Source organism: Roseovarius sp. MBR-78 (assembly GCF_040547535.1).
Lineage (GTDB): Bacteria > Pseudomonadota > Alphaproteobacteria > Rhodobacterales > Rhodobacteraceae > Roseovarius.
In genome coordinates, this window is the sequence record NZ_JBEPPX010000010.1 from 56,219 (window position 1) to 139,239 (window position 83,021).

An 83,021-nucleotide genomic window follows, 5' to 3' on the forward strand; every position below is an offset into this window, starting at 1 on the left:
TCGGGGCGCACGGCGCAGGCCACCGGGTTGATCTCGTAGACCGTGACAAAGCGGAAATCATCGAGCGAATAGGGCAGCGTCGCCTTCATCGCCGGGTTCACGGTATGCGAGCCGACGCGCGCGAAGAGCATGGTATAGCCATCCGGCTTGGCGTTCTGCACCGCGACAGAGCCGGTCGCGCCGCCCGCGCCGGTGATATTGGACATCACAAGCGTGCCGCCCACGGCAGTGCCCAGCGGCTCGGCGATGGTGCGCGCGGAAATGTCGGTGGCACCGCCCGCGCCATAGGGAATGACCATGTTGATCGGGCGTTCGGGATATTCGGCAAGCGCGGGTGACGCCGCCAGCGAGAGCGCGAAAAGCCCCGCAGTTCCGATGGTCTTGATGTTCATCTTTCCCTCCTGTCTGGATGACGTGATTGCACGGACAGTATCAGGCGCGGGCGATCAGGCAATCGCGAAGCCAGCCCGCGCATGGAACACACCATGCGTTTTCAGCCGGTTTCATGGAAAAATCCTATCGCCGTCACCGCTGTGCCTCCCAACACGCCCGATGCCTTGCTTGTGCTTGGGAAACGATATACGTAAAATTTACTTGAGATAAGCAATGTTGTGTTACACTCACTGTTAGCTTCCCTTACAGATGCCGCCCATGTCCATCCGTCGCCTGCGCACGCTCATCGCCGTCCACGATCACCGGACCTTCAGCGCTGCGGCGGATGCGGTGCATGTCACCCATGCCGCCGTCAGCCAGCAAATGCGCAGCCTGGAGGAGGAATGGGGCGTCGCGCTTTTTGATCGCTCCCGCCGCACGCCCGATCTTACCCCGGTGGGCCGCGCCCTCGTCGCCCGCGCGCGCGAGATCCTGCGCGCCTATGACGGGCTTGTGCCCTCGGTGACGGGCGACGAGGGCTTTGCCGGGGAAATCTCGCTTGGCGCGGTGCCGATGACGCTTACCGGTCTCACACCGCTCTCGGTGCGGCTTCTCAAGGCGCGCTATCCCGGCCTGCATGTGCGCGTGGTGCCCGGCATGACCACGGCCCTCATCGCCGAGGTCGAGCGCGGGGCGCTCGATTGCGCAATCCTGTCGCGGCAGGCACCGTTGCCACCGGGGATCGACCATGCCGATATCGCCCGCGAGCCGATGGAGCTTCTGGCCCCCGAGGATACCACCGGCGACGATGTGCGCGCGCTTCTGGCGGTCCATCCCTTCATCCGCTTCAGCCGCGACGCGGTGGTGGGCGGGCTGATCGACGGCTGGCTGCGCGAGCAGGCCATCGCCGTCGATGTGACGATGGAATTGCAGGGGCTGGAGGCCATTTCCAGCATGGTTCTCGCCGGGCTTGGCGTGTCGATCGTGCCCGCGCGCTGCGTGCGTGGCGCAAGCCCGCTGCCGCTGCGCCGCCTGCCCCTGCCCGAAGGCGCGCCGGTGCGGCAGTTGACGCTGGCGCATCGCCGCGACAACCCCCGCCTGCGGGTGATCGAGGCGATCCACACCGCGCTTCTCGGGGCGGTCGAGATCGGTATCTTCCGCCCGGTCACAGCCGCATGAGCGCCGAGACCATCGCCCTTGTCATCGCCGGTGCCGCGGCGGGCGGCCTCATCAACGGGCTTGCCGGGTTCGGCACGGCGCTTTTCGCGCTGGGGTTCTTTCTCAACGTCATGCCGCCGGTGCAGGCGGTGGCGGTGGTGGTGGTGCTCTCGGCGCTCACCGGGTTGCAGGGGCTTTGGATCGTGCGCCACGCCATCGGCACCAACAAGCGGCGCCTGGCGCGGTTTCTCCTCCCCGGCGTGCTGGGCATCCCCCTGGGTGTGCTGGCGCTATCGTTTCTCGACGCGCGCAGCCTCAAACTGGGGGTCGCGGGGTTTCTCATCCTCTATGGCGGCTATTTCAGCCTGCGCACCCGCCTGCCCCGCTTCACCCGCCCCACCCCGGTGCTCGATATGCTCGTGGGCCTCGCGGGTGGCGTGCTCGGCGGTGCGGCGTCGCTCTCGGGGGCGCTGCCGATGATGTGGTGCGCCCTGCGCCCCTGGCCCAAGGCCGAAACGCGGGCGGTGTTGCAGCCGTTCAACGTCACGGTGCTGGCGCTCACGGCGGCGGCGCTGGCATTCAAGGGTGCCTATACGCGCGAAACGCTGCTCTATATCGCGCTGGCGCTGCCGGTCTCGATCATCGCCGCGCAGGCGGGGATCGCGATCTTTCGCCGCCTGCCGGATGCCGCCTTTCGCCGCCTGCTGATCGCGATGACGCTGATCTCGGGCACGGTGCTCATGCTGCGCGAGATGCTCTGACGGCGCGGCCCGCGCGCCTCACCAATCCATCACCACCTTGCCCGAATTACCCGAGATCATCGCGGCAAACCCCGCCTCGAAATCGTCGATCCCGATCCGGTGGGTTATCAGGCCCGACAGATCGAGGCCCGATTGCACCAGCGCGATCATCTTGTACCAGGTCTCGAACATCTCGCGGCCATAGATGCCCTTGATATGCAGCATCTTGAAGATCACCGCGTTCCAGTCCACCGCGAATTCCGTCGGCGCAATCCCCAGAAGCGCCAGCTTGCCGCCATTGTTGAGCCGCGCGATCATCTGCTGCATCGCCGCCGACGCGCCTGACATCTCGAGGCCCACATCGAACCCCTCGGTCATGCCGATCTCTGCCATCACGTCATGCAACTGCTGATTGGCCACATCGACCACATGCTGCACCCCCATCCGCCGCGCCAGATCGAGGCGGTAGGGGTTGATATCGGTGATCACCACCTTGCGCGCGCCCACCTTCTGCGCCACCAGCGCGCCCATGATGCCAATGGGCCCCGCGCCCGTCACCAGCACATCCTCGCCCACCAGATCAAAGCTGAGCGCGGTATGCACGGCATTGCCGAACGGGTCGAAAATCGCCGCGATCTCATCGGGGATATCGTCGGGGATCGGCACCACGTTCATCTCGGGAATGCAGACATATTCGGCAAAAGAGCCGGGCCGGTGCACGCCGACACCGCGCGTATTGCGGCACAGATGCCCCCGCCCCGCGCGGCAATTCCGGCAGGTGCCGCAGACGATATGCCCCTCGCCCGAGACCCGCTGCCCGATCCGGTATTTCACCGCCGCAGGCCCCGTATCGACGATCTCGCCCACGAATTCGTGCCCGACCACCATCGGCACCGGCACTGTCTTGGCGCTGAACTCGTCCCATTTCCAGATATGCACATCGGTGCCGCAAATCGCGGATTTCTTCACCTTGATCAGCACATCCGACGGCCCCGGCTCAGGCACCGGTACATGCTCCATCCAAAGCCCCGGCTCCGCGCGGGCCTTGACCAGCGCCTTCATTTCATTCCGCATCAGATCACTCCCAATTCCCGGCCCACGGCCTCGAATGCCCCAATCGCCCGGTCGAGCATGTCACGGCTCAGCGCCGCGCTCATCTGCGTGCGGATACGGTCCTGCCCTTTCGGCACCACCGGAAAGCTGAACGCCGTCACGTAAACGCCCCGCTCGCCCAGCCGCTTGGCCATCTCCTGCGCCAGCTTCGGGTCGCGCAGCATCACCGGGATGATCGCATGTTCCCCCGGCAGCAACTCAAACCCGAGCGCGCCCATCCGCTCGCGGAAATACGCGGCATTGTCCCAGAGCCGCGCGCGCCGCGCCTCTCCATCCTCCAGCAGGTCGAACACCTTGAGCGACGCCCCCGCAATCACCGGTGCCAGCGTGTTGGAAAAGAGATAAGGCCGCGAGCGTTGCCGCAGCCAGTCCACAACCTTTGCGCTCGCCGCCGTATAGCCGCCCGACGCGCCGCCCAGCGCCTTGCCCAGCGTGCCGGTCAGGATATCCACCCGATCCATCACCCCAAACCGCTCCGGCGTGCCGCGCCCGGTCTCGCCCACGAACCCGGTGGCGTGGCAATCATCCACCATCACCATCGCGTCATAGCGTTCCGCCAGATCGCAGATTTCATCGAGCGGCGCGTAAAACCCGTCCATCGAAAACACGCCATCGGTGGCGATCAGCCGGTGCCGCGCGCCTTCCGCCTCGCGCAGGCACCGCTCCAGATCGGCCATGTCGCGATTGGCATAGCGATAACGCGCGGCCTTGCAGAGCCGCACCCCGTCAATGATGCTGGCATGGTTCAGGCTGTCGGAAATGATCGCATCCTCCGGCCCCAGAATCGTCTCGAACAACCCTGTATTGGCGTCAAACGCCGCAGCATAAAGGATCGCATCCTCCTTACCCAGAAACCCGGCAATCCGCGCCTCAAGCTCCTTGTGCTCCTCCTGCGTCCCGCAAATGAACCGCACCGAGGCCATGCCGAACCCGTAGCGATCCAGCGCCCCATGCGCCGCCGCGATGATCTCGGGATGATCCGCCAACCCCAGATAATTGTTGGCACACAGGTTAACCACCTCGCGCCCATCCGCCAGCCGCACCTCGCCCGCCTGCATCGAGGCAATCACCCGCTCCACCTTGTAAAGCCCGTCCTCGCGCAGGCCCTCAAGCCGCCCCGCAATATCCGCGTCAAACCGATCCGCCGCACCCATGATCCGCTCCTTCATCTTGCCCCAAATATTCCGGGGGGTCGCCCACCGGGCGACGGGGGCAGCGCCCCCTCATCCCGCCGCAACGCGCGGCCGCCCCCCTGCCTCTACCACGATCGCGGCCTCGATAAACACCCGCCGCCCCTCGGCCTCGGCCTCTTTCAGCTCGCGCCGCACCGCGATCTGCACATCGACGGCCCCCGCCGCCTCTGCCTCATCCCGCGCCTCGGCACTCAAAACCGCCTCCAACGCCACCATCGCGGCCTCGGCATCAGAGAAATCCTCCGGCCCGTTTTCCAGATGCGCGCGATAGCGGCCCTCGGCGGGCACGCTCACCACGCCCGCGCGCCGGATCACCACCCGGCCCACCACCGCGCCGATGGCATTGGCCACGCCGCCATGCTCGGGCAGGATCATCTCGCATCCCAGCCGCGCCCCCACCGCGCCATAATAGCTCGCCGCCGAGGCTCCAAGCCCCACCACCGGCACGTTGAGGCCCGCCTCGATCCGCACCAGCCCGCGATGCGGCCCAAGGCCCCGCTGCATCAGCACATGCCCCGCCAGCACCTCCGGCGGCAGGTCGAAATCCGCCTCCTCCTCGGCAAAGCCCACCTCCAAGAGCGCCAGCGCGGTCTGATGCGTCAGCCGCTCCACGATCATCGCCGCCAGCGCCTCGGGCCCCTCGGCCAGCCGCTCGCCCGATCCCACGCGCCTGCGCGCCAGCAGGTCCAGCGCCAGCCGCGCGGCCTCACCGTCCCATACCGCGACCTTGCCCAGCACATGGGCGGCATCCGACGGCGTGACGCCCGCCAACTGCACCAGCCCGCGCCGCACCAAACGGGCAAGCGCGCCGTGATCCATCCGGTTGCGCAGCACCGCGCCCAGCGGCCACACCTCAGCCCCAATCCGCGCCAGCAGCATGGCCTCCCGCTCGGCCAATCCGCCCGCCTCCATCCCCGGCACGGCGCGCACGAACCGTGCATCCATCTCGCTTGGGGCCGCCGCGCGCGCCTGCGCCTCCAACGCCTCATGCACCACCTCGCGCGCCTCGAGCGCCATCAGGCTCACCGGCACAAGCCGCCGCGGCCCAAGCCGCAGCCCGCCCCCCAGCCCCTCGGCCAGATGCACCTCGCTATCGCCACCAAGACCAAAGGTGCGCATCGCCACCGCCTCGACCATCGTGCGCCACGGGCCAACGCGCGCCCCCTCGGGATCAATGGCAGGCCGCCCATCCCGGAGCACCGCCACATCCGTCGTCGTCCCGCCGATATCCGAGACCAGCGCGTGCCCCGCCCCGGTCAGCCAGCGCGCGCCCACAATGCTCGCCGCAGGCCCGCTCAGGATCGTCTCGATGGGCCGCGCCCGCGCCTGATCCGCCGAAATCAGCGCCCCGTCGCCGCGCACCACCATCAGGGGCGCGGTGATACCCAGATCGCGCAGCTTGCCCTCGGCGCGATCAATCAACCGCGCGATCATCCCCACCAGCCGCGCATTCAAAAGCGCCGTCAACGCCCGCTTCGGCCCGCCCAACTTGGCCGAGAGGTGATGCGACAGGCTCACCGGCTTGCCCGTCACCTCGCGGATGATCGCGGCGGCGCGCAACTCATGCGCCGGATTGCGCGTGGCAAAAAGCGCGGCCACCGCATAGGCCTCGGCCCCCGTGCCCGCCGCCAGCCAGCCGCGCAAGGCCGCCTCGTCCAGCGCCGCCGCCTCGGCACCCGCATGGCCATGCCCGCCCGCAATCACCAGCGCCGGATCACCGCCCAGCGCCTCGCGCAGCCCGTGCGTGGCCAGATCCGCCTCGCGAAACCCGATATAGACCAGCCCCGCGCGCCCGCCCTGCCCCTCCACAAGCGCATTGGTCGCCAGCGTGGTCGAAAGCGATGCCAGCCCGATCTCGCCCGCCACCGCCCCGCTTGCTGCCAGCACGGCGGCCACCGCCTCGCCGATCCCGATGGCCAGGTCGTGCCGCGTGGTCAGCGCCTTGGCGCTCGCCACCACCTCTGCCTCGTCGCGCATGAGCACGGCATCGGTATAGGTGCCGCCCGTATCCACCCCCAAAAGCAATGCCATCCGCGCGCGCCCTCCATGCCTCGCCGCGCATAGCCCATAGCGGCGCGCCTATGCCAGCCCGTTTGCGTCACGATCCAGTCGCATCACGGCCCATCGCGCCGCATCCGCCACCGCCGCATCCGCATCCTCGCATAATCCCTGCGCCACCGCCCGCAATCCCGGCTCACCGGAATTGCCAATGGCATAAAGCACGTTTCGCACGAACCGGTCCCGCCCGATCCGCTTGATCGGAGAGCCGGAGAACCGCGCCCGGAATCCGGCATCATCGAGCACCGACAGATCCGCCAGCTTTGGTGCCAGCAGATCGTCGCGCGCGGCATATTTCACCTCCCGCGCCTCGACCGCGAACTTGTTCCACGGGCACACCGCCAGGCAATCGTCGCAGCCGTAAATCCGATTTCCCAGACCGGGCCGCAAATCCTCGTCCACCGGCCCCTTATGCTCGATCGTCAGATAGGAAATGCAGCGCCGCGCATCGAGTTGATAGGGCGCGGGAAAGGCATCTGTGGGGCAGACATCCAGACAGGCCCGGCACGACCCGCAATGATCCACTTCCGCCGTATCAGTGTCTAATTCCAGCGTGGTGAACACCGACCCGATAAAGAACCAGCTCCCCAGATCGCGGCTCACCAGATTGGTATGCTTGCCCTGCCACCCGAGCCCCGCCGCCTGCCCCAGCGGCTTTTCCGGCACCGGCGCGGTATCGACAAACACCTTCACCTCGCCGCCCGCGCCGTCGATGAGCCACCGTGCCAGCCGCTTCAGCCGCTTCTTGACCGTGTCATGATAGTCTCTGTTACGGGCATAAACGGAGATATTGCCCCGATCCCGCCGCGCCAGCCCCGCCAGCGGGTCCGCCTCGGGCGTATAGCTCTCGCCCAGCACGATCACCGTGCGCGCCTCGGGCCACAGAACCTCCGGTGCGCCCCGCCAATGGGCGCGCTCCTCCATCCAGCCCATCTGCCCGTGCCGCCCCGCATCCAGAAACGCCGCCAGCCGCGCGGGCACATGGCCCACATCCCACGGCCTGCACAGCCGACAGGCATCGAACCCCTCCTCAAGGGCGCGTGCCACCAGTCTCTGTTTCAGCCCTGTTTTCATGTTGCCAAAAATATTCCGGGGGAGTCGCCGCCCCGCGGCGACGGGGGCAGCGCCCCCGGTCTAGAAATCCAGATCGGCATAATGCGCGGGCGGCGGGAATCCCGGCACCTGATCGGCCAGCAAGCCCCGGAACGCAGGGCGCGACTTGATCTTGGCATACCAATCCTTCACCGCCTCCGAGCGATGCCAATCCACATCCGAGATGTAATCCAGCACCGACAGATGCGCGGCGGCGGCGAAATCCGCCAGCGTCATCACATCGCCCGCCAGCCAGCGGCGATGATCCAGCAAAAGCGCCATGTAATCGAGGTGGAACTTGATCGCCCGCGCCCCGTCCTTGACATTGCGGCTATCGGGAAATCCCTGCTTCATCAGCTTCTTGTTGACCCGCTCATAAAGCAGCTTGGCGGTCACCTGATGGTGGAACGTGTCATCGAACCACCCCACCAGCCGCCGCACCTCAAAGCGCGCCTCGGCTCCTCGCGGCATCAGGGGCGGCGTCGGGTGGCGCTCCTCGATATATTCGCAGATCGCGGCGCTTTCGCTCAGGTCGCGGCCATCCATGCGCAGCACCGGCACCTTGCCCGCCGGGTTGCGGCGCAGGAAATCGGGGTCGCGCTCCCAATAGCGCTCCTCGACCAGTTCGCACTCGATCCGCTTTTCGGCAAGGCACAGCCGCACCTTGCGGCAAAACGGCGAGAGCGGAACGTGATAGAGCCGGGCCATCGTCAGGGCTACCTCGGGTTGGGGAACGCGCCCCTCCATGCCCGCTTTGGCCACCGGATTCAATCCTCGAAACAGGCGGCGCGCCCGTCACGCGCGATGGTCGCCGCCCCGTCCATGATCGCCGCCGCGCGCTCGCGCAGCGCCGCCGAGGGCCGCGCCGCCGAGCGCCCCTTGGGATCGGGCAGCACGGCGGCAAGCCGCGCGGCCTGCACCGCGCTTAGCTCTGCGGCGGTGACGCCGAAATAATGCCACGCCGCCGCCTCGACACCGAACACGCCCTCGTCGAATTCCGCCTGGTTGAGATAGATTTCCAAAATGCGCCGCTTGGGCAGGGCCGCCTCCACCAGCGGCGTGATCGCGGCCTCCAGCGCCTTGCGCGCCCAGCTTCGCCCATGCCAGAGCCAGACATTTTTCACCACCTGCTGGCTGATGGTCGAGGCCCCGCGCCCCGATCCTTCGGCAATCGCCACGCGAATGGCGGCCATGTCAAACCCCCAATGCTGGCAGAAATTGGCATCCTCTGCAGCCACCGCCGCGCGCGCCATCACCGGCGCGATCCGCGCCATCGGCACCGGCTTTTGCGCGATCATGCCCAGCCGCCGCCCCTCTTGCCAGGTATAGATCGTCACCGGCGGATCGACCCAGCGATAGGCCAGCAGGCTCAGCCCCAGAGCACCCACAATCACCAGCGCCGCGCGCCACAGCCACCGCCAGAACGCGCGCCGCAGCGCCTGCGCCGGTCTCTTGCCCTTTTTCTTTGCGCGCCGTCCCCGTGCCATGACCCAGCTATACAAGCCCGAACCGCGCGGCAAAACCGCTTAGACGCGGCCCGCGCATCTTCTTGGTGAAAATACCCGACACACCCCGCTCGGACAGCGCGGCCCGCAGCCGCCCCTACTCGGGCCGCCTGAGGCTGAAGGTCTCCCTAACCACGGCGTAATCCATGTAGCCCAGCCGCGAGAGCGGGTTGAACCGGGTCACGTCAAAGCGGCCATCGACAAGGCAGGCGTCGTCCATATGCACGCCCATGACCTCGCCGAAAACGGCGAAATTGGCCTCGCCCGCAAGCTGTACGATCTGTGTCAGGCGGCATTCGAGCGCAGCGGGGCTGGCGGCGACGCGGGCGCAGTCGATGGTCTCGCAGGCGGCCTTTTCCAGCCCGGCATCGGCGAATTCATCCACCTCGCGGCCCCACGGCCCCGAGCTGCGGTTCATCGCATCGGTCAGCGCCTCGCTCACCACGTTGACGCAGAACACGCCGGTTTGCCGAATATTGGCGACGCTGTCCTTGGTGCCGTCGCGGTCGGGCTTGGTCGCGGTCGAGGCAAACATCACCTGCGGCGGCACATAGGCCACCGCGTTGAAAAACGAATAGGGCGCAAGATTGTCGTGGCCGTCGCTGTCACGGGTGGAAATCCAGCCGATGGGGCGCGGCGTGACGATGGCGTTGAACGGGTTGTGCGGCAGGCCGTGGCCATCCTCGGGGCGGTAGAACATGGGCATCTCCTTGGCGTGGTGATCGGGTTTGTGCAAGCGGTAACGCCGTGCTACGCGGCCTTCCAGTCAATTCTCGCGACGGGGCGGCGTGTCATGGTCGAGCTTGGGCCCGAGAGGCCGGAGGATCGGTGGGAGGTCGAGGCGCTTTACGACCTGTGCTTTGCACCGGGGCGCGAGGCGCTGTCCTCCTACCGGCTGCGCGACGGGGTGGCCCCGGTCGCCGATCTGTGCCTCGTGGCGCGCGAGGCGGGCATCATCGCGGGGGCGATCCGCTATTGGCCGGTGCGGGTGGGCGCAGCAGAGGCGCTGCTTCTGGGGCCGGTCGCGGTGCACCCCACCCATCAGGGCGAGGGGTTGGGTGCCTGGCTCATCCGCGAGAGCGTGGAGCGCGCGCGCGCGCTTGGCTGGGCGCGGGTGATGCTGGTCGGGGATGCGCCCTATTACGCGCGATTCGGCTTTGAGCGGCTGGCAGGCGTCGAAATGCCGCCACCGACCAACCCGGCGCGGGTGCTGGGGCTGGCGCTGGTGCCCGGTGCCTGGGACGGGGTCGCGGGCGCGGTCACGCGGGCGGCTTGAAATCGGGCGCGCGCGCGGTAATCTCTTGACGACAGTCTGGAGGCGGGCGGCATGGAACTTCTCGGACGGCCCATCGACGAGCCTGCGGTGAATGCGCGGCTCGATGCGCTGGTGGCGCGCAATGCGCGCGCCAGCGGCGGCGTGATGGAGGTGCTGAACCTCATCGGCACGCAGGCCGAGGGGCTGCTGGACCGCCTGCCGCCCGAAGCACGCACCCGCATCGGAACGGTGACCGAGCGCGCGCTCCACCACGCGGCAGAGGCGGCGCACGGCACCCGCGCCTCGGTGCCCGATCTGCCGGGCTGGCGCGCGCGTTTTTTGACCACGGCGATGGGGGCGGCGGGCGGCATGGGCGGCCTGCCCACGGCGCTGGCCGAATTGCCGGTGACGGTGACGGTGCTGATGCGCGCCATTCAGGATGTGGCGGGCGATCACGGGTTCGATCCATCCGAGCCGGGCGTGCGGTTCGATTCGATCGCGGTTTTCGGCAGCGCGGGGCCATTGGCGAGTGATGACGGGGCCAATCTCGGCCTGATCGGCACGCGGGTGACGCTGACCGGGGCTGCGCTGCGGGCGCTGATTGCGCGGGTGGCCCCGCGGCTGGCAACGGTGCTGGGGCAAAAACTTGCGGCGCAGACCGTGCCGGTTCTGGGGGCGGCGGCGGGGGCGGCCACCAACTACGCCTATACCCGATATTATCAGGACATGGCGCATGTCCATTTCGGCCTGCGCCGCCTCGCCATCGACGCGGATCGCGACATGGACGAAATGGTGGCGGCGTTCCGTGAGCGGGCGGACGAGGGGCGCATCACGCGCGGCTAAGGCACCTACTGCAAATCCGCGAACGCCACCTGAAGCCGCTCCACCGCCTCGGCCACCCGCGCGCGCGGGGTGGCGATGTTGAAGCGCAGGAAGTCCTCGCCGCCGGTGCCGAAGGTGGGCCCGTGATTGACGCAGATCCGCGCCTCGCGCTCCACCCGGCGAGTGAACTCGGCGCGGTCCATGCCTGTCCCTGAGAAATCGACCCAGGCCAGATATGTCGCCTCCAGCGGCATCGACCGCAGGCCCGGAATGGCGTTCACGCCCGCATCAAAAAGCGCGCGATTGCCGTCGAGATAGGCGCAAAGCGCATCGACCCAGGCCGCGCCTTCGGGCGAATAGGCGGCTTCGGCCATCACGAGGCCAAACGAGTTGGGCGACACCCCGAGCGCCGCCATCCGCGCGGCGAAGCGCGCGCGCAAGCCCTCGTCGTGAATGATGACATTGCCGGTATGCCCGCCCGCTATGTTGAAGGTCTTGGTGGTCGCGGTCATCATCACCAGACGGTCGGCGATCCCGTCGATATGCGCCATAGCGATATGGCGCTGGCCGGGCATCAGCAGATCGTGGTGAATCTCATCCGAGACAAGGATCAGGTCATGCCGCCGCGCGAACTCGGCCACGCCCTCCAACTCGGCGCGCGTCCAGACGCGCCCGCCGGGATTGTGCGGCGAACACAGGATCAGCATACGCTCATTGCCGGTCATCAACCCGTCATAGGCCTCGAAATCCATCTCGTAGCGGCCCGCGTTATTGACCAGCGGACATTCCCGCACCTCGCGCCCCGCCGCTTTGATCACGCGGGCAAAGGCGTGGTAGACGGGGGTAAAGATCACCACGGCATCGCCCGGCGCGGTGAACGCATCGACGCAAAGCCCGGTGCCATTGACCAGCCCATGCGTGGTGAATATCGCCCCCGGCTCCACCTGCCAGCCATGCCGTTCGGCCATCCACCACTGAATCGCGGCGCGATAGCCCGCATCGTCGCCGTAATAGCCGTAAATCCCGTGATCGGTCATGCCGCGCAGCGCCTCGGTGATGCAGGCGGGCGGGCGGAAATCCATATCGGCCACCCACATCGCGATCCCGTCCTCGGGAGAGATTCCGTATTTGGCCTGCATCATGTCCCATTTGTCGGAATGGGTGCCGCGGCGGTCGATGATCTCGTCGAAATTCATGGGGCTCTCCTTGGGGTATTGCCCCGCAGGCTAGACGAATGCGCGCCGGGCGCAAGACCGTTGCGGATCATGCGTCGATCCCCTAAATCAAGCGCCATGAAACGCCCTATCCTCATCCACCCCGATCCGCGCCTCAAGAAGGTCTGCGCACCGGTGACCGAGATCACCGACGATCTGCGCAGGCTGTCGCAGGATATGCTTGAGACGATGTATGACGCGCCGGGCATTGGCCTCGCCGCGCCGCAGGTGGGGGTGCTCACGCGGCTCATCGTGCTCGATTGCGTCAAGGCCGAGGGCGAGGCCCCGCGCCCGCTGGTGATGATAAACCCCGAGGTGGTGGCGGCCTCGGATGAAACCAATGTCTATGAAGAGGGGTGCCTCTCGATCCCAGAGCAATTCGCCGAGGTGACGCGACCCGCCGAGGTGGAATTGCGCTGGACCGACGCGGAGGGTGCCGAGCATCGCGAGGGGTTCGGCGGTCTCTGGGCGACCTGCGTTCAGCACGAGATCGACCATCTCAACGGCAAGCTCTTCATCGACTATCTGGGCGCGATGCGGCGGCAGATGATCACCCGCCGCATGGTCAAGCTCAAGCGCGAGCAGGCCCGCGCGTGAGGGCGGTTCTGCGCTGGCCCGATGCGCGGCTGCGCATGGCCGCCGCGCCGGTGGATGCGATCACGGATGAGACCCGCGCAATCTGGTCCGAGATGATCGCGGTGATGGAGGCGATGCCGGGCGTGGGCCTTGCGGCGGTGCAGCTTGGCGTGATGCAGGCGCTTGCCGTCGTCGATGCCAGCGAGGCGCGCGGCCAAGTTGTGCGCATGGCCAACCCTGAAGTGCTGCACGCCAGCGTGCAGTTGCGCGAACACGAGGAGGCAAGCCCCTGCCTGCCCGGCGTCTCGGCGATGGTGGCGCGACCGCGCGCGGTGACGGTGCGGTTCCTCAACGCGGATGGCGCGACCGAAGAGCGCGATTTCGTTGGCCTCTGGGCGACATCTGTGCAGCACCAGATCGACCATTTGCAGGGGCGGATGTATTTCGACAGGCTGAGCCGCGTGAAACGCGACATGCTGCTGCGGCGGGCGCGCAAAGCGGGCTGAGGGCCGTGCCCGTGGCTCGCGTGTGATTTGGATATTTTTTGCAGGATGAAGGGGGGGACGATGCGCGTGATCTTCATGGGAACGCCCGAGTTCTCGGTGCCGGTGCTCGATGCGCTGGTGGCTGCCGGGCACGAGGTGGCCGCCGTCTATTGCCAGCCGCCGCGCCCGGCAGGTCGTGGCAAGAAGGATCGCCCCAGCCCGGTACAGGCGCGCGCCGAGGCGCTTGGCCTGCCGGTGCGCCATCCGGTGAGTCTCAAGGGGGCGGAGGCGCAGGCGGAATTCGCCGCGCTTGAGGCCGATGTGGCGGTGGTGGTGGCCTATGGCCTCATCCTGCCGCAGGCGGTGCTGGATGCGCCGCGCCGGGGCTGTCTCAACATCCATGCCTCGCTCTTGCCGCGCTGGCGCGGGGCCGCGCCGATTCATCGCGCAATCATGGCCGGGGATGCCGAGACGGGCGTGTGCATCATGCAGATGGAGGCGGGGCTTGATACCGGGCCGGTGCTGCTGCGCGAGGCGGTGGCGATTGGCGCAGAAGAGACGACGGGGCAGTTGCATGACCGGCTGTCAGGCTTGGGCGCGCGGCTGATCGTCGAGGCGCTGGCGCGGCTGGACGGCCTGACGCCTGAGCCGCAGCCCGAGGCGGGCGTCACCTATGCCGCCAAGATCGACAAGGCCGAGGCACGGGTGGACTGGTGCCGCCCGGCGGAGGAGGTGGACCGGTTGATCCGGGGCCTGTCGCCCTTTCCCGGCGCGTGGTGCATGGCGGGGGCAGAGCGGGTCAAGCTGCTTGCCTCGCGCGTGGCTGACGGGCAAGGCGCGCCGGGCGAGGTGCTGGACGACGCGGCGACGGTGGCCTGCGGGCAGGGCGCGGTGCGGCTTTTGCGCTTGCAACGCGCGGGCCGCGCGGCGCAGGATACCCGCGAATTCCTGCGCGGCATGGCATGGCCGCGCGGCACCCGATTGGAGTGACGCGATGTTCCTGCAACTCTTCGGCACGGTGGTGATCGCAGGAATCGTCGGCTATGCCAGCGAGAAAAGCGGTTTTACCCGCAACGGATACCTGCCCTCGATCATCATCTGCGTCGGCGGCGCGTTCTTGTTTTACTTCATCCGCATCATGTTCGGCATCCGTTTCGGCGCGCCAGGGGTGGATGCGATCCTGTCCTCGATTGGTGCGCTCATCATTGTGCCGACGCATTGGCGCAAGCGGAGGTAGCGGATGGGCGTGGTTTATCTCATCATGATCGGTGCGGCGGCGGGGTTTCTGGCCACCCGGCTGATGCGGATCGAGGCCGGTGTGGTGCAGACCGTGATGATCGGCATCGCGGGCGCGCTCATCGGCGGGGTGGTGATCCGGGTGCTGCTGATGGTGACGGGGCTTTTGGGCGGGCTGATTGGCGCGGTGCTGGGATCGCTGTTGCTGATCTGGCTTTACCAGGTCTATCTGGGGCGCAAATAGGCTCGACCACAGAAGGCGGCTCTCCAACGGCAGGTGTGATCTCTGGACGGTCTAGAAGCTGAAGATATCGCCGATATTTTCAATGATCGCGACGAGCAGGATCACCCCGGCGACCAACAGCGCGATCCACCAGACAAATTGAAAGACAATCGCCGCGACACCAAGGCTTGTTGCATAAACCGGATAGCGCCAGTTCTCGCGCAGGAGACCGGAGACAAGGGAAAGCACCACGGCCATCACGCCGAAAACCGGTGCGGCCATCGCGACGTAATTCCAGATCGAAACAGGTGCGGGGTCTGGTTCAGGTTTGGGAAATCCCAAAAACGACAGCCAGGCGGACCGCTTGATCTCGCCAGCGATCGTGCCGATTTGCGAGGCGGCAGAGGGCTTGGCTTCAAATGTCGGGCCGATGAATTGAGCGAAAACAAGTATAAGAGCCGTTGCGCCGGCCATCACGGCCCAGAACCCCCATTTCATGAGAAACCTGGGAGCGTCTTGCATGGGTGGTTCGATGTGCTGTTCCATGGCAAAGAAGAAACCATGGAAACTCGACAAAACTGTGACGTAAATTCGGGTTATGCGGTGGTTGCTGTTCCCGCGCTCACATCCGGGGTGGGCGCGGGCGATAGACCGGCAAGCGCCACCCGAAGGCGAGCGAACCTGCGCGCAACGCCCATGTGAGCACCGCGCAAGTGGCGAGGATCACCAGCGGCTCGGCCCCGAGGCGCGCGGCGACCACCGCACCAAGCGCACCCGCAAAGGCCGCCGAGACATAAAGCTCTCCCTGTTTCAGCACCAGGGGCACCTCGCCCACCACCACGTCGCGCATGAGGCCCCCCATACAGCCGGTAACCATGCCCATCAGCACCACGATCACGGGGGCCTGCCCCATCGCCATCGCAGCGCTGACGCCTGCGGGCACGGCGACGGCGAGCGCGAAACTGTCGAGCCACAAGAGCCATCGATAGCGGCTCTCGACCAGATGCGCGGTGACAAAAACCAGCAGGGCGGCGGCGCAGGCAATCAGGATATAGTTCGGATTGCCCAGCCAGAACACCGGGTTGCGATCCAAAAGCACATCGCGCAACGTGCCGCCACCCACCGCCGTCAGGCAGGCGACAAAGCCAAAACCCACGATATCAAGTTGGCGGCGCGAGGCGACAAGCGCGCCGGTCAGCGCGAATATCAGCACCGAGGCATAATCGAGCAGGGCGAGCGCCGTCATGGCTTGCCCGGCTTGAACGGGGCCATGCCCGCGCGCGCAAGCTCGTCCGCGCGCTCATTCTCAGGGTGACCCGCATGGCCCTTGACCCATTGCCATGTCACTTGGTGGCGGGCCTGCGCCTCATCGAGGCGTTGCCACAACTCGACATTCTTCACCGGCTTTTTCGCTGCGGTTTTCCAGCCGTTGCGCTTCCATCCGTGCATCCAGCCGGTGATGCCGTTCTTCACATAGGCGCTGTCGGTGACGATGGTGATGGAAGAGGGTTTCGACAGCGCCTCCAACGCATGAATGGCAGCCAAAAGCTCCATCCGGTTGTTGGTGGTCTGCGCCTCGCCGCCCGACAACGCGCGTTCCTTGACGATCGCGCCGCCCTCCATCGCGCGCATCAGCACGCCCCAGCCGCCGGGGCCGGGATTGCCCGAACAGGCCCCGTCGGTATAGGCGAAAAGCTCAAGCATCGAGGCCGACATAACCGTCAAGGGCCGCGATGCGCCCCAACCAGTCGCGCAGCGCTGGGAAGGGGGCAAGATCGAAGCCGCCATGCGTGTCCGCCGTATGGGTATAGGCGTAAAGGCACAGGTCCGCGAGGCTGACATGCCCCCCGACCAGCCAGTCGCGCCCGCTCAGGTGATCTTCCATGACCTTCAGCAGGGCATGGCCGCTTGTCAGCAACTCGGCCAGCCGCTCGGGCGTGGCCTGTGCCTTGCGGTGCGGATATTTGAGCAGCGCCGCGCGCACGGCGATCACGCCCTCATGCTGGTTCTGCTCCCAGAACATCCACGACAGCATCCGCGCCTGTTCCAGCGCGCCCAAAGGCACAAAGCGCGTGCCCTGTCCCAGCCAGAAAAGGATCGCATTCGATTCCGGCAATAGCGTGCCGTCGCCAAGCTCCAGCACCGGGGCCTTGCCAAAAGGCAGACGGCCCTCCGCCTTGGCGCGGGTGAGAGATTCCCATTCGTATTCGACGTCGATTGTGTCGACCGTCCTGCCCAAAAGCGCCAGCAGCAGCCGCACCTTGTAGCTGTTGCCCGAGGAGGGCATGGAATAGAGTTTGAGATCGGTCATGGTGTGGTCCTCAGACAAAGACGCCGGTGCCAGGTCACGCGATCACCGCCGCGCTGAAAAGGTGCCATAGCGTCATCGGTTGCGTATCGAATCCGGTTAAAAAAGCATTACCAGTCTGTCTTGTCCGGGCAGAGACGCCCGGCGTTTGGCGGTTCACGATTTTGCCCTGCCCGCGATCATTCGGCAAGCGCGGCGAGATAGCTGCCATACTCATTCTTGGCAAAGGCTTGGGCGCGGGCGCGCAGCGCGTCGGCGTCGATCCAGCCCGCGCGAAAGGCGATCTCGTCGGGCGAGCCGACCTGCAAACCCTGCCGCTCGGTCAGGGTGCGCACGAAATTGCCCGCATCCAGCAGGCTGCCATGCGTGCCGGTATCGAGCCAAGCAAACCCGCGCCCCATTTGCTGCACATTGAGCGCGCCCTCGCGCAGGTAGCTCTCCAGAAGCGTAGTGATCTCCAACTCGCCGCGCGCCGAGGGGGTGACGGCGCGCGCGCGCGCGGGCGCGGTGCCATCAAGGAAGTAAAGCCCGGTGACCGCGTAATTCGACGGAGGCACCGGCGGTTTCTCGACGATGCTGCGCGCCCGGCCCGCGTCGTCGAAATCCACAACGCCATAGCGTTCGGGGTCCACCACGCGGTAGCCGAACACCGTGCCGCCGGTCTCGGACGCGTCGGCGGCGGCGAGCATCTCGGGCAGGCCGTGGCCGAAAAACACGTTGTCGCCCAGCACCATCGCGGACGGTGCCCCATCGAGAAAATCCTCGGCGAGCAGATAGGCCTGCGCAAGACCATCGGGCGAGGGCTGTTCGATATAGGTGAACGAAAGCCCCCATTGCCCGCCATCGCCCATCAGCCGCTTGAATTGGTCCTGATCCTGCGGCGTGGTGATGATCGCGGTCTCGCGGATGCCCGCCAGCATCAGAACCGACAGCGGGTAATAGATCATCGGCTTGTCATAAAGCGGCAAAAGCTGTTTCGAGACCGCGATGGTCACCGGATAAAGCCGCGTGCCGGACCCGCCTGCGAGGATGATACCCTTGCGTTTCGTCATCGTGAAATCTCTCCAAGCTCTGTCAGGATGTCGCGCAGCCCCGCGCGCCAGTCGGGCGGGGCAAGGCCGAATGCGGCCTGCGTTTCGGTGCAGTCGAGCCGCGAATTGAGCGGTCGCCGCGCCGGGGTGGGATAGGCGGTGGTCGGGATATCCTCGACCGTGCAGGCGATGCCCGCCATCTCGAATATGGCGCGGGCGAACCCGGCCCATGATGTCTCGGGCGTGCCCGCGAAATGGTAGGTGCCGGTGAGGCCGGGATCGGCGCGCAGGCGGGCTGCGACGCTCAGGCAGGCATCGGCCAGCGCGCTTGCGGGCGTCGGCCCGCCGATCTGATCGGCAACCACGCGCAGGGTGTTACGGTCGCGCCCGAGCCGCAGCATCGAGCGCACGAAATTGCTGCCATGCGCCGAAACCACCCAGGAGGTGCGCAGGATCGCATGATCCGCGCCGCTTGCGCGAATCGCCACCTCGCCCGCCAGCTTGCTGCGCCCATAGGCCCCGAGCGGGGCGGGCGCATCACCGGGCTGCCAGGGTGCGGTGCCTGCGCCGTCAAAGACGTAATCGGTCGAGACATGCACCAGCGGCACGCCAAGCCCGGCGCAGGCGGCGGCCATCGCGGCGGGGGCTGTGGCGTTGACCCGCGTGGCGCGGTCTTCGTCTTCTTCGGCGCGGTCCACGGCGGTGTAGGCGGCGGCGTTGATCACCGCGTCGGGGCCCGTGTCGCGAATGAGCGCAGCGCAGGTCTCGGGGGTCTCAAGATCGGCGCGGGCACGCCCGGCCATGTCGAGGTTGATACCGCCCGGCGCGCGGCGCGCCAGCTCGGTGGCAAGCTGCCCGGTGTCGCCGAAGACCAGAACTCTCATGCCGTGACACCCAGCCGCGTGCCAACCCCGTGGCGATCCAGCAGTGCCTGCCACCACGGCGCGTTGTCGAGATACCACGCGACCGTGCGGCGCAGCCCCTCCTCCACCGTCACCGAGGGCCGCCAACCAAGCTCGTCCCGGATACGCGCCGGATCAATCGCATAGCGCGCATCATGGCCGGGGCGGTCGGTGACAAAGGTGATCTGATCGGCATAGGAACCCGCCGGTTTGGGGCGCAGATCGTCGAGAATGGCGCACAGCGTCTGCACCAGGTCAAGGTTGGTCCGCTCGTTCTCGCCGCCGATATTGTAGCTGCGACCGACCGTGCCCTTTTCCACCACCAGAAGCAGCGCGTCGGCGTGATCCTCGACATAGAGCCAGTCGCGCACGTTGGAGCCGTCGCCATAGATGGGCAGCGGCTTGCCCGCGAGCGCGTTGAGGATCACCACCGGGATGAGCTTTTCGGGGAAATGATAGGGGCCGTAATTGTTGGAGCAGTTGGTCAGCACCACCGGCAGGCCGTAGGTCTCGAACCAGGCGCGCACCAGGTGATCCGAGGCGGCCTTGGAGGCCGAATAGGGGCTGCGCGGATCATAGGGCGTGTCTTCGGTGAACTTGCCCTTTGGGCCAAGCGAGCCGAACACCTCGTCGGTGGAGATATGGTGAAAACGAAAACTGTCCGGCCTGCCCGTCCGGGTCCAGTGGGCACGCGCGGCCTCGAGCATGTTGTAGGTGCCGGTGATGTTGGTCTCGACAAAGGTGCCGGGGCCGTCGATGGAGCGATCGACATGGCTCTCGGCGGCAAGGTGCATCACCGCATCCGGCGCATGGGCGGCGAATATGCAGTCAAGCGCGGCGCGGTCGCGGATATCGGCGTGCTCGAAGGTGTAAAGCGGGCTATCGGCCACCCCGGCCACGTTTTCCGGGCAGGCTGCATAGGTGAGCGCGTCGAGATTGACCACCTCGTGCCCGCGCGCGATGGCAAGCCGCACCACGGCCGAGCCGATAAAGCCGCAGCCTCCGGTGACAAGCAGTCGCATGGTCAGTCCTTCCAGTCGAATGGTGACTCGAATGCGGCGAAGGCGGGGGCGCGGGCGTCCTTTTCCGACAGGATCGCCGCCTTGCCGCCCAACCCCCAGTCGATGCCGAGATCGGGATCATCGAACCGCACCGCGCCGTCACACTCGGGCGCGTAGTAATCGCTGCATTTGTAGACGATCTCGGTATCCGGTTCGCGGGTGACGAAACCGTGCAGGAACCCCGCGGGGATGAGCAACTGCCGCCCGTTGTCAAAGCTGAGCTCAACCCCGAACCAGCGCCCGAATGCCGGGCTGCCGCGCCGGATATCCACCGCCACGTCAAAGAGCCGCCCTCGCCCGCAGCGCACCAGCTTGGCCTGCGCGTGGGGCGGGGCCTGATAATGCAGCCCGCGCACCGTGCCCGCCTGCGCCGAGAGCGAATGATTGTCCTGCACGAAGTCGATGTCGAACCCGGCATCGGCCATCCGCGTCCTGTTCCAGCTTTCGCTGAAAAATCCCCGGTCGTCGCCGAACCTGTCAGGGGTCAGCACGACAAGGCCGGCAAGGGGCGTGGTTTCGATCTTCATGCCTGCTCCAATATCTCAAGAAAGTCGCTTGTCCAGACGGGCCTCTTCATAGAGTGGTTTTTCGTAGTCCTCCAATATCCAGGGCCTTGGCGAAACAAACCGCGCTGCCCGCCCCCCCGGCACCTCGCACTCATGACGGATCGGGCCCGCCAAGACGATGGGCATACGCATGAAAGCGTGCATTTTTACGAGTCGTTTGTAGCAAGTTTGTGTCCTGAAGGGCACCGGCCCTATTGCCACCCCGCCAATGGCGATGCGGCGCAGGTCGGGCGTGCCCAAAACGACAGGCGCGCGCGTTATGACGCAAGGGCGATCCCACCATGGCGCTATACCCATCCGCCCCGCGACATCAGGCCCAGCGCCTCAAGCTGTCGCCAACCGGAAAGCCGGGTAGAGCGCGCGCACCACAGATCGGGATCGGCGGTCAGCGCATCGTAATACGCATCGTAAAGCGTGCTGTTGGCAAAATGCTCCTGCCGGTGCTTTTCTTCGCCCGCGCGATCCACCACGGTGGCGAGGAATTTCGAATGCAGCAGCACGCCCGAGGTCAGCTCGCCGCCCGCGCTGTCATAGACATGGTTAAGATGACGCGGCAGCAGGTTGTGGGTCGAGCTGGTATAGGCATAGCGCCAGTGCCATTTCACCAGCGGCACCTTGCCCATGGTCGGCGCGCGGCGCGGATCAGCGGCAAAGAACATCCGCGCGCGCGGGCCGCCCTGGATCCATAGATTCTGTAAATCGTGCTTGCGCCGCATCGAATAATTCCCGGCATCAAACCAGCACAGTGCCTCGAACGGATCGCCGCCTTGCGGGACGGGCTGCGCCGAGAGCCGCCCCTTGGGATACATATCGAGCATCAGCGCCCCGAAAGACGCGCGGCCCTGTTGCTCCAGCCAGTCGCAGAGCGCCGGAAGGGGCCGGGTTTCGTGATAGGGATAGACCAGGCATTCATCGGCATCGAGCGTCAGACACCAATGCCCGTGCCCGTGCCGAATCATCAGCCAGGTGAGCCAGTCCATGCCAAAGCGCGCGCGCTTGTAGCTCTGCGCCGTGGTCCATAGCGAAACATCGGGTTGCGCGGCAAGGTGCGCGCGGGTGCCATCGGTGCTGTCGTTCTCGACGATCAGGAAATGATCCACGCCAAGGCGGCGGTGATGGTCGAGGAAATGCCCCACCCGCTGCGCCTCGTTGCGCATGGTGGCAAAGCACAGGATCGCGCCCGGCGCGATGGTGCCGGTGCGGTCGGCCACGGCGTGCAACTGCCGCCGCTTGGCCACGGCGCGCACCAAAAGCCTGCGCCGCCGCCAGCGCAGCTTGTAGGCCAGTGCCAGATCGCCAATCTTTGCGCGCGCCATCCGCTGCCCTCTTGCCACCGGGCGCAGCGTCGGTGCTACGCGTCGTAATGTCCAGCGCGGTGCCAGCGCCAGGCATCGCCGATCATCTCGCGAAGCGTCGAGCGCGCGGGCACCCAGCCAAGCTCGGCCCCGGCGCGGGTAGAGCCAGAGACCAGCCGCGTGCAATCGCCCGCCCGCCGCGCGCCCTCGACCACCGGCACCGGGGCACCGGTCACCGCCTCGGCCGCGTCGATCACCTCGCGCACAGAAAACCCGGTGCCGGAGCCAAGGTTGAACACGCGGCTGTCATGCCCCGCCTCAAGCCAGCGCAAGCCGAGGATATGCGCCTCTACCAGGTCCATGACATGCACATAATCGCGGATGCAGGTGCCGTCGGGTGTCTTGTAATCGGTGCCAAAGATGGTGAGCGCATCGCGCCGCCCCGCGACGGCATCGAGCACCAGCGGCACAAGATGCGTCTCGGGCTGGTGAAACTCGCCCACCTCGGCCTCGGGGTCGGCACCGGCGACGTTGAAATAGCGGAAAATGACATGGCGCAGCCCGTGCGCCACCTCGAAATCGCGCAGCATGTCCTCGATCGCGCGTTTCGACGCGCCATAGGCATTGATCGGCACCTGCGCGCAACCCTCGTCGAGCAGCACGTTATCGTGGTCGCCATAGGTGGCGCAGGTCGAGGAAAACACGAGATCGAGACAGCCTGCCGCCACCGCCGCCTCCATCAGGCAGAGCGATCCGGCGACGTTGTTGTGCCAGTAAAGCCCCGGCGCGCGAATGCTTTCGCCAACCTGGCTCAACGCGGCGAAATGCATCACCGCGCTGGGCTGCCATGCGGCAAAGACCTGATCGAGCCGCGCGCGATCGGTCAGATCGCCCTCCTCGAACGGGCCAAAGCGGACCGCATCGCGCCAGCCAGTGCTCAGATTGTCATAGCTGACCGGCGTATATCCCGCCGCGCGGAGCACCTTGCAGGCATGGCTGCCGATATAGCCCGCGCCGCCGGTGACGAGAATGTTGCTCACGGAGACGCCCCCGGCCTATTGCGCAGCCTTGTCTGCATGGACCACGTCGGTGATGTAGTTCAACAGGTCGTCGCGCAGGTCGTCACGCGCGAGCGCAAAGGCCACGGTCGCCTGAAGGAACCCGGCCTTGGAACCGCAATCGAAACGGTGCCCCTTGAAGCGAAAACCATAGACCTCCTCGCCATCCTCGCGCGCGGCATCAATGGCATCGGTGAGCTGGATCTCGCCCCCCGCGCCGGTCTGTTTCTTGTTCAGCTTCTGCAACACCGTCGGCGTCAGGATATAGCGCCCGATCACGGCAAGGTTTGACGGCGCGGTGCCCGGCTCGGGCTTTTCCACCATGCCCTTGGTCGAGACGATGCTGCCCATGTCTTCTTTCACATCGAGGATACCATAGGATTTCGTCATCGCGTCGGGCACTTCCATCGCGGCGACCATGTTGCCGCCGGTCTCGTCAAAGGCCTCGACCATCTGTTGCAAACAGGGTTTTTCGGCGGCGATCACGTCATCGGGCAGGATCACGGCAAACGGCTCGTTGGCGATGAAGCGGCGCGCGCACCACACCGCATGACCAAGGCCCAGCGGCTTGTGCTGTCGCATATAGGCGATCTCGCCCGAATCCATATTGGTGGATTTGAGGATTTCGAGCAGCTCATCCTTGCCCTTGCGGCGCAATTCCTGCTCAAGCTGCGGGGCGTTGTCGAAATAATCCTCCAGCGCACTTTTGCCGCGCGAGGTGACGAAGATGAATTCCTTGATCCCAGCCGCGCGCGCCTCGTCGATGGCGTATTGCACCAGCGGGCGGTCGACCAGCGTCATGATTTCCTTGGGCACCGATTTCGTTGCCGGAAGAAACCGCGTGCCAAGACCCGCCACCGGAAAAATCGCCTTGGTTACTCGTTTACGCATGAACTGCTCCTCAATCGCTTTTTGTCAGCATAATACATCGCTGACGCCTAATTTGTATTAAGTTAAGGAGCAACTGTGAAAATTCTTTGTCAGGCGATGCATCAGGCACACGGCCCGAGGGCCAGCGGCATGTGCCGGTTCACATCCTTGTAGAGCAGATAGCGAAACGGCCCCGGCCCGCCAGCATAGCAGGCCTGCGGGCAGAACGCGCGCAGCCACATGAAATCGCCCGCCTCCACCTCGACCCAGTCGCGGTTGAGCCGGTAGACCGCCTTGCCCTCGAGCACGTAAAGCCCGTGCTCCATCACATGCGTTTCCTCGAACGGGATCACGCCACCGGGCTGAAAGGTGACGATGGTCACATGCATGTCGTGGCGCAGGTCGTCAGGATCGACAAACCGCGTCGTCGCCCAGACACCGCCGGTATCGGGCATCTCCACAGGCGCGATCTCGCGCTCGTTCAGCACCACGGGCGACGGCGCATCCAGCCCCTCGACGGGCACATAGCGCTTGCGGAACCAGTGAAAGCGCAGCGGCGCCTCGCCCATATTGCGCAGACGCCAATCGGAACCGGGCGGGATATAGGCATAGCCGCCGGGTGCCAGATCATGGGCTTTTCCGCCAAGATAGAGCCGCATTTCGCCCTCGAGCACGAAAAGCACCGCCTGCGCGCCCGGCTCTGTCTCGGGGCGGTCGCTGCCGCCACCGGGGGCGATTTCGGCGAGATATTGCGAGAATGTCTCTGCAAAGCCCGACATCGGCCGCGCCAGCACCCAGAACCGCGCGCCCTCCCAGAACGGCAGAAGGCTTGCCACGATATCGCTCAGGCAACCGCCGGGAATGACGGCATAGGCCTCGGTAAAGACCGCGCGCCCGGTCAGCAGCCGGGTCTGCGGCGGCAGCCCGCCCTTGGGCGCGTGGTAGGGCCGCTCAGGCAATCCCCATCTCCTGCATCATCGCCTCAAGGCGCGGCACGTCCTCGGGGTTGTTCAACTCCCAGAACTGCCGCCCGCGCGCCTCGACCTCGACACAGAGGACCGCGCGCCCGTTTTCCAGGAACCGAAGCTGTTCCAGCCCTTCCAGCCCTTCCAGCGGCCCCGCCTCAAGGCCCGGACAGGCCGCGAGCGCCTGCGCGCGATAGGCATAGACGCCGACATGGTGAAATACCGGCGTGGCATCGCCGTCGGAATAGCGCGCAGAGGTGTAGGGAATCACCTCCTTGGAGAAATAGAGCGCGTGGCGGTGGCGGTCGAAAACGGCGGTGGTGCCGCCCACGCGCCCCGCCGCGCGATCCTCGAGAAAGCCATTGAGCGCGCGCCCGTCGCAGCGCAAGACCGGCGTCGCCACCTCGGCCGCTGCATCCGCGCGCAGCCCCGTGATGAGATCCGAAACGAACCACGGCGGGGTCAGCGGCGCATCGCCCTGAAGGTTGACGACGATTTCATACCCCCCGCCCAGCGCGGCATGTGCCTCGGCGCAGCGCTCGGTGCCGTTGGCACAATTCGTCGATGTCATCACCACCTCGGCCCCGAATCCCTCTGCGGCGTCGCGGATGCGGTCATCGTCGGTGGCCACCACCACGCGATCCACGCCCGAAATCTCGCAGGCCGCGCGCCACGACCGCTCTATCAGCGTGCGCGCCGCGCCCCCCGCGCCCCGGAGCGGCACCAGGGGCTTGCCGGGATAGCGGGTCGAGGCATAGCGCGCGGGGATGACGATAAGGACCGACATGGCCTAGCCTTTCCTGAGATCGACGCCCGGCGCGCAGGCGATGAAGAACGGGTTTTCAAAGCCGGGCTTGCCATAGGCCAGCGGCGCGAGCGTGTCGAAATCGAGCACATGCCCGCCCGCACCCGCCAGCACGGCATGGCCTGCGGCGGTGTCCCATTCCATCGTGCGGCCAAGGCGCGGATAAAGATCGGCCTCGCCCGAGGCCACGAGACAGAACTTGAGCGACGATCCCGCGCTCGTCATGTCGCGCACGTCATAGCGCGAGATGTAATCGTCGGTGGCCTGATCGCGATGCGATTTGGACGCCACCACCATCAGCGCCGCGTTGTCGGGCCGTGACACGCGCAGCGGGGTTTGCCGCCCCGGCACTTCGGGGTCGAACGGGCCTGTCTCCTCGACCGCGCTGCCATCGGGCAGGGTATAGAACATGCGACCGCGCGCGGGGGCATAGACGATCCCGCGCACCGGGGTGCCCTCATCGACCCAGGCGATGTTGACGGTGAAATCGCCACGCCGGTTGATGAATTCCTTGGTCCCGTCCAGCGGATCGACGATGAGAAAGCTGCGCGCGCTCTGCCCGTGCGAGGCGGCCTGCTCCTCGGTGACCAGCGCGACATCGGGAAACGCCGCCCGCAGCCCCGCCGAGATGAGCGCATCCGCGGCCTCGTCGGCCTCGGTCACGGGGCTGTCGTCGGATTTCAGCTTTACCTCGAAATCCGGCCCCTCGTAGATCTCCATGATGCGATCCCCGGCCACAAGCGCCAGCCGCCGCATTTCCGATATCAGCCGTTCATGCTCCAAATCGTCATTCCCTTGCCTGTTTTGCGCCACTTTACCGCGCTAGGAGATGGTTCTGTCAGACCCCCTTATGATATGCTCGAGGCGGTTCGGCAAGGAACCGGGCGCGCAGATCGCGCAGTCAGATCGCCGCAAACGAGGCAAAACCGAATGTTCAAGACCGTCCGGCCCAAGTCTTCGCTACACTCGGCGGTGGTCATCCTCGAACTGATCTACCACGCCACCGTGCGCAGCATCCGCCAACAGCACGGCAACGCGATCGTGGCGCTCGGGCTCAACATCCTGACCGTGGTCATCATGGTCCTCGCCTTCTACCTGTTCTTCAGCGTTCTCGGCCTCAAGGCGGCCAAGATACGCGGCGATTTCCTGTTGTTCATGATGTCGGGAATTTTCATCTACATCACCCATATCAAGGCGATGGGCGCGGTCGCCGGATCCGAGGGGCCGGCCTCTCCGATGATGCAGCACGCGCCGATGAACACGGCGATCACGATTTCCTCGGCGGCGCTCGGGGCGCTTTATATCCAGACGCTGTCGCTTCTCATCGTGCTGTTCGTCTATCATGTCATGTTTACCCCGATCACCATCTATCAGCCGATTTATTCCTACGGCATGGTGCTTTTGGGCTGGTTCACCGGGGTCGGGGCCGGACTTGTGATGCTCGCGCTCAAGCCGTGGTTTCCGACATTCGTGACGCTCTTCACCTCGATCTACCAGCGGGCCAACATGATCGCCTCGGGCAAGATGTTCGTGGTCAACATGCTGCCGCCCAAGATGTATTACATGTTCGCCTGGAACCCGCTGTTTCACAACATCGACCAGGCGCGCGGATTCGTCTTCATCAACTACTTCCCGCACAAGACATCGCTGATGTATCCGATCTATGTCGGGATCGTTCTCGTGGCACTCGGGCTGATCGGCGAGTTCTACACCCGCAGGCACGCTTCGCTGTCGTGGAGCGCGCGGCGCTGAGGCCTTGGCGATGGTGACAATTAAACCGAATTGGCCGAAAAGCGCGGGCAGCTATGCTTGCAGGGGTGATGGACCCTGCCTATATAGCGCTCGAAACGCGGGGCAGGCCACCGGCCTTCCCGCTTCACAAAACCGGGGCCCGATGCCGAAACGGGTCGGAGCTCCGCCACATCGCCTGACTGGAAAGGGATCGAAAACATGGCCAAAGTGATTGGTATAGACCTCGGAACCACCAATAGCTGCGTCGCGATCATGGATGGCAGCCAGCCCCGCGTGATCGAGAATTCGGAAGGGGCACGCACCACCCCCTCCATCGTCGCCTTCACCGAGAGCGAGCGCCTTGTCGGCCAGCCCGCCAAGCGGCAGGCCGTGACCAACCCGGAAAACACCATCTTTGGCGTCAAGCGCCTGATCGGGCGTCGTGCCGACGATGCCGATCTCGCCAAGGACAAGAAGAACATGCCGTTTGCCGTCATCGACGGCGGCAATGGCGATGCCTGGGTCAAGGCGCGCGACGAGAAATATTCGCCCAGCCAGATTTCCGCCTTCATCCTCGGCAAGATGAAGGAAACCGCCGAGAGCTATCTCGGCGAAGAGGTGACGCAGGCCGTCATCACCGTGCCCGCCTATTTCAACGACGCCCAGCGCCAGGCCACCAAGGACGCAGGCAAGATCGCCGGCCTTGAAGTGCTGCGCATCATCAACGAGCCGACGGCGGCCGCGCTTGCCTATGGTCTGGACAAGGAAAACACCCACACCATCGCGGTCTATGACCTTGGCGGCGGCACGTTCGACGTGACCATTCTCGAGATTGACGATGGCCTCTTCGAGGTGAAATCCACCAACGGGGATACCTTCCTCGGCGGTGAGGATTTCGACATGCGGATCGTCAACTACCTCGCCAGCGAGTTCCAGAAAGAGCATGGCGTTGACCTGACGCAAGACAAGATGGCGCTGCAACGCCTGAAAGAAGCCGCAGAGAAGGCCAAGATCGAGCTCAGCTCCAGCAGCCAGACCGAGATCAACCAGCCGTTCATCTCGATGGGTTCCAACGGGCAGCCGCTGCACATGGTGGTCAAGCTGACGCGCGCCAAGCTTGAAAGCCTGGTAGGCGATCTCATCACCGCCTCGCTCAAGCCGTGCAAGGCCGCGCTCAAGGATGCCGGGATCTCGGCCTCCGAGGTGGATGAGGTGGTGCTTGTCGGCGGCATGACGCGGATGCCGAAGGTGATCGAGGAAGTGACCAAGTTCTTTGGCCGCGAGCCGCACAAGGGCGTCAACCCCGATGAGGTGGTCGCCATGGGTGCCGCCATTCAGGCCGGCGTGCTGCAAGGCGATGTCAAGGACGTGGTCCTGCTCGACGTGACACCGCTGTCGCTCGGGATCGAAACGCTCGGCGGGGTGTTCACGCGCCTCATCGACCGCAACACCACCATTCCCACCAACAAGTCGCAGATCTTCTCGACCGCCGAGGACAACCAGTCCGCGGTGACGATCCGCGTCTTCCAGGGCGAGCGCGAGATGGCCGCCGACAACAAGATGCTCGGCCAGTTCAACCTTGAAAACATCCCCCCCGCGCCGCGCGGGATGCCGCAGATCGAGGTGACTTTCGATATCGACGCCAACGGCATCGTCTCGGTTTCGGCCAAGGACAAGGGCACCAACAAGGAGCAAAAGATCACCATCCAGGCCTCGGGCGGCCTCACGGATGAGGATATCGAGCGCATGGTGCGCGAGGCCGAGGAAAACGCCGAGGGTGACAAGGCCCGCCGCGAGCTTGTCGAGGCCCGCAACCAGGCTGAAAGCATCGTCAACTCGACCGAGAAATCGCTCGAAGAGCATGGCGACAAGGTCGATCCGACCACCGTCGAGGCGATCGAATTGGCGGTTGCCGCGCTCAAGGACGATCTCGCCAAGGATGACGTGACCGCCGACAAGATCAAGGCCGGTATCCAGAACGTCGCCGAGGCCTCTATGAAGCTTGGCGAGGCCATCTACAAGGCCACGCAGGACGAGGGTGATGATGGCGTCAACCCCGCCGATGCCGGCCCCGGAGAGGATGACATCGTCGATGCCGATTTCGAGGATATCGACGACGACAAGCGCCGCTGAGGCCGATGCCTTGTGCCGGGGCCGATACACGGCCCCGGCCCGCGCTTGAAGGAGATCCCAGATGGCCAAACGCGACTATTACGAGGTGCTCGGCCTGTCCAAGGGGGCCTCGGCAGACGAGATAAAGCGCGCCTATCGCCAGAAGGCGAAAGAGCTGCACCCCGACCGCAACAAGGACAGCGCCGATTCCGAGCGCCAGTTCAAGGAAGCGGGCGAGGCCTATGACGTGCTCAAGGACCCCGAGAAAAAGGCTGCCTATGATCGCTTTGGTCATGCCGCCTTTGACGGGAGCATGGGCAACGGGGCCGGGCCACGCCCCGGTGGTGGCTTTGGCGGCGGGCAGGGGCAGGGCGATTTCGCTTCGGCCTTCTCGGACGTGTTCGACGACCTCTTTGGCGATTTCATGGGCGGCCAGCGCGGCGGCGGGCGGCAACGCGCGGCGCGCGGGGCGGACCTGCGCTATAACCTGCGCGTGACGCTCGAAGAGGCCTATGCCGGACTTCAGAAGACCATCAAGGTCACCAGCGCCGCCACCTGCGAGGCCTGCGACGGATCGGGGGCCGAAGGCGGCGCGCAACCCAGCACCTGCCCGACCTGCTCGGGCATGGGCAAGGTGCGTGCGCAACAGGGCTTTTTCACGGTCGAACGCTCCTGCCCCACCTGCGGCGGGCTTGGCCAGATCGTCAAGAACCCGTGCAAATCCTGCCAGGGCCAGGGCCGCGTGCCCAAGGAACGCGCGCTGAGCGTCAATATCCCCGCAGGCGTCGAGACCGGCACCCGCATCCGCCTTTCGGGTGAGGGCGAGGCGGGGATGCGCGGCGGCCCGGCGGGCGATCTCTATATCTTCATCGAGGTGGCCCCGCACGAGATTTTCGAGCGCGAAGAAAGCAACCTCTTCTGCCGCGTTCCGGTCTCGATGACCCGCGCGGCCCTTGGCGGCGATATCGAGGTGCCCACGATCGACGGCGGGCGCTCGCGCGTCAAGATCCCCGGCGGCTCGCAATCGGGGCGTCAGATGCGCCTGCGTGGCAAGGGGATGCCGGCGCTGCGCGGTGGCGGGCGGGGCGACATGATGATCGAGCTTGCGGTCGAAACCCCGGTCAACCTCACCACCCGCCAGAAAGAGTTGCTGCGCGAATTCGAGGAGATGAGCGAGGACAACAACCCCGAGAGCAAGAGCTTCTTCTCCTCGGTCAAGGATTTCTGGGATTCGATGAAAAGCTGACGGCAGGCGTGCCGACGTTAAGCCTTTGGTAACGCGGGCGCGCGATGCTGCGGGACATGCACACGCCCGCCGCCTTTAACGATGCCAGCCTGCCGCTCTTTGCCGCGGCCCCCGCGCCTGTCGCGCGCACCCGCACTGCCGCGCCGCAGCCCTCCTATATCCGCGATCACCGCCGCCGCCTGCGCGAACGGTTTCTCAACGGCGGCGCGGCGGCGATACCGGATTACGAGATGCTCGAGCTTGTGCTTTTTCGCGCCATCCCCCGCCGCGATGTCAAACCCATGGCCCATGCCCTTCTGGCGCGATTCGGCGATTTCGCCGGGGTGATCTCCGCCCCGTCCGGGCAACTCTGCGAGGTCGCGGGCGTGGGCGATTCTGTCGTCACCGAGTTGCGCATCGTCGAGGCCGCCGCCCACCGGCTCGCGCAGGCCCGCGTGATCGGGCGGCCCGCGATCTCATCCTGGGCTGCGCTGATCGCCTATTGCCGCACCAGCATGGCTCATCGCGCAACCGAACAGTTCCGCGTCTTCTATCTCGACCGCAAGAACATGCTCATCGCCGACGAGGAGAGTGCGCGCGGCACCGTCGATCACGTCCCGGTCTATCCCCGCGAGGTGGTCAAGCGCGCGCTGCTCCTCGATGCCAGCGCGCTCATCCTCGTGCACAACCACCCCTCCGGCGATCCCACCCCCTCGCAGGCAGATATCACCATGACCGCCGAGGTGCAGCGCGCGGCCGAGGCGCTTGGCCTCGTGCTCCACGACCATGTCATCATCGGAAAATCCGCCGAGGTGAGCTTTCGCGCCGACGGCTATCTCTGAGCGCTCAGCGCACCCAGACCTCGACCCGCCGATTCACCCGACGGCCCCAGGCGGTGTCGTCGCAGGCCATCGGCATCGCCTCGCCAAAGGCATCCACCGACATCGCCACCCGGTCGAGCCGCGCGGTCTCGGCCATCGCCACCACCGCGTCACGCACCGTCTTTGCGCGGCGAAGCGCAATCTCGCGGTTGGCCCGCGCCGCCCCCTCGCCATCTGAAAACCCGACAAAGACGATCTGCCGATTATCGTAAAGCCCCTGTTGCAGCGAATCGGCCAGCCGTTCGACATTGGCGCGCGACTGCACGTCAAGCCGGGCCGAACCGGTCTCGAACCGAAAACTTGTCGTCAACCGCCGCAGCGGGGCCAACAGCCCAACCATGCGTTTGAGCTCGTCAAGCCCGGTCTCGGGCTCGGCCCGCGCGATGGCATTGGCAAACCGGTCGCCCTGCCGGGCAATGCCGATCTCCTCAGGGGCCTGATCGACAAAACCCGCCCGCCGGATGACAAGCTGCGCCGAGGGATCGTCGAGATAGGCGATGAAATCGCGTATCAGCTTGGGCAGGCGGCGGGCGGGGAGGTAGAGAAGCAGCGGCGCGGTCAGCGGGTAATCCTCGGTCTTGACCGTCCGTCGATCCGCCCGCAGCGCAAAACCGCACGGCCCGGTCAGGGCCAGTTCCCACGCCTCGCCCTGTTCCGAACGCAGCGTGAGTCCGAATGCAAAGGGATTGGCCGCCACCGCACGCGCCAGCCCGGCCCCGTCGCGATGCGCTCTGATCGCGGTTGTCAATTCGCTCGCATCCACGCGCACGACCTGATCGGCGGTAGCCTGGCCTATGCCCGTCTCCGGGGCCCACAAATGCACGTCAATCGGCGCATCGGGGCCGCCCAATGCGGCCCAATTCGCGATCTTGCCGGTCAGGATGGCCGACAGGTCGCGCAGGCTCAGGCTCTGCACCGGGTTGGCCGGGGCCACGATCGGCACCAGCGCGTCGAGCGCCAGAACCCGCATCCGCGCCGGGGCGGCGAGATCGCCCAGACCGGCCTCGCGCGCGCGGGCCAGTTCCCCGGCACGCGCCTCGCGCAGGCTCATAGAGATATCCGCCTCGCCGGTGAGCAGGTCGGCCAAGCCTTCGTCCGAGCTGGTCAGCCGGAACCGAAACTCGCCAAGCAGCGTTTTTTCAGCGTTTTTCGCATGAAGAGTCACCCGAAGATCATCGCCGTCACGCGTGCCATCGTGGCGCGCAAGAACGTATCCATCTCGTATGGCAAAGGCCTCGAGCAGCGATGGCACAAGCACGCGCCCGATGATCGGCGCGCCAGAAAACACCGCGTGCGCGACGAAAGCCTCGAGATCGGGACATCCCGGTCCCTCGCAGGTCACGCCCGAGCCGTCGATGGTCAACTCGCCATAGATGGTATCGACGCGGTAGAACTCGCCGTCAAAGCCCAGCAGGTCTCCGGCGATTTCGACCGCGCCGTCATGTGACCGCAGCAGCACATCTTGCGCCGCAAGCGGCGCGAACCCCGCCAAGATGAGCAACGCAGCGAGGCCAGCCGCACGCAGTCCCGCCATGTTTCGATCCCTGAATTGCCGCGCGTCAGTTTTGCGCGATATTCAGGTCATTGAACAGGTTTTTCAACACCAGAAACTCGCCCACCGCCGCGCAATCGGGCATCGGGAGAACCAGATCGCTCACCTCCAGCGCCGCATCCTCGCCCCCGGTGGAAATGCCCTGGGCCTCAAGATCGCGGCCGCAGTTATCCTTGGTCACCTCGGCCTCGAGCCGCAGCGCCACCGTGCCGTCGCGCGTCGCGCCCGCTGTGGGGAAGGTGTAGATTTCCGCGCGCAGGGCCGGGGCGGGCGCGTCATCGCCAAGGCGCATGACAAAGCCCTCGGCCTCGTCATGGCCAGACCTGGACCAGACATGGCCGGGCTGGCCGAAATCGGCACCGTATTCAAAGGCATGAAGCCGCAGGCTCTGCGCATCGCCGCGCCATTGCACCACGTAGCGGTCGTAAAGCGGCAGATCGTCGACCTGCGCCGTTGCAAGCGCACCCTTTCCATCCTCGAAGGCGAGGATGAACACCGCCGATTGGCTTAGCGCGGGCACATCTATACGCGCGCGCCCGTCCGAATCGGTCAGCACCGTAACCATCATTCCATAATGATGCAGCGTGGCTCGCGCGTTCGGGCGGCAAGTGGCCTCGATGTCGAGACGCACGATGGCGGCGTCGCGCGGCGAGGCGGTCATTTCCGCCTCGCAGGAAAAGGACGGCGCGCGCTCCTCCGACGGGAGATCGCCGGACAACGGCACATCGCGGGCGACGGCGCGGATCACGCGCGCATCGGGCAGCGGCACCGCATCGGGCAGGACCGGCAGCGCCGGGGCCGATGCCAGCTCGATTGCCGATATCTTTACGGGGGGCTCTGCGCGCGGTGCCGCGCTCTGCTGCGGTGGCGTGGTGGCCCCCGCTTTCATTATGAATGCCGCCCCGAGCGCGCATACAAGAATGCCGCCGGCGATGATGTAACGCTTAATCTGGGCCATACCGCCCTCCAAACCTCGACCACGTCAAGGCTAGGGGATAGCCGTTAAAAAAGGCCTCACAGTGTCAGGAAAGCGGGATCATTCGGGCCGCTTCAGGCCAGCCGCCCGTGGCAATGCTTGAATTTGCGCCCCGAGCCGCAGGGACAGGGATCGTTGCGCCCCGGATTGCCCCAGGTCGCCGAGTCCGCCTCGACAAAGCCGGGGATCGCGTCGGGAAACCCCTCCGACGGGTCTGCGGGCTGCGCCGCCGCCGCCATCGCCGCGCGCTGCGCCTCGAGATCGCGCATCAGGGCGGTCTGTTCCTCCTCGGTCATCGGCCTGATCTGGGCGAGTTTCTGGCTCACCTCGCTTCGCAGGCTGTCGAGCATGGTTTCAAACAGGTGGAACGCCTCGGTCTTGTATTCGTTGAGCGGATCGCGCTGCGCATAGCCGCGAAACCCGACCACGGATCGCAGATGCTCCAGCGTCAGCAGATGCTCGCGCCATTTGCTGTCAATCGCCTGCAACAGAACCTGTTTTTCGATCATGCGCATCGTCTCGGAGCCGAATTGCGCGGCCTTAGCGGCCATCATCTCGGATGCGGCACGGTCCAGCCGCTCGATGATATCCTCGTCGTCAACGCCTTCCTCGGCGGCCCAGTCGGCGACCGGCAGATCCATGTTGAGCCGTTCACGCACCGCCGCCTGCAACCCGTCGGTATCCCACTGATCGGCATAGGTTTTCGGCGGCATGAACTCGTCGACCAGATCGCCAATGACTTCGGCGCGCATGTCGCCGACGATCTCGCTCAGATCCTCGGCCTTCATGATGTCGAGCCGCTGCTTGAAGATCACCTTGCGCTGCTCGTTCATCACGTCGTCGAATTTCAAGAGCTGCTTGCGGATGTCGAAATTGCGCGCCTCTACCTTGGCCTGCGCACGCTCAAGGCTCTTGTTCACCCACGGGTGAATGATCGCCTCACCCTCTTTCATGCCCAGCGTCGAGAGCACCTTTTCGAGCCGATCACTGCCGAAAATGCGCATCAGGTCATCTTCGAGGCTGAGATAGAAGGCCGACAGCCCCGGATCGCCCTGACGGCCAGAGCGCCCGCGCAACTGGTTGTCGATGCGGCGGCTCTCGTGGCGCTCGGTGGCGAGCACAAAGAGGCCCCCCGCCGCGATCACCGCCTGTTCATCGGCGGTATGCGCATCCTCGATGCGCTTGCGGATTGCCTCGGGGTCGCTCTCGGGATCGGCGGCGATGGCCTCCATGACCTGGAAATCGACATTGCCGCCCAGCTTGATATCGGTGCCGCGCCCGGCCATGTTGGTGGCGATGGTCACGGCACCAAGCTTGCCCGCGTCGGCGATGATCTGCGCCTCTTGTTCATGCTGGCGCGCGTTGAGAACGTTATGCGGTATACCCGCCTTGGTCAGAAGCCCGCTCAGCATCTCGGATTTCTCGATCGAGGTGGTGCCGACAAGGGTCGGCTGGCCCTTTTCATGGGCCTCGCGGATTTCCTCGACGATGGCCTCGTATTTCTCGCGAGCGGTGCGATAGACGGCATCATCCTTGTCGATCCGGGCGATGGGGCGGTTGGTGGGCACCTCGACCACGCCAAGCCCGTAAATCTCGCCGAATTCCTCGGCCTCGGTCACCGCCGTGCCGGTCATGCCAGACAGCGTATCGTAAAGCCGGAAATAATTCTGGAATGTCACGCTGGCGAGCGTCACGTTCTCGGGCTGGATCTCGCAGCCCTCCTTGGCCTCGATGGCCTGATGAAGCCCGTCCGAGAGCCGCCGCCCCGCCATCATCCGCCCGGTGAATTCGTCGATCAGCACCACCTCGCCGCCGCGCACGATGTAATCCTTGTCGCGCGAGAAAAGCTTGTGCGCGCGCAGGCCCTGGTTGACGTGGTGAACGATGGTCGTGCTTTCGGGATCATAGAGCGATTGCCCCTCGGGCAAGAGCCCGCGATCATGCAGCAGCTGTTCGAGAAACTCGTTGCCCTCGTCGGTATAGGTGACGTTGCGGGTCTTTTCATCGAGGCTGAAATGCTGCTCGGTCAATTCCGGGATGACCACGTCGATGTTGCGATAAAGATCGCTGCGATCCTGGCTCGGCCCCGAAATGATGAGCGGCGTGCGCGCCTCGTCGATCAGGATGCTGTCCACCTCGTCGACAATCGCGAAATTGTGGCCGCGCTGGTTCATCTCTTCAAGCGAGGCTTTCATGTTGTCGCGCAGATAGTCAAAGCCAAGCTCGTTATTGGTGGCATAGGTGACATCGGCGGCATAGGCGGCCTTTTTCTCGGCCTCGGGCTGTTGCGGATAGACGACGCCCGTGGTCATCCCGAGAGCGGCAAAGACCTTGCTCATCCAGTCGGCATCGCGCTTGGCGAGATAGTCGTTGACGGTGACGATATGCACGCCCTTGCCCGAGAGCGCGTTGAGATAGGCGGGCAGGGTCGCCACCAGCGTCTTGCCCTCGCCGGTCTTCATCTCGGAGATATTGCCCTGGTGCAGGAATATCCCGCCCATCAACTGCACATCAAAGGCCCGCAGGCCCAGCGCCCGGCGCGCGCCCTCGCGGCAATTGGCAAAGGCCTCGGGCAGGAGCGCATCAAGGCTTTCGCCGCCCGCTATGCGCTTGCGAAACTCCTCGGTCTTGGCGATCAGTCCGGCATCGTCCAATGCCTCGAATTCCGGCTCCAGCGCGTTGATCTGCGCGACCAGCGGGCGCGTCGCCTTGATCTTGCGATCATTCGGTGTCCCGAAAATCTTGCGCGCGACCGTTCCAATACCAAGCATGTCTCGTCCGATCCGGTGTTTTGACTTCTGTGAAAGGCAATCGCTTGCCCCGCTTGCCTGCGCGCCCTAGAACGGGCGCGAGCAGGTGGGTCGCGCCTTCGATACCAAGGCGATGTAAGGGGCCGCCGGAAAACTGTCAACGTCGCGGGCCCTCAGGGCGATGCGGCGTCATGGATAAAGGACAACGCCGATGTTTCACAAACTTGTCGCTCCCGCGCTGATCGCCGCCCTCGCGGCCACAACACCCGCCGCCGCGCAGGATGCGCCCGACCTCGACAAGGTGATGGCCACCGTGGGCGAGACCGAGATCACCCTCGGCCATATGCTTGCGCTGCGTGCCACGCTCCCGCAGCAATACAACCAGATTCCCGCCGATGTGCTCTTCAAGGGTGTGCTCGACCAGCTTGTGCAACAAGAGCTGTTGCGCCAGTCGCATGAGGGCGATCTTTCGGCGACAGCGCGGCTGCGGCTCGACAATGAGGAACGCGCGGTTACCGCGTCGGATGTGATCAGCACCGTCACCGAGGCCGCCGTTACCCCCGATGCGCTTCAGGACGCGTATGACAGCGAATATGCCGAATCCGCCGAGGAAACCGAGTATCGCGCCGCGCATATCCTTGTTGAAACCGAAGAAAAGGCGCAATCGCTCGTTGAGGAAATCAACGGCGGTGCCAATTTCGCGGCGCTGGCGCAAGAGCATTCCACCGGCCCCTCCGGCCCCTCGGGCGGCGAGCTTGGCTGGTTCGGGGCGGGCGTCATGGTGCCGGAGTTTTTCGAGGCGGTTGCCGCGCTTGAGGTGGGCGAGGTCTCGGCCCCGGTGCAGACGCAATTCGGCTGGCATGTCATCAAGCTCAACGAGACCCGCGTGAAGGCACGCCCCACGCTTGACGAGGTGCGCGACGAATTGGCCGACACACTGCGCAGGCAGGCACTCGAGGCCCATATCGCGCAGCTTGAGACCGAGGCCGAGGTTGACCGCTCCGGCAGCGACGGAATGTCGCCCGATCTCATCAACCGGTTCGACCTGCTGGAGAACTGATCCCATGGGCAAATCCCTGCCGGCCTCGCCGCTTGCACCGCCTGCGTTTCCCGACCTGCCCGAAATCGGCGGCGTGCGATTCGCCACTGCCGAGGCCGGGGTGCGTTATGCGGGCCGCACAGATGTGATGCTGGCAAGCCTCGCGCCGGGCACGGCGGTCGCGGGGGTGTTCACCCGCTCGGCCACGCGCTCGGCGGCGGTTCTCGATTGTCAGGCCAAGATCGGCGGCGATCCTGCCCCCGGCGCGGCGATCCTTGTCAATTCCGGCAATGCCAATGCCTTTACCGGGCGGCGCGGGACGGCCTCGGTCGAGGCGGTGACGGCGGCGGTGGCCGAGCGGCTGGGCGTGCCCGCCGCCCGTGTCTTTACCGCCTCCACCGGGGTGATCGGCGAGCCGCTGCCCCATGCGCGCATCACCGACTGTCTTGACGATCTGGCGGGCAGGCTTGCGCCCGATGGCATCGGTGCAGCCGCACGCGCGATCATGACCACCGACACTTTCCCCAAGGGCGCGCACGAGACCGTCACCATCGACGGGCAGAGCGTGCATATCGCCGGTATCGCCAAGGGATCGGGGATGATTGCCCCCGACATGGCGACGATGCTGGTCTATATCTTTACCGATGCCGCGATGGAGCAGGCGGTGTTGCAGGATATGGTGAGCGCGCTCAACCGCACGACGTTCAACTGCATCACCGTTGATAGCGACACCTCCACCTCCGACACGCTGTTGATGGCGGCAACGGGGGTCTCGGGCATTCGCGTGACCGAGAATAACGTCGGTTTCATGGAGGCGCTGCGCCGCGTCATGCTCGATCTGACGCATCAGGTGGTGCGCGACGGCGAGGGGGCGACGAAATTCGTCGAGGTCTCGGTCACCGGGGCCGCCTCGGATGCCGAGGCGCATATCCACGCCAAATCCATCGCCAATTCGCCGCTGGTCAAGACCGCCATAGCCGGCGAAGACCCGAATTGGGGCCGCGTTGTCATGGCGGTCGGCAAATCCGGCATGCGGGCGGATCGCGACCGCCTGTCGATCTGGTTCGGCGATCTGGAGGTGGCGCGCGAGGGCGAGGTGAGCCCCGCACATGACGAGGCAAAGGCCGCCGCCTACATGAAAAACGCCGAAATCGTGATCCATGTCGATCTTGGCCTCGGCGGAGGGACCGCGCGCGTCTGGACCTGCGATTTGACCCACGGCTATATCGAGATCAACGCGGATTATCGGTCTTGAAGGTTGTTCTTGTTTCGGCGGTCGCGCTGATCGACGTGGATGGGCGCGTTCTTCTGGCGCAGCGGCCCGAGGGTAAATCCCTCGCAGGGCTGTGGGAGTTTCCCGGCGGCAAGGTCGAACCGGGCGAGACCCCCGAGGCGGCGCTGATCCGCGAATTGCGCGAGGAACTCGGGATCGACACATGGGCCTCCTGCCTCGCGCCGCTCACCTTCGCCAGCCATTCCTACGAGGATTTTCACCTGCTCATGCCGCTTTTCGCCTGCCGCAAATGGCAGGGCATGGTGCAGGGGCGCGAGGGACAGGCATTGAAATGGGTGCGGCCGCAGGATTTACGCGCCTATCCCATGCCCCCTGCCGACCTGCCGCTGATCCCGATCTTGCGCGACTGGCTGTAGGCCCACCCATGAAAAAGGGCGGCCCAAAGGCCGCCCCGATCCCGGTTGATCCAGCGATCACGCCAGCGTGCGGGTGATCTCCTCGCGCTCGAAAATCTCGATCACGTCGCCCTCGCGGATATCGTCGTATTTCTCGAAGGCCATGCCGCATTCCTGGCCCGATTGCACCTCGGCAACCTCGTCCTTGAAGCGCTTGAGCGTCTTGAGCGTGCCCTCGTGCACCACCACGTCATCGCGCAACAGCCGCACCCCGGCAGACCGGCGCGCTACGCCCTCGGTGACGAGACAGCCGGCAACCTTGCCCACGCCGGTGACCTTGAAGACCTCCTTGATCTGGGCGTAACCGATGAATTTCTCGCGGATTTCCGCCCCGAGCAGGCCGCTTGCCGCCGCCTTCACATCGTCCACAAGGTCATAGATCACCGAGTAATACCGGATTTCCACACCCTTCTGGTTGGCGCTGTTGCGCGCGGGCGCGTTGGCCCGCACGTTGAAGCCCAGAACCGGCGCGCCAGAGGCCTCGGCGAGGCCGATATCGGATTCGGTGATCGCGCCCACACCCGAATGCAGCACGCGCACGCGCACTTCCTCGTTGCCAATCTTCTCCATCGCCTGAACGATGGCCTCGGCAGAGCCCTGCACATCGGCCTTGACCACGATGGGCAGTTCCTTGACGCTCTCGTCTTCCTTGGCCTTGGCCAGAAGCTGCTCGAGCGAGGTGCCCGCGCCAACGGCGGCGCGCTTTTCCTTGGCCGCATCGGCGCGGTATTCCGCGATCTCGCGCGCCTGCGCCTCGGTCTCGACGACGTTGAGAACATCGCCTGCCTCGGGCGTGCCGTGGAGGCCAAGCACCTCGACCGGCACCGATGGCCCGGCTTCCTTGACGCGCTCGCCCCGGTCGTTGATGAGCGCGCGCACCTTGCCGTATTGCTCGCCCACGACAAAGATATCGCCCTGGCGGAGCGTGCCCTTCTGCACCAGAACCGTGGCCACGGGGCCGCGGCCCACGTCAAGCTGCGCCTCGATCACGGCACCCTCGGCGGCGCGGTCGGGATTGGCCTTGAGTTCCAGGATCTCGGATTGAAGCGCGATGGCCTCAAGCAATTCATCAAGCCCCTGCCCGGTGATCGCCGAGACCTCGACATCCTGCACATCGCCCGACATGGCCTCGACCACGACTTCGTGGCGCAAGAGATCGGCGCGCACCTTGTCGGGATCGGCAGCGGGCAGGTCGACCTTGTTGATCGCCACGATCATCGGCACCTTGGCCGCCTTGGCGTGGTTGATCGCCTCGATCGTCTGCGGCATCACCGCGTCATCGGCGGCAACCACCAGAACGACGATATCGGTGACCTGCGCCCCGCGCGAACGCATCGAGGTAAAGGCCGCGTGGCCGGGCGTATCAAGGAAACTCAGCACCGCGCCGGTATCGGTTGTCACCTGATAGGCGCCGATATGCTGGGTGATCCCGCCCGCCTCGCCGGCCTGAACCTTGGCGTCGCGAATGGCATCGAGGAGCGATGTCTTGCCGTGGTCAACATGGCCCATGATGGTGATGACCGGCGGGCGCGGCTTCATATCCTCGGGCGCATCGTCGATATGCGCGATCACGTCCTCGACATCCGAATCGCTCACCCGCACGACGCGGTGGCCGAATTCCTCGATGATGAGTTCTGCGGTATCGGCGTCGATGGATTCGTTTTGCGTGACCATCATACCGTTCTGCATCAGCGCCTTGACCACGTCGCCGACGCGCTCGGCCATGCGGTTGGCAAGCTCGGAGACAACGATCACCTCGGGCAGTTGCACATCGCGCACGACCTTTTCGCGCTCCTGCGCCCCGCCCATCGCCTTTTGCCGCGCGCGCTCCTGCTTGCGCTTCATCGCGGCCATGCTTTTCTGGCGTCCGCCCTCGCCACCAGACAGCGCCTGGTTGAGCGTCAGCTTGCCCGCGCGGCGGCCATCCTCGCCGCCACGGCCCTTGCCGCGGCGCGCGCCCTTGTCGTCATCCTCGTGCTTGCGCGGCGCGGGGGCGGCCTTTGACGGCGGTGCCTGCCGGACCGATCCGGGCGCGCTCTCTGGAGAGACCGGCGCGGCGGCCTTGGCGGCATCCGCCTCGGCTTCGCGCTTGCGGCGCTCTTCTTCCTCGGTTTTCTGGCGGGCCTTTTCCTCGGCCTCGCGCTGTTCGCGCTCCTTGGCCTCGGCCTCGTCGCGGCGGCGCTGGCGCTCTTCCTCGCGGGCCTTTTCCTCAGCCTCGCGTTTCGCGGCATCATCCGCCTCGCGCGCCTTGGCGGCGGCAAGCGCCTTGAGCCTGCGCTCAAGCTCGGCCTCTGACACCCCGGCGGGGCGCTTGTTGCTGCTGGCAACTCCGACGGACGGCTTGGCGGACATGCCAGCGCCCGGCGCGGCACCCGGCTTGGGCACCACGATCCGCTTGCGCTTGGTTTCCACCACGACGTTCTTTGTGCGTCCGTGGCTGAAGCTCTGCTTCACGTTTCCCGCACGGGGACCGCCACGCACACCCAGAGGTTTCTTTCCGTCGTTGTCGCTCATGTTTTCTTACTTTCCTTTCCGGCGCGAAGTCTCGCCGTCCGAGACCCGCAGACCTTTCAGTCTTGCGGCCTCCTCTACAACACGTTGCGCCAAACCTCCATAGCCGAGCACGGCATGGATCGTGGTTTGACGGCTGAAAGCCTGGCCAAGCTCGTCGGCGGTAAGCCAGCCGATATAGGTGGCCCCTTCGGGCGTGGTCAGCCCCGATTTGCCGCGTTCCGAGCCGTCGCTGGCCTGGATGAGGGCGCGCACGCCGTCCTGTGTCAGCCGGTTCTTGACCTTTTCATACCCGGCCACCGCCCCGCCACCCTTGCGGGCAAGGCTGATGAGGTTGATGAGCCGCCGCGCGATCAGCGCCTCGACCATTCCGGCAAGATCCTCGGGCACAGTCACCGGCTGTTTCGCCGCGCGAGCAAAAAGGCCCTTGGTGGCGGCGCGGGTCAGCGCCTCGCGCGTGGGCATGACATAGATGCCGCGTCCCGGCAGCTTGCCCGCCACATCCGGCACCACCGCGCCATCCGGCCCGATCACGAACCGCACAAGCTCCGCCTTCGGGCGCTCTTGCCCGGTTGCGATGCACTTGCGTGCCGGACCGTCCGTGCGATCCCTGGATTGCCCACCGCGACCCATGAGTGACCCCGAGGCCTGAGCGATCAGGCCCCGGTCTCCTCTTCTGTTCCGGTGCTGTCATCGGCCTCATCGGCCTGCGGTGCCAGATCATCGGGATCGACCCAGCCAAGCATGACCCGCGCGGTCATCACCATATCCTGCGCTTCCTCAAGCGACACGTCGAACGGCTCGAGTATGCCATCATCCTTTACCCGCGTGCCATTATCCGTGGTCCAGCCACCGGCCAGCTCCCAATCGGCGCAGGTGGCGAAATCCTCCAGCGATTTCACATCGTCCTTGGCCAGCGCCAGCACCATTTGCGGGCTCAACCCCTCGAAGCCGATAAGGCTGTCATCGGCCCCCAGCGCGCGCGCCGCCGCGAGCGCCTCGGTGGCCTGCGCCTCGAGCACATCGCGCGCCCGCGCCTGAAGCTCACCGGCGGTGTCCTCGTCCACCCCGTCGATGGTTAAAAGCTCGTCGGCCTCGACATAGGCGACCTCTTCGAGATTGGTGAATCCCTCGGCCACCAGAAGCTGTGCAAAGAATTCATCAAGATCGAGCGTATCCATGAAGAGCTTGGTGCGCTCCTCGAAATCCTTCTGCCGCCGCTCGCTGTCCTGCGCCTCGGTCATGATGTCGATATCAAGCCCGGTCAGTTGGCTTGCCAGCCGCACGTTCTGCCCGCGCCGCCCGATGGCCAGCGAAAGCTGATCCTCGGGAACCACCACCTCGATGCGCTGCGCGTCCTCGTCGATCACCACCTTGGCCACTTCGGCGGGTTGCAGCGCGTTGACAAGGAAGGTCGCCTGATCCTCGTTCCACGGGATGATGTCGATCTTCTCGCCCTGAAGCTCGTTGACCACCGCCTGAACGCGGCTGCCGCGCATACCGACGCAGGCGCCGACCGGATCAATCGAATTGTCATAGGAAATCACCGCAATCTTGGCGCGGCTGCCGGGATCGCGCGCCACCGCCTTGATCTCGATGATATTGTCGTAGATCTCGGGCACTTCCATCTTGAACAGCTCTGCCATGAACTGCGGATCGGTGCGGCTCAGGAAAATCTGCGGGCCGCGCTGCTCGCGGCGCACGTCCTTGACATAGGCGCGGATGCGTTCGCCGGGGCGATAGGCCTCGCGCCCGATCTTTTCGTTGCGGCGCAGCATCGCCTCGCCAAAGCCCTGAAGCTCGACGATGACATTGCCGTATTCCTCGCGCTTGACCACGCCGTTGATGATCGTGCCCGCGCGATCCTTGAACGCCTCGTATTGGCGGTCGCGCTCGGCCTCGCGCACCTTTTGCAGGATCACCTGCTTGGCGCTCTGCGCGGCGATGCGGCCCATTTCCACCGGCGGCACCGCCTCGTGAAACGCGTCGCCCACTTGCGGCGCGCCCGCCTCTGCCGGGTCGATCCGCACGCCGTCGCGCAGCCAGAATTCATCGCGCCCCGGTTTGGCAGGCAGGAAAAAGGCCTTGGCCTGCTCGGGGGTGAACTCGGCCTGATAATTCTCCAGCGCCTCTTCCTCGACCACGGTGCGCACGCGGGTGAACGCGGCGCGCCCGGTCTTGCGGTCGATGGTGACGTGAATATCCATCTCCGCGCCGTAGCGGCTCTTGGCGGCGCGCGCGAGGCTCTCTTCCATCGCGTCGATCACCAGACCGGGGTCGATCATCTTTTCGCGCGCCACCGCCTCTGCCGTCTGCAAAAGCTCAAGCTGGTTGGCCGATGTGATTGCCATTCTCAGTCCTCCTCGGAACCGCTATCGGTTTCTATCGCGTCAAAATCTGTCTCGTCGATAACGCCCGCCGCCTTGCGCGCGCGCAGCATCTCGCGAATAAGCTCGTCGGTCAGGATCAGCTTGGCATCTGACAGCCAGTCAAACCGCAGGCCGATGGTGCCCTCGGCAACGTTCACCATCACCTCGTCACCCTCGACACCGGCAAGCACACCCTTGAACCGCTTGCGCCCGTCGATCGGCTCGGCGGTCTCGATCTTGGCCTCGTAGCCCTCGAATTCCTCGAAATCCTTGAGCCGGGTCAGCGGCCTGTCGATGCCCGGCGATGACACTTCGAGCGTATAGGGATCGCTCACCGGGTCCTCGACATCGAGAATCGCGCTTACCGCCGTGCTGATCGCCGCGCAATCATCCACCTCGATACCGCCCTCGGGCCGATCAGCCATGATCTGCAAGAGCGGCAGCTTGCCCCCCATGAGACGCACGCGCACAAGCTCGAATCCCATATCCTCGATCACCGGCGTGATGATCTCGGCAAGCCTGCGGTCAATGGCGGCCTTGGCGATGAGGTCGTTGGTCATGATATCCACGCAGAAATCGGGGCACAAAAAAACGGGCGCGCGGCCCGTTGTCTTACCCGGTGGAACCGGCGGAAGGCCCGCGGTGCCGCTGTCAATGGCGCATATAGGCCGCCTCTGCGCGCTTTGCAAGCGCGGATTTCTAGCGCAAGCGGCGGTAGACCTGCGCCGCCTCGCGAAACACCGGCAGCCGGTCAAACCAGCGCAGATCGTGCACATCGGTGCGCGAGGCGCGCTGATGGCCCAGCGTCGGGCAGGCCGCTTGCGTCACCATCTGCGGATGATCGGCGCGAAAATGCGAATAGGCGCCATCGACATGCATCGGCCCGCCCTTTGGGTCGCCCATCTCGCGCCGCGTCATTGCCTCTAGGTAGGGCACCAACGCCGCAATCGCCGGGCGCCGCAGCGCCAGAAAATGCGTACAAAGCACGTTCTGCCCCGGATCGAGCCGCAACAGGCCCGTCGGCACCTTCATCCCATGCGCCGCAGCGTCGAAACCACCGTAGAAGATATCCCACTCCGCCGCCGCCAGCGCATCGAGCACCGCAGGCGCGCGCACCTCGAAATCGGCGCTGAAATCGAGATCATCCTCGCAAATCGCGATCCGCTCTGCCCCAGCATCGCGCGCCGCGCGCAGGATATCGAGATGGCTCAGGAAACAGCCCCGCGCGCCGATGGTTGGAAACCCCGCCAGCGTATCGGGCCGCACGGCATCAAAGAGCACCACCCCCGGATCATCAAAGCCCAGCCCGACGCGCCGCAACTGCCGCGCAAATTCGCGCCGCCTGTCATGGCGTTCGGCAAGGTTGATGACATGGATCGGGCCAAGCACCTCCACCATGCGCGCGCCAAGGGATGTCATTCTGCGGTCTGCCTCATCTCTTTACCATAACTGTGCCAGAACAATACGGCAGGCTTATGGCAAGCGCGCTCAGCCATCCTCCCCCCAACCCGCCGATTGCATCTCGCGCAAGCGGCTTGCCGTGCGCGCGAACTCAAACGATCCCTCGCCCTCGATATACAAGTATTCCGGCTCTGCGGCTGCGAGGCAGATCAGCCGCACCCGCGCCTCGTAAAGCGCGTCGATCAGCGTCACGAACCGCTTGGCCTCGTTGAAATTGCTGCGTCCCATCTGCGGGATATTCTCCAAGACAAGAACCCGCACCGCCCCCGCCAGCGCGAGGAAATCCGCCGGCCCCAGCGCGCGACCGCACAGGTCATAGAATGTCGCCCGCGCAACGCCGTTGTAAAACGCCGGGATCACCACGGCGCGCTTGTTCACGATGATCTCGTGCGGCGCGGCGCGGCCCTCGGTCAGATCGTGCCAAAGCGTCTCTATTTCGGCGCGATTACCCTCGTTCACGGGGGTAAAGTAAACCCGGCTCCCGGCCAGCCGGTCCTGCCGGTAATCGACCGGCCCCGCCATTTCCCGCACCACCATACGCTCTTTCACAAGCGCGATGAACGGCTCGAAAAGCTGCCGGTTGAGGCCGTTTTCATAGAGATCATCGGGCACCCGGTTGGAGGTGGTCACCACCACCACCCCGGCCTCGAACAAAGCGGTGAAAAGCCGCCCGACGATCATCGCATCGGTGATGTCAGATATCTGCATCTCGTCAAAGGCCAGAAGCCTCACCTCACGCGCCACACCGGCGGCCACCGGGGCGAGCGCATCGGCCGCGCCCCGCGCGCGCTCGGCGTGAAGCGCGGCGTGGATTTCCTGCATGAAGGCGTGAAAATGCACGCGCCGCTTGGGCACATCGACGCTCTCGACGAACATATCCATCAGCATCGACTTGCCGCGCCCGACCCCGCCCCAAAGGTAAAGCCCCTTTGGCGGCGGCGTCTTGCGCCGGAACAGTCCCTGCCTCGGCGTCTTGGCCAGCCCTGCGCGAATCCGCTCGAACTCCGGCAACACCGCCTCTTGCGCCGCGTCACGGCTAAGCGTGCCTTTCGCCACGCGGCTCTCATAAATCTCGCGCAAGCTGTCCATCACCGGGCCGCGCGCCGCTCAGGACCGCTCTGCCAGCCGCGCCATGACGCGGACAAGCTCGGCGCTGATCCCCGGCTCCGACAGCGCGTGCCCGGCCATCGGCACCATCCGCAGATCGCAGGCAGGCCAGCGCGCCGCAAGCCGATGCGCAGAGGCGGGCGGGCAAATCATGTCATAGCGGCCTTGCACGATGGTGCCAGGGATATGGGCGATGCGGTGCATGTGGTCGAGGATGTGCTCATCCTTTTCAAGAAACCCGAGATTGTGGAAATAGTGATTTTCCAGCCGCGCAAAGGCGCGCGCGTAATCGGCAGGCGTGTCGCCCCCAACCCCGGTTGATTGCACCGTGGCAAGCGCGTTTTCCCAGGCCGACCATGCCTTGGCATGGGGGATTTCCTGGCCCATATCGCCGGAAAACAGCCGCTTGTGATAGGCGGCGATCATGTCGTCGCGTTCGGCCTCGGGGATCAGCGCCGTGAACCGCGCCCATGTCTCGGGCCAGAACGCCGCCGCACCGCCGCCATAGAACCAGTCAAGCTCGGCCCGCGTCATGGTAAACACACCGCGCAGCACCAAATGCCGGGCGCGGTCGGGATGCGTCTGCGCATAAATCAGCGCCAGCGTCGCGCCCCAGCTTCCACCAAAAACAATCCAGGCCTCAAGCCCAAGCGCCACGCGAATCCGCTCGATATCGGCCACAAGATGCCATGTCGTATTGGCCTCAACGCTGGCATGGGGGGTGGAGCGGCCACAGCCGCGCTGATCGAACAGGATGATCCGATAAACCGAGGGATCAAAATAGCGCCGCATCGCTGGGCTCGATCCGCCCCCCGGCCCGCCATGCAGCACCACCACCGGCACACCATCGGCGCGGCCCGATTGCTCGACATAAATCGAATGCCCATCGCCCACATCCATCATGCGCCGGTCGAATGGCTCGACCGGCGGGTGGAGGTATTGCACTGCGCTCTTATGGCTCGCGACTCTGTCCATTCCCGTCCTATATACTGATCATATCCCATTGAGCCACAGAGAGACCGGAATGCAAACCACGATCGACCCTGCCGAAGTCGCAAAATTCGAGGCGATGGCCGCCGAATGGTGGGATCCGAACGGCAAGTTCAAGCCGCTGCACATGCTCAACCCCTGCCGCCTCGATTACATCACGTCGCAGATCGCCGCAGAATTTGACCGCGATCTTGGCACCGACGCGCCGTTCAAGGGATTGCGCCTGCTCGATATCGGTTGCGGCGGCGGGCTTCTGAGCGAGCCGATGGCGCGGCTCGGCGCCGATGTCGTGGGTGCCGATGCCGCGCCGCGCAACATCCCCGTGGCGCAGGTCCATGCCGAACAGTCGGGCCTTGATATCGACTACCGCCACACCACGGCCGAGGACATGGCCGCCAAGGGCGAGCGTTTCGACGTGGTGCTCAACATGGAGGTGGTCGAACATGTCTCCGATCCGCTCGCCTATCTCAGCGCCTGCCATGATCTGCTCAAGCCCGGCGGTCTGATGCTCTGCTCCACCATCAACCGCAATGCCAAGAGCTTTGGCATGGCCATTGTCGGGGCGGAATATGTCATGCGCTGGCTGCCCAAGGGCACGCATCAATGGTCGAAATTCATCACCCCCGATGAATTGTTCGGCCTGCTGGCCAAGGCCGGTCTCGACCCGGTGGATCGCAAGGGGTTCGTGTTCAACCCGATCACATGGCAATGGCGGCTCTCGGATCGCGACCTGAGCGTGAATTACGTCACCGCTAGCCGTCGCGCCGTTTAAACTTTATCGCGCCCAAAGCGCGCCCTCGCCCATCGCGGCAACGAAGTCTTCATGCGCCGCGCGCTCGGCCTCGGTCAAGCGCGGCGCAAGGGGCCGAGAGCGCGGCTCAGGGCGCCAGTTTGCGGGACTATTCCCGCCTGATTTGACCCGTGTCGCCCCTTGCTCGGCGCTTAATGCAAAGTCCGGCTGCCGCCCGCCGATCAATTCCAGGTAGACCTCGGCAAGGATCTCGGAATCGAGCAGTGCGCCGTGCAATGTGCGCGCCGTATTATCGATACCGAACCGTCGACACAGCGCATCGAGCGAAGCAGGCGCGCCGGGGAATTTCTGTCGCGCCATCGTCAGCGTGTCGATGGACCGGTCCATCGGTAGGGGGGTCAGGTTGCACCAGCCAAGCTCTGCATTGAGGAATTTCATGTCAAACGCCGCGTTATGGATCACCAGCGGCGCATCCTCGATGAATTCGAGAAATCCAGGGCCTATTTCCGCGAAAAGCGGCTTGTCGCGCAAGAATTCCTCGCCCAGCCCATGCACCGCGAACGCCTCTTGCGGCATGTCGCGCGCGGGGTTGATGTATTGGTGCCAAGTGCGCCCCGTGGGCATGTGATTATAAAGCTCAACCGCGCCGATCTCGACGATTCGATGCCCGTCGAACGGCTCCAGCCCGGTGGTTTCGGTGTCCAGAACGATTTCACGCATCATCTGCCCCCTTCCTGATCCTTGCGAGGATCGCGCGCACCTGTGCGCGCGCATGATCCGGCGTGTCGGTCTCGATGACGTAATCCGCGCGCGCGCGTTTTTCCCCATCCGGTACCTGACGGGCCAGAACAGTCTCGAAATCCGCCTCGCTCATCGTGCCCCGTGCCAGCACGCGCGCGCGCTGTTCCTCGGGTGCCACGCTCACCACCGCAACGGCATCAAGATCGCGCTCGCCCCCCGTCTCGTAAAGCAGCGGAATGTCGAGAACCGTCACATCCGCCTCTCGCGCGGCGATGAACGCGGCACGATCCTGTGCCACGAGCGGATGAACGATCGCCTCGATCCGCGCCAGCGCGCCTGTGTCATCCGCGATAATCGCGCGCAGCCGCCCGCGATCCACCGCCCCATCAACCACCGCGTCAGGAAACGCAGCGGCGATCGGGGCCACGGCCGCGCCGCCCCTGGCATAAAGCCGATGAACGGCGGCATCCGCATCCCAGACGGCGCAACCCTCTTCGGCAAAAAGCTGCGCCGTGGTCGATTTCCCCATCCCGATAGAGCCGGTCAGCCCAAGCCGAAAGGTCATCGCAATGCCGCCGCGCGCGTTGCCGCGTCCACCTCCGGCCTTGTGCCGAACCATCTCTCGAACGCCGGCACCGCTTGGTGCAAGAGCATCCCGAGCCCATCGACCGCCACGCAGCCCATCTTTTCCGCCTCGATAAGCAACCGCGTCTGAAGCGGTGCATAGACAAGGTCTGTCACCACCGCCCCCTTGCGCAACCCGTCGAGCGGCACGCGCAACGGCGGCTGGCCGACCATGCCAAGCGTGGTGGTGTTTACCACCGTTTCGGCCTCTTCCAGCATGTTGCCTGCCTGAACCCATTCAACCACCACCACCCGACGGCCGAATTGTTGCTGCAAAGCCTCGGCCCGGACCCGCGTGCGGTTTGACAGCAGGATCTCCGGCACGCCCACATCCAGAAGCGCCGCGATCACCGCCCGCGCCGCGCCGCCGGCCCCAAGCACGGCGGCGGGTCCAGCCTCTGGCGTCCAGCCCGGCGCATTTTGCCGCAAATTTTCGGTAAACCCGTAACCATCGGTATTATCCGCCTGAATCTGCCCATCCTCGCGAAAGACCAGCGTGTTCGCCGCCCCGATCAACGTCGCGCGATCGGTCACCATGTCGGCGATTTCCAACGCCTTTTCCTTGTGCGGCACGGTGATATTTACCCCCCGGAACCCCATCATCGGCAAGGCCCGAAGCACGGATTCAAGATCGGCCTCGGTTACGTCCATCGGGATGTAAAACCCCTGGATCCCCAGCGTCTTGAGCCAATGGGCATGAAGCTGCGGCGAGCGCGAATGCGCGATCGGTGATCCGATTACACCGGCAAGGGGAATACGGTCATGGCTCATCCCGGCAAATCTCCACGCAAGGTCAGGTAGGCCAACAGCTCGAGAAGCGGCAAGCCCAGCACGGTGAAATAATCGCCTTCTATCCGGGAAAACAAGCGCACACCTTCCGCCTCGAGCTTATACGCCCCGACGGATTCGGAAATATCGGGCCAGTTGCGCTCCAGATACCCCTCCAGCCACGCATCGGAAAAGGCCCGCATCGTCAGCCGCGCACGCCCGATATGCCGCCATACCGGCGTGTTTCCCTCGCAAATCACCGCAGCCGACAAAAGCTCATGCGTTGCGCCCCGCATCTGGCGCAATTGCTCGCGCGCCTCACCGACGCTGCCCGGCTTCGACAAAAGCTGCCCCTTGAGGCTCAGCACCTGGTCACAACCCAGAACCAGACGCCCCGGCAGCTTGGCTCCAACGCGTTGCGCCTTCATTTCCGCAAGCGCATCGGCGATGTCACGCGCGGCCGCATTCTCCGCCACGAGCGAATCACGCAGCGTAGTCTCGTCAACGTTTGCGGGCCTGACGACGATCCGCAGCCCCGCATTCTCTAGAAGAGTGCGCCGGATGACAGAGCCGGAGGCGAGAATGAGGCCTGAATCCATGTGGATAACCTGATGACAAAATCGGCGACGGATCAAGCCCGGATGGCTTGTCCGGGAGAACTATCCTCACGGCTGATATTTCGGATGCCCTGCCAACATCTTGTCCGCTCTGGAAAAGGATAGAATCCGCCTGTGGAGAACTTCGCCCCTGTTAGTTATCCACTGACGCGACATAGCTCTCATAAGATGCTATCTTACATATAAATTATTGATCAACATAGGTAAATTTCGTTTCAGAACGATTGTGCCGGATCATTTGCACGCGATATCCACACGATTATCCTTAGTAGATAAAATTGACGATAACCTTGTAATCCACAGGCTGTGCCCTCCCCTACTTCATCATCATTTCTTAAAAATTCTTTATTTTATAAGAAAATGACGCCGAACTGCCTTGGCTTGACGTTGGCCTACACGAAGCCTAAGACAGTGTTGGCTGCCGTCCGGCGGCATCGAATTCCCCTCTCATCCGTTGCTGGCCCTTCCGGGTTTCGGCACCATTCGAGGCCTTTAATGTCTGAAGACCGTGTGAACCTGGCCGAACTCAAGGCACTGACCGCCAAAGACCTGCTCGACATCGCCGAGGATCTCGAGATTGAGAACGCCTCGACCATGCGCAAGGGCGAGATGATGTTTTCGATCCTGAAAGAGCGGGCCGAAGAAGGCTGGACCATTTTTGGCGATGGCGTTCTCGAGGTACTTCAGGACGGGTTCGGTTTCCTTCGCTCGCTCGAGGCCAATTACCTCCCCGGCCCGGATGACATCTATGTGTCACCCGATATGATCCGGCAGTTTTCCTTGCGCACAGGCGATACGATCGAGGGAGAGATTCGGCAGCCCGATGACACGGAGCGATATTTTGCCCTCACATCGGTCACCCAGATCAATTTCCAAGACCCCGAGCAGGCCCGCCACAAGATCGCGTTTGAAAACCTCACGCCGCTTTATCCCGACGAACGGCTCAAGATGGAGGTCGAGGACCCGACGATCAAGGATCGCTCGGCCCGCCTCATTGATCTTGTTGCCCCGATCGGAAAGGGGCAACGCTCGCTGATCGTGGCGCCACCGCGCACGGGCAAGACAGTGCTGTTGCAGAATATCGCCAACAGCATCGCGGTGAACCACCCCGAATGCTATCTCATCGTGCTGCTGATCGACGAGCGGCCCGAGGAGGTAACCGATATGCAGCGGTCCGTCCGCGGCGAGGTTATCAGCTCTACCTTTGACGAGCCGGCAACGCGCCATGTCGCTGTGTCTGATATGGTCATCGAGAAGGCCAAGCGCCTTGTTGAGCATAAGCGCGATGTTGTGATCCTGCTGGATTCGATCACCCGGTTGGGGCGTGCCTTCAACACCGTTGTGCCGTCCTCGGGTAAGGTGTTGACCGGTGGTGTCGACGCCAACGCGCTGCAACGTCCCAAGCGGTTTTTCGGGGCTGCGCGGAATATCGAGGAAGGCGGCTCGTTGACGATCATTGCGACCGCGCTCATCGAGACGGGCAGCCGCATGGACGAGGTGATTTTCGAGGAGTTTAAGGGCACCGGTAACTCCGAGATCGTGCTTGACCGCAAGGTTGCAGACAAACGGGTGTTCCCGGCGATTGACATCCTGAAATCCGGCACGCGTAAGGAAGAGCTTTTGATCGACAAGCTGGAATTGCAGAAGACATTCGTGTTGCGCCGGATTCTCAACCCGATGGGGACAACGGATGCCGTGGAATTCTTGTTGTCGAAGCTCAAGCAGACCAAGACAAATTCCGAGTTTTTCGACTCCATGAATACCTGACGGCGACTATAGTCTCGCGATGGACACTGTATTTGCCCTCTCCACGGTGCCGGGAAAGGCCGGTATCGCAGTGATCCGGGTGTCTGGCCCCGAGGTTCCGGCTACGGCCAGCGTGATATGTGGCGGGCTTCCCGCTCCGCGTGTCGCGAGCCTTCGGGTGCTGACCGATGCGAACGGGGCGCGACTTGACGAGGGGATCGTGCTCTATTTCCCCGAGGGCGCGAGCTTTACCGGGGAGCCTGTGCTCGAATTTCAGACACATGGCAGCCCTGCGGTTATCTCCGCGCTGCTTGCCCGTCTTGGCTCCCTGCCCGGTTTACGGGCGGCCGATCCCGGTGAATTCACACGCCGCGCGCTGTCCGATGGCCGCTTGGATCTGACCCAGGTCGAGGCGCTGGCTGATCTTCTGGAGTCGGAGACCGAGGCGCAGCGGCGCCAAGCGATGCGGGTTTTTTCCGGTGCTTTGGGGGCCACTTGTGACAAGTGGCGGGCGGCGCTTATTCGCGCCTTGGCGCTGCTTGAGGTTACCATTGATTTCGCCGATGAAGACGTGCCCGTTGATGTTTTTCCCGAGGTGCGGAAACTGCTGACAAATGTGTTGGCGAGCGTTGAGGCAGAGATATCGGGGTTCGCGGTTGCCGAACGTATCCGCGTAGGTTTCGAGGTCGCGATCCTTGGGGCGCCGAATGTGGGGAAGTCGACGCTTCTGAACATGCTCGCGGGGCGCGAGGCTGCGATCACATCGGAATATGCCGGGACCACCCGTGATGTAATCGAGGTGCGGATGGATTTGGGCGGCCTGCCCGTGGTCCTTCTTGATACGGCAGGGCTGCGAGAGACGGGCGATGCGGTGGAGTCCATCGGTATCGCCCGCGCCCGCGCCCGCGCCCGCGCGTCGGACCTGCGGATTTTTCTGGGCGATGACCCGGAAATATTCGAGGGCATCTGGCAAGAAGGCGATATAACACTCCGGCCCAAGGCCGATCTTTTGCCTGACATGGTGGATGGCGTCTCGGGGCTCACGGGGCTTGGCGTTGATCGGCTTGTCGCGCGGATTACCGAGTGCCTGAGTTCGCGCGCGCAAGGCGGCGGGCTTGCAATTCGCGCCAGGCACGAATCGGCGATGCGGCGTGCCACCGGGTCGCTTGGCTCTGCCCTGGCGGCGCTCGATGGCGGTGAGGCGCAGTCCGATATCGCGGCGGAAGAGATCCACACGGCTGTGCGCGCTCTTGATTCTCTGGTAGGGCGTATAGATGTGGAGGCGGTGCTTGGAGAAATTTTTGCGAGCTTTTGCCTTGGCAAGTGAGAGGTGTTTCACGTGAAACAATTCGACGTGCTGGTGATTGGTGGCGGTCATGCTGGGGCAGAAGCTGCCCATGCAGCGGCCCGAACGGGAGCACATACCGCACTCATCACCTTGTCTACCGAGGGGATCGGCGTCATGTCTTGTAATCCGGCCGTCGGTGGCCTGGGCAAGGGTCACCTCGTGCGCGAAATAGATGCGCTGGACGGTGTCATGGGATGTGTCGCGGATCGTGCCGGAATTCAGTTCCGGTTGCTCAATCGCCGTAAGGGCCCCGCCGTCCAAGGCCCGCGGGCGCAGGCCGACAGGAAAATCTACCGCACTGAAATGCAACGCATCCTCGCGGCGCAGCGAAGTCTCACGATTATCGAAGGTGAAGCCGCTGATTTCATGATGGCTGGGCGCGCCGTCGCGGGCGTGATCCTTGCCGATGGCAGCGAGATTCCTGCACGGGCCGTCATTCTCACCACGGGCACGTTTCTTCGCGGTGTGATCCATATCGGGGATGTCTCGCGCCCCGGTGGGCGGATGGGTGACCCACCGAGCCTTCGCCTGGCCGAGCGCATTGACAGTTTCGGCCTTCCGCTTGGCCGCCTCAAGACCGGCACCCCGCCGCGGCTTGACGGGCGGAGCATCAACTGGGACGTGCTCGAGGCGCAGCCGCCGGATGACGATCCGGTGATGTTTTCCTTTCTTTCTCGCGCGCCGGTGGCGCGGCAGGTGTCGTGCGGCATCACACATACCAACCCGTCGACCCATGAGATCATTCGGAAGAACCTCGGTCGCTCTGCTATGTATGGCGGCCATATCGAGGGCATCGGCCCGCGTTATTGCCCGTCTATCGAGGACAAGATCGTCCGATTTGCCGATAAGTCTTCGCATCAGATATTCCTCGAACCAGAAAGCCTTTCTGGTTCGGTAATCTACCCGAACGGTATTTCCACTTCGTTACCGCCGGAGGTGCAGGAGGCCTATGTTCGCTCCATTATCGGCCTTGAACGGGCAGATATCCTCCAGCCGGGCTATGCGATTGAATACGATTATGTCGATCCGCGCGCGCTCGATGCGCGGCTTGCGGTCCGGGACGTTCCGGGACTCTTTCTCGCCGGACAGATCAATGGCACCACCGGTTATGAAGAGGCGGCGGCCCAAGGTCTTGTCGCCGGCCTCACCGCGGCCTGTCACGCAAGGGGCGTTCCGCCGGTAACGTTCAGCCGGGCCGACAGCTATATCGGCGTGATGATCGACGATCTCACCACGCGGGGCGTGACCGAGCCCTACCGCATGTTCACCTCGCGGGCCGAGTTTCGCCTGTCGCTGCGCGCCGATAACGCGGATCAGCGGCTGACGCCCCTGGGGATAAAGGCGGGCTGCGTCGGCGAGGCGCGCCAGCGTGTGTTCGAGGACAAGATGGCCCGGCTTGATGCTGCGCGCGCGCGGTTGGATGCTGCCAGCTACACGCCGCGTGATCTCGTTGCGACGGGGATCACGGTTAATCAGGACGGAACCCGGCGAAACGGGATGCAGGTCCTGTCATTTCCTGGGGTCGAGGTGAGGGATCTCATTGCGCTTGATCCTGATCTCGCGTCGATAGATACGGAAATCTCTTCGCAGCTTAAGAGGGACGCGACATACGCCAATTACATCGTCCGGCAGGAACGAGATGTGGACATGTTGCGCCGGGATGAGCGTATTTCCATTCCACCCGACTTTGATTACAGCCCGATCGACGGGCTTTCCAGCGAGCTCAAGGCTAAACTCATCGCCGCCCGCCCCGATAGCCTTGCACAGGCGGCGCGGATCGATGGGATGACACCGGCGGCGCTCGCGGTTATCCTCGTTTGCTTGCGTGGGGGCGGGCGGGCGAAAAGCGCATGAGCCTGCCAGATGTTTCACGTGAAACAAAGGAGCGCCTGAGCCACTACGGCGCGCTCCTTGAAAAATGGAACCCGCGAATCAATCTCGTCTCGCGCGCCTCCCTGTCCGACCTGGCGACGCGGCATTTCGAGGATTCGGCGCAGCTTTATGATCTTGCCGCGCATCCCGTCGATCATTGGGCAGATATCGGCTCCGGTGGCGGGTTTCCCGGCCTTGTCATCGCCATCCTCGCGCGCGAAACTCGCTCCCCTGCTCGCGTCACCCTCGTCGAATCGGATGCACGGAAATCCGCCTTTCTGCGCACGGTGATCCGTGAAACAGACCTCGCTGCCACGGTCGTGACCGCGCGAATCGAAGAGACAGAGCCGCTTGCCGCCGACATCCTCAGTGCCCGCGCGCTGGCCGATCTGCCAACGCTTCTGGGCTTTGCCGCCCGCCATCTTGGCCCTCGGGGCACCGCGCTCTTTCCCAAGGGCGCGACATGGCAACAAGAACTGTCGGACGCGCAAAGCAAGTGGCAATTCTCGCACAGCGTTGATAAAAGCAGGACAGACCCCGCTGCCGTCATCCTGCGCGTCACAGGAGTATCCCGTGCCTGAACCCCGTCCCCTCACCGCCCCCCGCATCATTGCGATCGCCAATCAAAAGGGCGGCGTCGGCAAGACCACGACCACCATCAACCTCGGTGCCGCGCTTGCCGAATCGGGGGCGCGCGTGCTGATCGTCGATCTTGATCCGCAGGGCAACGCCTCCACCGGCCTCGGGATCGAAGCCGATGCGCGCGAGATCACCACCTATGATTTTCTCCTCGACGAGGCGGCGCTTGACGACGCGGTGCAGGCCACCTCGCAGGACCGTCTGTCGATCATCCCCGCCACGGTCGATCTGTCTTCAGCGGATATCGAGCTTCTTGCCAATGAAAAGCGCAGCTTTCTGCTGCATGACGCGCTGCGACAGCCCGCGATGGAGGGGCTTTCGCTCGATTATATCCTGATTGACTGCCCGCCATCGCTCAACCTGCTTACCGTTAACGCGATGGTTGCCGCGCATTCGGTGCTGATCCCGCTTCAGGCCGAGTTCTTCGCGCTCGAAGGTCTGTCGCAGCTCATGCTGACCATCCGCGAGGTGCGCCAGAGCGCGAATTCCGCCCTGCGCATCGAGGGGGTGCTTCTGACGATGGTGGACGGGCGTAACAACCTCTCTGCCCAGGTCGAGGCCGATGCCCGCGAAACGCTGGGTGATCTCGTCTTTGCCACGCGCATTCCCCGCAATGTCAGGGTGAGCGAGGCGCCTTCCTACGCCATGCCGGTCCTGACCTATGATTCCACCTCCAAGGGCGCGCAGGCCTATCGCGACCTCGCCCAAGAGATCGTTCAGCGTCATGCGCGCATCGCGGCTTAACCAGAAGGAAACGAGGCGGTGAGCACCAAAAAAACCCAATCCCGCGGCCTTGGGCGTGGTCTGTCGGCGCTGATGGCCGATGTTCGCGAGACCAGTGAAAGCACGGATACCCAGCGTTCGCAGCCCGATATGCGCCTGCCGGTGGAAAAGGTTCACCCCAACCCCGATCAGCCGCGCCGCCATTTCGACGCCGATGCGCTGGCCGATCTTGCCCGCTCCATCGCGGAAAAGGGCATTATCCAGCCGCTTATCGTCCGCGAAAGCCCGCGCGAACCGGGTGCCTATGAAATCGTCGCCGGCGAGCGCCGCTGGCGCGCCGCGCAGATGGCCAAGCTGCACGAGGTGCCGGTTCTTCTACGCAGCTTTACCGATATCGAGGTGCTCGAGGTCGCGATCATCGAGAATATCCAGCGCGCCGATCTCAACCCGGTCGAAGAGGCCGCAGGCTATAGCCAGTTGATGACGAAATTCGGCCATACCCAGGAAAAACTGGCCGAGGTTCTGGGCAAGAGCCGCAGCCATATCGCCAATGCCGTGCGTCTTCTGAACCTGCCCGAGGATGTGCAGGAGCATCTTCGCCAGGGCCGCCTCTCTGCCGGCCACGCCCGCGCGCTCATCACCGCGCCCGATGCCTCGGCGCTCTCCGCCAAGATCATTCAAAAAGGGCTATCGGTGCGCGAGACGGAAAAGCTCGCCAAGGCCGATCCCACGGCGAAAAAGAGCGCCAAGCGCAGTGAAAAGGCCGAGAAAGACGCCGATACCAGGGCGCTCGAATCGGATCTCTCCGCCGCGCTGTCGATGACCGTTCGGATCGACCACAAGCCGGGGCAAGAGGGTGGCGCGCTCAGCATCCACTACGCCTCGCTCGACGATCTTGATCGGCTGATGGCGCTTCTGAGCGCCTGACCCGCTTCAGGCCAGCAGGTCGCGCAGCACCGCGTTCAGCACGGCGCGCCCCGATTCGGTGGCGCAAAGCCGATTGTCCGCGATCCGCACCATGCCGATCTCTTCAAGATGGGCCAGCCGTCCAGGATCGAGCGGCGCACCGGCGAGCCGCGCGTGGCGATCCATGTCGATCCCCTCGCGCAGCCGCAGCCCCATCAGCAGATATTCAGTGGCCTGCTCCGCAAGGGGCAACGGATCGCGCAGGCTCTCGCCCGATCCCGTCGCCACCGAATCAAGCCATTTTCCTGGCGCGCGCCAGGCCTCGGTGGCATGGCGCTGCCCGTTCAGGGTAAGCCGCCCATGCGCGCCGGGGCCGATCCCGACATAATCGCCATAGCGCCAATAGATCAGGTTATGCCGCGATTCCGCCCCCGGTTTGGCGTGGTTAGAGACCTCATAGCCCTCAAGCCCCGCCGTCCCGCAGATATCCTGCGTCGCCTCATACATATCGGCGGCAAGGTCTTCCTCGGGAAGTCCGCGCAGCTTGCCCGCCGCGTAACGGTCGCCGAATGCCGTGCCGCCCTCGATGGTCAGTTGATAGAGCGACAGGTGATCCACCGCGAGATCAAGCGCGAGCCGCAGTTCTGCCCGCCAATCCACCAGCGTTTGATCCTGTCGCGCGTAAATCAAGTCAAAGCTTGTCCGCGAAAAGAATTTCTGTGCTATTTCATAGGCCTGAATGGCCTCCGCCACGCTATGCCGCCGCCCCAACCGCTGCAAATCCGTGTCGTTCAGCGCCTGAATGCCCAGCGATACCCGGTTCACCCCGGCCTCGGCATAGGCCGCGAACCGCCCCGCCTCCACCGATGTTGGATTGGCTTCCAGTGTCACTTCGAGATCATTGGCCACCGGCCACGCGCGCCGCGCCGCGGCGATCACTTCGGCCACCGTTTCCGGCTCCATCAGGCTCGGTGTGCCACCCCCGAAAAAGATCGAGGTCAGCACGCGATCAGGCACCAAACCGGCGTAAACTGCGATTTCCTTCAGGTAAGCCTCGCGCCAGCGCGCGTGGTCGATCCGTTCGGCCACATGGCTGTTGAAATCGCAATAGGGGCATTTCGCCTGGCAAAATGGCCAATGGACATAGAGGCCAAAGCCCCCCGCCTGCCAATCCTCAGCCAAAGCTGCCGCCGATCATCCTGGCAAAGGCGTCGGCGCGATGGCTGATGCGGTTCTTCTCCCAGCGATCCATTTCGGCAAATGTCACGTCATGCCCCTCGGGCTGAAAGATCGGGTCGTAGCCATGCCCCTCCGCCCCACGCATCGGCCAGACGACGCGGCCCTCTACCTTGCCCTCGAACACCTCGTCATGCCCGTCGGGCCAGGCCAGCACCAACGTGCAGCAAAACCGCGCCGTCCAGGGCTGCGCCGCGCCGCTTTCGCGCAGCCGGTCATGCACCTTTCCCATCGCCATGATGAAATCGCGACCAGAGCCTGTTTCCGCCCAATCCGCCGTATACACCCCCGGCGCGCCGTCCAGCGCATCAACCACGATCCCCGAATCATCCGCCAGCGCCGGAAGCCCGGTGGCCCGCGCCGCCGCGTGCGCCTTGATCCGCGCGTTGCCGATGAACGTGGTCTCGGTCTCTTCCGGCTCGGGCAGCCCCTTTTCGCCCGCGCTCACGACGCTCACGCCAAAGGGCTGCATCAGATGCGCGATCTCCTCCAGCTTGCCGGTGTTATGCGTTGCCACCAAGAGCGTATCGCCTGAAAACTTACGCACCGACCGCCTCGCGCTGCTTTGCCACCAACTCGCCCACGCCCTTCTCGGCCAGATCGAGCAGCGCGGTCATCTCGTCCCGGCTATAGGTCGCGCCCTCGGCGCTCATCTGCACCTCGATCAGCCGACCTGTGCCGGTGAGGATGAAATTGCCGTCAACGCCCGCGGCGCTGTCCTCGGGGTAATCGAGATCGAGCACCGGCTGCCCGGCATAGATCCCGCAAGATACCGCCGCCACCGGATCGACCATCGGATCGCTGAGCACGTCGCCTGCCTTCATCAGCTTGGCCACCGCCAGCCGCAGAGCCACCCATCCCCCGGTGATCGAGGCGCAGCGCGTGCCCCCATCCGCCTGGATCACGTCGCAATCAAGCGTGATCTGCCGCTCGCCCAGCGCCACGCGGTCCACGCCCGCGCGTAACGCCCGCCCGATCAGCCGCTGGATTTCCACCGTGCGCCCGCCCTGCTTGCCTACGGCGGCCTCGCGCCGCATCCGGCTACCCGTCGAGCGCGGCAGCATCCCGTATTCCGCCGTCACCCAGCCAAGTCCCGTGCCCTTGACGAAAGGCGGCACGCGGTCTTCGATGGTTGCCGTGCACAGAACATGGGTATCGCCCATCTTGATAAGGCACGACCCTTCGGCATGTTTCAGAACCCCCGTTTCGATTGAAACAGGCCGCATTTCGCTTAAATCTCTTCCCGAAGGCCGCATCTCTGTCCCCTTGTGATGTTGGCCTCGGCATATATGCGGGCGGCACGCGATGGCAACCCCGATTGACCTTTGCGCCCCAGCGCCTTTAATGCCTGTCTGACAAGGAAACCGCAGCAGATGTCCGAGGACGCTACCAATCTTGCCCAGCTCAACGACCGCTCGCGCGAGGTGTTTCGCCGCGTGGTCGAGGGCTATCTTGCCACCGGTGATCCGGTCGGCTCGCGCACCCTCACCCGCGATTTCAGCGAGAAGGTCAGCGCCGCCACCATCCGCAACGTGATGCAGGATCTCGAATATATGGGGCTTCTCGGCAGCCCGCATATCAGCGCGGGCCGCGTGCCCACCCAGGAGGGGCTGCGCATGTTCGTCGATGGCCTGCTCGAGGTGGGCGGGCTTGAGGCAAGCGACCGCGCGTTGATCGATTCCACCATCGCCAGCAATTCGCGCGACGTGGCGGGCCTGCTCGACAGTATCGGCTCGGCGCTTTCGGGGGTCACGCGCGGGGCGTCGCTGGTGCTTGCGCCCAAGCATGAGGCCCCGATCAAGCATATCGAGTTCGTCAGCCTTGCCCATGATCGCGCGCTGGTGGTGCTGGTCTTTTCCGATGGCCAGGTGGAAAACCGCGTTTTCACCCCACCGCCCGGCCACACCCCAAGCTCGATGCGCGAGGCTGCCAATTTTCTCAACGCACTAGTCGAGGGCAAGACGCTCTCGGACATGCAGCGCCGCATCAGCCGTGAAATCGCCGCAAGGCGGCAGGAAATCGACGCGCTCGCCCATGCCTTTGTCGAAAGTGGCCTCGCCGTCTGGGCCGACGAGGGCGAGCATCACGAACGTCTGATCGTGCGCGGCCGCGCGAATCTGATCGACGCCGATGTTGACGAGGCCGATCTGGAGCGTATCCGCATCCTGTTTGATGATCTCGAACGCAAGCGCGACATCGCCGAATTCCTCGAACGCGCCGACGAGGGCGAGGGCGTGCGCATTTTTATCGGCTCGGAGAACAAACTTTTCTCACTTTCGGGTTCCTCTTTGGTCGTCTCTCCATATATGAACGCTGACCGTAAGATCATCGGCGCGGTGGGCGTTATCGGCCCCACGCGCCTCAACTATGGGCGGATCGTGCCGATCGTGGACTACACGGCACAGCTCGTGGGAAGGCTGATCTCCGACCGGAGTGAGAGGTAAGACATGGCAGAGCCAAAAGAACAGGGTTTCCTCGACGATATCGAAGAGGCCGCCGCCGAAGAACAGGCCGCGATGGAGGCGGAAATTTCGCCCCAGGAAGACGAGATCGCCACCTTGCGCGCCGAGCGTGACAAGCTTCAGGACAAGTTCATGCGCGCGCTCGCCGATGCCGAGAATGCGCGCAAACGCTCCGACAAGGACCGCCGCGAGGCCGAGAATTACGGCGGCTCACGGCTCGCGCGCGACATGCTCCCGGTGCATGACAACCTCAAGCGCGCGCTCGACACCCTCACCGAGGAACAGCGCGCCGGTGCCGCCGCCCTTTTCGAGGGGATCGAGCTCACGCTGCGCGAATTGCGCAACGTGTTTGCCAAGCACGGCATCACCGTGATCGACCCGCAGATCGGCGACCGTTTCGATCCGCAAATTCACGAAGCGATGTTCGAAGCCCCCCTTCCCGGCACCCGCGCCGGAGAGATTATCCAGGTTTCGGCGCAGGGCTTCATGCTGCACGATCGCATCCTGCGCCCCGCGCAGGTCGGCGTATCGTCGAACCGCGAGTAAGGTCACGGGCGGGGGTCACCCCGCCCCGTCAACCAGCCCTTTCAATTCATAGATCAAATCCAGCGCCTCGCGCGGGCTGAGCGTATCGGGCATCACCTCGGCCAGCCGCTTTTCCACGCCTGAATCCGCCCGTATCACCGGCGCAGGCGCGGGCGTCGCGGCGAAAAGCGGCAGATCGTCGATCAGCGCCGTTCGCGCCGCGCCGCCCTCGCGCTCTCCCTGCTCCAGCGCGTCGAGCACCACCCGCGCCCGCGCCACCACCGCCTCGGGCAGCCCCGCCAGCCGCGCCACCTGCACACCATAGCTGCGATCCGCCGCACCGCGCCGCACCTCGTGCAGGAAAATCACCTCGCCATCATGCTCTTTCACGCTGACCGTGGCATTGGCCACCCGCGCCAGCCGCTCGCTCAGCCGCGTCATCTCGTGGTAATGCGTGGCGAAAAGCGCGCGACAGCCGTTCACATCGTGCAGATGCTCCATCACCGCCCAGGCGATGCTCAGGCCATCATAGGTCGCCGTCCCGCGCCCGATCTCGTCGAGGATCACCAGCGCATGGGCGTCCGCCTGGTTGAGGATCGCCGCCGTCTCGACCATCTCCACCATGAAGGTCGAGCGCCCTCGCGCCAGGTCGTCCGAGGCCCCAACCCGGCTGAAAAGCTGGCTCACTAGCCCGATATGCGCCGCCCGCGCCGGCACATGGCTGCCCATCTGCGCCAGGAGCGCGATCAACGCGTTTTGCCGCAGAAAGGTCGATTTACCGGCCATGTTCGGCCCTGTCAGCAGCCATATATCGCTCTCGCCGCCAAGGTCGCAGTCATTGGCGATGAACGGCCCGCCACCCTCGGCGCGCAAAGCACGCTCCACCACCGGGTGCCGCCCGCCCTCGATATGCAGCGCGCGGCTCTCGTCCACCCGTGGCGCGCACCAGTTCTCTTGCGCCGCGATTTCGGCGAGCGCCGCCGCCAGATCAATTTCGGCCAGCCCCCTTGCTGCCTCGCCACGCCGGTCGGCCTGTGACAGAATATCCGTTTTCAGGGCATCATAGACCCGCTTTTCGATCTCTATCGCCCGCCCGCCCGCGTTCAGGATGCGGCTCTCCATCTCGCTCAACTCGATGGTGGTAAAGCGGAGCTGATTGGCCGTGGTCTGCCGGTGCTTAAAGGTTTTGTTCAGCGGCGCGGCGAGCATTTTTTCGGCATGGGTCGCCGTCACCTCGATGAAATAGCCCAGCACGTTGTTATGCTTGATCTTGAGCGACGCGATTCCGCTCTGCCGGATATATTCCCCCTGCATCCCGGCAATCACCCCGCGCCCCTCGTCGCGCAACCGCCGCGCCTCGTCGAGATCGGCATCATACCCTGCGGCGACAAAGCCGCCATCGCGCACCAAGAGCGGCGGCTCGGCGACAAGCGCCTGATCCAGCAGATCGCGCAACGCCTCGTGCCCTTGCAGCCCTGCCACCGCAGCGCGCAGCCGCTCGGGCAGATCCAGCCCGTCAAGCCGCCCCGCGATCTCGCCTGCCTGCGCCAGCGCGGTGCGCACCGCCGCCAGATCGCGCGGCCCGCCCCGGTCGATCCCCAGTCGCGACAGCGCGCGATCCAGGTCCGGCACTCGCCGCAGCGCCTCGCGCAAATCGTTGCGTAATCGAGACTGTTCCACCATAAAACCCACGCAATCAAGCCGCGCCTGCACCTCTGTCAGATCACGGCTCGGGCTTGACAGTCGCCGCTCCAACAGCCGCCCGCCGCCCGCCGTGACCGTTCGGTCGATAGTGGCCAAAAGCGATCCGGCCCGCCGCCCATCGAGCGCGTGGGTCAGTTCCAGGTTGCGCCGCGTCGCGGCGTCGATCTGCATCGCCGAGCCCTGCGCCTCGCGCACGGGCACCCGCAACAGCGGCAGCTTGCCGCGTTGGGTGATTTCCAGCCATTCGACGATGGCCCCCATCGCCGCCACTTCCGCCCGTCCGAACGCGCCATAGGCCTCCAGCGTGCCAACGCCATAAAGCGCGCAAAGCCGCGCCTCCGCCCCGGTGCTGTCAAACGCGGCCGCGCCCAGCGTCGTCAGCGCCCCCCCGGATTCAGAGACTGTTTCGGCCAGATCGCCCTCATGCCCCTGCATCACCACCACTTCGCGCGGCCCCAGCCGCGCCAGTTCCGCCGCCAGCCGTCCGCGCGCAACCGCCATGACGTGAAACGCGCCGGTGGAGATATCGACCCAAGACAGCGCCCCCTCGCCCCGCACCTCGGCAAAGGCCGCAAGGAAATTGTGCCGCCGCGCATCGAGCAGGCTCTCCTCGGTCAGCGTGCCGGGGGTCACGAGCCGCACCACCTCGCGCCGCACCACCGATTTCGAGCCGCGTTTCTTCGCCTCTGCCGGGTCTTCCATCTGCTCGGCGATGGCCACCCGAAAGCCCTTGCGGATGAGCGCCAGGAGGTAGCCCTCGGCGGAATGCACCGGCACCCCGCACATGGCGATATCCTCGCCCAGATGCTTGCCCCGCTTGGTCAGCGCGATATCGAGCGCCTCGGCGGCGGCCACCGCATCGTCGAAAAACAGCTCGTAGAAATCCCCCATCCGGTAGAACAGGAGCGCATCTGCGTGCTCTGCCTTGATCTCCAGATATTGCGCCATCATCGGCGTGACGGTCGATCCGGTCTCGCTCACTGCGGCCCTCCTTATCGCTGGGCGGACCTTATAAATCCTCCCGCTCCGGCGAAACCCCAAACCGCGTGCCTGTTGTCCCCCGGCGCAACCGCCGCTATGCAGGCCGGTATCCCATTGCACGGTGGCCCAGATGACAAACCCCAAATACACCCGCGAAGAGGCGCTTGCCTTTCACCTCGAGCCGACGCCCGGCAAGTTCGAGATCACGGCCACCGTGCCGATGACCACGCAGCGCGACCTCAGCCTTGCCTATTCCCCCGGTGTCGCCGTGCCTTGCGAGGAGATCGCGGCCAACCCGGAACTGGCCTATGACTATACCAACAAGGGCAACCTCGTCGCTGTCATCTCCAACGGCACCGCCGTTCTTGGCCTCGGCAATCTCGGCGCGCTGGGCGGCAAGCCGGTGATGGAGGGCAAGGCCGTGCTCTTCAAACGTTTCGCCGATGTCAATTCCATCGACATCGAGCTTGATACCGAGGACCCGGACGAATTCATCAACGCCGTGCGCCTGATGGGGCCGACCTTTGGCGGCATCAACCTCGAGGACATCAAGGCCCCCGAATGCTTCATCATCGAAAGCCGCCTCAAGGAGGTGATGGATATTCCCGTCTTCCACGACGATCAGCACGGCACCGCCGTGATCTGCGCCGCCGGTCTCATCAACGCGCTGCACCTGTCGGGGAAAAAGATCGAGGATGTGCGCATTGTTCTCAACGGTGCGGGGGCGGCGGGGATCGCCTGTCTCGAATTGCTGAAATACATGGGTGCCCGCAACGAAAATTGCCTGATGTGCGATACCAAGGGCGTGATTTACCAGGGCCGCACCGAGGGCATGAACCAGTGGAAATCCGCCCACGCGGTCAAGACCGACCTGCGCACGCTGGAAGAGGCGATGAAAGGTGCCGATGTGTTCCTCGGCGTGTCGGCCAAGGGCGCGGTGACGCCCGAGATGGTCGCAGGCATGGCCGATAACCCGGTGATCTTTGCGATGGCCAACCCCGATCCCGAGATCACCCCCGAAGCAGCCCACGCCGTGCGCCCCGATGCCATCGTCGCCACCGGGCGCTCGGATTATCCCAATCAGGTCAACAACGTGCTGGGCTTTCCCTATCTCTTTCGCGGCGCGCTTGATGTCCATGCCCGCGCGATCAACGACGAGATGAAGATCGCCTGCGCCGAGGCGCTGGCACGGCTCGCGCGCGAGGATGTGCCCGACGAGGTGGCGATGGCCTATGGCCGCAAGCTCACCTTCGGGCGCGATTACATCATCCCCACGCCGTTTGATCCGCGCCTGATCCACGTCATTCCGCCCGCCGTGGCGCGCGCGGGCATGGCGACGGGGGCCGCCCGCCGCCCCATCATCGACATGGACGCCTACGAGCTGTCGCTCAAATCGCGGATGGACCCGACCGCCAGCATCCTGCGCGGGATCAACGCACGAGCGCGTCGCGCGCAGGCCCGCATGATCTTTGCCGAGGGCGATGATGTGCGCGTGCTGCGCGCCGCCGTGCAATATCAGCGCACCGGCCTCGGCAAGGCGCTCGTGGTCGGGCGCGACGAGGATATAAAGGCCAAGCTCGACGCCATCGGCCTGGCCGACGCGGTGCGCGAGCTCGAGGTCGTCAACGCCGCCAAGACCGACCGGCTGGAGGACTACAAGGCGTTCCTCTATGGCCGCCTGCAACGCAAGGGGTTCGACCGGCAGGATATCCACCGCCTCGCCGCGCGCGACCGGCACGTCTTCGCCGCGCTGATGCTGGCGCATGGGCATGGCGACGCGCTGGTGACCGGGGCCACCCGCAAATCCGCGCATATCCTTGAGCGGATCAACCACGTCTTTGACGCCGATGCCGCGCATGGCGCGGTGGGGGTGACGGCGCTCTTGCACAAGGGGCGGATCGTGCTCATCGCCGATACGCTGGTGCATGAATGGCCCGACGAGGAGGACCTTGCCACCATTGCCACCCGTGGTGCCGACGTGGCGCGCCATCTCGGTCTCGATCCGCGCGTCGCCTTTGTCAGCTTCTCCACCTTTGGCTACCCGCATTCCGAGCGTGCCGAAAAGATGCACCGCGCGCCGAGGGTGCTGGAGCGGCGCGGCGTCGATTTCGAATTCGAGGGCGAAATGACCGTCGATGTCGCCCTCAACCCCCGCGCGCAGGAAACCTACCCGTTCCAGCGCCTCACCGGCCCCGCCAACGTGCTCGTCGTGCCCGCCCGCCATTCGGCCTCGATCTCGGTCAAGCTGATGCAGGAAATGGCCGGGGCCACGGTGATCGGGCCGATCCTGTCGGGCGTCGATGCCTCGATCCAGATATGTTCGTCGAATTTCACCTCCAACGACATCCTCAACATGGCGGTGCTGGCGGCGTGCAAGGTGGGCTGAGCATTCGGGCCAAGATGGCGCGGCTCACGACCCCCCGGCAAAGGGCGCAGCCTGCCCCCAAAGTGCCCTCACCCGCGCATCGCGCCCGCAGGCCTCGCGGTAGAGCTTGTAGGCGCTGGCCTTGGTCCGTGGCCCGAACCGGGTGAGCACGATGGCACCGCTCTTGTGGTAATCCTGGTGATACGCCTCCGCCGGCCAGAACCGATCGAGCGGGCGCACCGGCGTGACCACGGCTTGCCCCAGCGCGTTGGCGGCCTCGGCAAGCGCCGCCTCCGCAACCACCTTTTCCGCCGGATCAGAGACGAATATCGCCGTGCTGTAGCTCTCTCCGCGGTCGCAGAATTGCCCGCCTGCGTCGGTCGGGTCGATCGAGCGCAGGAACAGGTGCAAAAGCTCCGCCCGGCTCACCTGACCGGGATCGAACCGGATGCGCACCGCCTCCAGATGCCCGGTGCCGCCGCGCGATACCTGCTTGTAACTTGGATTTTCCACCGTGCCCCCGGCAAAGCCCGATTCGGCCCCGATCACGCCGCGCACCTTCTCGAAATCCGCCTCGACGCACCAGAAACAACCCCCCGCGACCACCAGTTCCCTCGCCTCTGCCGCCGCGCTGCGCTGTCCCTGAAGGCACAGCGCCGCCGCGATCAAGAGCGCCAGCATTGCCGCCTTTATCTCTCGCAAGCCAATGGTCATGTCGCACCCCCTGTCACGGTTCCCATGTGTCACCTTAAAGTCGGGACTGGATCACAGCGAAGCGACAAACGCGTGACCTCACGCCCTGGTGAGCGCGGATTGCCGCTTGGCCCGGCCCATGCGCCCCGCTAGGCTCGGGCGAACAAGGGGAGCCGCGATGACCGATCACCAAACCACCCACGCCGCGCAGGAGGATGCGCGCAACGAAACCATCCTGATCTGGCTCAATGGCCGGATCGTGCCGCGCGCCGAGGCGCTTGTCAGCGTCTATGACAGCGGATTCATGCTCGGTGACGGGGTGTGGGAGGGGCTGCGGCTCTACAATGGCAAATGGGCCTTTGTCGATGAGCATTTGAGCCGCCTTTTCGAGGCCGCCCGCGCCATCGACCTCGATATCGGACTGACGCAGGAAGAGGTATTTCAGGCCATAACAGACACACAAACCGCCAATGGCATGACCACCGATGCCCATGCCCGCCTGATGGTCACGCGCGGGGTCAAGACGCGCCCCTTTCAGCACCCGTCGCTGTCGCGTCAGGGGCCGACCGTGGCCATCATCATGGAGCATTCCCGCCCCGCCATCGCCCGTCCGATCCGCCTTGCCACCGTGCCGCATATCCGGGGCCTGCCGATGACGCAGGACCCCAAGCTCAATTCGCATTCCAAGCTCAACTGCATCCTCGCCTGCATCGCCGCCGAAAAGGCCGGGGCCGACGAGGCGCTGATGCTCGATATTCACGGCTTCGTGAACACCACCAATGCCTGCAACTTCTTCATCGTCCGCAAGGGCGAAGTCTGGACCTCGACGGGTGACTACTGCATGAACGGTATCACTCGCCAAAAGGTGATCGACCTCTGCCGCGAGGATGGCATCCCCGTGCATGAGAAAAATTTCTCGCTGGTCGAGACTTACGGTGCCGACGAGGCCTTTCTTACCGGCACGTTCGGGGCACAGACCCCGGTGGGAGAGATCGACGGTCGCGTGATCGGCGATGGCGGCCAAGGTCCGGTCACGACCCGGATACAGCACCTCTACAAGGCTCTGATCCAGCGCGAAACCACCTAGACCGGGCGCAACAGCATCGCCTTTTCCCGCGCCGCGACCACGCCCTTGAGGCCCCCCGGCACCTCTGCATCCTCCAACACCTCGATCCGGTAGCGCGCGCCGTGACAGTGCGCTACCTCGGCCTCGTCCACCGAGAATGGCGGCCCGTCCATCGCCGACTGATCGTATTCGAACGTCACCAGAAGCTGCGGCGCAGCGCCCGTCAGCGCGGCGAGATGCGCCGCGTAGCGCGCCCGCATCTCAGACGGCAGCGCCACCAGCGCCGCGCGGTCATAGATCGCATCGACCGGGCCAAGCGTCGCGGCCTCCAGATCGAAAATATCCCCGGCAAAAACCTCGATCCCGCCGCCTGAATAGAGCGTCAAATGACCCTTTTCAGCGATAACAGGCTCTGTTTCCAGCGCCTCGAACAACCCACGTACCGCCAGCTCGCTCAGTTCCGCCCCCACGACCCGATAGCCCTGCGCGGCAAGCCAGGGCAGATCGACCGCCTTGCCGCACAGCGGCACAAGGATACGCGCCCCCGGATCAAGCCCGAGCGCGCCGATATGCGCCTCCAGCATCCGGTTCACCCGCCCCTCGTGAAACCCGAGCCGCCCCTCTTGCCACCTGTCATGCCAGAATTGCGCGTCCATCGCCCCTGCCCCCTGTTGCGCCTGCCCTAAAGTGGTAGCAGAGTTGCGGGCAAAGCCAAGGTGCTTGCCGGTCACAAGCTGCGGAGCGGGAGGGGGAACAAGATGCGTATCGCCATGTGGTCGGGGCCGCGCAACCTCTCGACCGCGATGATGTATGCCTTTGCCGCGCGCGGCGATTGCGCCGTGGTGGACGAGCCATTCTATGCCGCCTATCTCGCGCAGACCGGGCTCGATCATCCCATGCGCGCCGAGATCATGGCCTCCCAGCCGGTCGATCCGGGCCGGGTGGTGGACGGGCTGACAGGCCCTGTTCCCGCGCAAAAGCCGCATTTCTACCAAAAACACATGGCCCAACACATGATCCCCGGCATCCCCCGCGATTGGGTGGCGGGGATGGTCAACGTCTTTCTCATTCGCCACCCCGCCCGCGTCGCCGCCAGCTTTTCCGCGAAATACGACAACCCGGTGCTGGCCGATATCGGCTTTGTGCAGCAGGCCGAGCTTTACGATCACCTGGTAGCACTGGGGCAGGCCCCGGTGGTGATCGATTCGACCGATATCCGGCGCGATCCTGACATCATGCTGCGCCGCCTCTGTGCCGCGCTTGGCCTTGAGTGGACGCCTGCGATGCTGTCCTGGCCGAGGGGCGGGCACGCGCAAGACGGGGTCTGGGCCGCGCATTGGTATGGGGCGGTGCATGACAGCACCGGCTTTGCCCCCGCCGAGGGGCCGCTTCCGGCGCTCGACGGGCCGCGCGCCGCGCTGGCCGAGGCGGCGATGCCCGCCTACGAGCGGTTGCGCGCCGTGGCGCTCAGCCCTTCAGCCGCCGGTTCCGCGCCGCGATAAGCTTGAGCCGCAGTGCGTTGAGCTGGATGAACCCGGCGGCGTCGGTCTGGTCATAGGCCCCGGCATCCTCTTCAAAGGTCACATGCGCCTCGGAGTAAAGGCTGTGATCCGACCACCGCCCGATGGTCGTGACAGACCCTTTATAGAGCTTGAGCCGCACCGTGCCGGACACATGATCTTGCGAGCGGTCAATCGCCGCCTGCAACATCTCGCGTTCCGGGCTGAACCAGAAGCCGTTATAGATAAGCTCCGCATAGCGGGGCATGAGCGAATCCTTGAGATGGCCCGAGCCGCTGTCGAGGGTGATCTGCTCGATCCCCCGATGCGCCTCGAGCAGGATCGTGCCGCCGGGCGTCTCGTAGATCCCGCGCGATTTCATGCCGACAAACCGGTTCTCGACGAAATCGAGGCGCCCGATGCCGTGCTTGCCACCCAATTCATTGAGCCGTGTCAATATGGTGGCCGGGCTCATCGCCTCGCCGTCGATGGCGGTGGCATCGCCCTTCTCGAACGTTACCTCGATGATCTGCGGCGTGTCCGGGGCGTCCTCGGGATTGGCCGTGCGCTGATAGACATAGTCCGGCGCAGCCTCTGCCGGGTTTTCGAGCACCTTACCCTCGGACGAGGTGTGCAGCAGGTTGGCATCGACCGAGAACGGCGCTTCGCCGCGCTTGTCCTTGGCAATGGGGATCTGGTTTTTCTCTGCAAAATCAAGCAGCCGCGTGCGGCTGGTGAGATCCCATTCCCGCCACGGTGCGATCACCCTGATATCGGGGTTAAGCGCATAGGCCGCCAGCTCGAACCGCACCTGATCGTTGCCCTTGCCGGTCGCGCCATGCGCCACGGCATCGGCCCCGGTCATCTGCGCGATCTCGACCAGGCGCTTGGAAATCAGCGGTCGCGCGATCGAGGTGCCAAGCAGGTATTGCCCCTCGTAGAGCGCGTTGGCGCGGAACATCGGAAACACGAAATCGCGAACGAATTCCTCGCGCACATCCTCGATATAGATATTTTCCTCTTTTATACCAAGAAGTTTTGCCTTTTCCCGCGCGGGGGTCAGCTCCTCGCCCTGGCCTAGATCGGCGGTGAAGGTCACCACCTCGCAGCCATATTCCGTCTGGAGCCATTTCAGGATGATCGAGGTATCGAGGCCCCCGGAATAGGCCAGAACGACTTTTTTCGGCGCGGACATTTTGCTTCCCCTTTCGCGGATTTCCCGCGCGATTAGCCGGTTTTGCGGGGCGGGGCAAGCCAGCCCTTGCCCGAGAGACGGGTGTGGCCCTTTGCGCCCGGCGAAAGACCGGCGGCCCGCAATGGACCGCGCCATGATAATCGACTATGCGTGAAAGGCGGATGATGCAGGATGGTGACGCGACTCCCATGAAGAAATCACAAAGCCACGATATCGCGCGGCGGTCGCTCTTGCTGTCCTCGCTGCCCGAGCCGGTCATTGACATGCTGCTGGCCGACGCCACGCAGCGCGATTTTACGCGCGGCGAGACGATTTTCCTTCAGGGTGAGCAGGCGCAGGTGATCCACCTCGTGCTCGAAGGCTGGGTCAAGCTCTACCGCGTTGCCGCCAATGGCAACGAGGCGGTGGTGAACGTCTTTACCAAGGGTCAGAGCTTTGGCGAGGCGGTGGCCTTTCAGTTGCGCCCCTATCCCGTCTCGGCAGAGGCCGTGACCGACTGCTCGGTGTTGCAGTTCTCGGCGCGCAGCCTCGTGACCACCATCAAGCGCGAGCCCGAAGTGGCGCTGGCGATGATCGCCGCGACCTTTCAGCACCTCCACGATCTTGTCGGCCAGGTCGAACAGATCAAGGCACAGACGGGCGCGCAGCGGGTGGCGGGGTTCCTGATAAAGCTGTGTTCGCGCGATACCGGAAGCTGCATGGTGACGCTGCCCTATGACAAGGCGCTCATCGCCGGACGCCTTGGCATGAAACCCGAGAGCCTGTCGCGCGCCTTTGCCAAGCTTAAGGGTGTGGGCGTGCATATGGCGCGCCATCACGCCCGGATCGACGATGTCGACGCGCTGAGCCAGTTTGCCGAACAGGATCCGGCGGATGCGTGGGGCAAGGCGCTGTGAGCCGCCTGCACGATGCCATCGCCGCGATCGACGCCGCGAACAGGCACGATCCCGATCAGCGCGAGGGACGGCCCGCAGCGCTGCTTTACGGCGAGCGGATGACGGCAGAGCTTCTCCGGCTCTTTCCCGATGCGTCGGAGCCGCTGCAAATCGCCGCGCGGGGCCAGCATATCGAGCGTTGGATTCTGAGCCGACAGGATTTTCCCGAGGGGCGCGCGGGCTATCTCGCCTGGCGCACGGAGCTTGCGGCGCATCACGCGGCGCGGGTGGGTGCGATCATGGCCGATGCAGGCTATGGCGCAGAGGATATCGCGCGTGCCGACAGGATGATTCGCAAGGAGGGGATCAAGCGCGACGCGGATGTGCAGGCGCTCGAGGATGTGATCTGTTTCACCTTCCTGAGGTGGTATTTCGCCCCCTTCGCGCCAACGCAAGACCCGGCAAAGCTCGAGAAGATCGTGGCGCGGACGGCGCGCAAGATGTCGCCCGAGGGGCGCGCGCGGGTGCTTGACGAGTTCGACCTGCCCGAGAGTTTCGCCGAAGCGTTCCGCTTCTGAGGCGAATTGACCAGCCTCCGACAGGCTTTTCGGTTTGAGACTACGCTATATCCTGCCCGTTACGCCAACGCTGCCGCAGGCCGGATCGCCCCGGTCTCGACCCCGCGCCAGTTGGTGATCGGCGCGTTGCGGAACTTGCGCGCGGCGGGGTGCTCGGGGTCGAGCACGCCCAGCCGCACCAGGATCGAGGCGATGGCGCATTCCGCACCGCGCGTGCCACCGTCGATCACCTTGAGCGCCACGCCGATCCGCCGACGCGGCAGGATCGCGATGAAAAACGCCTCGGCCCCGGTCTTGAGCGCCACCGGCTCGGAACAGGCGCGCATGAGTTCCGTGCAGGCGCGCCCCTCGCCCGCCACCAGATCGGGATGGGCCACCATCGCCTGCCAGAGCCGCACGGCGGCGCGCTCTGCCGCATCGCCATCCTCGCGCGCGCCTGCATACCACGCCATCGCGCGGGCCATCGCGTGCAGGGTGGTTGCCGGGTTGGGCGCGGAACAGCCATCGATGACATGGAACGGCGATGGCGCATCGGTCACCGTCTCGAACGCGTCGAGAACCGCGCGCTGCACCGGGTGGTCGGGGTCAAGATACTCTGCCCCGCCGCCCAGGTGCCGGTTGAGGGTGAGAAACCCCGAATGCTTGCCCGAACAGTTGTTGTGGAACTGGCACGGGGACTCGCCCGCCCGGATCAGCGTATCGCGCGCGTCGCGGTCTTGCGGCTCGTGCGCGCCGCAGCGGAAATCGCCCTCGCTCAAGCCAAGGCCCGTGATCCACTTTGCCACGCCCTCGGTATGGATCGCCGCGCCATTATGCGAGGCACAGGCCAGCGCAAGCTGCCGGGGGCCAAGCCCTGCCGCATCCGCCGCCCCCGAGGCCACCAGCGGCAGAGCCTGGATCATCTTGGCCGAGGAGCGCGGCAGCACCACCTCGCCCGCGTTGCCCCATGCCTCGATGATATCGCCCCCGGCCTCGCAGATCACGGCGTGGCCCAGATGCACGCTCTCGGGATGGGGGCCGCGCCATATCTCGGTCAGCGGGATGGGGTTGGTCATGTCATGTCTCCGGTTTACATTGCGGGCCGGGCCGGGCGATCCGCGTAAATCCGCCGATTCCGGCTTTTCCTTTTCGCCCGTTTCGCGCTAGTCTCTGCGCGTCGAACATGGATCGGTCGCACAGAACAACAGGCCTGTAAAGGGTGGCGACCGGTCGGATAGGTTGAGGCTTGGACAGCTTGGAGGCTGGATAATGATAACGCGATTTGCAGGGGTGCTGGCGATCACGCTGGCATGTGCGACGGCAATGCCGACGCTGGCACAGGAGACGAGCACCAACCAGGTGGCCACCAGCACGGCGTGGAGCGTGTTTGAGGATAGCGACCCGCGCGAATGCTGGGCGGTGTCGGCCCCGACCGAGACCGTGAACACCCGCGATGGCCGGGTAGTAGCGGTGCGGCGCGGCGATATCCTGCTGATGACCTTCTTTCGCCCCGCCGCCGAGGTGCAGGGACAGGTTACCTTTACCGGCGGCTATCCTTTCGCCAAGGGCTCGACCGTCAATATGACGATCGGCGATGACAGTTTCGAGCTGTTCACCGAGGGTGAATGGGCCTGGCCTGCCAATACCGATGATGACGCGAAAATCCTCGCGGCGATGAAACGCGGGGTCGATGCGGTGCTCACCGCCCGCTCCACCCGCGGCACCCAGACCAAGGATACGTTCTCGCTCCTGGGCTATACCGCCGCCGTCGAAGAGGCTGAAAAACGCTGCAAGTGAGCGACGCGCTCAGCGCAGCACCTTGCCATCGGGCCAGCTCATCCGCGTCTCCAGCGTGATCGTGCGCCGCGTCCCGGCATCGAGATCAAGGCGCCAGGCGAGAATGCCGCGCCTGGCGTTGACATCGGTCTCGTCGGGCATCGGGCGTGCGCTCCAGGTGATGCGCAGATCGTCCTGTTCTGATACCGGCACCCGGTCGAGCACGACAAGCGGCCAGGCCTCGCCGGTAAGGTTCTCGACCGCGATTTCCACCGTCTCGCTACGCGTGCTCGCGCGCGAGATAAGGCCGCGATCGCCCTCCGTGCGCGTCTTGACGACGCGTTCCAGAACCAGCCCCTCGATCGCCCCGAACGACAATTCCATCTCCGCCCCCGCCGCCGCGAATGGCAGCTCGCGCTGCCCGACATACTGCCCGTCGAGATAGAACCGCGCCTCGGGCGTGGGCAGGATCACATCTTCATCGGCATTGCGCAGCCGCGCGATCAGGAACGCGGTCTCATCCACCAGCGGCACGGCGCGCGCCTCGATCTCCGCCGCCGCCTCGACGGGCGGCAGCATGAGCCGCACCCGGTCGGCCCCGGTGGCCACGCTCACCGGCGCGGGATAGTCATAGCGCACCGACAGCCCGTCAAAGGCCGCCTGCGCCATATCCGCGACCTGCGCGGCGGCGGTCAGCTCCATCAGCGCGCCCTCGGCCTTGGCCCGCGGCATGGGCCGGATCTCGTCTGGGTCGCCCAGCCGTGGAATCCACGGGTAAAGCTCCCCCGGCTCGCCCTGCTGCGTTGGCCGCCGCGTCGAGAGGGTCAGCGCGATGTCGCGCCAGTTCTCGCCGGTCTCCTGATGGACAAAGGCCCCGCGCTCGATCCGCACCCGGCCCGCCGCGCGCGCGAGGTGCAGATCATAGAGCGGCTGCCAGCCGGCCTGCGGCACCGTGTAGGTGATGCTGAGCCGTCCCTCCGCCGCCGTCTCGGCGCTCAGCGCGACGGCCAGCAGCGCGCGCGCCTCCGTCTCGGGCACCAGCGCCTCGACCGCCTGCCGCGCTTGCGCCACCTGTTCCGTCAGATCCTTCAGCGCGCGCTCGGCGGTCTCGGCGCGGCGCTCGGCCCCGGCCTCGGCGCGGCGCGCTTCGAGCGTCTCGCGCCCGATCATCGCCACCAGATCGCCCAGCGCATCAGGGGCCTGCGCGGCCAGCCCCTCGGCACCGCCGATCCCGTCGAGAAACCGCAGCCGCGCGCGCGCGGCATCGGCCTCGAGCCGGATATCGGCCACCTGCGCGCGGCCCGCGCGCAGCGCCTCCTCCAGCCGCTCGACCTCGGCGCGCGCCAGCCGCAGCGCCTCGCTCTCGGCCGTGTCGCGCGGCGGCACGTAATCCTCGCGCGTGCGCACAGCCCCCAGCCGCGCCCCCTCGATCGTCACCCGCACCGACGCGAGCGGCGTGCCGCGCGGCAGATCGGTCAGGATCAGCTCGTGCTGCCCTTCAGGCGCGGAAAACACCGCCTCGCGGGTGACGCGCGCGCCATCGGGATAGACGGTCACGGCGCTCACGCGGCTGGTGACCGGCAGGTCATCGGCCCGCGAGGGCGCGGCAAGACAGACAAGCGACAGGGACAGGACAGCAGACAGCGCGCGCATCGGAAAACTCCTCGATAAAGCCTCGCCGGATGTTCAGCCTTTCCGGGGCCCTGCGCAAGCCCGCAGATGGGGCCGTATCACTGCGTCTTGTCCGGGTTCTGCGGCACCAGAAAGATCGTGGTCGCGAGCAGCGCGAATACCAGCTCATAGACCTCCCAGTTGCGCGGCACGTCGATGAGGGCGACCACGACACTCGCCAGAACGGCAAGTGCCGCGTGGCGCAACCCCGGCACCGGCACCGCCAGCGCATCGGCCACCCGTCCGATCCACGCGACGCGTGGGTATGTCAGCGGCAGCGCCACGAGATAAAGCAGCAGCGCCACCGTCAGCGCATTGCCGAACACCACCCGCGCCAGCCGCACCTCGCCCACCATCAGGTTGTGCAGGTTGGTTTCGCCCTGGTAATTGTTCTCGGCAAAGAAATCCCCCGCCTGCCAGCCGAATATCCGCTGCCCCCACGAAATTTCCTCACACGCCGCGAAAAAAAACAGCAGCGCGTAACCCCCGGTCAGCACCGCCGCGCGCAGCACGCCGCGTGCGCCAAGCCGTGCCGCGTTCAGCGCCAGAACCACGCTCGCTGCCAGCAGGAACAGCCCCGTGCCATTCTCCACCAGCCGGTCTTCGGCGGCAAAGCCGAGTTGGAAATACTCCGGCGCGCGCCATGCGATCACGACACTCGCAGCCAGCGTCACCACGACAAGCGCCAAGAGCAGGCGGTCGATCAGATCGCGGCGCATGGGCGGCCTCCTTCGGCGGTGCTCATCGCCTGATAGGCGCGGCGGCCCCCCGCTTCAAGCCTCCTCCGCCCCCCAGCCCTCGATGATGGCAATGGCCTCCTCCGCCGTCTCGACAAAGCGGAACAGGCCAAGATCCTCGTCGCTGATTGTGCCGGCCTCGGCCAGCGCCTCCCAGTTGATGATCTTGCGCCAGAACGCCTCGCCGAAAAGCAGGAACGGCACCGGCTTCATCCGGTCGGTCTGAATGAGCGTCAGCGCCTCGAAGGTCTCGTCCAGCGTGCCGAACCCGCCGGGAAACACGCAGACCGCGCGCGCGCGCATCAGGAAATGCATCTTGCGAATGGCGAAATAGTGAAAGTTGAAGCACAGGCCGGGGGTGACATAGTCGTTCGGCGCATTTTCATGCGGCAGCACGATGTTGAGCCCGATCGACGCCCCCCCGGCATCCGCCGCCCCGCGATTGCCCGCCTCCATCACGCCGGGGCCGCCGCCGGTGGCGACCACATACTCGCGCCCGTAGGTCGACATGGATTTCTCGGTCATCAGCCGCGCGAATGTGCGCGCCTCGTCGTAATAGCGCGACAACTCCGCCAGCGCCGGGGTGCGCGCGCTGTCCTTCTTCGACGGTTCGGGGATGCGCGCGCCGCCGAACAGCACCACCGTGCTCTGGATACCGCGCTCGTTGAGGATCATCTCGGGCTTGAGCAATTCCAGTTGCAGCCGCACCGGGCGCAGCTCGTCGCGGCACAGGAAATCCTCGTCGGCAAAGGCCAGCCGATAGGCGGGCGCGCGGGTCTGCGGCGTGTCGGGCACCTGCTCGGCGCTGGACCGGTCCGATTGGGCATCGCGGAAAAGGCTGTGGCGGTCATCGTTCATCGCGGGCGATCCTTGCTTGGGTCCGGGTTCTCATCGGTATAGGCTTTGCCCGATCAAGAAAAGGCAAAGAGGTGTGAAGGGTGGATTGGCAGAGGGTAATTTCCGAGGCGCGCGCGCGGATCGCGGGCAACGTGCGGTGCACGCCGGTGGCAACCGTGCGGTTCGGGACACGAGACGTGCGGTTCAAGTTCGAGCAGATGCAGGTGACCGGCAGTTTCAAGGCGCGCGGCGCGTTCAACACGCTGATGCAGGCCGAGGTGCCGCAGGCCGGGATCGTCGCCGCTTCGGGCGGCAATCACGGCGCGGCGGTGGCCCATGCCGCGGCCACGCTCGGGCATCGCGCGCGCATCTATGTGCCGCAGATCGCGGGGCCTGCCAAGATCGCGCTCATCCGCGCGCAGGGGGCTGATTTGCAAGTGGTCCCAGGCGCTTATGCCGAGGCCGCCGCCCATGCCGCCGAGTGGCAGGCCGCTACCGGCGCGATCCAGGTGCACCCCTATGATGCCGAGGCGACCATCGCCGGGCAGGGCACCGTGATGGCCGAATGGGAGGATCAGGGGCTTGACGCCGATACCGTTCTGATTGCCGTGGGCGGCGGCGGCCTCATCGCGGGGGCGCTCGGCTGGCTTCAGGGTCGCCGCAAGGTGGTGGCGGTCGAGCCGCAAACCTCTTGCGCGCTGCACGCCGCGTTGCAGGCGGGCGCGCCGGTGGATGTCGAGGTTTCCGGTATTGCGGCCAATGCCCTGGGGGCGCGGCGGATCGGCGAGACCTGCCTTGGCCTCGCCCGCGCGCAGGGCATCGAGAGCGTGCGGGTCAGCGATACGGCGATCGCGCAGGCGCAGGCGATGCTCTGGCGCGAGTTGCGGCAGTTGGTGGAACCGGCAGGCGCCACCGCCCTCGCCGCGCTCCTCTCCGGTGCCTATACCCCCGCCGAGGGCGAGCGGGTCGCGGTGCTCATCTGCGGCGGCAATGTCGCCCCCGATCCGCTGGACAGCCTGTCACAGCCCGGATAGGACGGCGGGATGGCCAAACCCAAGGATAACCCGAATTACAAGGTCGTCGCCGAGAACCGGCGCGCGCGCTTCGATTATGCCATCGAGGATGATCTCGAATGCGGGATCATGCTGGAGGGCTCCGAGGTCAAGGCGCTGCGCCAGAAAAGCGCCAATATCGCCGAGAGCTATGCCACGGTGGACAATGGCGAACTATGGCTGGTCAACAGCTATATCGCCCCCTACGAGCAGGCCCGCACCTTTGGCCATGACGAGCGGCGGCGGCGCAAGCTGCTGGTCTCGCGCAAGGAACTGGCGCGGCTCTGGAGCGAGACGCAGCGCAAGGGCATGACGCTGGTGCCCCTGGTGCTTTACTTCAACCATCGCGGCATCGCCAAGATCAAGATCGGCATCGCCAAGGGCAAGAAAAACCACGACAAGCGCGAGACCGCGGCCAAGCGCGACTGGAACCGGCAGAAGCAACGGCTGCTGAAGGATCACGGCTGAGGACACGCCACCGCGCTTGCCCTTTTGCCGCCCGGATTGTAGTCAGATGACGTTTAACAGACCGGGGGCGCAGATGTCCGACGATCCCAAGACCCTTGTTTCGACCGACTGGCTGGCGGCGCATCTCAAAGACCCGGACTTGCGGGTGCTCGATGCCACCGCCTTTCTGCCCGGCACCGGGCGCGATGCGCGCGCCGAATACGAGGCCGCGCATATCCCCGGCGCGCGGTTCTTCGATATCGACGATATCAGCGATGCGCGCTCGGAATTGCCGCATATGGTGCCGCCGGTGGAGAAATTCATGTCGCGGCTGCGCGCGATGGGTGTAGGCGACGGCCATCAGGTGGTGGTCTACGACACGCACGGACTGTTTTCGGCGGCGCGGGTGTGGTGGCTGTTTCGGCTGATGGGGCACGCGGATGTGGCGGTGCTCGACGGGGGGTTTCCGAAATGGCAGGCCGAGGGCCGCGAGATCGAGGATCTGCCCCCCGTCATCCGTGATCGGCACATGACCGTGCGGCGGCAGAATCACATGGTGCGCGATGTCACGCAGGTCTCGGCCGCGACCAAGCTCGGCGATCACGAGATCCTTGACGCGCGCCCCGCCGGGCGCTTTCGCGGCGAGGAGCCGGAGCCGCGCCCCGGCCTGCGCGGCGGTCATATCCCCGGCTCGAAAAGCGTTCCGGCCTCGGTGCTTCTCAACCCCGACAAGACGATGAAATCGCCCGAGGAATTGCGCGCCGTCTTCGCCAAGGCGGGGGTGGACCTCGGCAAACCCGCGATCACCACCTGCGGCTCGGGGCTGACGGCGGCGATCATCAACCTGGCGCTGGAACGGATCGGCAAGCCCGACCACGCGCTTTATGACGGATCATGGGCGGAATGGGGCGCGTATCCGACGCTGCCCGTCGCCACGGGAGACAGTTGAATGTTTGAGAACCTCAAGGAAAAACCCGCCGACAAGATCATCGCGCTGGGCCAAGCCTATCGCGCCGACCCGCGCGAGACCAAGATCGACCTTGGCGTTGGCGTCTACAAGAACGCTCAGGGCGTGACCCCGGTCATGCGCGCGGTCAAGGCCGCCGAAAAGCAGCTTTGGGAGGCGGAGACGACCAAGGCCTATACCGCGCTGGCGGGTGATCCGGCCTTTACCGGGGCGATGGCCGATCTGGTGCTGGGCGATGCCGTGCCGCGCGACAATGTCGCCACGCTCGCCACCCCCGGCGGCACCGGCGCGGTGCGGCAGGCGTTCGATCTCATCCGCATGGCCACTCCGGGCGCGCGCGTCTTCGTGTCCGATCCGACATGGCCCAACCACCTGAGCATCCTTGCCTATCTCGGGATGGAGGTGATCAATTACCGCTATTTCGACAGCGCCACCTGCGCGGTGGATTTCGATGGCATGATGGCCGATCTCGATGGCCTGCGCGCGGGCGACGTGGTGCTGCTGCATGGCTGCTGCCACAACCCCACGGGTGCCAATCTGACCCTGCCGGAATGGCGCGCGGTGGTGGAGCGGTTGAATGCCAAGGGCGCGCTGCCGATGATCGACATCGCCTATCAGGGCTTTGGCGACGGGCTGGAGGCGGATGCAGCGGCGGTGCGCTATGTCGCGGCCAACTGCCCCGAGGTGCTGATCGCGGCAAGCTGTTCCAAGAATTTTGGCATCTACCGCGAGCGCACCGGCATTCTCATGGCGGTGATGCAAGAGGCGGGGCGGCGCAATCTGACGCAGGCCAACCTTGCCTATCTCAACCGTCAGAATTTCTCGTTTCCGCCCGATCACGGCGCGCGGCTGGTGAGTATGATCCTGACCGACGACGCCCTGCGCGCTGACTGGCAGGCGGAATTGGAAGAGGTGCGGCTGGGGATGTTGAAGCTGCGCGAGCAACTGGCCGGCGAATTGCAGCGGCTCTCGGGCTCGGACAGGTTTGGCTTTGTCGCGCAGCATCGCGGCATGTTTTCGCGGCTGGGGGCGAGCCCGGAGCAGGTGGAGGTGCTGCGCCGGGATCATGGCATCTACATGATCGGCGACAGCCGCATCAACATTGCCGGTCTCAACGCCGATACAGTGCCCATTCTGGCGAAAGCAATGATCGAGGCCGGGGTCTGACGGCACGGGGGGGTAACGCAGTTGGTTCCGTCGCAAATTTGGAGCGTGGTTGAGTGTTGGCTTGCGCTGGACATAATTATGCTGCGATCTGAGCGATCTGAGCGAACTGCTGAAACGCGGTGAAGCCGTTAGCATCGAATTGGCCCTTGCGGATCATGTGCGCGATCTCAATGCCCTC

General features: G+C 65.0%; 84 protein-coding genes (1 of these 84 cut by a window edge). 35 read left to right on the plus strand and 49 right to left on the minus strand.

Going from position 1 to position 83,021, the window contains the following annotated elements:
* Nucleotides 1-392: the 5' portion of a Bug family tripartite tricarboxylate transporter substrate binding protein gene (locus ABIE58_RS10095; RefSeq protein ID WP_354544583.1), read on the minus strand. Its footprint begins 586 nt before the window's first position; 392 of the gene's 978 nt are visible here — the first part of the coding sequence; its start codon is at nucleotides 390-392; its stop codon lies off the left edge, out of view.
* Nucleotides 393-651: 259 nt separating this feature from the next.
* Between ABIE58_RS10095 and ABIE58_RS10100 the strand changes: the two genes are divergently transcribed.
* Together ABIE58_RS10100 and ABIE58_RS10105 are read left to right on the plus strand one after the other, a co-directional pair.
* Nucleotides 652-1,551 carry a LysR family transcriptional regulator gene (locus ABIE58_RS10100; RefSeq protein ID WP_354544584.1) on the plus strand — a complete coding sequence of 300 codons (900 nt, stop codon included), beginning with the start codon at nucleotides 652-654 and terminating at the stop codon, nucleotides 1,549-1,551.
* Nucleotides 1,548-2,291, plus strand: a complete 744-nt coding sequence (locus tag ABIE58_RS10105; protein ID WP_354544585.1) for a sulfite exporter TauE/SafE family protein — start codon at nucleotides 1,548-1,550, stop codon at nucleotides 2,289-2,291. Before ABIE58_RS10100 ends, ABIE58_RS10105 begins: the two co-directional genes overlap by 4 nt.
* 18 nt (nucleotides 2,292-2,309) lie before the next feature.
* Here the strand turns inward: ABIE58_RS10105 and tdh are convergent, their stop codons facing one another.
* The 7 genes from tdh to ABIE58_RS10140 form a co-directional block, all read right to left on the minus strand.
* Nucleotides 2,310-3,332, minus strand: coding sequence for an L-threonine 3-dehydrogenase (tdh, locus tag ABIE58_RS10110; RefSeq protein ID WP_354544664.1), 1,023 nt, complete (start codon nucleotides 3,330-3,332; stop codon nucleotides 2,310-2,312).
* 11 nt (nucleotides 3,333-3,343) lie between these two features.
* Nucleotides 3,344-4,537: a glycine C-acetyltransferase gene (locus tag ABIE58_RS10115; RefSeq protein WP_354544586.1), complete on the minus strand. Its 1,194-nt coding sequence runs from the start codon at nucleotides 4,535-4,537 to the stop codon at nucleotides 3,344-3,346.
* Nucleotides 4,538-4,606: 69 nt separating this feature from the next.
* Nucleotides 4,607-6,607 carry a hydantoinase/oxoprolinase N-terminal domain-containing protein gene (locus ABIE58_RS10120; RefSeq protein WP_354544587.1) on the minus strand — a complete coding sequence of 667 codons (2,001 nt, stop codon included), beginning with the start codon at nucleotides 6,605-6,607 and terminating at the stop codon, nucleotides 4,607-4,609.
* A 48-nt stretch (nucleotides 6,608-6,655) separates the two neighbouring features.
* Nucleotides 6,656-7,708, minus strand: a complete 1,053-nt coding sequence (queG, locus tag ABIE58_RS10125) for a tRNA epoxyqueuosine(34) reductase QueG (protein ID WP_354544588.1) — start codon at nucleotides 7,706-7,708, stop codon at nucleotides 6,656-6,658.
* Nucleotides 7,709-7,768: 60 nt separating this feature from the next.
* On the minus strand, nucleotides 7,769-8,434 hold the full coding sequence (gene fzlA / locus ABIE58_RS10130; RefSeq protein ID WP_354544665.1) for an FtsZ-binding protein FzlA: 666 nt from the start codon (nucleotides 8,432-8,434) through the stop codon (nucleotides 7,769-7,771).
* Nucleotides 8,435-8,493: 59 nt separating this feature from the next.
* A complete protein-coding gene (mtgA, locus tag ABIE58_RS10135; protein ID WP_354544589.1) occupies nucleotides 8,494-9,213 on the minus strand; it encodes a monofunctional biosynthetic peptidoglycan transglycosylase in 720 nt (239 codons plus the stop codon).
* Nucleotides 9,214-9,328: 115 nt separating this feature from the next.
* Entirely contained in the window at nucleotides 9,329-9,931 is a 603-nt protein-coding gene (locus ABIE58_RS10140) for a flavin reductase family protein (protein WP_354544666.1), read from the minus strand.
* Nucleotides 9,932-10,024: 93 nt separating this feature from the next.
* On the opposite strand from ABIE58_RS10140, the gene ABIE58_RS10145 reads away from it, so the two are divergent.
* Both ABIE58_RS10145 and ABIE58_RS10150 read left to right on the plus strand, forming a co-directional pair.
* Nucleotides 10,025-10,507: a GNAT family N-acetyltransferase gene (locus ABIE58_RS10145; protein ID WP_354544590.1), complete on the plus strand. Its 483-nt coding sequence runs from the start codon at nucleotides 10,025-10,027 to the stop codon at nucleotides 10,505-10,507.
* 51 nt (nucleotides 10,508-10,558) lie between these two features.
* Nucleotides 10,559-11,329: an EcsC family protein gene (locus ABIE58_RS10150; RefSeq protein WP_354544591.1), complete on the plus strand. Its 771-nt coding sequence runs from the start codon at nucleotides 10,559-10,561 to the stop codon at nucleotides 11,327-11,329.
* A gap of 5 nt (nucleotides 11,330-11,334) precedes the next feature.
* Here ABIE58_RS10150 and ABIE58_RS10155 read toward each other — a convergent pair whose 3' ends face one another.
* A complete protein-coding gene (locus ABIE58_RS10155) occupies nucleotides 11,335-12,504 on the minus strand; it encodes a MalY/PatB family protein (RefSeq protein ID WP_354544592.1) in 1,170 nt (389 codons plus the stop codon).
* A 96-nt stretch (nucleotides 12,505-12,600) separates the two neighbouring features.
* Here ABIE58_RS10155 and def (ABIE58_RS10160) point away from each other — a divergent pair, with 96 nt between their 5' ends.
* Genes def (ABIE58_RS10160) through ABIE58_RS10180 form a run of 5 tightly spaced genes read left to right on the plus strand, consistent with a single transcriptional unit; the run spans nucleotide 12,601 to nucleotide 15,063 of the window.
* Nucleotides 12,601-13,119: a peptide deformylase gene (def, locus tag ABIE58_RS10160; protein WP_354544593.1), complete on the plus strand. Its 519-nt coding sequence runs from the start codon at nucleotides 12,601-12,603 to the stop codon at nucleotides 13,117-13,119.
* Nucleotides 13,116-13,604, plus strand: a complete 489-nt coding sequence (gene def / locus ABIE58_RS10165; protein ID WP_354544594.1) for a peptide deformylase — start codon at nucleotides 13,116-13,118, stop codon at nucleotides 13,602-13,604. The genes def (ABIE58_RS10160) and def (ABIE58_RS10165) overlap by 4 nt, the downstream gene beginning before the upstream one ends.
* A gap of 60 nt (nucleotides 13,605-13,664) precedes the next feature.
* Nucleotides 13,665-14,573 (plus strand): methionyl-tRNA formyltransferase, encoded by a 909-nt coding sequence (gene fmt, locus ABIE58_RS10170; RefSeq protein ID WP_354544595.1) that lies wholly within the window; start codon nucleotides 13,665-13,667, stop codon nucleotides 14,571-14,573.
* A gap of 4 nt (nucleotides 14,574-14,577) precedes the next feature.
* A complete protein-coding gene (locus ABIE58_RS10175) occupies nucleotides 14,578-14,820 on the plus strand; it encodes a hypothetical protein (protein ID WP_354544596.1) in 243 nt (80 codons plus the stop codon).
* 3 nt (nucleotides 14,821-14,823) lie between these two features.
* Nucleotides 14,824-15,063 carry a GlsB/YeaQ/YmgE family stress response membrane protein gene (locus tag ABIE58_RS10180; protein WP_354544597.1) on the plus strand — a complete coding sequence of 80 codons (240 nt, stop codon included), beginning with the start codon at nucleotides 14,824-14,826 and terminating at the stop codon, nucleotides 15,061-15,063.
* A gap of 51 nt (nucleotides 15,064-15,114) precedes the next feature.
* On the opposite strand, the gene ABIE58_RS10185 is transcribed toward ABIE58_RS10180, so the two are convergent.
* From ABIE58_RS10185 to cysQ, 15 genes are all read right to left on the minus strand, one after another.
* A complete protein-coding gene (locus ABIE58_RS10185; protein ID WP_354544598.1) occupies nucleotides 15,115-15,540 on the minus strand; it encodes a hypothetical protein in 426 nt (141 codons plus the stop codon).
* Between the two features lie 124 nt (nucleotides 15,541-15,664).
* Nucleotides 15,665-16,288 (minus strand): trimeric intracellular cation channel family protein, encoded by a 624-nt coding sequence (locus ABIE58_RS10190; RefSeq protein WP_354544599.1) that lies wholly within the window; start codon nucleotides 16,286-16,288, stop codon nucleotides 15,665-15,667.
* A complete protein-coding gene (rnhA, locus tag ABIE58_RS10195; RefSeq protein ID WP_354544600.1) occupies nucleotides 16,285-16,746 on the minus strand; it encodes a ribonuclease HI in 462 nt (153 codons plus the stop codon). The genes ABIE58_RS10190 and rnhA overlap by 4 nt, the downstream gene beginning before the upstream one ends.
* Nucleotides 16,739-17,353 (minus strand): glutathione S-transferase family protein, encoded by a 615-nt coding sequence (locus tag ABIE58_RS10200; protein ID WP_354544601.1) that lies wholly within the window; start codon nucleotides 17,351-17,353, stop codon nucleotides 16,739-16,741. Before ABIE58_RS10200 ends, rnhA begins: the two co-directional genes overlap by 8 nt.
* 34 nt (nucleotides 17,354-17,387) lie before the next feature.
* Complete coding sequence (locus ABIE58_RS10205) at nucleotides 17,388-17,540, minus strand: hypothetical protein (protein ID WP_354544602.1); 153 nt, start codon at nucleotides 17,538-17,540, stop codon at nucleotides 17,388-17,390.
* Entirely contained in the window at nucleotides 17,530-18,402 is an 873-nt protein-coding gene (gene rfbA / locus ABIE58_RS10210) for a glucose-1-phosphate thymidylyltransferase RfbA (protein WP_354544603.1), read from the minus strand. The genes ABIE58_RS10205 and rfbA overlap by 11 nt, the downstream gene beginning before the upstream one ends.
* Nucleotides 18,399-19,265: a dTDP-4-dehydrorhamnose reductase gene (rfbD, locus tag ABIE58_RS10215; RefSeq protein ID WP_354544604.1), complete on the minus strand. Its 867-nt coding sequence runs from the start codon at nucleotides 19,263-19,265 to the stop codon at nucleotides 18,399-18,401. The genes rfbA and rfbD overlap by 4 nt, the downstream gene beginning before the upstream one ends.
* A complete protein-coding gene (rfbB, locus tag ABIE58_RS10220; RefSeq protein WP_354544605.1) occupies nucleotides 19,262-20,305 on the minus strand; it encodes a dTDP-glucose 4,6-dehydratase in 1,044 nt (347 codons plus the stop codon). The genes rfbD and rfbB overlap by 4 nt, the downstream gene beginning before the upstream one ends.
* 2 nt (nucleotides 20,306-20,307) lie before the next feature.
* Entirely contained in the window at nucleotides 20,308-20,871 is a 564-nt protein-coding gene (gene rfbC, locus ABIE58_RS10225; RefSeq protein ID WP_354544606.1) for a dTDP-4-dehydrorhamnose 3,5-epimerase, read from the minus strand.
* Between the two features lie 326 nt (nucleotides 20,872-21,197).
* A complete protein-coding gene (locus tag ABIE58_RS10230) occupies nucleotides 21,198-22,226 on the minus strand; it encodes a glycosyltransferase family 2 protein (RefSeq protein ID WP_354544607.1) in 1,029 nt (342 codons plus the stop codon).
* A gap of 35 nt (nucleotides 22,227-22,261) precedes the next feature.
* On the minus strand, nucleotides 22,262-23,245 hold the full coding sequence (gene galE, locus ABIE58_RS10235) for a UDP-glucose 4-epimerase GalE (RefSeq protein WP_354544608.1): 984 nt from the start codon (nucleotides 23,243-23,245) through the stop codon (nucleotides 22,262-22,264).
* 15 nt (nucleotides 23,246-23,260) lie between these two features.
* Nucleotides 23,261-24,154: a UTP--glucose-1-phosphate uridylyltransferase GalU gene (gene galU, locus ABIE58_RS10240; protein WP_354544609.1), complete on the minus strand. Its 894-nt coding sequence runs from the start codon at nucleotides 24,152-24,154 to the stop codon at nucleotides 23,261-23,263.
* 101 nt (nucleotides 24,155-24,255) lie between these two features.
* A complete protein-coding gene (locus ABIE58_RS10245) occupies nucleotides 24,256-25,092 on the minus strand; it encodes a bifunctional allantoicase/(S)-ureidoglycine aminohydrolase (RefSeq protein WP_354544610.1) in 837 nt (278 codons plus the stop codon).
* Nucleotides 25,085-25,885: a 3-deoxy-manno-octulosonate cytidylyltransferase gene (locus ABIE58_RS10250; RefSeq protein ID WP_354544611.1), complete on the minus strand. Its 801-nt coding sequence runs from the start codon at nucleotides 25,883-25,885 to the stop codon at nucleotides 25,085-25,087. Before ABIE58_RS10250 ends, ABIE58_RS10245 begins: the two co-directional genes overlap by 8 nt.
* Before the next feature lie 3 nt (nucleotides 25,886-25,888).
* Nucleotides 25,889-26,659, minus strand: a complete 771-nt coding sequence (gene cysQ, locus ABIE58_RS10255) for a 3'(2'),5'-bisphosphate nucleotidase CysQ (RefSeq protein ID WP_502950084.1) — start codon at nucleotides 26,657-26,659, stop codon at nucleotides 25,889-25,891.
* A 174-nt stretch (nucleotides 26,660-26,833) separates the two neighbouring features.
* On the opposite strand from cysQ, the gene ABIE58_RS10260 reads away from it, so the two are divergent.
* The 4 genes from ABIE58_RS10260 to radC all read left to right on the plus strand — a co-directional run bounded on the left by ABIE58_RS10260 (nucleotide 26,834) and on the right by radC (nucleotide 31,813).
* On the plus strand, nucleotides 26,834-27,655 hold the full coding sequence (locus tag ABIE58_RS10260; RefSeq protein WP_354544613.1) for an ABC transporter permease: 822 nt from the start codon (nucleotides 26,834-26,836) through the stop codon (nucleotides 27,653-27,655).
* A 198-nt stretch (nucleotides 27,656-27,853) separates the two neighbouring features.
* Nucleotides 27,854-29,767 carry a molecular chaperone DnaK gene (gene dnaK, locus ABIE58_RS10265; RefSeq protein ID WP_354544614.1) on the plus strand — a complete coding sequence of 638 codons (1,914 nt, stop codon included), beginning with the start codon at nucleotides 27,854-27,856 and terminating at the stop codon, nucleotides 29,765-29,767.
* A gap of 61 nt (nucleotides 29,768-29,828) precedes the next feature.
* On the plus strand, nucleotides 29,829-30,992 hold the full coding sequence (gene dnaJ / locus ABIE58_RS10270) for a molecular chaperone DnaJ (protein WP_354544615.1): 1,164 nt from the start codon (nucleotides 29,829-29,831) through the stop codon (nucleotides 30,990-30,992).
* Nucleotides 30,993-31,048: 56 nt separating this feature from the next.
* Complete coding sequence (radC, locus tag ABIE58_RS10275; RefSeq protein ID WP_502950085.1) at nucleotides 31,049-31,813, plus strand: RadC family protein; 765 nt, start codon at nucleotides 31,049-31,051, stop codon at nucleotides 31,811-31,813.
* 4 nt (nucleotides 31,814-31,817) lie between these two features.
* Here radC and ABIE58_RS10280 read toward each other — a convergent pair whose 3' ends face one another.
* The 3 genes from ABIE58_RS10280 to secA all read right to left on the minus strand — a co-directional run bounded on the left by ABIE58_RS10280 (nucleotide 31,818) and on the right by secA (nucleotide 37,151).
* Nucleotides 31,818-33,386, minus strand: coding sequence for a substrate-binding domain-containing protein (locus ABIE58_RS10280; RefSeq protein ID WP_354544617.1), 1,569 nt, complete (start codon nucleotides 33,384-33,386; stop codon nucleotides 31,818-31,820).
* Between the two features lie 25 nt (nucleotides 33,387-33,411).
* Complete coding sequence (locus ABIE58_RS10285; protein ID WP_354544618.1) at nucleotides 33,412-34,362, minus strand: hypothetical protein; 951 nt, start codon at nucleotides 34,360-34,362, stop codon at nucleotides 33,412-33,414.
* Between the two features lie 92 nt (nucleotides 34,363-34,454).
* Nucleotides 34,455-37,151 carry a preprotein translocase subunit SecA gene (secA, locus tag ABIE58_RS10290; protein ID WP_354544619.1) on the minus strand — a complete coding sequence of 899 codons (2,697 nt, stop codon included), beginning with the start codon at nucleotides 37,149-37,151 and terminating at the stop codon, nucleotides 34,455-34,457.
* A 190-nt stretch (nucleotides 37,152-37,341) separates the two neighbouring features.
* Here secA and ABIE58_RS10295 point away from each other — a divergent pair, with 190 nt between their 5' ends.
* From ABIE58_RS10295 to mutT, 3 genes are read left to right on the plus strand one after another with little or no spacing between them, the layout of a single operon-like run.
* Nucleotides 37,342-38,190, plus strand: a complete 849-nt coding sequence (locus ABIE58_RS10295; protein ID WP_354544620.1) for a peptidylprolyl isomerase — start codon at nucleotides 37,342-37,344, stop codon at nucleotides 38,188-38,190.
* A gap of 4 nt (nucleotides 38,191-38,194) precedes the next feature.
* Complete coding sequence (argJ, locus tag ABIE58_RS10300) at nucleotides 38,195-39,424, plus strand: bifunctional glutamate N-acetyltransferase/amino-acid acetyltransferase ArgJ (RefSeq protein WP_354544621.1); 1,230 nt, start codon at nucleotides 38,195-38,197, stop codon at nucleotides 39,422-39,424.
* Nucleotides 39,421-39,819 carry an 8-oxo-dGTP diphosphatase MutT gene (gene mutT, locus ABIE58_RS10305; RefSeq protein WP_354544622.1) on the plus strand — a complete coding sequence of 133 codons (399 nt, stop codon included), beginning with the start codon at nucleotides 39,421-39,423 and terminating at the stop codon, nucleotides 39,817-39,819. The genes argJ and mutT overlap by 4 nt, the downstream gene beginning before the upstream one ends.
* A gap of 57 nt (nucleotides 39,820-39,876) precedes the next feature.
* Here mutT and infB read toward each other — a convergent pair whose 3' ends face one another.
* The 7 genes from infB to pip all read right to left on the minus strand — a co-directional run bounded on the left by infB (nucleotide 39,877) and on the right by pip (nucleotide 48,281).
* Complete coding sequence (gene infB, locus ABIE58_RS10310; RefSeq protein ID WP_354544623.1) at nucleotides 39,877-42,372, minus strand: translation initiation factor IF-2; 2,496 nt, start codon at nucleotides 42,370-42,372, stop codon at nucleotides 39,877-39,879.
* A gap of 6 nt (nucleotides 42,373-42,378) precedes the next feature.
* On the minus strand, nucleotides 42,379-43,002 hold the full coding sequence (locus tag ABIE58_RS10315; RefSeq protein WP_354544624.1) for an RNA-binding protein: 624 nt from the start codon (nucleotides 43,000-43,002) through the stop codon (nucleotides 42,379-42,381).
* Nucleotides 43,003-43,025: 23 nt separating this feature from the next.
* The gene (nusA, locus tag ABIE58_RS10320; protein ID WP_354544625.1) at nucleotides 43,026-44,720 is read right to left on the minus strand and encodes a transcription termination factor NusA; all 1,695 of its coding nucleotides are present in this window, start codon (nucleotides 44,718-44,720) and stop codon (nucleotides 43,026-43,028) included.
* A 2-nt stretch (nucleotides 44,721-44,722) separates the two neighbouring features.
* Nucleotides 44,723-45,298, minus strand: a complete 576-nt coding sequence (rimP, locus tag ABIE58_RS10325) for a ribosome maturation factor RimP (RefSeq protein ID WP_354544626.1) — start codon at nucleotides 45,296-45,298, stop codon at nucleotides 44,723-44,725.
* A gap of 139 nt (nucleotides 45,299-45,437) precedes the next feature.
* A complete protein-coding gene (locus tag ABIE58_RS10330) occupies nucleotides 45,438-46,157 on the minus strand; it encodes a glycosyltransferase family 25 protein (protein WP_354544627.1) in 720 nt (239 codons plus the stop codon).
* Between the two features lie 69 nt (nucleotides 46,158-46,226).
* On the minus strand, nucleotides 46,227-47,288 hold the full coding sequence (zapE, locus tag ABIE58_RS10335) for a cell division protein ZapE (RefSeq protein WP_354544628.1): 1,062 nt from the start codon (nucleotides 47,286-47,288) through the stop codon (nucleotides 46,227-46,229).
* Between the two features lie 18 nt (nucleotides 47,289-47,306).
* Nucleotides 47,307-48,281 carry a prolyl aminopeptidase gene (pip, locus tag ABIE58_RS10340; RefSeq protein WP_354544629.1) on the minus strand — a complete coding sequence of 325 codons (975 nt, stop codon included), beginning with the start codon at nucleotides 48,279-48,281 and terminating at the stop codon, nucleotides 47,307-47,309.
* Between the two features lie 49 nt (nucleotides 48,282-48,330).
* On the opposite strand from pip, the gene ubiG reads away from it, so the two are divergent.
* Complete coding sequence (ubiG, locus tag ABIE58_RS10345) at nucleotides 48,331-49,068, plus strand: bifunctional 2-polyprenyl-6-hydroxyphenol methylase/3-demethylubiquinol 3-O-methyltransferase UbiG (RefSeq protein ID WP_354544630.1); 738 nt, start codon at nucleotides 48,331-48,333, stop codon at nucleotides 49,066-49,068.
* A 3-nt stretch (nucleotides 49,069-49,071) separates the two neighbouring features.
* Here ubiG and dnaQ read toward each other — a convergent pair whose 3' ends face one another.
* The 4 genes from dnaQ to ABIE58_RS10365 are packed head-to-tail and all read right to left on the minus strand — an operon-like array spanning nucleotide 49,072 to nucleotide 51,779.
* Nucleotides 49,072-49,767: a DNA polymerase III subunit epsilon gene (gene dnaQ / locus ABIE58_RS10350; protein WP_354544667.1), complete on the minus strand. Its 696-nt coding sequence runs from the start codon at nucleotides 49,765-49,767 to the stop codon at nucleotides 49,072-49,074.
* The gene (gene coaE, locus ABIE58_RS10355; RefSeq protein ID WP_354544631.1) at nucleotides 49,760-50,353 is read right to left on the minus strand and encodes a dephospho-CoA kinase; all 594 of its coding nucleotides are present in this window, start codon (nucleotides 50,351-50,353) and stop codon (nucleotides 49,760-49,762) included. Before coaE ends, dnaQ begins: the two co-directional genes overlap by 8 nt.
* Nucleotides 50,350-51,183: a shikimate dehydrogenase gene (locus ABIE58_RS10360; protein WP_354544632.1), complete on the minus strand. Its 834-nt coding sequence runs from the start codon at nucleotides 51,181-51,183 to the stop codon at nucleotides 50,350-50,352. The genes coaE and ABIE58_RS10360 overlap by 4 nt, the downstream gene beginning before the upstream one ends.
* Entirely contained in the window at nucleotides 51,180-51,779 is a 600-nt protein-coding gene (locus ABIE58_RS10365) for a Maf family protein (protein WP_354544633.1), read from the minus strand. Before ABIE58_RS10365 ends, ABIE58_RS10360 begins: the two co-directional genes overlap by 4 nt.
* A gap of 513 nt (nucleotides 51,780-52,292) precedes the next feature.
* Here ABIE58_RS10365 and rho point away from each other — a divergent pair.
* The 6 genes from rho to ABIE58_RS10395 are packed head-to-tail and all read left to right on the plus strand — an operon-like array spanning nucleotide 52,293 to nucleotide 59,052.
* A complete protein-coding gene (rho, locus tag ABIE58_RS10370; RefSeq protein WP_354544634.1) occupies nucleotides 52,293-53,564 on the plus strand; it encodes a transcription termination factor Rho in 1,272 nt (423 codons plus the stop codon).
* A gap of 19 nt (nucleotides 53,565-53,583) precedes the next feature.
* Complete coding sequence (mnmE, locus tag ABIE58_RS10375) at nucleotides 53,584-54,870, plus strand: tRNA uridine-5-carboxymethylaminomethyl(34) synthesis GTPase MnmE (protein WP_354544635.1); 1,287 nt, start codon at nucleotides 53,584-53,586, stop codon at nucleotides 54,868-54,870.
* A 3-nt stretch (nucleotides 54,871-54,873) separates the two neighbouring features.
* Entirely contained in the window at nucleotides 54,874-56,745 is a 1,872-nt protein-coding gene (mnmG, locus tag ABIE58_RS10380) for a tRNA uridine-5-carboxymethylaminomethyl(34) synthesis enzyme MnmG (RefSeq protein ID WP_354544636.1), read from the plus strand.
* Complete coding sequence (rsmG, locus tag ABIE58_RS10385; RefSeq protein ID WP_354544637.1) at nucleotides 56,742-57,344, plus strand: 16S rRNA (guanine(527)-N(7))-methyltransferase RsmG; 603 nt, start codon at nucleotides 56,742-56,744, stop codon at nucleotides 57,342-57,344. The genes mnmG and rsmG overlap by 4 nt, the downstream gene beginning before the upstream one ends.
* Nucleotides 57,337-58,146, plus strand: coding sequence for a ParA family protein (locus ABIE58_RS10390; RefSeq protein ID WP_354544638.1), 810 nt, complete (start codon nucleotides 57,337-57,339; stop codon nucleotides 58,144-58,146). Before rsmG ends, ABIE58_RS10390 begins: the two co-directional genes overlap by 8 nt.
* Before the next feature lie 18 nt (nucleotides 58,147-58,164).
* Nucleotides 58,165-59,052 (plus strand): ParB/RepB/Spo0J family partition protein, encoded by an 888-nt coding sequence (locus ABIE58_RS10395; protein ID WP_354544639.1) that lies wholly within the window; start codon nucleotides 58,165-58,167, stop codon nucleotides 59,050-59,052.
* Between the two features lie 6 nt (nucleotides 59,053-59,058).
* Here ABIE58_RS10395 and hemW read toward each other — a convergent pair whose 3' ends face one another.
* The 3 genes from hemW to rph are packed head-to-tail and all read right to left on the minus strand — an operon-like array spanning nucleotide 59,059 to nucleotide 61,523.
* The gene (gene hemW, locus ABIE58_RS10400; protein ID WP_354544640.1) at nucleotides 59,059-60,213 is read right to left on the minus strand and encodes a radical SAM family heme chaperone HemW; all 1,155 of its coding nucleotides are present in this window, start codon (nucleotides 60,211-60,213) and stop codon (nucleotides 59,059-59,061) included.
* Nucleotides 60,206-60,814 carry an RdgB/HAM1 family non-canonical purine NTP pyrophosphatase gene (rdgB, locus tag ABIE58_RS10405; protein WP_354544641.1) on the minus strand — a complete coding sequence of 203 codons (609 nt, stop codon included), beginning with the start codon at nucleotides 60,812-60,814 and terminating at the stop codon, nucleotides 60,206-60,208. Before rdgB ends, hemW begins: the two co-directional genes overlap by 8 nt.
* Nucleotides 60,807-61,523, minus strand: coding sequence for a ribonuclease PH (gene rph / locus ABIE58_RS10410; protein WP_354544642.1), 717 nt, complete (start codon nucleotides 61,521-61,523; stop codon nucleotides 60,807-60,809). The genes rdgB and rph overlap by 8 nt, the downstream gene beginning before the upstream one ends.
* Before the next feature lie 117 nt (nucleotides 61,524-61,640).
* On the opposite strand from rph, the gene hrcA reads away from it, so the two are divergent.
* On the plus strand, nucleotides 61,641-62,711 hold the full coding sequence (hrcA, locus tag ABIE58_RS10415) for a heat-inducible transcriptional repressor HrcA (RefSeq protein WP_354544643.1): 1,071 nt from the start codon (nucleotides 61,641-61,643) through the stop codon (nucleotides 62,709-62,711).
* A gap of 3 nt (nucleotides 62,712-62,714) precedes the next feature.
* Nucleotides 62,715-63,275 (plus strand): nucleotide exchange factor GrpE, encoded by a 561-nt coding sequence (locus ABIE58_RS10420; RefSeq protein WP_354544644.1) that lies wholly within the window; start codon nucleotides 62,715-62,717, stop codon nucleotides 63,273-63,275.
* Nucleotides 63,276-63,290: 15 nt separating this feature from the next.
* Here ABIE58_RS10420 and mutS read toward each other — a convergent pair whose 3' ends face one another.
* Nucleotides 63,291-65,909 carry a DNA mismatch repair protein MutS gene (mutS, locus tag ABIE58_RS10425; protein ID WP_354544668.1) on the minus strand — a complete coding sequence of 873 codons (2,619 nt, stop codon included), beginning with the start codon at nucleotides 65,907-65,909 and terminating at the stop codon, nucleotides 63,291-63,293.
* 160 nt (nucleotides 65,910-66,069) lie between these two features.
* Between mutS and ABIE58_RS10430 the strand changes: the two genes are divergently transcribed.
* Nucleotides 66,070-68,325: an NADP-dependent malic enzyme gene (locus ABIE58_RS10430; RefSeq protein ID WP_354544645.1), complete on the plus strand. Its 2,256-nt coding sequence runs from the start codon at nucleotides 66,070-66,072 to the stop codon at nucleotides 68,323-68,325.
* 24 nt (nucleotides 68,326-68,349) lie between these two features.
* Here ABIE58_RS10430 and msrA read toward each other — a convergent pair whose 3' ends face one another.
* Entirely contained in the window at nucleotides 68,350-69,018 is a 669-nt protein-coding gene (gene msrA, locus ABIE58_RS10435) for a peptide-methionine (S)-S-oxide reductase MsrA (RefSeq protein ID WP_354544646.1), read from the minus strand.
* Between the two features lie 157 nt (nucleotides 69,019-69,175).
* On the opposite strand from msrA, the gene ABIE58_RS10440 reads away from it, so the two are divergent.
* Nucleotides 69,176-70,084 carry a D-amino acid aminotransferase gene (locus tag ABIE58_RS10440; RefSeq protein ID WP_354544647.1) on the plus strand — a complete coding sequence of 303 codons (909 nt, stop codon included), beginning with the start codon at nucleotides 69,176-69,178 and terminating at the stop codon, nucleotides 70,082-70,084.
* On the opposite strand, the gene tmpT is transcribed toward ABIE58_RS10440, so the two are convergent.
* Nucleotides 70,081-70,719, minus strand: a complete 639-nt coding sequence (gene tmpT / locus ABIE58_RS10445) for a thiopurine S-methyltransferase (RefSeq protein ID WP_354544648.1) — start codon at nucleotides 70,717-70,719, stop codon at nucleotides 70,081-70,083. The genes ABIE58_RS10440 and tmpT overlap by 4 nt on opposite strands.
* A 102-nt stretch (nucleotides 70,720-70,821) precedes the next feature.
* Between tmpT and ABIE58_RS10450 the strand changes: the two genes are divergently transcribed.
* Nucleotides 70,822-71,565, plus strand: a complete 744-nt coding sequence (locus tag ABIE58_RS10450) for a sulfotransferase-like domain-containing protein (RefSeq protein ID WP_354544649.1) — start codon at nucleotides 70,822-70,824, stop codon at nucleotides 71,563-71,565.
* Here the strand turns inward: ABIE58_RS10450 and ABIE58_RS10455 are convergent.
* Nucleotides 71,531-72,757 (minus strand): argininosuccinate synthase, encoded by a 1,227-nt coding sequence (locus tag ABIE58_RS10455; protein ID WP_354544650.1) that lies wholly within the window; start codon nucleotides 72,755-72,757, stop codon nucleotides 71,531-71,533. The two genes, ABIE58_RS10450 and ABIE58_RS10455, sit on opposite strands and share 35 nt — an antisense overlap.
* 188 nt (nucleotides 72,758-72,945) lie before the next feature.
* Here ABIE58_RS10455 and ABIE58_RS10460 point away from each other — a divergent pair, with 188 nt between their 5' ends.
* Both ABIE58_RS10460 and ABIE58_RS10465 read left to right on the plus strand, forming a co-directional pair.
* Nucleotides 72,946-73,653, plus strand: a complete 708-nt coding sequence (locus ABIE58_RS10460) for a Crp/Fnr family transcriptional regulator (protein WP_354544651.1) — start codon at nucleotides 72,946-72,948, stop codon at nucleotides 73,651-73,653.
* Nucleotides 73,650-74,210 (plus strand): DUF4202 domain-containing protein, encoded by a 561-nt coding sequence (locus ABIE58_RS10465; RefSeq protein WP_354544652.1) that lies wholly within the window; start codon nucleotides 73,650-73,652, stop codon nucleotides 74,208-74,210. Before ABIE58_RS10460 ends, ABIE58_RS10465 begins: the two co-directional genes overlap by 4 nt.
* A gap of 59 nt (nucleotides 74,211-74,269) precedes the next feature.
* On the opposite strand, the gene ABIE58_RS10470 is transcribed toward ABIE58_RS10465, so the two are convergent.
* The gene (locus ABIE58_RS10470; protein WP_354544653.1) at nucleotides 74,270-75,265 is read right to left on the minus strand and encodes an asparaginase; all 996 of its coding nucleotides are present in this window, start codon (nucleotides 75,263-75,265) and stop codon (nucleotides 74,270-74,272) included.
* A 247-nt stretch (nucleotides 75,266-75,512) separates the two neighbouring features.
* Here ABIE58_RS10470 and ABIE58_RS10475 point away from each other — a divergent pair, with 247 nt between their 5' ends.
* Nucleotides 75,513-75,986 carry an invasion associated locus B family protein gene (locus ABIE58_RS10475; protein WP_354544669.1) on the plus strand — a complete coding sequence of 158 codons (474 nt, stop codon included), beginning with the start codon at nucleotides 75,513-75,515 and terminating at the stop codon, nucleotides 75,984-75,986.
* A gap of 9 nt (nucleotides 75,987-75,995) precedes the next feature.
* Here ABIE58_RS10475 and ABIE58_RS10480 read toward each other — a convergent pair whose 3' ends face one another.
* From ABIE58_RS10480 to ABIE58_RS10490, 3 genes are all read right to left on the minus strand, one after another.
* Nucleotides 75,996-77,618, minus strand: a complete 1,623-nt coding sequence (locus ABIE58_RS10480; protein WP_354544654.1) for a DUF4139 domain-containing protein — start codon at nucleotides 77,616-77,618, stop codon at nucleotides 75,996-75,998.
* Between the two features lie 77 nt (nucleotides 77,619-77,695).
* Nucleotides 77,696-78,355 carry a hypothetical protein gene (locus ABIE58_RS10485; protein ID WP_354544655.1) on the minus strand — a complete coding sequence of 220 codons (660 nt, stop codon included), beginning with the start codon at nucleotides 78,353-78,355 and terminating at the stop codon, nucleotides 77,696-77,698.
* A gap of 54 nt (nucleotides 78,356-78,409) precedes the next feature.
* On the minus strand, nucleotides 78,410-79,231 hold the full coding sequence (locus ABIE58_RS10490) for an LOG family protein (RefSeq protein ID WP_354544656.1): 822 nt from the start codon (nucleotides 79,229-79,231) through the stop codon (nucleotides 78,410-78,412).
* 80 nt (nucleotides 79,232-79,311) lie between these two features.
* On the opposite strand from ABIE58_RS10490, the gene ABIE58_RS10495 reads away from it, so the two are divergent.
* The 4 genes from ABIE58_RS10495 (at nucleotide 79,312) to ABIE58_RS10510 (ending at nucleotide 82,843) form a co-directional block, all read left to right on the plus strand.
* Nucleotides 79,312-80,244 (plus strand): serine/threonine dehydratase, encoded by a 933-nt coding sequence (locus tag ABIE58_RS10495; RefSeq protein WP_354544657.1) that lies wholly within the window; start codon nucleotides 79,312-79,314, stop codon nucleotides 80,242-80,244.
* Nucleotides 80,245-80,253: 9 nt separating this feature from the next.
* On the plus strand, nucleotides 80,254-80,730 hold the full coding sequence (gene smpB / locus ABIE58_RS10500; RefSeq protein ID WP_354544658.1) for an SsrA-binding protein SmpB: 477 nt from the start codon (nucleotides 80,254-80,256) through the stop codon (nucleotides 80,728-80,730).
* A 73-nt stretch (nucleotides 80,731-80,803) separates the two neighbouring features.
* Nucleotides 80,804-81,658 carry a 3-mercaptopyruvate sulfurtransferase gene (gene sseA / locus ABIE58_RS10505; protein ID WP_354544670.1) on the plus strand — a complete coding sequence of 285 codons (855 nt, stop codon included), beginning with the start codon at nucleotides 80,804-80,806 and terminating at the stop codon, nucleotides 81,656-81,658.
* Nucleotides 81,659-82,843, plus strand: coding sequence for an amino acid aminotransferase (locus ABIE58_RS10510; RefSeq protein ID WP_354544659.1), 1,185 nt, complete (start codon nucleotides 81,659-81,661; stop codon nucleotides 82,841-82,843).
* Nucleotides 82,844-83,021: the final 178 nt, after the last annotated feature.

What these genes read in the sequence shown, in the direction of transcription:
- ABIE58_RS10100 (WP_354544584.1), top strand. Translation starts at nt 652, where the DNA reads ATGTCCATCCGTCGCCTGCGCACGCTCATCGCCGTCCACGATCACCGG.
- ABIE58_RS10105 (WP_354544585.1), top strand. Translation starts at nt 1,548, where the DNA reads ATGAGCGCCGAGACCATCGCCCTTGTCATCGCCGGTGCCGCGGCGGGC.
- tdh (WP_354544664.1), bottom strand. Translation starts at nt 3,332, where the DNA reads ATGAAGGCGCTGGTCAAGGCCCGCGCGGAGCCGGGGCTTTGGATGGAG.
- ABIE58_RS10115 (WP_354544586.1), bottom strand. Translation starts at nt 4,537, where the DNA reads ATGGGTGCGGCGGATCGGTTTGACGCGGATATTGCGGGGCGGCTTGAG.
- ABIE58_RS10120 (WP_354544587.1), bottom strand. Translation starts at nt 6,607, where the DNA reads ATGGCATTGCTTTTGGGGGTGGATACGGGCGGCACCTATACCGATGCC.
- queG (WP_354544588.1), bottom strand. Translation starts at nt 7,708, where the DNA reads ATGAAAACAGGGCTGAAACAGAGACTGGTGGCACGCGCCCTTGAGGAG.
- fzlA (WP_354544665.1), bottom strand. Translation starts at nt 8,434, where the DNA reads ATGGCCCGGCTCTATCACGTTCCGCTCTCGCCGTTTTGCCGCAAGGTG.
- mtgA (WP_354544589.1), bottom strand. Translation starts at nt 9,213, where the DNA reads ATGGCACGGGGACGGCGCGCAAAGAAAAAGGGCAAGAGACCGGCGCAG.
- ABIE58_RS10140 (WP_354544666.1), bottom strand. Translation starts at nt 9,931, where the DNA reads ATGTTCTACCGCCCCGAGGATGGCCACGGCCTGCCGCACAACCCGTTC.
- ABIE58_RS10145 (WP_354544590.1), top strand. Translation starts at nt 10,025, where the DNA reads ATGGTCGAGCTTGGGCCCGAGAGGCCGGAGGATCGGTGGGAGGTCGAG.
- ABIE58_RS10150 (WP_354544591.1), top strand. Translation starts at nt 10,559, where the DNA reads ATGGAACTTCTCGGACGGCCCATCGACGAGCCTGCGGTGAATGCGCGG.
- ABIE58_RS10155 (WP_354544592.1), bottom strand. Translation starts at nt 12,504, where the DNA reads ATGAATTTCGACGAGATCATCGACCGCCGCGGCACCCATTCCGACAAA.
- def (WP_354544593.1), top strand. Translation starts at nt 12,601, where the DNA reads ATGAAACGCCCTATCCTCATCCACCCCGATCCGCGCCTCAAGAAGGTC.
- fmt (WP_354544595.1), top strand. Translation starts at nt 13,665, where the DNA reads ATGCGCGTGATCTTCATGGGAACGCCCGAGTTCTCGGTGCCGGTGCTC.
- ABIE58_RS10175 (WP_354544596.1), top strand. Translation starts at nt 14,578, where the DNA reads ATGTTCCTGCAACTCTTCGGCACGGTGGTGATCGCAGGAATCGTCGGC.
- ABIE58_RS10180 (WP_354544597.1), top strand. Translation starts at nt 14,824, where the DNA reads ATGGGCGTGGTTTATCTCATCATGATCGGTGCGGCGGCGGGGTTTCTG.
- ABIE58_RS10185 (WP_354544598.1), bottom strand. Translation starts at nt 15,540, where the DNA reads ATGAAATGGGGGTTCTGGGCCGTGATGGCCGGCGCAACGGCTCTTATA.
- ABIE58_RS10190 (WP_354544599.1), bottom strand. Translation starts at nt 16,288, where the DNA reads ATGACGGCGCTCGCCCTGCTCGATTATGCCTCGGTGCTGATATTCGCG.
- rnhA (WP_354544600.1), bottom strand. Translation starts at nt 16,746, where the DNA reads ATGCTTGAGCTTTTCGCCTATACCGACGGGGCCTGTTCGGGCAATCCC.
- ABIE58_RS10200 (WP_354544601.1), bottom strand. Translation starts at nt 17,353, where the DNA reads ATGACCGATCTCAAACTCTATTCCATGCCCTCCTCGGGCAACAGCTAC.
- rfbA (WP_354544603.1), bottom strand. Translation starts at nt 18,402, where the DNA reads ATGACGAAACGCAAGGGTATCATCCTCGCAGGCGGGTCCGGCACGCGG.
- rfbD (WP_354544604.1), bottom strand. Translation starts at nt 19,265, where the DNA reads ATGAGAGTTCTGGTCTTCGGCGACACCGGGCAGCTTGCCACCGAGCTG.
- rfbB (WP_354544605.1), bottom strand. Translation starts at nt 20,305, where the DNA reads ATGCGACTGCTTGTCACCGGAGGCTGCGGCTTTATCGGCTCGGCCGTG.
- rfbC (WP_354544606.1), bottom strand. Translation starts at nt 20,871, where the DNA reads ATGAAGATCGAAACCACGCCCCTTGCCGGCCTTGTCGTGCTGACCCCT.
- ABIE58_RS10230 (WP_354544607.1), bottom strand. Translation starts at nt 22,226, where the DNA reads ATGGCGCGCGCAAAGATTGGCGATCTGGCACTGGCCTACAAGCTGCGC.
- galU (WP_354544609.1), bottom strand. Translation starts at nt 24,154, where the DNA reads ATGCGTAAACGAGTAACCAAGGCGATTTTTCCGGTGGCGGGTCTTGGC.
- ABIE58_RS10250 (WP_354544611.1), bottom strand. Translation starts at nt 25,885, where the DNA reads ATGTCGGTCCTTATCGTCATCCCCGCGCGCTATGCCTCGACCCGCTAT.
- cysQ (WP_502950084.1), bottom strand. Translation starts at nt 26,659, where the DNA reads ATGCGGCGGCTGGCGCTTGTGGCCGGGGATCGCATCATGGAGATCTAC.
- ABIE58_RS10260 (WP_354544613.1), top strand. Translation starts at nt 26,834, where the DNA reads ATGTTCAAGACCGTCCGGCCCAAGTCTTCGCTACACTCGGCGGTGGTC.
- dnaK (WP_354544614.1), top strand. Translation starts at nt 27,854, where the DNA reads ATGGCCAAAGTGATTGGTATAGACCTCGGAACCACCAATAGCTGCGTC.
- dnaJ (WP_354544615.1), top strand. Translation starts at nt 29,829, where the DNA reads ATGGCCAAACGCGACTATTACGAGGTGCTCGGCCTGTCCAAGGGGGCC.
- radC (WP_502950085.1), top strand. Translation starts at nt 31,049, where the DNA reads ATGCACACGCCCGCCGCCTTTAACGATGCCAGCCTGCCGCTCTTTGCC.
- ABIE58_RS10280 (WP_354544617.1), bottom strand. Translation starts at nt 33,386, where the DNA reads ATGGCGGGACTGCGTGCGGCTGGCCTCGCTGCGTTGCTCATCTTGGCG.
- ABIE58_RS10285 (WP_354544618.1), bottom strand. Translation starts at nt 34,362, where the DNA reads ATGGCCCAGATTAAGCGTTACATCATCGCCGGCGGCATTCTTGTATGC.
- secA (WP_354544619.1), bottom strand. Translation starts at nt 37,151, where the DNA reads ATGCTTGGTATTGGAACGGTCGCGCGCAAGATTTTCGGGACACCGAAT.
- ABIE58_RS10295 (WP_354544620.1), top strand. Translation starts at nt 37,342, where the DNA reads ATGTTTCACAAACTTGTCGCTCCCGCGCTGATCGCCGCCCTCGCGGCC.
- argJ (WP_354544621.1), top strand. Translation starts at nt 38,195, where the DNA reads ATGGGCAAATCCCTGCCGGCCTCGCCGCTTGCACCGCCTGCGTTTCCC.
- infB (WP_354544623.1), bottom strand. Translation starts at nt 42,372, where the DNA reads ATGAGCGACAACGACGGAAAGAAACCTCTGGGTGTGCGTGGCGGTCCC.
- ABIE58_RS10315 (WP_354544624.1), bottom strand. Translation starts at nt 43,002, where the DNA reads ATGGGTCGCGGTGGGCAATCCAGGGATCGCACGGACGGTCCGGCACGC.
- nusA (WP_354544625.1), bottom strand. Translation starts at nt 44,720, where the DNA reads ATGGCAATCACATCGGCCAACCAGCTTGAGCTTTTGCAGACGGCAGAG.
- rimP (WP_354544626.1), bottom strand. Translation starts at nt 45,298, where the DNA reads ATGACCAACGACCTCATCGCCAAGGCCGCCATTGACCGCAGGCTTGCC.
- ABIE58_RS10330 (WP_354544627.1), bottom strand. Translation starts at nt 46,157, where the DNA reads ATGACATCCCTTGGCGCGCGCATGGTGGAGGTGCTTGGCCCGATCCAT.
- zapE (WP_354544628.1), bottom strand. Translation starts at nt 47,288, where the DNA reads ATGGACAGCTTGCGCGAGATTTATGAGAGCCGCGTGGCGAAAGGCACG.
- pip (WP_354544629.1), bottom strand. Translation starts at nt 48,281, where the DNA reads ATGGACAGAGTCGCGAGCCATAAGAGCGCAGTGCAATACCTCCACCCG.
- ubiG (WP_354544630.1), top strand. Translation starts at nt 48,331, where the DNA reads ATGCAAACCACGATCGACCCTGCCGAAGTCGCAAAATTCGAGGCGATG.
- dnaQ (WP_354544667.1), bottom strand. Translation starts at nt 49,767, where the DNA reads ATGCGTGAAATCGTTCTGGACACCGAAACCACCGGGCTGGAGCCGTTC.
- coaE (WP_354544631.1), bottom strand. Translation starts at nt 50,353, where the DNA reads ATGACCTTTCGGCTTGGGCTGACCGGCTCTATCGGGATGGGGAAATCG.
- ABIE58_RS10360 (WP_354544632.1), bottom strand. Translation starts at nt 51,183, where the DNA reads ATGAGCCATGACCGTATTCCCCTTGCCGGTGTAATCGGATCACCGATC.
- ABIE58_RS10365 (WP_354544633.1), bottom strand. Translation starts at nt 51,779, where the DNA reads ATGGATTCAGGCCTCATTCTCGCCTCCGGCTCTGTCATCCGGCGCACT.
- rho (WP_354544634.1), top strand. Translation starts at nt 52,293, where the DNA reads ATGTCTGAAGACCGTGTGAACCTGGCCGAACTCAAGGCACTGACCGCC.
- mnmE (WP_354544635.1), top strand. Translation starts at nt 53,584, where the DNA reads ATGGACACTGTATTTGCCCTCTCCACGGTGCCGGGAAAGGCCGGTATC.
- rsmG (WP_354544637.1), top strand. Translation starts at nt 56,742, where the DNA reads ATGAGCCTGCCAGATGTTTCACGTGAAACAAAGGAGCGCCTGAGCCAC.
- rph (WP_354544642.1), bottom strand. Translation starts at nt 61,523, where the DNA reads ATGCGGCCTTCGGGAAGAGATTTAAGCGAAATGCGGCCTGTTTCAATC.
- hrcA (WP_354544643.1), top strand. Translation starts at nt 61,641, where the DNA reads ATGTCCGAGGACGCTACCAATCTTGCCCAGCTCAACGACCGCTCGCGC.
- ABIE58_RS10420 (WP_354544644.1), top strand. Translation starts at nt 62,715, where the DNA reads ATGGCAGAGCCAAAAGAACAGGGTTTCCTCGACGATATCGAAGAGGCC.
- mutS (WP_354544668.1), bottom strand. Translation starts at nt 65,909, where the DNA reads ATGATGGCGCAATATCTGGAGATCAAGGCAGAGCACGCAGATGCGCTC.
- ABIE58_RS10430 (WP_354544645.1), top strand. Translation starts at nt 66,070, where the DNA reads ATGACAAACCCCAAATACACCCGCGAAGAGGCGCTTGCCTTTCACCTC.
- msrA (WP_354544646.1), bottom strand. Translation starts at nt 69,018, where the DNA reads ATGACCATTGGCTTGCGAGAGATAAAGGCGGCAATGCTGGCGCTCTTG.
- ABIE58_RS10440 (WP_354544647.1), top strand. Translation starts at nt 69,176, where the DNA reads ATGACCGATCACCAAACCACCCACGCCGCGCAGGAGGATGCGCGCAAC.
- tmpT (WP_354544648.1), bottom strand. Translation starts at nt 70,719, where the DNA reads ATGGACGCGCAATTCTGGCATGACAGGTGGCAAGAGGGGCGGCTCGGG.
- ABIE58_RS10450 (WP_354544649.1), top strand. Translation starts at nt 70,822, where the DNA reads ATGCGTATCGCCATGTGGTCGGGGCCGCGCAACCTCTCGACCGCGATG.
- ABIE58_RS10455 (WP_354544650.1), bottom strand. Translation starts at nt 72,757, where the DNA reads ATGTCCGCGCCGAAAAAAGTCGTTCTGGCCTATTCCGGGGGCCTCGAT.
- ABIE58_RS10460 (WP_354544651.1), top strand. Translation starts at nt 72,946, where the DNA reads ATGAAGAAATCACAAAGCCACGATATCGCGCGGCGGTCGCTCTTGCTG.
- ABIE58_RS10470 (WP_354544653.1), bottom strand. Translation starts at nt 75,265, where the DNA reads ATGACCAACCCCATCCCGCTGACCGAGATATGGCGCGGCCCCCATCCC.
- ABIE58_RS10475 (WP_354544669.1), top strand. Translation starts at nt 75,513, where the DNA reads ATGCCGACGCTGGCACAGGAGACGAGCACCAACCAGGTGGCCACCAGC.
- ABIE58_RS10480 (WP_354544654.1), bottom strand. Translation starts at nt 77,618, where the DNA reads ATGCGCGCGCTGTCTGCTGTCCTGTCCCTGTCGCTTGTCTGTCTTGCC.
- ABIE58_RS10485 (WP_354544655.1), bottom strand. Translation starts at nt 78,355, where the DNA reads ATGCGCCGCGATCTGATCGACCGCCTGCTCTTGGCGCTTGTCGTGGTG.
- ABIE58_RS10490 (WP_354544656.1), bottom strand. Translation starts at nt 79,231, where the DNA reads ATGAACGATGACCGCCACAGCCTTTTCCGCGATGCCCAATCGGACCGG.
- smpB (WP_354544658.1), top strand. Translation starts at nt 80,254, where the DNA reads ATGGCCAAACCCAAGGATAACCCGAATTACAAGGTCGTCGCCGAGAAC.
- sseA (WP_354544670.1), top strand. Translation starts at nt 80,804, where the DNA reads ATGTCCGACGATCCCAAGACCCTTGTTTCGACCGACTGGCTGGCGGCG.
- ABIE58_RS10510 (WP_354544659.1), top strand. Translation starts at nt 81,659, where the DNA reads ATGTTTGAGAACCTCAAGGAAAAACCCGCCGACAAGATCATCGCGCTG.